The sequence below is a fragment of the Micromonospora sp. NPDC049529 genome, from assembly GCF_055586685.1.
This window is the reverse complement of the sequence record NZ_JBVJHT010000004.1, coordinates 1-115343: the sequence shown is the minus strand read 5'-3', so window position 1 is coordinate 115343 and position 115343 is coordinate 1. Positions and strand designations below refer to the sequence as shown.

Sequence of the window (115343 nt, the reverse complement as noted above, 5' to 3'; positions counted from 1 at the left end):
ATCTGAACTTGTCTGGTGAGGGTGAGTGCGGTATAGGGATCGAGATTTCGGGCCGGATACCCATCCCCACAGTGATGCCCACCGGATCCGCCGTGGTGCGCCTGACGGCCGGGCACAATCCCTTGTTCACCGTACTGACAGCCGTTGCCGCGCCAACTCGGGGGCCGGCGTAAACATCCGTCGGACAGTCGGATTTGCGACTCCGGAACCGGTCCGGTCGGTCGACCGGGCCGACCGGCGTCGGCGTCGGATCTCGATCAATTGATCGGATGTCGAACGCGGGAATGTGGCATCCTCGACGAGAGTCGCCCGTTATCGAGCAGCCTCGGGAGCAGCATTGTTTGATCAATCCAGGCAGCTTCCCACAACCGGGCCCGTGACGGAAGAAACCGGTCCCGGAATCCCCGCCCTGCGTCAGTTCATCCTCAAGGTGCACAGTCGATGTGACCTGGCCTGCGACTACTGCTACATCTACCAGGCCGGGGACGATCGCTGGCGGACCCGACCGAAGACAATGTCCCGGCACACGATCGACCGGGCCGCGGAACGAATCGCCGAACACGTGAGCACCCACCGGCTGTCCACGGTGGATCTGGTGCTGCACGGTGGGGAGCCCCTGCTCGCCGGCCCCGACCTGCTCGCCTACTGCGTACGACGGGTCCGCGCGGCTGTCGGTGCCACCACCACCGTACGGGTGGGGCTACAGACGAACGGCGTACGACTCGACCTGCCGTACCTGGAACTCTTCCGTGACCTCGACGTCCAGATCGGGGTGAGCATCGACGGCGGCCCGGACGCGCACGACCGGCACCGGCGCGACCACCGCGGACGCGGCTCCTACCCGGCGGTCAGCCGAGCCCTGTCGCTGCTCGCGGGACCACGGTTCCGGAGCCAGTACGCCGGCCTGCTCTGCACCATCGACCTGCGCAACGACCCCGTGGCGGTCTACCAGGACCTGCTGCTCTTGCAACCGCCGCTGATCGACCTGCTGCTGCCGCACGGAAACTGGACCACCCCACCGCCCGGCCGCGACCCGGAGTCGAGCGACAGCCCGTACGGCCACTGGCTCGCCGCCGTCTTCGACCGCTGGTACGACGCCCCGCGCCGGGAAACGAGAGTGCGGATCTTCGAGGAGGTGATGAACCTGCTGTTCGGCGGAGCCTCCCGGCTGGAGGGGTTCGGGCTCGCGCCGGCGGCCTCGATCGTGGTGGAAACCGACGGCGGCATCGAGGAGTCCGACCACCTCGCCGCCACCTCCGGGGCCGGCGTCACCGGGCTGCACGTCGACCACGACCCGTTCGACGCCGCCCTGCGGACGCCCACGGCACGGGCACGCCGGGCCGGTGTGGACGCGCTCGCACCCGGATGCCGGGACTGTCCCGTCGTCCAGGTCTGCGGCGGTGGGCTCTACTCCCACCGCTACCGGGAGGGGACCGGGTTCGCCAACCCCTCGGTGTACTGCCCCGACCTGACCCACCTCATCGAACACGTGCACCGCCGGCTCGTCCGCGACGTCAGCTCGCTGGCCCGACAACCGGTATGAGCCGACGATGACCCTTCAACCACACCGGCTGCCCGAGGCCATGCTGACCGCGCTCGCCGCCGGGGCCGGAGGTCCGCAGGCCATGCGAGCCCTGGCCGACATACAGCTCAGCCGCAACCGGATGTTCGCCCGCACCATCGTCGAGCTGGCCCGGCGGACCGGACATCCGCAGGCGGGGCAGGCCGGGGAGGCGTACCGGTTGCTGGCCGAGGTCGAGCAGGTCGCACCGGCGGCGGTGCGGGAGGTGCTCTGCTACCCCACGGTGGCCGCCTGGATGTCCGGCACCGCGTCCCTGCTCCGTGGCACCGCGTCCGGGCCGGCCCCGAATCCGGGCTGGCTCGGGTCCGTCGTCGCGGCCGCCGCCGTCCGGGCCCGGCTGCCCATCCGGATCCCGTCGTACCAGGCGGCCGTCCGGGGGCCGGCGCTGGTCCTGCCGTCGCTCGGCACGGCGACCCTGCCGGCCGAGGGCATCCTCGACATCCGGGTCCACGCCGACGGCGTGACGCTGGCGCGCGGAGGCCATCAGGTACACCTGCCCGCCGAAGCCGAAGCCGAAGCCGAAGCCGAAGCGGAAGCGGAAGCCGACGGCGAAGGCGAGGCAGCAGCTGGTTTCGCCACCCGCCCGCACGGCTGGGCCGGCCTGCCCCGGATCCTGGCCGGCAGCGGAAGTCGCCGGGTCGACGCCCGACTCGACGGTCCGGGCTGGGAAGTCCTGCCCGGTGGCAGCCTGGACGCCCGGATCCTCACCACGCCCGGCGCGCTCGACACCGGACTGTGGCGACGACGGATCGGCGCCGGCTGGCGGTTGCTGGCCCGGCACCATGACGAGGTCGCCGACGAGGCGGCGCTGATGGTCAGGGCGTTCGTCCCGCTGCTGGCCGCCCCGGACGGGGGCATGGTGAGCGGGACCTTCCGATCCGCGTACGGGGCGGTCGCGATGTCGCTGCCACCGGACGCGCGGGTGGTCGCGCTGACCCTGGCCCACGAACTGCAACACGCCAAACTGGTCGCGGTGATGGACTCGTTCGCACTCGTCCGGCCCGGACCGGAGCAACTGTTCTACGCGCCCTGGCGCAGCGACCTGCGTCCGCTCGGGGCGTTGCTGCACGGTGCGTACGCCCACGTCGGGGTGGCCGCGTTCTGGCGTACGCAGCAACGGGTCGAGGAGACCGCCGAGGACGTGTTCGAGGCCCAGGTCGCGTTCGCCCGCTGGCGTTCGGCGGCGTGGGCGGCGACCGACGCCGTACTGGGCACCGGGCGGTTGACGCCGATGGGCGAGCTGATGGTCGACGGGATGCGCGCCACCCTGCGGCGGTTCCTCGCCGAGCCGGTGCCCGAGGCGGCGCTCGGCCAGGCGGAACGGGTGGCACGCAGCCACCTCCGCCGCAGCGCCGCCAGCCGGTGACCGGGAAACGCCGGTGGGCTGCCGGCCGGTAACCGAGAAACGCCGGTGCACCACCGGCCGGTGGCCGAGAGGCGCCGGTGCGCTCCCGTGCGCCGGGACCGCGCCGGGACCGCGCGCCGGCCGTACCCCTCGGGCGCCGGCCCGGCCGCCGCCGGGCCGCCCTCCCGGACCCGGCCACGGGTACGCGGTCGGCTGTCGCGGGCGGTGGTCATGGAAGTGAGCGTGGTCTATGTTGTGGCCATCCTCGCTCCGAGCACAGTGGAGGCACCATGGTCGCGCCGTCGCCGGCTCCGACGCGCAGCACGGTTCTGCTGGTTGTCGTCGCCGCAGTCTGGCTGACTCTCGCCGTGCTCGCGGCCTGGGCCGGTCTTGTCGTACGGGATCCGGACGAACCACCGCTGCGGATCGGTCTGGCCGCCGGGCTGCCGGTCGTGCTGGTCGGACTGGCCCTGCTGGTGCCCCGGTTCCGGGCCTGGGTCCGGACGCTGGACCTGGCCGTACTGATCAATCTCCAGTGCTGGCGAGTCGCCGGTTTCGCCTTCCTCGCCCTGTACGCGCAGGATCTGCTGCCGGGCAGCTTCGCCCTGCCGGCCGGTCTCGGGGACATCGTGGTGGGGTTGGCCGCCCCGTTCGTCGCGATCTACGTACTGCGCCGGGGCCGGGCCGCCCGGCCGGTCTTCCTCGGTTTCACCTTCTTCGGGATTGCGGACTTCGTCGTCGCCATCGGGCTCGGCATGGCCAACGGCATCGGCGCACGGGAGGCACTGCCGGACGGCACCCTCACCACGCCGCCCATGGCCGAGTTGCCGCTGAGTCTCATCCCCACGTTCGCGGTGCCGTTCCTGCTCGTGCTCCACCTGCTGTCGCTGGTCCGGTTCGGGGCGGAAGGGGCACCGTCCGCGCGGCCGACCCGCTGACGACCGCAGGCCGGCTCGACTATCCGGGCTCCGACGTGGTCGAGGGCTCGGACGGTCGGGTCTGGTCCGGCACCGTCGGCTGGCGGCGCAGCACGGGCCGGCGTCCCTCGCCGGTGGTCAGCCGCCAGCCGCTGTCGAGCAGCCCGTTGGTCCCCGCGTGCAGGACCGCCACGACGAAGATCGCGGGCGCCACGATGCCGACGGTGCCGGGGAAGTTCGGCTCCAGCAACAGCGCCAGGATGATGGCCGTGATGCCGTTCTGCTGCCCGAACGCGAGGTAGACCCGGTCGCGGCGGTTGATCCGGGCCGGGATCAGCAGCCCCACCACGATCTGGGCGGCGAACGCGGCCACCCCGAGCAGCAACCCGGCCCGCAGTTGTACGCCGTCGGCCAGGGCGACGCCGAGCAGGAAGCAGGCCGACACGAACGCCCCCTGGGTCAGCCCGCCCAACAGGCGCTCGAATCGGGGCCGGAAGAACAGGCCGAGCAGCGCCACCGCCAACGCCAGCGAGTACGCGACGGCAACCCCCAGCAGCGCCACCAGGACGACCACCTCGGACACGTCGAGGATCCGTCCGGACCGGCTCGGGCCACCGGCACCGGGCGAGGCGCGGGCACGGACGAGTCGGCCGACCGCCCAGATGCCCAGCCCGAGCACGACCAGGGCGAGGTTCTGTACGATGCCGAGCCCGAACGAGTCGGTGGTGGCGCCGGCGGGTGCGAGCGGGCCGTGACCGTTCGCACCCCGTTCGAGCAGCCAGGCCGCGCCGTAGATGGTCAGCACCACGGTGATCGGGTCGTCGAACGACGCCCAGGCGCCGAGCAGTCCCCGGGCGCGGGCCGACATCCGTGAGCCCCGGCTCATCGCGGCGACCGCCAGCGGGTCGATCTGGGCGACCGCGAGCCCCAGCACGGCGTACGCCGGATCCCGGTAGACCAGGTACATCACCCCGGCGACCAGGGCGGCCTTCGCCAGTACGCCGACCGTCACGGCCAGGACCACCGTACGGACGCCGATCCGGAGCTCGTCGACGGAGATGCCGTACGTGCTGCTGTAGAGGCCGACGACCAGCAGGGCGGTCGCCATGATCAGGTAGCCGCCGGAGCCCCGCAACTGTTCGAGGTCGGCCACGACGGCGAACAACCAGCCCAGCGCAGCCGTGACACCGATCAGCGCGAGCCGGCCCAGACCCCACACGTCACGATGTCCGCGCCGGGGCGGAACGGATGACGCGTCGGGGTCGAAGCACGGTTGCACGATATCCCGCCCTGGATCGAGGCTCAACGATACTTTCGGACTCGTCGAGGCGGCGGTCGTCGCCGCACACTCTCGTCAACGGATCGGGGCGCGAGTGGGTGACCCTGCCGGCACCTCAGCCCGCCCGGGCGAGGATCGGCGGGCTGACCGCCTCCACCCGGTCGCGGAGCGCGTCGCACTCCTCCAGCAGGCGGGTGTAGTGCTCCAGAATGGTCTCCAGGTCGACCAGCGCGGCGTCGCGCCGCTGCTCGGATTCGCGCAGGGCCTCGCGCAGATCCCCGGCCCGCTCGTCGAGGAGTTCCAGTTCGGCCCGGTGTCGGGCGGCCAGCGCCTCGCCCAGCTTCGCCGACAGGTCGCGCTGCTGGTTGTCCAGGTCGCGCTCGGCCGTCCGCCGGGCCGATTCGATCTTCGCCAGGCCGAACTCCCGCAACTGGGCGTCGATCTCCCGCCGACGCCGCAACTCGTGCCGGCGTCGCCGCTCCCGGCGACCCGCGAACCACCCGGAGACCTGCCCGGCCAGCCCGCCGACGGCCGCCCCGACCATCGTGCCGACGCCGGGCAGCACGATCGTCCCGGCGATCACCCCCAGGAACGCTCCCGTGCTGCCGTACGCCGCACCGCCGCCACGGCCACCGAAGAGCCGTGCGGAACGGCCGGGGCCGGGTACCGGTGCGGGCCCCGCCGCCGGCTCGGTGCCGCCCCGGTCGGTGCCGCTGTCCGGGGTGGGCGGATCGGGGATGTCGACGCCGGACGGTGCGGCCAGACCGTATCGCCGCGCGACCGTGCCCATCGCCACCCCCAACTCACGATCGGCCCGCGCGGCAACGTCGGAGGTCCGCGCGGCAACGTCGGAGGTCCGCGCGGCAACGTCGGAGGTCCGCGCGGCAACGTCGGAGGTCCGCGCGGCAACGTCCGAGGTCCGCGCGGCAGCCCGTCCGGCCGCACCGGCCCGGTCCGGCCGCCCGCGCGCCCCGCGCCCATGGCCGCGCCCGTAGTCGTAGTCGTGTCCACGGTCGTAGTCGTGTCCACGGTCGTGGACGTGGCCCTCGGCGCGGAAGTCGGCGATCAGCCGGTCGAAGTCCTCGGCGAGTTGTCGCCGGACCGGCCGGGCCGCCCGCTCCAGATCCACCGGCAGGTCCGCCAGTTGCCGGCCGCCCGCCCGCTCCCGCGACTCGACCTCGGTGCGCAGCTCGGCCAGCTCGGCCCGTAGTTCGGTCGGCACGTTGTCGACCAGGGCGGTCAGCCGTTCGGCCTGCGGTCGACGCAGCGTGTCGACCATCTCCTCCCAGGCGTCGAGCACGGCCAGGATCCGGGATCGGCAACAGAGGTCGGCGAGCCGCTCCGACAGCGCGCCGCCCGCGCCGGGCGGTGGGGCGCCCACGACGACCAGTTCCTCCGGCGGTATCCCGATCGTCCCGGCGATCGTCCCGGCCAGCTCACCCATCACCGGTTCGGGATCGCCCACGAGGTCGACGAAGGTGACCACCGTGGCCAGCTCGGGGCGCCCGGCCACCGCAGCGGCGAGCAGCTCCAGCTCCTCCGGGTCGGAACGCTCCACCGAGGACACGACGAACACGAGTACGTCGGCGTCGACCGCCTCGGCCCGGAGCACCTCGACCGCGCGCTCACGGCCAACCGGGTCCGCCCCGACCCGCCCCACCCCACCGACACCCGGGATGTCGACCAGTACCAGCCCCGATTCCAGCCCCGGCAGGGGCAACCCGACCTCGACCCGGCGTACGTCTCCCCGGTGGGCCGAACCGTCTCGCCCGGCGCTGAGCCCGGCGCTGAACTCGGCGCTGAGCCCGGCGGTGAACTCGGCGAGCCGGCCGAGCGGAATCACCTCCAGTGGTGGCCGTACCGGGCCGGTGTCCCCGGGATCCCGGCCGACGTGCACGACAACCTGCTCCTCGTCCGCCCAGGACACGCTGACCACGGTGGCGCCGGTGCCTGCGTCCGGCAGTACCGGAAACAGGCCCGGCCGTCCGACCAGCGCGTTCAGCAGCGTCGACCTGCCGTGCCGGGGGCCGCCGCAGACCAGCGCCCGGTACTGTCCCGAGTCGAGTCGCTCCCACGCGATCCGGGCCCGGCGGTGCAGGGAATCGGGCAACTCCGGCTGCACCACCTCGATGATCCGGGCGAACTGCGCCAGCGCGTCCTGGCGTACCCGGAGAATTTCGTTCACGACGGCCTCCTTGCCGGCGGCGCCCGGCCTCGGTGGAGCCGCTGGCGGACCTGACCGACGGTCACCGAAGATGTTAGGAACGCCGGTACCCGTGTTTCCCCATCAGAGGATGGGGTTTGTCGATCCGAGCAGTGCTGCAATTGAGGCCGACGAGACGCCGCCACTGTCGGGAAGGTGGATTTGACAAAGGATTCCGGCGCTTAGAGTGACGGCCAGTTGGAGGCAAACACGGCGGAGCGGGTCGGAGTCTCGGAGCGTGTCGACAATGGCGGCTGTAGGCGGCTCGTCGCGATATGAAAATGTCCGGTGGTCGCGTGGGACGTTGCTGCACGACCTCCAGCCGGCCGACCGGTCCGCACTACTCGCACTCGGTACGCAACGATCATTCGGCGTCGGTGAGGCACTGATGATCGAGGACGACCGGGGTACGGACGCGTTCGTCCTCCTCGACGGCTGTGTCAAGGTGGTGGGGAGCGCGGTCGACGGCCGGAGCATCCTGCTGTCGATCCGCATCGCCGGTGACCTCGTCGGTGAGCTGGGCGCGCTGCACAACACGCCCCGGTCGGCATCGGTGTTCACCGCGACCGCCGTCGTCGCGCGGGCGATCTCGCAGCGGACGCTGACCCGGTTCATGCTCGACCATCCCGCGGCGGCGCGGGCGATCCACGGCGCCGTCGCGGACAAGTTCAGGAGAGCCACCCGGCACCGGATAGACATCAACGGCGCGTCGGTGCGCAGCCGGCTCGCCCTGGTGCTGCACTACCTGGCCGAGACCTACGGCCGGCCGCACTCGGACGGGATCCGGATCGAGGTGCCGCTGAGCCAACCCGAGCTGGCCAGCCTGATCGGCGTCTCCGAGCCGAGCCTCCAGCGGGCGGTACGGGAGCTTCGCGACCAGGACGTCATCAAGTCCGAGTACCGGCGACAGATCGTGCGCGACCCGGAGGCGCTGCGGAAGTTGGCGACCCAGGGAGGTGGGCCGCCGGACATCGAGAAGGGAAAGATGCCATGACCGGCCTCCCGGAGTTCACCGACCGGCTCTGCCTGATGGTCGACGTTCCGGACCAGGGCGAGCGTACGGCGCCGGAACCGGCGGACGGACCGGATCGGCTGCTCCGCGTCCTCCAGTTTGCCTGCCTGCGGGCCCGAGTCCGCCGGGTTGCCGGCACCGGCACCGGAAGCGGGATCGGGAGCGGAATCAGAAGCGGAAGCGGGTTGGGCGACGGTGGTGGCCGGGTGCTGGTCCTGCCGCCCGCCGTCGACCTGGCCCGGGTCGTTCCCGCGCTGGTGCTCGGCCTGCGCCACGCACTGTACGAGTCGAACCGCGAGACGGGATCCGGCGGTCGGATCCGGCTGCGTGCCGTGCTCGCCGCCGGTCGCATCGGCCGGGGCGCGACCGGATTCCTCGGCCCCGGCGTTGCGCTCGCCGCCGAACTGGCCCGTACGCCGGTCTTCGAGACCGCGTTCACGCTGCCGGAACACGCGGACGCCGACCTCGTTCTGGTCACCGGTGACCTGCTGTACCAGGACGTGATTCGGCAGAACTATCCCGGTCTGCCGGCCCGGGACTTCCGACCGGTCGCGATCCGGGGGCGGGAGGAGAGCCGCCCCGCCTGGTACCACATTCCGCCCAACGCCCCCGCTCCCGACCTCCGCGCCCCCCGAGTCCCCTGGTCCGACACCGCCACCGCCATCCTCCTCCCCGGCCTCCTCGACCTCACCCGCCACGCCACCCCCGAGATCCGCAGCCACATGTAGAGAAAGAGTGGCAATCCCAGCGCGGATAACCACTCTTTCTCTACATCAGTGCGGATCTTGAGGGGTGGGGGTTGGGGTGGAGTTAGGGGGTGTGGTTTTTCCAGGCGGCGGTGAGGGTTGTTCTGCCGTTGGTGCGCAGGAGTGAGCCCTCGTAGAGGCGGGCGGCGAGGATCAGGACGGCCGCCGCCGAGGCGAGCAGGATCAGCAGGGCCAGCACGGGCTCCCAGGTGGCGGCCTCGCCGAGGAAGAGTCGTACCGGCATGGCGGTCGGGGCGGAGAACGGCACGTACGACAGCACGGTCATCAGGGTGCTGTTGTTGCTGCCGAAGATGACCGCGAAGAACGGGATCAGGACCAGCATCTGCACCGGCATCGACACCGAACCGATGTCCTCCTGACGGCTGACCAGCGCACCGGTGACCGCCCAGATCGCCGCCAGCAGCACGAAGCCGACGACGAAGAACGGGATGAACCAGCCGATCGCCGGGGCGACCTGGTCCATCACGGCACCACTGTCGGCGACCGTCATGCCGACCACGGCGGTGACCGCGATCAGCACGATCTGCGCGATCGCCAACGCGCTGGCGGCGATCACCTTGCCGGCCAGCAGGGCGCGTACGGGCACCGTGGCGACCAGGATCTCCACGATCCGGGTCTGCTTCTCCTCGGTGACGCTCTGCGCGATCTGGATCCCGAAGGTGATCGAGGTGAAGAAGAAGACCATCCCGAACACCAGCGGCACCAGCGTGCCGAGGATCGGGCTCACCGCCTGCGGGTTGAGCAGTTCCACCGGGGGAGCGGTGCTCAGCGCGCTCACCACGTCGTCCGGCGCCTCGTCCAGCGCCAGTACCCGTACCCCGTTCGGGCCGGCGACCACGGCCGCGTCCACGTCCTCGGAGAGCACCAGGTCCCGGGCCGCCTGCTCGTCGGCGACGGTCCGTACCTCCAGCCCGGCCCGGTCGAGCGCTTCGGCGGCCTCGGCGCCGACGACGGCGACCGTGTCCGGTCCGCCGGAGAGCATCGCCGGCAGCACGGTCGAGCCGACCGTGAGCAGGAGGAAGAACACGGTGCTGAACAGGAACGCCTTGTCCCGCAGCTTGGTCCCGATCTCGCGGCCCGCGATCAGGCCGACCGCCTGCCAGAACGACGTGGTGGGCCGGGGCGGGGCGGGGGCGCCGGTGGCGGTGTCGGTCGGCTGGGTCTGGCTGGTGAGCGTCATCGTGCGATCTCCCGGAAGATTTCGGCGAGCGACGGAACGATCGGGCGGAAGGCGCGTACGGGTTCCCGTTCGAGGACCCGTCGCAGCACCTCCTGGTCGTCGCTGGGCGAGTGGATGTCGATGACCGCCCGTGCCCCGTCGAGGTCGACCATGGTGACGCCGGGCAGGTCGCGTACCCAGCCGGCGTCGGTGTCGACGACCAGTTCGTAGCGGGGTAGGGCATGCTTGCGGCGCAGGTCGGCGCGGCTGCCGGCGGCGCGGATCGAGCCGTCGGCGATGATCACGAGGTCGTCGCAGAGCCGTTCCACCACGTCGAGCTGGTGGCTGGAGAAGAGCACCGGTACGCCGCGCGCCGCCCGTTCCCGCAGCACCCGGACGATGACGTCGACGGCCATCGGGTCGAGCCCGGAGAACGGCTCGTCGAGTACGAGCATCATCGGGTCGTGTACGAGCGCCGCCGCGATCTGCGCGCGTTGCTGGTTGCCCAGCGACAGGGTGTCGACCGCGTCGCCGGCCCGCTCGGTCAGCCCGATCTGTTCCAGCAGGTCGTCACTGCTGCGGCGGGCCGCCGGTGCGCTCATCCCGTGCAGCCGGCCGAGATAGACGAGCTGTTCGCGGACCTTCATCTTCGGGTAGAGGCCGCGTTCCTCGGGCATGTACCCGAAGCTCTGCCGCAGCGCGCGGGTCAGCGGGGCCCCGTCCCAGGTGACCTCGCCGGAGTCCGCCGCCAGCACCCCGAGGATGATGCGCATCGAGGTGGTCTTGCCGGCACCGTTGGCACCGACGAAGCCGGTCATCCGCCCGGCACCGATGTCGAACGATATGTCGTGCAGCACCCGGCGGTCACCGAACGTCCGGCTCACGGACGCGACGCGGAGCATGCGGTCTCCCTCTGCTTGAACGTGATCCCCGGCCGGTCGGCCCGGCCGATGCGTGTTCGAGCGTAGAGCGATGCGGCGATGTTGACGTCCGGCGCCCGACGGACCCGCCGGGGTCCGCCGCCTCGGGCCAGCGCCGCCGCCAGATCATCGGTGCGGTGACCCCGACGATCCAGGCGAGCTGTTCCGGCCACGGCGGTGGCGGGCCGAATGCGAACATTCCGGCGCTGTTGAGCAGCAGCACACTGAGCAGTCCGCAGCCCACCAGCAGCGCTCCGAGCAGCCAGTCGTTCCGGCGCTGCCGCCCGGTCGGCCCAGGACGCGCCCAGCTCTCCGAATCCCGCGTGCTCACGACCCCAAACCCAAATCCGCCCCCACCCCGCCCCCACCCCCGGAAGGGTTGATCATGAAGTTGGCGCGAACTTTCGCGCGTACGAGTGCGCCAACTTCATGATCAACGACCTGGGGGTGGGGGCCGGGTCAGTGGATGGATTCGGCGGTGGCTTTGAGGGCGGCGAGCCAGGTGGTGAGGGAGGAGGTCAGGGCCGTCCGTAGGGCGGCGGGGTTGGTCAGCGCCGGGGTGCCGGCCCAGGACTCGGCGGTGTGTACGGCGACGCCGTCGGTGTTCTGCTCGAACGTCCAGACGTGCACTCCGTCGATGCCGCGCGCCGGTCCGCTCCAGGCGATCCGCCGCAGTGGTTCGAGTTCGCCGATGGTGGAGGTGATGGCCAGGCCGGCGGTCTCCCACTCGAACGTGCCGCCCACCGCCAGTGGGCCGGTGAGCCGGGCGCGGGTGATCTCCGGGTGCCAGAGCGTCCACTCGTCCACGGCGGTGTGCAGGTCCCAGATGGTCTCCAGGGGAGCGTCGACGATGGTGGCCAGCTCGACGATGACCGGCGCCGTACGGTCGATATCCATGATCATTACCTCTCGGTCCCGGAGTGGGAGGGTGATGACGGTCGCCCGATCGGCACCGGCGCTGCCGGCGGTGGCGGTCAGCTGGCCCGGGGGCGGCGCAGGCCGAGGATCCGGCGACCGATGTCGAGCAGGATCTCCCGCAGCTCCCCGTCGTCGAACTCGCTCAACTCCGGCTTGGAGGTCGCGGCGGCGATGCCGAACAGGGCGACCTGGGCGCTGACGTCGCCGGGTGGCCCGGTGAGGTGGCTGGCCAGCAGGTCGCACGGCTGTTCCAGCAGGATCGAGGCGTTCTCCTGGTCCTTCAGCAACGGCTTGACGGCGGGATCGACCTGGAGCAGGGCGATCAGGGACCGGTGCCGGATGGCCAGGTCGACCCAGCCGCTCAGCATCCGTTCCGCTCGCGCGGTGGGGGTGCGCATCGCCGAGGCCTCGGCGATCACGGCGGCCATGTCCTCGACCGCCGGCCGGATGACCGCGGCGAGGATCTCGTCCCTGGTCTTGAAGTGGTGGTAGACGGCTGCCTTGGTGATGCCCAGCTGGTCGGCGATCATCTGGAGCGAGGTCCCGGCGAAGCTCCGGTGGCAGAACAACTCCAGTGCGGTGTCGAGCAGCCGGGCACGCGTGCCCTCGGTGGCGACTGTCTCGCGCGGCGGGCTCGCGGTCACATCTCCTCCTCGGCGTACCGGCGGTGCGCGGGCTGTGGACGGGGTCAAGCCTAACCTGCCGTCCAGCAGGCTTTCAGCTTGCCGACCAGCAGGGAAAGGGCTTGCCGAACGGCAGGGAAAGGGCTTGCCGAATGGCAGGGAAATGAGCGGTCGCCCAGCAGGTCCTTACCTTGCCGATCGGCTAGACGATAGCTTGCCGATCGGCAAGCTGCCAGCTTGCCGATCGTTAGGTGCATCACTTGTCGATCGGCTAGTACTCTCCTTGCCGATCGGCTAGCTTCAGAACCTATCGGGAACGGCGTACCGGGTGTCCTCACCTGGTGTTTGTCGATCACGTACCAGCGTCTTGGCGCCGCGAAACGGCGCACGGATGACGTCCCCTATCTGTCCTGGAGCGGATCTCGTGGCAACGTTTCTCTACCGGATAGGCCGGTTCTCCTACCGTCGCCGATGGCTGGTGACCGGGTTGTGGGTGCTGCTGCTCGCCCTGGTCGGCGTGGGCGCGGCCACCATCTCCGGCACCATGTCGAACTCGTTCAGCGTCCCCGGCACCGAGGCACAGCGGGCCATCGACCACCTCGCCGAGCGGTTCCCCCAGGCGAACGCCAGCGGCGCCACCGCACGGGTGGTGTTCGAGGCCCCGAACGGGCAGAAGCTCACCGACCCGGCCAACCGGGCAGCCGTCGACGACGTCGTCAAGGCCCTGACCGCCGCCCCGAAGGTGGTCAGCGTGGTCGACCCGTACCAGGCCAACGCCGTCTCACCCGACGGCCGCTACGGCATCGCCCAGGCCCGCTACTCCGTACAGGGGCCGGCCCTGGAACCGGCGGACCGCGACGCGCTGGTGCAGACCGCCGACGTCGGCCGCGCCGCCGGGCTGACCGTGGAGATCGGCGGCGACGCCCTCCAGTCCTCGCCGGAGACCGGGATCACCGAGGTCATCGGCATCGTGATCGCCGCGGTCGTCCTCGCGATCACCTTCGGCTCGCTGCTCGCCGCCGGCCTGCCGCTGCTCACCGCGCTGGTCGGGGTGTTGGTCGGGCTCGCCGGCATCACCGCCGCCTCCGGCTTCGTCGACATCAACTCCAACAGCACCATTCTCGCGTTGATGCTCGGCATCGCCGTCGGCATCGACTACGCCCTGTTCATCGTCTCCCGCTTCCGGCACGAGGTCGCGGTCCGCCAGGACCCCCTGGAAGCCGCCGGCCGGGCCGTCGGCACCGCCGGATCCGCGGTCGCCTTCGCCGGCCTGACCGTGATCATCGCGCTGGCCGGGCTCTCCGTCGTCGGCATCCCGGTGCTGCGTTCGATGGGGCTGGCCGCCGCCGCCACCGTCGCCATCGCCGTACTGGTCGCCCTCACCCTGCTGCCCGCGCTGCTCGGCTTCGCCGGCTCGCGGATCACCGGCGGGCGGCGCGCCCGCGACCCGGAATCCGACCGGGGCACCGCGCCGATGGGCGAGCGGTGGGCGCGGTTCGTCACCCGCCGCCGGGTGCCGGTGCTGGTCGCGGCCGTACTCGGGCTGGGCGTGCTGGCGATCCCCGCCGCCGACCTGCGGCTGGGCTTTCCCGACGACGGTACGGCGCCCGCCGAGACCACCCAGCACAAGGCGTACGAGATGCTCAGTCTCGGTTTCGGCCCCGGCTTCAACGGCCCGCTGACCGTCGTGGTGGACGGCGAGGGCGGTGACGTCGGCGCGGCGGCCACCGAGGCGACCAGCACGATCAAGGGCCTGCCCAACGTCGTCTCGATCAGCCCGCCGGTGCTCAGCCCGGACGGCAGCACCGCGCTGCTCACCGTCGTACCGGCCAGCGGGCCGAACGACCCGGCCACCACCGACCTGGTCACCGACATCCGCGACCGGCAGTCCGACCTGCGTACGGCCACCGGCGCCGATGTCTCCGTCACCGGCTCCACCGCGATCAACATCGACGCCTCCAACCGGGTCAACGACGCGTTCCTGCCCTACCTGGGACTCGTCGTGGGGCTGGCGTTCCTGATCCTGCTGCTGATGTTCCGCTCGATCCTGGTGCCGCTGAAGGCGACGCTCGGCTTCCTGCTCAGCGTCGGGGCCACCTTCGGTGCCATGGTCGCGGTCTTCCAGTGGGGCTGGCTCGGCTCGGTGTTCGGCGTCGAGGAGGCGTCGCCGATCGCACCGATCGTGCCGGTGCTGCTGATCGGCATCCTCTTCGGACTCGCCATGGACTACCAGGTCTTCCTGGTCACCCGGATGCGCGAGGACTACGTGCACGGCCGGACGGCGCAGGAGTCGATCATCACCGGGTTCCGCCACGGCGCCCGGGTGGTGACCGCCGCCGCGATCATCATGATCAGCGTCTTCGGCGGGTTCATCTTCGGCGACCAGGTCCTCATCCAGTCGATCGGGTTCGCCCTGGCCTTCGGGGTGCTGCTGGACGCGTTCGTCGTACGGATGACGATCGTGCCGGCGGTGATGTCGCTGCTCGACCGGTCGGCCTGGTGGCTGCCCCGCTGGCTGGCCCGGATCCTGCCCGAGGTCGACGTCGAGGGAGAGCGGCTCTCCCGCGACCTCGGCCCGACCGACGGGGCCGACCTGCCGGCCGAACCGGAACTCTCCGCCGCCGGCAGCCGGTAGCCGCCGGCAGCCGGTAGCCGCCGGACCACCGGGCGGGCGCCCGTTCGCCTCCCCTCGAACGGGCGCCCGCACCGGCGCCGACACGCGACAGGCGCGTGGCCCCCGTCCGGGGCCCACGCGCCTGTGGTGCGCGCGGCGGAGCTACCTGCCGGTCAGTAACCGGGCCGCCGCGAGCGCCAACGGATCCAGCTCGTCCGGCTCGGTCTCGACCCGACGATCCAACTCGGCCCGCATCCGCGGATCCCAGAACAACCGGATGTGCTCGGCGATCTCCTTCGCCGCCACGTCCGCCGGCCGGTGGTGGAAGTGTGCCGCTATCTCGTTGGCCAGCCGAACCGACGGCGAGACACCCTGGTGCGACATCTCAGTCCGCCAACGCCGGCAGGAGCACCTCGTCCTGCGCCGACCGGGCCGGCGGCCGGGAGTGCTTCAACCCCACCTGTACGGCGGTGACCTTGTACTCCGGGCAGTTCGTGGCCCAGTCGGAGTTCTCCGTGGTGACCACGTTCGCGCCGGTCACCGGGTGGTGGAAGGTGGTGTAGACCACGCCGACCGGCATCCGGTCGGAGAGCACCGCGCGCAGCGAGGTGGCACCGACCCGGCTGGCCAGGGTCACCTCGTCACCGTCGTTGATGCCGCGCACCTCGGCGTCGTGCGGGTGCAGTTCCAGTACGTCCTCGCGGTGCCAGGCCACGTTCGCCGTACGCCGGGTCTGCGCGCCGACGTTGTACTGGCTGAGGATCCGGCCGGTGGTCAGGATCAGCGGGTACTTGCGGGTGCTGCGTTCCTTCGTCGGCACGAACGGGGTCGGCACGAACCGGCCCTTGCCGCGTACGAATCCGTCGACGTGCATCGTCGGCGTGCCCTCGGGCGCGTTCTCGTTGCACGGCCACTGCACGCTGCCGAGCTTGTCCAGCACCTCGAACGAGACACCGGAGAAGGTCGGGGTGAGCGCGGCGATCTCGTCCATGATCTCGCGCGGGTGGCTGTAGTTCATCGGGTAGCCCATCGCCTCGGCGATCTCGCAGACGATCTGCCACTCGTGCTTGCCGGTCTTCGGTGCCATCACCGGGCGTACCCGGTTGATCCGGCGCTCGGCGTTGGTGAACGTGCCGTCCTTCTCCAGGAACGACGTGCCGGGCAGGAACACGTGGGCGAACTTGGCCGTCTCGTTCAGGAACAGGTCCTGGACCACGACCAGTTCCAGCGCGCCGAGCGCGGCGAAGACGTGCTTGGTGTTCGGGTCGGACTGGGCGATGTCCTCGCCCTGCACGAAGATCGCCCGGAAGGTGCCGTCGACGGCGGCGTCGAACATGTTCGGGATCCGCAGGCCGGGCTCCGACATCAGCGGTCGGCCCCACATGTTCTCGAACACCGTGCGTACGGCGTCGTCCGAGACGTGCCGGTAACCGGGCAACTCGTGCGGGAACGAACCCATGTCGCAGGAGCCCTGCACGTTGTTCTGCCCGCGCAGCGGGTTGACCCCGACGCCCTCGCGGCCGATGTTGCCGGTGACCATGGCCAGGTTCGCCATCCCCATCACCATGGTCGAGCCCTGGCTGTGCTCGGTGACGCCGAGACCGTAGTAGATCGCGGCGTTGCCGCCGGTCGCGTAGAGCCTTGCTGCGGACCGTACCTCCTCGGCCGGCACGCCGGTGATCTCCTCGACCGCCTCCGGGCTGTTCTCCAGCCGGGAGATGAACTCGGCCCACTCGTCGAAGTCCTCGCACCGCTCGTCGACGAACGCGCGGTCGTAGAGGCCCTCGGTGAGCACGACGTGGGCCAGCGCGTTGACGATCGCGACGTTGCTGCCGGGGGCGAGCTGGAGGTGGTGGGTGGCCTCGATGTGCGGCGAGCGGACCAGGTCGATCCGGCGCGGGTCGATCACCACGAGCTTGGCGCCCTCGCGCAGCCGGCGCTTCATCCGGGAGGCGAAGACCGGGTGCCCGTCGGTCGGGTTCGCCCCGATCACCAGGATCACGTCCGCCTGGGCGACCGAGCGGAAGTCCTGGGTGCCGGCCGAGGTGCCGAAGGTCTGCTTCAGCCCGTAGCCGGTGGGGGAGTGGCAGACCCGCGCGCAGGTGTCGACGTTGTTGTTGCCGAACGCCGCCCGGATCATCTTCTGCACCACGTAGACCTCTTCGTTCGTGGTACGCGAGGAGGTGATGCCGCCGATCGCGCCGACGCCGTGCCGGGCCTGGATGTCGAGCATCCTGGTCGCCACGTAGTTGATCGCGGTGTCCCAGTCGACCTTCTGCCACTCGTCGGTGATCTTCTCCCGGATCATCGGCGAGAGCTGGCGGTCCGGGTGGGTGGCGTAGCCGAACGCGAACCGGCCCTTGACGCAGGAGTGGCCCTCGTTGGCGCCGCCGTCCTTGAACGGCACCATCCGGACCAGTTCGTCGCCGCGCAACTCGGCCTTGAACGAGCAGCCGACCCCGCAGTACGCGCAGGTGGTGACGACGCTGCGGCTCGGCATGCCGAGCTGCACCACCGACTTCTCCTGGAGCGTCGCCGTCGGGCAGGCCTGTACGCACGCGCCGCACGACACGCACTCGGAGTCCATGAACAGCTCACCGGCACCGGCGCTGACCTTGGACCCGAAACCGCGCCCCTCGATGGTCAGCGCGAACGTGCCCTGCACCTCACCGCAGGCCCGTACGCAGCGGGAGCAGGCGATGCACTTGGACGACTCGAAGTCGAAGTACGGGTTGCTGGTGTCGGTCGGCGCGTCGAGGTGGTTGGCGCCGTCGTAGCCGTACCGGACCTGGCGTAGCCCGACCGCCCCGGACATGTCCTGCAACTCGCAGTCGCCGTTGGCGGAGCAGGTGAGGCAGTCCAGCGGGTGGTCGGAGATGTACAGCTCCATCACGCCCTGGCGGAGCTTCTCCAGCTTCGGCGTCTGGGTGCGTACCTTCATGCCGGGGGCGACCGGGGTGGTGCACGAGGCGGGGGTGCCCCGCCGGCCGTCGACCTCCACCAGGCAGAGCCGGCAGGAGCCGAACGCCTCCAGGCTGTCGGTGGCGCAGAGCTTCGGGATGTCGATGCCGGTCAGGGCCGCCGCGCGCATCACGGACGTGCCCTCGGCGACGGTCACCGGTAGGCCGTCGACCTCGATCGACACCGTGGCGGGTCCGGCCTTCGCCGGGGTCCCGAGGTCGGGTTCCTTCAACAGGCTCATGGTTTCGCCTCCTGGTAGCGGGCGGTGAAGTCGTCGGGGAAATGCAGCAGCGCGCTGCGTACGGGGTTCGGCGTCAGCCCACCCATGGCGCACAGTGATCCCTCGGTCATCAGCTCACAGAGATCACCCAGCAGGGCCAGGTTCCCGTCCGGGTCCTCACCCGCGACAATGCGGTCGATCACTTCCACCCCGCGTACGGCACCGACCCGGCAGGGGGTGCACTTGCCGCAGGATTCCTCGGCGCAGAACTCCATCGCGAACCGGGCCATCGAGGCCATGTCCACGGTGTCGTCGAAGACCACGATGCCGCCGTGGCCGAGCATGGCGTCGGCGGCGGCGAACGCCTCGTAGTCCATCGGCAGGTCCAGGTTGGCCGCGGGAATGTACTGCCCGAGCGGGCCGCCGACCTGTACCGCCCGCAGCGGGCGCCCGGTCCGGGTGCCGCCGCCGTACTTGTGGATCAGGTCGCTCAGGGTGATGCCGAAGGCGGTCTCGAACACCCCGCCCCGGGCGATGTTGCCGGCGAGCTGGAACACCTGGGTGCCGCGCGAGCGCTCCACCCCGAGGTCCCGGTACGCCGCCGCCCCGTCGGCCAGGATCGCCGGCACCGAGCCGAGGGTGAGCACGTTGTTCACCACGGTCGGTTTGCCGAACAGGCCGGTGATCGCCGGGATCGGCGGCTTGGCCCGGACCATGCCGCGCTTGCCCTCCAGGCTCTCCAGCATGGCGGTTTCCTCGCCGCAGATGTACGCCCCGGCGCCGACCCGGACGAACAGGTCGAAGCTCAGATCCGTGCCGAGTACGCGCTCGCCCAGCCAGCCTTCGGCGCGGGCGATCTCGATGGCCTGGCGCAGCGTACGGACCGCGTCGGGGTATTCGGACCGGACGTAGAGGTAGCCCTCGCTCGCCCCGACCGCGTGGGCGGCGATGGTCATGCCCTCGATCAGGGTGAACGGGTCACCCTCCAGCAGCATCCGGTCGGCGAAGGTGCCGCTGTCGCCCTCGTCGGCGTTGCAGCAGATGAACTTGAGTGCGCCGGGGGTGTCGAGCACGGTCTTCCACTTGATGCCGGCGGGGAAGCCGGCGCCGCCCCGGCCGCGCAGCCCGGATTCGGTGACCTCGGCGACCACCTCGGCCGGGGTGAGGTCCAGGGCCCGGCGCAGCCCGGCCAGCCCGCCGTGTGCGACGTAGTCCTGTGGGGAGAGTGGGTCGGTGACGCCGACCCGGGCGAAGCAGAGCCGGGTCTGGTCGCGCAACCAGGGCAGCTCCTCGACCACGCCCTGGTTGAGGTCGTGGTCGGCGCCGTCGAGCAGGCCGGCGGCGACGAGGTCGGCGACCGCGTCCGGGTCGACCGGGCCGTAGCCGATCCGGCCGCGTTCGGTCTCCACTTCGACCAGGGGTTCGAGCCAGAGCATGCCGCGCGACCCGTTGCGGACGATCTCGACCGGGCGGCCGGCGAGCGCCGCCTCGCGCTGGATGGCGGCGGCCACCTGGTCGGCGCCGACGGAGAGGGCGGCCGAGTCGCGGGGGACGTAGACCGTGACCGGTGTTGTCATGCGCTCACCGTTTCCGTGACCCGTTGTCATGAGTTCACCGTTTCCGTGACCAGGAGGGCGTCGAGGCGTTGCGGGTCGAGCCGGCCGACGACGCGTCCGTTGATCTGGGCGGCCGGGCCGAGCGCGCAGTTGCCGAGGCAGAACACCTGTTCCAGGGTGACCGAGCCGTCCGATGTGGTCTGTCCGACCTTGATGCCGAGCACCTGCTCGGCGTGGGCGACGACCTTCTCGGCGCCGACCGACTGGCAGGCCTCGGCCCGGCAGAGCTTGACCGTGGTGCGGCCGGCGGGTTCGGAGCGGAAGTCGGTGTAGAAGGTGATGACGCCGTGCACGTCGGCGCGGGAGAGGTTCAGCTCCACCGCCAGCACCGGCACCACGTCCGGGTCGATCCAGCCGAACTCGGCCTGGATCCGGTGCAGGATCGGCAACAGTGCCCCTCGATCCCCTCGGTGTGCCGCGACCAGCGCACGCACCCGATCCTTCACCGAGGCATCAGGACTGTCCACTGCCATTCCACCTCCACATCGCCGGCCACCGCCATGTTTACAATACTGTAGCCTGAATATCGTATGCAATACTGGCCCGTTTGGCTCGCCGCCCGAGCCGGTACCGGCCGGGTGACCAGGGGTGCGGAGCGGCGTCGATGTATCCATCATGCCGCTCGGGAAGCCGCGACGGCAGGTTGATCTTTACGCGATCTGTGCGCGGCCCGGCCGATGCGACGAGCGGCGCTCACCGGCCCATCGGCGGACCGGTCGCCGGCTCACCCGTCGCCGGTCGCGGACAGGAGGGTGGCGTACCACTCGGGGGAAGGCGGCGAAGCCGGTCGCCGGAACGGGCCGGCTAGGGTGCGCCGATGAGCAACCGACAACGGGCACTGGTCACCGGTGGATCGCGCGGCGTCGGAGCCGCCGTCGCCGCCGCGCTCGCCGAGGCCGGATACGCCGTCGCCGTGCACTGCCGGGCCGACACCACGGAAGCCGACGCGGTGGCCGCCGCGCTGCCCGGCCTCGGGCACGCCGTCGTCGCCGGTGACCTCGCCGACCCGGACCGGGCGCAGTCGGTGGTCACCGCCGCGGTCGAGGCGCTCGGCGGGGTGGACCTGCTGGTCAACAACGCCGGCCGGTACGTCGAACGCCCGATCACCGAAACCTCGTACGCGGACTGGCAGGCGAACTGGCGCGAAATCCTCGACGTCAACCTGCACGGGACCGCCAACGTCACCTGGTGCGTGGTGCACCACCTGCTGGACCGGCCCGAGGGTCCGGCCGGCGGTCGGATCGTCAACGTCGGTTCGCGGGGCGCCTACCGGGGCGAGCCGAACGCACCCGCGTACGGCGCCAGCAAGGCCGGGGTGCACTCGCTGACCCAGTCCCTCGCCGTCGACCTGGCCCCGCACGGCATCGGCGTCGCCGCCGTCGCGCCGGGGTTCATCCGTACCGAGATGGTGGCCGGGCTGCTCGACGGGGCGGCCGGGGATCCGATCCGGGCGCAGAGCCCGTTCGGGCGGGTCGCCGAGGCGGCCGAGATCGCCGCCGCCGTAGCCTGGCTCGCCGCACCGGAGTCGATCTGGGCCAGCGGCGCGGTACTCGACCTCAACGGCGCCTCGTACCTGCGCTGACAGTGAGGTCGGCTAAGCGTCGGCGGTGAGCAGCAGGTCGCGTGCCTGCGCGACGAACCGGGCCCCGGCGCCGGAGAGTTCCCGCCGGTCGCCGCTCTGGTGCAGGACCAGTGCCTCGGCGACCAGCGGGTGGTGCGGGGACCGGGACAGGTACCACCGGCCCGCCTCGACCACGGCGCAGAGGTTCTCCTCGGCGAGGAAGCGCAGCGCCCGGCAGGCGTTGAGTACGGCGTACCCCTGCGCGCCCTGGACCAGCGCCCAGTCCAGCTGCCGGCAGATCGCCTCGCGTACCCGGTGGGCCGGCACCGGGTGGAAGACCCGGTCCGGTGGTGGCCCGGCGACCGCCACCCCGTAGCGGCGGCAGACCTCGGCGTCCAGCACCAGTTCCGGGTTGCCGGGGTGCCCGGTGCCGGGGATGACGTGCGGGCTGCCGGTGGCGGTGCCGGCCACCCGTACCTCGAACGGGCAGGCACCGAGCGAGCGGGCGGTGGCGGCGGTGATGACGGTCAGCTCCAGCCCCCGGCCGGGGCAGCGGTCGACCGTCCGCCCGACGGCGGTGCCGGTCCGGTACTGGGTCGCCTCGTCCAAGCTGGCGGCCACCACGGCGAGCAGGTCCACGTCGCTGTGCGCCGGGGAGAAACCGCCCAGCACGGCCGAGCCGTGCAGATAGAGCCCGACCAGGTCGGTACCGGGCAGGGTACGCAGTACCGTCGCGACCTGGCGGGCGTACCCGACCACGCGATGATTCGCATGGGCAGTGACGGCCATGAGTACAGATGGTAGTGCTCGGCCGTCTCCGCCCCGGTCCCGCCGCCGCGACCGGGGCCGCTTCGTCCGGCTGTAGGAGTGCGCGACCGGTGCCGCCCGCTTCGGCGTACGCTGCGGAATATCAAGAGCCACTGGCTCCGACCAGACGTCCCGGGCGCCGGCCCCAGTGCGAGGAGTCGAATGCTCGACACACGCCTGTTCCACCATCTGGTGAGCTGGCTGGGGCAGTGGCCCACCCGGCAGCCGTTGCAGGTGGTGGGCTCGGAACGGCGGACCCGGCCGGGCTGGGACGGGCAGGTGTACCCGGCGATCGGGGTCGGCGCGCCCGGTGCCCTGGTGCTGTCGGTGCCGCCGGACCGGTTGGCGGCCGTGCGCGAACTGGCCGGTAAGCCGTTCGACACCCTGCTCGCCGAGCTGCCGACGGCGGTGGGTCGTACCGGTTGGCAGGCGTTTCCGGCGATTTTCCGTTATTCGCTGGCGCCGGCCCCGCTGCCGGACGCGGGGGAGTGGGTCCCCGCCGACGATCCGACCCTGCCGACCTGGCTGCGTCCGTTCGGTGAGGTGCTGGTGGCCCGCGACGGCGACGGCGAGTACCTGGCCGGGGTGGGCGTCAAACGCCACGACCGGTACGGCCACGAGCTGTCGGTCGGCACCACGCCCGCCGCGCGGGGTCGGGGGTTGGCCCGGCGGTTGGTGGCGCAGGCCGCCCGGCGGGTGCTCGACGAGGGCGCGGTGCCCACCTACCTGCACGCACCCGACAACCACGCCTCGGCGCGGGTGGCCGAGACGGCGGGCTTCCCGGACCGGGGCTGGACCGGATACGGGGTCTTCCGCTCGGAGTAACCGGGCCGCACGGCAGTGACTCCCGGTGATCGGCGGATGGGTGATCCGTTTCCTTAACCCCGGCTGTGGTGGGTTGACAACGTATCGACCGGGATGGTCGTATCGAACTAGTTAACATTCCTAACAGTCCGGTGTCGGCCACTCCCACCAGGAGGACCTGATGTCCCAACCATTCCGGCGCGGCAGGTGGGCGTTCGCGGCCACCGCGGCCACCGCCCTGCTGCTGACCGCCGCCCCGGCCGCCACCGCACAGGCCGGTGTCACCACGGCACAGGCCACCGCCACCGACGTGGTCGTCGCCGCGCCGGCCACCTTCACCCACCCCGGCGTACTGGTCAGCCGGCCGCAGCTCGACTTCATCCGGGGCCGGGTCAACGCCAACGCCCAGCCGTGGAAGGCCGCCTACGACCAGATGATGGCCAGCCGGTACGCGTCCCTGACCCGGACCGCGAAGCCGCGCGCCGTGGTCGAGTGTGGGTCGTACTCGAACCCGAACAACGGGTGCACCGACGAGCGGGAGGACGCGCTGGCCGCGTACACGCTCTCGCTGGCCTGGTACATCACCCAGGACAGCCGGTACGCCGCCAAGGCCATCCAGATCATGGACGCCTGGTCGGCGGTGATCCAGGACCACACCAACAGCAACGCCCCGTTGCAGACCGCCTGGGCCGGCTCCTCCTGGCCCCGGGCCGCCGAGATCATCCGCTACACGTACAGCGGCTGGTCGTCGGCGAACATCACCCGGTTCGGCAACATGCTGCGCAACGTCTACCTGCCGGAGATCATCAACGGCAACACGTACAGCAACGGCAACTGGGAACTGAGCATGATGGAGGCGTCGCTCGGCATCTCGGTCTTCCTGGAGGACCGGGCCGTCTACGACCGGGCACTGGCCAAGTTCCGCGCCCGCGTCCCCGCCTTCATCTACCTGACCAGCGACGGTGCCTTCCCGCGCGGCCCGGCCGGGAGCACCATCGACACCCGCTCCGAGGTGGCGAGCTACTGGCAGGGGCAGAACACCTTCGTGGACGGCCTGACCCAGGAGACCTGCCGGGACTTCACCCACACCGGGTACGGGCTCTCCGCCATCGCCCACGTCGCCGAGACCACCCGGCACCAGGGGCAGGACCTCTACCCGGAGTTGCAGGACCGGCTCCGGCACGCGCTCGGCTTCCACGCGAAGTACCAGCTCGGCGAGGCGATCCCGAGTTGGCTCTGCGGCGGCACCCTGACCAAGGGCCTCGGCCCGGTCACCGAGGTCGGCTTCAACGCGTTGAACAACCGGATGGGCATCGCGATGACCAACACCCAACGGCTCACCGAACAGCAGCGCCCGGCCGGCACCAACAACCTCTTCGTCGCCTGGGAGACGCTGACCCACGCGGGCAACCCCAACTGACCGTACGGCCCCACGGAAAAGTCGCCGGCACACCCGCGCCCACGGGTGTGCCGGCGCACCGCGTGTTCGTTGGGCACCCGTGACCGACATCGATGCGGCAGCCGTCACCAACGATGGTCAACTCTCCGGGGAGACCAACGCATACGACTCGTACATCGTCTTTTGTGTTCCCACATAAAAGACGATGTACGAGATTGACGCGATTATCAGGTGGCGACGGGACGGGTGAACCAACTCCGAAGGGCGACAGGGCACCGCTGGCCATCGCACTTGTCTCCACCCTGGACTGCCGACGCGACGTGACGGAAGATATTCGCGAAGCTCCGGGATCATGGAAGCACCCCGGTCGGCGACTGCCGTACGCGGGATTTTCGTTGCGGCGCGGACCGGTGTGGTCGAGACTGCCCGGATGAGCGCGACCACTTCGACCTTCGACCAGCTCGTCGCCGAGGGCGCGGGCGTGCCGCTGGACGGTTGGGACTTCTCCTGGTTCGCCGGCCGGGCCACCGAGGAGCGCCCCTCCTGGGGCTACTCCCGGCTGCTCGCCGACCGGATGTCGCGGGCGAGCGCTGCCGTCGACCTGCAAACCGGCGGCGGTGAGGTACTCGCCACCATCACCGAGCCGCCGCCGCTGCTGGTGGCGACCGAGTCCTGGCCGCCGAACGTCGACGTCGCCCGGCGTACGCTGGCCCCGCTCGGTGCCCACGTGGTCGCTACCGCCGACTCGGCCGACCTGCCGTTCCGTGCCGGCGCCTTCGACCTGGTGACGAGCCGGCACCCGGTCGACACCCGGTGGTCGGAGGTGGCCCGGCTGCTCCGCCCCGGCGGCACCTTCCTCTCCCAGCAGGTCGGCGCCGGCACCGTCGGCGAACTCGCCGAGGTGATCGCCGGTCCGCTGCCGGCCAACCCCAGACGGGGCACGGCGTGGATCGCCGCCGAGGCCGGGGCCGTCGGCCTGGAACTGCTCGACCTGCGCGAAGAGGCCCTGCGTACGGTCTTCAACGACATCGGTGCGGTGGTCCACTTCCTGCGCAAGGTGATCTGGATCGTGCCCGGCTTCACCGTCGAGCGTTACCGCGACGAACTCGCCGCGCTGCACCGGCGGATCGAGGCGGACGGCCCGTTCGTCGCACACGCCCGGCGGATCCTGGTCGAGGCCCGCAAGCCCCGCTGACCGGACCCGCCGGGCGTCCCCCCGTTCCCCCCTTTTCGTTACCTCTGGCGGTGCCAGAGGTAGATGCCGAGGCCGACCAGGAGCAGGCTGACCAGGCTCGCCCCGGCCCGTAGGTGGTTCCAGCCGGTCCACCGGGACGAGTAGTCCGACCAGAGCCGGGCCGCCTCGGCCGGGTCGGCCGGCACCACGGCGGCCAGCGCGTCGTTCATCGGCACGTTCACCGCCATCGTCGGCACGAACACGCCGAGCAGGTAGACGGCAGCCGCGAGCAGGAACAGCACCGCCGCCGGCCGGTGGCCGAGGACCAGCAGCAGCACCCCGGTCAGCGCCGCCGCGACCGGCGTACCGAGGAAGGTGACGAAGAAGAGCGGATTCTGGATCTTCACGTTGATGCTGTTCATCGCCCGGATCGCCGAGCCGGCGTCGACCGCGTTCAGACCGGGCAGCACCGACACCGAGTAGGCGTAGAAGAGACCGGCGATCGTCCCGGTCACCGCCAACGTCACCGCCGCCGACCAGGCCGCCAGGGTGCCGGTCATGACGGTTGTGCCGCCACCCGGCCGGACCAGGCACCGGTGGCGGCGGCTTGTCGGGCGTACGCGGCGAAGTCGCGCGGCTCCCGGCCCAGGGCGCGGCGCACCCCGTCGGTCAGGTACGCGTTGCGTCCGTCCAGCACCTGACCGAACAACTCGACCAGCACCGCCACCAGTTCGGCCGGTACGTCGTACCGCGCCATCTCGGTGAGGTACTCCTCGGGCGGGACCGAGCGGTAGTAGATCTCCCGCCCGGCGGCCCCGGCGATCTCGGCCGTCGCCTCGGCGAAGGTGAGCAACCGGGGACCGGTCAGTTCGTAGAGCTGACCCGCGTGCCGGTCACCGGTCAGCGCCTCGGCGGCGATCTCGGCGATGTCGTCGGCGTCGACGAACGGCTCGGCCACCGTCCCCGCCGGCAGCAGAACCATCCCGTCGCGGACGAAGTCGGTCAGGAAGTCCTCGCTGAAGTTCTGGTTGAACCAGCTCGCCCGCAGGATCGTCCAGGACACCCCGGACTCGCGGACCACATCCTCGCTGAGCTGGGCCGCCGGCTCGCCCCGGCCGGAGAGCAGGACCAGTCGCCGCACCCCGGCGTCAACGGCCCGCCGGGTGAAGGCGCGGACCGTGTCGACCGCGCCCGGTGCGGCCAGATCGGGGTAGTACACCAGGTAGACCGCTTCCACCCCGGCCAGTACGCCGGGCCAGGTGCGCTCGTCGGTCCACTCGAACGGCGGCTCGCCGGTACGGGAGCCGACCCGTACCGACCGGTTCGCGGCGGTGAGGCGGGCCACCACCCGGCGACCCGTCTTGCCGGTGCCGCCGAGCACCAGGATCGGCCCGTCGTGCCTGTTCTCTGTCATGCCACCAGTCAAGTCCGGGCGGTCGTCGGCGGGAATCGTCGAGACGCTCACCCGCATGTGCCGGCGTCTACGCTGGAGCGCGTGGACGTACTCGCGGGACTGCTGGACGGGCCGAGGGCACGCGGGGCGTTCCTGATGCGTTCCGTGTTCGATCCACCCTGGTCGGTACGGATCGAGGACCGCGCGCCGCTCGCGCTGGTGTCGATGGTGCGCGGCGACGGGTGGGTGCTGCCGGACGGGGGCGAGCCTCGGCGGCTGCGCCCCGGTGACGTGGCGATCCTGCGCGGGCCGGACCCGTACACGGTGGCGGACGACCCGGCGACCCCGCCGCAGGCGGTGATCCATCCGGGGGAGCGCAGCACCACGCCGGCCGGAGACGAGCTGTGCGAGGTGATGGACCTCGGCGTACGCACCTGGGGTGAGCGGGTCGACGGTGCGGCGGTGGTGCTCAGCGGCACGTACCAGGTGGAGGGTGAGGTCAGCGGGCGACTGCTGCGGGTGCTGCCGCCGCTGCTGGTGCTGCCGCAGGAGGCGTGGAACAGCCCGCTGGTAGGGCTGCTCGCCCAGGAGATGACCAGGGACGAACCGGGCCAGGAGGTGGTCCTCGACCGGCTGCTGGATCTGCTGCTGATCGCCGTACTCCGGGCCTGGTTCTCCCGGCCGGAGGCGGCGGCGCCGGCCTGGTACCGGGCGCACGGTGACCCGGTGGTGGGTCAGGCGCTGCGGCTGCTGCACGACCACCCGGAGCAGCCGTGGACGGTGGCCGGGCTGGCGGCGCGGACGGGGGTGTCCCGGGCGGCGCTGGCCCGCCGCTTCACCGACCTGGTCGGCGAGCCGCCGATGGCGTACCTGACCAATCTGCGGCTGGCGCTCGCCGCCGACCTGTTGCGCGAGCCGGAGACGACGGTCGCGGCGGTGGCCCGCCGGGTCGGTTACGGCAGCCCGTTCGCGCTCAGCTCGGCCTTCAAGCGCGTACGCGGACTCAGCCCGGCCGAGCACAGGACGACATCGTCGGCCTGAGTCCGGCGAGCTGGTGTCGATCGCCCGACTGCCGACCGGCGTGGTCATTTCGTCACCACCATTCGAGCGGCGCTGACGGATCAATGGAGGCGTCGGCCGGAAGAGGAGTCAACGGGAGCGGGCATCGTAGATCTCGGTTCTCGCTCACCATTCACCTATCTGAATGATTCTTCTTGATTTTGCTTGACGGCCCCTCTGAGCTGGGATAACGTGTCTTCATCCAGTAGTGGATATTGGCCCGACCCTCGGCAATCGAGGACGACGGCAAAGGCGGGGCCTGTATGAATTTCCCTCATTTGCGCTAGTACCCATTGCGTGCTGAGCGCCTACGGTCGTGGCTACGTGGCCGGACCGGACGGATGTGCGTCCGGAATGACGGAGCGTGTGTCGACACCGATGTCCGCTCGGCGATGTCGCCGCGCATTCTCTCCGTGTGCCGCCGACCCGGTTCTCGTCGACTCGTCGCCTGTCCTGTTCTCGTGTGCCAAAAACAGGCAGGGGTCGTGGAAATGAGAATTCGTCTGATTCAAAATCCCGGTGCGCGTTTCTTGATCTGCGGCCGAGGCGGGGGTGAGTCGATTCGTGTCGAAAATAAGGTGTTATGTCAGATAGGTGTCGTATAACGGTCAGCTGCTGGCTTATAGGCATATAGCCGAATTACCGTCGGGAAACAAGCCAACCGCCATAACGGGTGGGGGCGAAGGGACAACATCATGTGGGCAAGACGCACTGCCGTCGTGACCGTGGCCGTGACCGTCACCGCGTTGGGCGCCGTGGCACCCGCTCGGGCGGGCGCACCGGGTCAGACGTTGTACGGCGACGTGAACGGCGACCGACTTACGGACAGGGTCCAGCTCACCTCGGCCCCACCGGACAGGTGCGCGGTCGTGGTGCAGTTGGGTAAGCCGGGCGGCGGCTATCAGGAATCGAAGTTGTACACATATCCGAATCCCGCCGGAGTCGGCAGCATCCTCCAGTGCCCGGATATCGGCACCCTGGTCGACCTCGGCCGGAACGGCTCGATGGAACTGGTCGTGGGATGGTTCGCCGGCCGTCCGGACGGGGTGGACCAGGACCTGCTGGTTCTGCGTGACTTCCGCCCCGTGGGCGGGATCACCGGACTGTTCCAGCCCAGCTATATCGGCGTGTCCGACTTCAACGGCGACGGGCGCAAGGACGTGTACGAGTGGACCGACCAGGGTGAGGGAATTACCACCTTCCTGAACACGTCCGATGGTGCGCTGGCCCCGGGCGAACTCCGGTTCTGTGCCACTCCGGTCCAGCCGCCGTTGCTCGCCGACTTCACCCTCGACCGGGGGACCGAGGTGGTGTTCCCGTACTACGAGCACTGCGGGATTCCCGAGACCGGAGTGGCGGTGCTGTATCCCGACGGCGACACGGACTACCTGGAGCAGGACCCCACGGGCGAGTTCGTCTGGACCAGCGCCGTCGCGGACGCGAACCGGGACGGCATACCGGACGTGCGCACGGTGAACGAGGTCACGGCCGAGGTCTCGCACTTCCTGGCCCGGCCCCCGGGCGGGTTCGTCGAGGCGCCCTTCCCAGCGCCGGACGAGGCCGTGGTGACCACGCCCGAACCGACGCCCATCCCGGTGCTGGCGAACGACGCCGTCACGGTGTCGGCACGGGTGGAGATCGGCACACCGCCACGGTACGGCCGGGTCGAGATCAGACCCGACAACACGGTGGTCTACATACCTCCGGCCTCTCCTCCGGCAGCCCTCGATCAGTTCACCTACCGGGTCATCGACGACAACAAGGTTGCCGAAGCCCCGGTGACCGTCGAGCTCCGGCTCTCGACGTCCGGCTCGAAGAGCGGCACGCCGGGCGTACCGCGCAGCACCAAGTCCACGCGACCAACGGATGCCTGACGGCGTCTCTCGAACCGACGTCCCTGCTCCGGACCGCGTGGACCCGTGGCCCGGTGGACCAGAAATCCTGATTGGAAGAGTCATGTGGAGAAAACTCATTGCCCTGGTGGCCGCCGTAACGACGATCGTGGCGGCGGGCGCGGTCTCGGGCACCGCTCGGGCAGCCGGGCCGAACGCGCCCATCACCGGAGACCTGAACGGTGACGGGCTGCCCGACCGGGCGACGCTGGTCGACATCGCGCCCGACGAATGCGGCGTGGTGCTGGAGCCGGGGCTTGCCGGCGGCGGCTTCGACCCGCCGATTGCCTATACCTATACGGACCCGCCGGGCGCGGGGACGCCGAATGACTGCCCCAACATCGGCACGGCGCTCGATCTCAGCGGGGACGGCATGGTCGACCTGATGGTGGGATGGTCAGCCGGCCGACCCGTCGGATCCGACGTCGACCTGCTGGTGCTGGAGAATTTCAGCCCGGCCGACGGCTTCGTCGCGCTGACCAGGCCCGACTACATCGGGTCGGCGAACTTCAACGCTGACCTGCGCCGCGACATCTACGAGTGGTCGAACGCGGACCGGGCATTCGCCACCTACCTGAACGACGCGAGTGGATTCCTCACCCCCGGACCGATGCGCTTCTGCGGTAGCGGCCTGACCGCCAAGCTGTCCGACGTCAACCACAACGGCACGTCGGACGCGGTCCTCACCTACGACCAGGGATGCGAGGACGCCTCGTCGGGTGTCGTGGTGCTGTTCAGTTCCGGAACGGTGGTGAACCTCGAACGCAGCGCCACCGGCACCACCCGATGGACGGCCACCGTGGGGGACTACAACCACGACGGCAATCCCGACGTGGCGACCACCAACACCAACACCGGTGCGGTCGCCCACTGGATGGGCAACGGCCAGGGCGCCTTCAGCAAGGCGCCGGTTGCCAACGACGACACCGCCACGACCACCGGCACCAAGAAGGTGGACGTCGCGGTGCTGGCCAACGACACCGCGCCCAGCAGCGCGACGCTCACCATCGCGACCCCGCCGTCACACGGCACGGTGCAGATCACCAGCCGGCGGACGGTGGTCTACACACCGGACGCGTCGCATGGATCAACCGACAAGTTCACGTACCGGCTGACGGTCGACGGGCGCTCCGACACGGCTGCCGTCTCCATCCGGTTCTGACCCGACGATCGCGTCAGCGCTTCCGGCCCGCCGGGTTCCCTTCGCGCGACGCGCGCGGGGGACCCGGCGAACCATCAACAACCCGATGGCGTGGACGAACCATTGCAGGTGAGGGGGCAGCGATGTCCAGGAGAACAGCAGCACGACGCGGAATCTCGGCCGTACTGGCACTCTGCCTCGGGCTTGCCGTGGCGGTCGCACCGACGTCCGGGAAGACACCACCGGTACGGGCGGCGGCGCTTCCGCCCGGCTTCACCGATCAGGTGGTCTTCTCCGGGCTGGTCCAACCCACCAAACTGGTCTTCTCGCCCGACGGCCGGATCTTCGTGGCGCAGAAGAACGGCATCATCAAGATCTACCACGGTTTGTCCGACCCCACCCCGACCGTCTTCGCCGACCTCCGAGCCAACGTCTACGACTACTCCGACCTGGGGATGGTCGGCTTGGCGCTACCACCGGGCTTTCCCGCCAACGCGTGGGTCTACGTCAGCTACACCTACGACGGCGTCATCGGCGGCACCGCGCCGACCTACGGCGACACATGCCCGGTGATCGGCAACTGCCGCTCCAGCGCCCGGGTGTCCCGGCTGCACATCAGTGGCGACGTGATGAACGGCGCCGAGCGGGTGCTGCTGCACGACTGGTGCCAGCAGAGCGACACGCACTCCATCGGTGACATCGGGTTCGGCCCGGACGGCCGGCTCTACGTCGCCGGTGGCGACGGGGCGTCCGGTAACTCGATGGACTACGGCCAACTCGGCACCCCGACGAACCCGTGTGGCGACCCGCCCTCCCTGCCGGGTGGCCCGATGAGCCCGCCGACGGCCGAGGGAGGGGCGCTGCGGTCACAGGACCTGCGGACCACGGGTGACCCCACCGGCCTGGACGGCACGATCGTCCGGGTGCACGAGACCACGGGCAGGGCCCCGGCCGACAACCCGCTGGTGAAGAGCCCGGACCTGAACACCCGGCGGATCGTCGCGTACGGCCTGCGTAACCCGTTCCGCTGGGTGTTCCGGCCGGGGACCAGCGAGATCTGGGTGGGTGACGTCGGTTGGCGCACCTCCGAGGAGATCGACCGGGTGGTGGCTCCGGTCGCCGGTCCGGTGCGCAACTACGGCTGGCCCTGCTACGAGGGACCCGCCGTGCAGGGCAACTACCGGGCCGCCCACCTGAGGCTCTGCGACAGCCTCTACAGCGCGCCTGCCGGTACGGTCACCGCGCCGCACTACAGCTACATGCGTTCCCAGGTGGTGGCTCCGGGGGACGGGTGCCCGGTCGGCCGGGCCGTCATCAGCGGGCTCGCCTTCTATCCGAGGACGGGCGGCAGCTACCCGGCGACGTACGCCCGCGCGCTCTTCTTCTCCGACTACCTGCGCGGCTGCGTGTGGGCGATGCTGGCCGGTCCGAACGGTGTGCCGAACCCGGCCACGATCGTGCCCTTCGCCACCGTGGTCAGGCCGGTCGATCTCCAGATCGGGCCGGAGGGCGACCTTTACTACGTGGACCTCGCCGGTGGTTTGGTCCGCCGCTTCCACTGGAACTGACCGCCTCCGCCCTGGCCGGGTGGCTTCGTGGCGCGGACCGTGGACCCCACCGGGCCCACGGTCCGCATCCTTCCCCAGGCCGAAGTCCTCGGTGCTGCCCGCCTGTGCAAAGGTGGGGACCAGTGGTAACGCTACGAATCCGGGCGGTTGCTTTCAAGACCACGGGAGAGCCGTCCAAAATGTCCGTTCGGGGGACTTGACGGTTAATTGCCCATTGTTGCTATCGGCCGCGTCCGGGTGGCGGTGCCAGCCTCAACACACGCAGCAGACGTACGGTCGGGCCACGCGTGACCGTCACCGAGGCGGCGGCCAGCACCCCGCCCAGGATCAGCCCGGCCAGCACGTCGTGCGGGTAGTGCACCCCGGCCACCACCCGCAGCAGTGCCGTCAACCCGGCCAGCGGCAGCGTGAACGCGGCCAGCCGGGGTACGACCACCGCCAGCCCCACCCCGAGCGCGGCGGCGATGGTGGCGTGGTTGCTCGGGAACGACCAGTCGCCGACGTCGGGGCAGCGTGAGATCGGCTCGACCCCGGTCAGCGCCCGGCACGGCCGATCCTGGTCCACCACCAGCTTCGACGCCTCGCTCAGCGCGTACGCGGCGCCGGTGGCGACGAGGGTCAACACCGCGCCGGCCAGCAGGAACGGGTCGCGCTGCCGGCCGAGCCAGCCGATCCCGGCAACCAGGGCCAGCAGGATCAGCAGGGCCGCGTCGGTGACCAGTTCGACCAGCCGGTGCAGCCAGTCGGGCGTGCCGGCCATCGCGTCGACAACGGCCCGGTAACCGTCCGCCGAGAGTCCGTCGGTGACCCGGAGCACCGCCGGGTCACCGAGCCCGCCGGGTGCTAGCCAACCGACCAGCCCGGCCCCGCCCACCACCAACGTCGGTGCGGCCCAGAGCCGGGCCGCTCCCGTGCCGGTACGGCGGGCCGCCGGGCCGCCCGCCGTACCGGTCGGGTCCGCTGACTGTGCACTCGACCGCGCCCGTTCGCTCATGGTGAACACTGTATGAACGCCGGGTGGCCTGCGTCTTGTCCCGTTCGTCGGTGTCGCGACCCGACGATGGTCAGGCGATGCCGCCCGAGGGGCTCAGCCGGCCAGACCGAGGGTGTCGGCGGCGGCCCAGCCGTTGGCGTGGCTGGCACCGTACGTGGTGACGAAGGCGCGTACGCCCGCCGGCCGCCAGGTCGACGGCCAGCCCATCTCCACCACGGTCACCGGGTGGTCGACCGCCAGCGCCTCGATCAGCTCGGCCGCACCGGGCAGCCGGTGCACGTGCCGGCCGACCAGCACGATCGGCCGACCGTCGGCCAGCTTCGCCACGGTCTCCGGGTCGGTCTCGGTCGCCACCAGTGGCAACTGCTCGGTGCCGTCCAGGTGCGGCGCGAGGCCCCAGGGCACCCGTCCCTCGGCGATCGTCGAGGTGGACACGAGCTGCACCACGAGCGGGGTCTCCAGGCCGGACAGGACCCCCTCGACCCGTACCGCGCGCTTCGCGGCGGCGTACCCCAGGTTGTCGGCGGCGATCTCGGCGGTCGTGCCGGCCCGGGTCCAGGCGGCGAGCGCGTCGGCGCGGCCGGCGGCCTCCTCGACCCGCTCGGTGGAGAGACGGCCGTCGCGCAGCGCGGCGACGATCGCGGCGGCGACCTCCTCGACCAGGCCGGCGTCCACGTCGGCGCCGATGCAGAGCAGGTCGGCCCCGGCGTCCAGGGCGCGGACCGCGGCCGGGCCGATGCCACCGGCGGCCAGCGCCGCGCCCTTCATCTCCAGCGCGTCGGTGATCACCGCACCGGCAAAGCCGTACTCGTGGCGAAGCAGGTCGACCAGGACGGCCCGGCTGAAGGTGGCCGGTCCGTCGCCGGTCAGCGCCGGCACCCGGATGTGCGCGGTCATGATCGCCTTGGCGTCGGCGGCGACCACCGCCGCGAACGGCGGCAGGTCGCGGGTGCGCAGCAGGTCCAGCGGTACGTCGACGGTCGGCAGCTCGTAGTGCGAGTCGGCGATGGTGGCGCCGTGGCCGGGGAAGTGCTTCGCGCAGGCGGCGACCCCGACCGACTGGAGGCCGGCGACGGCGGCGGCGGAGTGCGCGGCGACCCGGACCGGGTCGGCACCGAACGACCGGGTGCCGATGATCGGGTTGTCGTCGGCGCTGTTCACGTCGACCGTGGGGGCGAGGTTGACGTTGATCCCGACGGCGGCGAGTTCGGCGCCGATGGCCTGGTAGACCCGGCGGGTGAGGCCGACGTCGTTGACCGCGCCGAGCGCGGCGTTGCCCGGGTACGGGCTGCCGGTGGCGTGGGCGAGCCGGGTCACGTCGCCGCCCTCCTCGTCGATCGCGACCAGGACGTCCGGGCGGACCGCCCGCAGGGCGGCGGTGCTGGCCGCGACCTGGGCGGGGTCGGTGACGTTGCGGCCGAACAGGGTGTGGCCGGCGAGTCCGTCGGCGACCAGGCGCAGCGCCCAGTCCGGCGGCGAGTCGCCGGGAAAGGCGGCGAGCAGGGTACGCAGTGCCAACCGGCGGAGTCCTGGATCAGTCCCCACGTTGTCTCCTCTTCGCGGCCGCCCCTGGTCCGAGTGTCGCACCAGGCAGGGCCATCTCGTGACCAAGCGGTGCCCTCTCGGCTTACCGCCGGAGTACCGACTGGCCGTTACGCTACGGCTACTCGGTAAAGGCTAACCCATCTAATAACAAACTTTACTAATAATTAGGGGACCTGCATGGCTTCCACCCGGCTACCCGGCACGCCCCGGCTGTTGCGCGCGCTCAACGACCGCGCCGCGCTCGAACTGCTGCTCTCGCAGGGGCCACTGACCAGGGCACAGCTCGGCGAGCTGACCGGGCTGTCCAAGGTGACCGCCTCCCAACTCGTGGAGCGGCTGGAGGAGCGCGGGCTGGTCATCCGGGTCGGCGAGCAGGCCGGCGGGCGCGGGCCGAACGCGCAGCTCTACGCGGTCGAGCCGGGCAGCGCGCACGTGATCGGGGTGGACGTCGGCCCGGACCGGGTGGTCGCCGCCTGCGCCGACATCACCGGCAAGGTGATCGGCCGGGTCGAACAGTCCACCCGCGACACCGACGACCCGGTCGGCGTCGTACACAACGCGGTGGTCCAGGCGGCGAGCAGCGCCGGGGCGTCGCTGAACAGCGTACGGCGGGTGGTGCTGGGCACGCCCGGCCTGGTCGACCCGCACACCGGGGACATCACCTTCGCCTTCAACCTGCCCCGCTGGCACCGGGGCCTGCTCGCCGCGCTCCGCGAGGACCTGCACACCCCGGTCGTGTTCGAGAACGACGTCAACCTCGCCGCGCTCGCCGAGGCCCAGTCCGGTGCCGCCCGGGGCGTCGACGACTTCGTCCTGGTCTGGGTCGGCGTCGGCGTCGGTCTGGCCATCGTGCTCGGCGGCAGGCTGCACCACGGCAGCAGCGGTGCGGCCGGTGAGATCGGCTACCTGCCGGTGCCCGGGGCGCCCATCCCGCGTGACGTCTCCCGCCGGGCCAAGCCCGCCTTCCAGCAGCTCATCGCCGCCGACGCGGTCCGGGTGGTGGCGCGCGAGCACGGCTTCCGGGCGGCGACCGCCGCCGACGCCGTACGGGCCGCGATCGCCGCCGGCACCGAGGGCGGCCAACTGCTGGACGAACTGGCCCGCAGGCTCGCGCTCGGGGTGGCGAGCACCTGCGTCGTGCTCGACCCGCCGCTGGTGGTGCTGGCCGGCGAGGTCGGACAGGCGGGCGGCACCGCGCTGGCCGAGCGGGTGCAGCACGAGGTCGCCGCGATCACCCTGGTCACGCCCCGGGTGGTGGTGACCGAGCTGACCGACGAGCCGGTGCTGCGCGGCGCCCTGCGTACCGCGCTCGATGAGGCCCGGGACGAGGTGTTCGGCTCGACCGTCGGTTAGTTACCCGCTGGTTACCCCAGCTCCCTCGACATCGACGAACGTCGCGCTATAGCGTTCCGTCATCCGATGGTCCCCATCAGGGATCATCGATCCCTCGGGGAGGAGTGACGGTGACTGTACGGTTCCCCTTGCGGCGGACGAGCTACCTGCTCGGCGCCACCCTGATCCTGGCCGCCGGCCCGGCCGGACAACCCGCGCTGGCCGCCGGCCCGGCCGGCGCCCCATCGGTGGTCGGTGCCGCCCCGGCGGCCCGGTCGCCGCTGGCCGGCGTGTTCGAACGGGCCGCCGCGCGCTACCAGGTGCCGGCCGACCTGCTCGCCGCGCTCGGTTACGCCGAGACCCGGCTCGACGGGCACGGCGGCGCACCGAGCGCCTCCGGCGGCTACGGCGTCATGCACCTGACCAGCAACCCGAAACAACGCACCCTCGACCTGGCGGCCACCCTCACCGGCCTCGAACCGGCCGCACTGCGCACCGACACCACCGCCAACATCCTCGGCGCGGCAGCCGTGCTCCGGTCGTACGCCGACGCGGCCGGGCTGAGCGCGGCGCAGCGTACCGACGTGAACCACTGGTACCTCCCGATCGTCCGGTACGGCGGCGCCGCCGACCCGGCCGTCGCCCGGCTCTACGCCGACGCCGTCTACGACCTGCTCGGCACCGGCTTCGACACCTCCGCCGAGTCGCCCGGCACCTCGGCCGCGTTCGGCGTCGCCCCGCGTGCGGTCGCCCCGCTGCGGGGCGACTACGCCACCGTCGCCCCGCTCGGCTCGGCCGACACCTCCACCACCGGCGGGGTGGGCACGCTCAGCACCGACTACGGACCGGCCGCCTGGGCGCCGGCGTACTCGGGCAACTACACCGTGGCCAGCCGCGAGTCGACGTACCCGATCAACTACGTGATCATCCACGTGGCCCAGGGGTCGTACGCCGGCACCGTCAACTGGTTCCAGAACCCCGCAGCCGGAGTCAGCGCGCACTACACGTTCCGCTCCTCCGACGGCGCCGTCACCCAGTCCGTACGGGACAAGGACGTCGCCTGGCACGCCGGCAACTGGACGTACAACACCCAGTCGATCGGGATCGAGCACGAGGGCTACGTCAACCAGGCATCGTGGTTCACCGACGCGATGTACCGGGCCTCGGCCGCGCTGACCCGGCACCTGTGCGACAAGTACGGCATCCCGAAGGACCGCTCGCGCATCATCGGGCACAACCAGGTCCCCGGCGCCACCCACACCGACCCCGGCCCGTACTGGAACTGGACCACCTACATGCAGTACGTCACAGGCTCCGGTGGCGGCGGTGGTGGCTGGACGGCCACCGTCGACAACACCACCTCGGGCCGGTTCACCGCCAGCGCCAACTGGGGCGTGTCGACGTACTCGGCGCAGCGCCAGGGCGTCGACTACCGGTACGCGGACCCGGTCGCCGCCAGCGACGTGGCCTGGTACCGGTTCGACATCCCGGCGACGGCGAGTTACCGGGTCGACGTCTGGTACCCGGCCGACCCCGGTTACAACAGCTCCACCCCGTACGTGGTGGTCACACCGAGCGGCAACCAGACCGTCATCGTCAACCAACGCAGCGGCGGCGGGCAGTGGCGCTCACTGGGCACCTTCACCCTCGCCGCCGGTGACGCGAACAAGGTCGGGGTGAGCCGCTGGGCCTCCGGCACCGGCTACGTCATCGCCGACGCCGTACGGGTCACCCGCGTCTGACCCACGCACGCGAGGAGGGTCCCCGTCTTCGGGACGGGGACCCTCCTCGCGTACGGCAGTGCCCTCCCTCAGACGAGGTCCCGTCGGCGGAAGGCGGTGAACGAGCCCGCCACGAGGCCGCCCACCACGACCAGCAGCACCAGCAGCGCCGCCGGCCAGTGCAGCATGTACTCCGAGGTCTGGCAGAAGCCGCCGGGACCGGGATCGCAGACCAGACCCTGGTCGGTGAGGCTGATCTGGCCGAGCACCCAGGCACCGACATAGCTGGAGAGCATCACGACGTCCGGGCGCGGGGCATCGATGATCTCCATGACGATCCGGCCGCCGCCCTCCCAGATCACCGCGTACCCGGCGAGCACGCCCAGGGCGGCGGCGGTGTGCCGACCCAGGACCGCGACCGCGAAGCCCGCCGCGGTCACCAGCATGGTCAGGATCCAGCCCCGGACGGTGGTGGTCGAGATCATGTTCCAGAAGTCCGCGTCGAGCGTGCCGGGGTAACCGCGCACCTCGCCGACCAGCCAGAACGTGCCCAGGTACAGCACCGACGAGACCATCGACACCGCGAGTACGCCGCCGAGCAGCGTCCCCAGCTTGGCGCCGAGTACGGTCAGCCGCTGCGGTCGCCAGAGCAGCAGGTTCGTCATCCCGCCGGAGTTCAGGTCGGCACCGATGTACGACGCCCCGACCAGGAAACCGAACAGGGCGAGGAACGTGATCAGGAAGTAGATCAGCCCCGGCATCTGTCGCTCGAAGACGAAGACCCCGCTCAGGTAGTCCTCGATCTGGGGCTGCCCGGACATGAAGGCGTCGCAGTCGGCCGGGCTCTTCCCGGGGATCTGCCCCGGCGCGATCCCCGCCATACTCTCGCGGCACTCACGAACCCAGCGCTCGTTCGCGACGACCTGCTGCCGTACGTCGTCGCGCGCCTCCTCCACCTCGGCGACGCTCGGTTGGTGCGAGCCGGCGATGGTGGTGGCGACGGTCACGGCGAACGCGGCCACCAGCAGCACCAGCATGAGCTGGACGAAGCGTCGGGCACCGAGCCGCTCCAACTCGGCCTGGGCCAGATTCACGCCTTCGTCCCCTCGTCCGTGGTGGCCGGCGCTACCGCACCGCTGGCCGGCACTGCCCGCGCGTCCGTCGGCGTCGGCGCGTCCGTCCGCGCCGGCTCGGCAGGGGCGGCGGTGGTGAGGCCCAACTCGATCTGCGCCGCCGGCCGATCGTGTCCGGCGTCGCCGTGCTGTAGCAGCGCCGAGTCGTCGCCGTGCTGCGGCAGCACCGAGTCGTCTACCTGCTGAGGGACGCCGGAATGCGGCACGGTGCCGGTGAGTTCGAGGAAGACGCTCTCCAGGTCCGGGGTGAGCGGGGTCAGCTCGCGTACCCAGAGGTCCTGCTCGCCGAGGACGCGGTTGAGCGCGGCGGCGTCGGTCACCCCGCTCACCACCAGGTGATCCGGGTACGTGACCACGTCGTGTCCGGCCGCCGTGACCAGTTCCGTGGCGCGGGGCTGGTCGTCGACCCGTACCAGGTATTCGCCCCGGTCGAAGTTGGCCAGCACCTCGCCGACGGTGCCGGCGGTGACCCGCCGGCCGCGCGAGATGATGGTGACGTGGTCGCAGATCAGCTCGATCTCGGCCAGGATGTGACTGGAGACCAGCACGGTGCCCCCGGCCGCGGCCAGGTCACGGACCAGGTCGCGCATCTCCCGGATCCCGGCCGGGTCGAGCCCGTTCGCCGGCTCGTCGAGGATCAGCAGCTCCGGGCTCTTGAGCAGGGCGGAGGCGACCGCCAGCCGCTGCTTCATGCCGAGCGAGTAACCCTTGACCCGGTCCTGCGCCCGGTCCCGCAGACCGACCCGTTCGAGCACCTCGTCCACCCGGATCGGCTCCACCCCGCCGGCCGTGGCGAGCAGTCGCAACGTACGCCGGCCGGTGAAGTTGCCGAAGAACTGTGGACTCTCCACGATCGCGCCGAACCGGGGCGCGACCACCGGCAACCGTTCGGGTGCCGGTTCGCCGAGCACCAGCATCCGGCCGGCGTCGGCCCGGACCAGGCCGAGCAGCGTACGCAGGGTGGTCGTCTTGCCCGACCCGTTCGGCCCCAGGAAACCGTGCACCTGTCCGGCCTCGACCAGCATGTCGAATCCGTCGAGCGCGACCCGCGCCGCACCTCGCACGGAGCGGAAACTCTTACGCAGTCCCTCGATCTCGATGACCGCGCTCACGCGACCCCCTCGTCGCGTCCGCCCATGTGGACCTCCGGTCCGTTCAACGTGATCAATGACACGGCGCCCCACCTTACGGGGAGGGCGCCGCCCGTGGGGGGCGGCGACGGGTGCGTGGTTGGATGGACGGGTGCCTACTGACCTGGTTCACAACGTCGCCGGTGCCGCTGCCGCCGGCCCGACCCCGAGCCCGGCCGACGACGACCTGGTGATCGACCTCGCCGGGGTGAACGTGGTCCGAACCGGTGCGTACCTGCTGCGGGACCTGAGCTGGCGGGTGGAACTGGACGAGCGCTGGGTGGTGCTCGGCCCGAACGGTGCGGGCAAGACCACACTGCTCAACCTGGCCGGTGGCCGGTCACACCCGACCAGCGGCACGGTGCACGTGCTCGGCGAGAAGGTCGGCCGGACCGACCTGGCCGAGCTGCGGACCCGGATCGGGCTCACCACCGCCGGCCTGGCCGAGCGGATCCCGACCGACGAGACCGTACGCGACGTGGTGCTGACCGCGGCCTGGTCGGTGGTCGGCCGGTGGCGGGAGAGCTACGACGCGGTGGACGAGGCGCGGGCGCGGGCACTGCTGGACCAGTTCGGTGTGGCCGCGCTGGCTGATCGGCGCTACGGCACCCTCTCCGAGGGGGAACGCAAGCGGGTGCAGATCGCCCGTGCCCTGATGACCGACCCCGAGTTGCTGCTGCTCGACGAGCCGGCGGCCGGGTTGGACCTGGGTGGGCGCGAGGACCTGGTCGGCCGGCTGGCCGGACTGGCCCGCGACCCGGACGCTCCGGCGCTGGTGTTGATCACCCATCACGTCGAGGAGATCCCGCCGGGCTTCACCCACGCGCTGCTGCTGCGCGAGGGCGGGATCGTGGCGCAGGGCCTGGTCGATGACACGATCACCGCCGACAACCTGTCCCGTACGTTCGGGCTGAACCTGACCGTCGAGCGCTCCGGCGACCGCTTCACCGCCCGCGCCGTCTGATCCGGGGGAGCCGGCGGCGCCGGACACCACGCCGACGACACTTGCCAAATATGGACAAGTGTCGTCATGTTGACGCGACTGTTAATTAAATTTACTGTTCCTTCATCGATACGTGTCGTCATATCGATCCGATCGTCAGGGGAACAGGATGAACAGATTCCGTCGACTGGTGACGCTGGTGTCCGCCACCGCACTGGCCGTGGCCTGCGCCGTACTCGTCGCGCCGGGCGCGTACGCGGCAACCGCCAGCTTCACCAAGACCCAGGACTGGGGCAGCGGCTACGAGGCGCTGTTCACCGTACGCAACAACACCGCCAGCACGATCACCAGTTGGCGGGTCGAGTTCGACCTGGCCGCCGGCTCCACCATCGGCAGCTCGTGGGACGCCACCCGGACCAGCTCCGGTAACCACCACAGCTTCGGCAACGTGTCCTGGAACGGCACCCTCGCCGCCGGTGCCAGCACCACCTTCGGCTTCACCGTCGCCGGCACCGGCACCCCGACCAACTGCACCGTCAACGGCACCTCCTGCACCGGCGGTGGTGGCGGCGGCGGCGACACCGCACCGCCCACCGTTCCCGGCAACCTGCGCAGCACCTCGGTCACCTCGACCAGCGTCTCGCTCGCCTGGAACGCCGCCACCGACAACACCGCCGTGACCGGCTACGACGTCTACCGGGGCGGGACCCTGGCAACCACGGTCACCGGCACCACCGGCACCGTCGGCGGGTTGACCGCCGCCACCGCGTACACCTTCACGGTCCGGGCGCGCGACGCGGCCGGCAACCTGTCGGCGGCGAGCAACCAGGTCACCGCGACCACCGCCCCCGGCGGTGGCGGAGGCAGCACCCCGGCGGCGATCAACGGCCAGCTCCGGGTCTGCGGCACCAAGCTCTGCAACCGGTACGGCCACCCGATCCAGCTGCGCGGCATGAGCACCCACGGCATCCAGTGGTACTCCCAGTGCGTCAACAACAACTCGCTCGACGCGCTCGCCACCGACTGGCGGGCCGACGTGCTGCGCATCTCGATGTACATCCAGGAGGGCGGTTACGAGACCGACCCGCGCGGCTTCACCGACCGGGTGCACGACTACATCGAGCGGGCCACCGCCCGTGGCATGTACGCCATCGTCGACTGGCACATGCTCACGCCCGGCGACCCGAACGTCAACCTGAGCCGGGCCCGGACCTTCTTCACCGAGATCGCCAGCCGGCACAAGGACAAGACCAACATCCTGTACGAGGTGGCGAACGAGCCGAACGGCGTCGGCTGGCCGGCAATCAAGTCGTACGCCGAGCAGATCATCCCGGTGATCCGCGCCCAGGACCCGGACGGTGTGGTGCTGGTCGGCACCCGCGCCTGGTCCTCGCTCGGCCTCTCCGACGGGGCCAGCGAGACCGAGGTGATCAACAACCCGGTCAACGCCACCAACATCATGTACACGTTCCACTTCTACGCCGCGTCGCACGGGGCGTCGTACCTGAACGCGCTGAGCCGGGCCGCCGACCGGATCCCGATGTTCGTCACCGAGTTCGGCACCCAGACCGCCTCCGGCGACGGTGCGAACAACTTCACCCAGGCGCAGGCGTACCTCGACCTGATGGCGACCAAGCAGATCAGCTGGGTCAACTGGAACTTCTCTGACGACTTCCGCTCCGGTGCCGTCTTCAACACCGGCACCTGCAACGGCACCAGTTACGCCGGCACCGCCGTCCTCAAACCAGCCGGCATCTGGATCCGCGACCGCACCCGCACCCCCGACACCTTCCCCACCACCTAGCCCCCCCCGCCGCAAGATCGTCACAAATGTAGAGAAAGAGTGGCTATCCGCGCGCGGATAGCCACTCTTTCTCTACAAGTGCCGCCCCCATCCGGGTGCGCGGTGGGGGTTGCGGGGGATTGTGTGTCGTGTAATCTAATGACATGACACAGAACGTGGTGGTGGCGCCCAGGCTCAGTAACCCGATCAAGGCGGTTTCGGTGGTCAGCACCGGGACGGTGGACATCCGGCCGCAGCACGTGCGGTCGGACGGCACCCCGTTCCTGTGGTGGCTGATGACCTCACGCAAGTGGACCGACCCGCGGCCGATCAACGTCTACGTGATCGAGAGGGAGGACGGTCTGGTTCTGTTCGACACCGGGCAGGACCGGGCCTCGGTCACCGACCCGGACTACTTCCCGACCTCCGGCCTCACCGGACTGATCTACCGCCGGCTCGCCCGGTTCCAGATCGACCCCGACCAGACGCTGACCGCCCGACTGGCCAGCATCGGCTACGACATCGCCGACGTGCACACCGTCGTGCTGTCACACCTACACCAGGACCACATCGGCGGCCTTGCCGAGCTGCGCCACGCCGAGATCGTCGTCGACCAGCGCGAGTGGGACGACCTGCACCAACCGAACCCGGAAAATCGCGGCATGCTCACCAGTCACATCAACCTGCCCGGTCTGCGCTGGCGGCAGGTGACGCCCCGCCCGACGGACGACCCCGCTTTCGCGCCGTTCACCTCGGCGCACGACCTCTTCGGCGACGGCACCCTCGTGCTGCTGCCCACTCCGGGTCACACACCCGGATCACTGTCGCTGCTCGTACGCCAGCCCGGCGCGACCCCGCTGCTGATGGTCGGTGACGTGACCTACGACGTGCACCTCATGCAGGACGGCCACATTCCCGGTGTCGGCGAACGGGCCCGGCTGCGCGAGACGAGCCGCGCGATCAACACCCTGCGCGGCCGGTATCCGGACCTCGCGATCCTGCCCGCACACGATCCCGCCGCGGGCGGCCACCTCTCCGGCAGTTCCTGGGCCAGGCAGGCCGGTGTGGCGATGGCCGGTGTGACGACGGCGGGCTGACCGGTGCGGAAAGCCGAACAACTGCGGTTCCTGATCCTGGCCGCCCAGCGCGAAGGTAACCGGCTGCTCGCCCAGAACCTGCGCCCGCTCGGGGTGACCCCGTCGCAGGCCGAGGTGCTGCGCCTGCTGGCCGACCGGCAACCACTCACCCTCGGCGGGCTCGGCGAACTGCTGGTCTGCGAGAGCGGCACCAACCCCAGTCGGCTCGTCGACCGACTCGTGGCGGCGGGCCTCGTCGACCGGGTCGAGGTGCCCCACGACCGGCGCACCGTCGAGCTGACCCTCACCCCCGGGGGCCGCGACGTGGCCGACCGGGTCGCCGACGTCGAGGAGCGGCTGTACGAGTTCCTCGACGCCGCCGGCACCGGAATCGACCTCGACGAAGTCATCAACTATCTGCGTGCCCTCACCGGCGACCAACCCTCCGGCCGTGCCGTCCTGCGGCGCACCGAACCGGTCCGTCCGGACCCATCCGCAAAGGAGAAGTCATGACCACCCAAGAGGCTCGACGTCTGATCCGGGCAGAGCTGCCCCGGGTCCGCGACATCCTGCTCCAGGCGGCACGCCTGCCCGAGTGGAACTCGGCGTTCGTCGCACTCGATGCCCCGGCCACCGCCACCATGGGTGAGCGGTACCCGTTGACCATCCGAGGCGGGATGCGCGGCTACCTTGAGTACACCGAGATCGGGGCGTACGACATCGGGCTGACCTGGCGGTTCCCCGGGTTTCGCGAGACCGGCGCCTGGCACCTCGAAGCCCACGGCCAGGCCACCCTAGTCACCCACGACTTCAGCCACAGCGGACCGGTGGCCCGAGCACTCCGCTCCGCCTTCGCCGGCGTAGCCGAACTCCGCCTGGACCGCCTCGCCCAACGCTCACCCACCCGATCGCCCGCGCCCGAATCGCCGTTGACCATGAAGTTGGCGCAACTTCCGGCGCCGGAGTCCGCGCTAACTTCATGATCAACGAGTTGGGGTGGGGAGGAGGGAGGGGGCGGCCAGGGTGATTTGGGTTACGGCCAGTTGGGGGTCGCTGGGCGGGATGAGGACCACCGAGTCTGCGGTGGCTTCGGTCAGGGACTTGAGGGAGGCGGCGCACTGGTCGGGAGTGCCGGCGATCGCGAAGCGGTCGACGCAGTGCTCCGGCAGTGCCTCGGCGAGCTGCTCCACCCGTGGGTGGGCGGCTACCAGGGCGGCGATCTCCCCGGCCAGGTCGTCGTCGGCGGGGGAGAGTGGCGGGCCGCCGAGGAAGCGGCCGGCGATCGCCCGGCGGGCGCTGGACCGACTCTCGTCGAAGTCGAGAAAACCGTAGACGGTGAGGCGGTGCGGCTCGTCCTGCCGGCCGGCGTCCTGTCGGCCGGCGTCGATCAGGTCCCGGGCCCAGCGCAGGTACGCCGGACTCGCGCACTCGGCCAGAATCGTGCCGTCCGCCACCTGCCCGGACAGCCGCAACGACTTCGCGCCGCGTACGCCGGTCGAGATCAGGGGCGGTTCGGCCGGCGGGAACGCCAGCTTGACGTTGTCCAGCTTGGCGTACTGGCCGTCGACGGTGACCGTCTCGCCCGCCAGCAGGGCGCGTACGGCGCTGACCGTCTCGCCGAGCACCGCCAGCGGGGACGGGTGGTGGGCGCCGACCTGGCGTACCCAGTCCGGCATGCCGTGGCCGAAGCCGGGCAGGATCCGGCCGGGGAAGAGCCGCTCCAGGTTGCTCAGCTCCATCGCCGCCAGGGCCGGGTTACGGAACGCGGCGGGCAGGATGCCGATGCCGATCCTGAGCGTCTCGGTGACCGAGGCGGCGACCGCGGCGGCCGACACCGCCCCGGTGAAGAAGCAGTCCTCGACCACCCACAGTTCGTCGTAGCCGAGCCGTTCCACCAGCCGGGCGTACGCCGGAAGCTGCTCCGGCGGGCTGTCGCAGCGGTACATGACCCCGATTGCCGTCTCTCCCATCCCGGCAGCCTGCCAGAAATCGCCCGCAACCGCCGCCTTTAGAATCGTGGTCCGCGTCCCGTCAGCAGGAGGTGCCCGTGAGCCGACCCCGGGTCGTTGTCGTGGGCAGCGCCAACATGGACCTGGTCGCCATGACGCCGGTGCTGCCGGCGGCCGGGGAGACGGTGCTCGGCACCGATTTTGTGATGGTGCCCGGCGGCAAGGGCGCCAACCAGGCCATCGCCGCCACCCGCGCCGGTGCGTCCGGGGTCTTCCTCGGCGCGATCGGTTCCGACTCGTTCGGCGTGACGCTCAAGGCCCGGATCGCCGCCTCCGGCGTCGACACCGGTCAACTACGCGTGGTGTACGGCGCCTCGGGTGTCGCCGTGGTCACCGTCGACGCCGCCGGGGAGAACACGGTGGTGGTCGCGCCGGGGGCGAACGCCGCGTTCACCGCGCTGACCGAGCCGGAGCTTTCCGCCGTACGCCGGGCGGACGTGCTGGTCACGCAGCTGGAGATCCCGCTCGACACGGTGCTTGAGGCGGCCCGTGCGGCCAGGGCGGCCGGTACCCGGGTGGTGTTGAACGCCGCCCCGGCCCGGGAGCTGCCGACCGAACTGCTCGACCTGGTCGACCTGCTCGTGGTCAACGAGGGTGAGGCGCTGGCGATCAGCGGGGTCGGCCGGGAGGATCCGGCGGCGCTGCTGGCTGCCGTACCCCGGGCGGTCCTGACCCTCGGCGCGGCGGGCGCCTGGTACGGCGACCGGGACGGCACCGACGTCCGGATTCCCGCGTTCCCGATCGACGCGGTCGACTCGACCGGGGCCGGGGACGCGTTCACCGGCGCGCTCGCGGTGGCCTGGGGTGAGGGGCGGGAGCTGGTCGACGCGGTCCGCTGGGCCTGTGCCGCCGGTGCGGCCTGCGCCCGCCAGATCGGCGCCTCCGCCTCGCTGCCCCGCCGGGACGAGATCGACGCGCTCTTCGCGACCGCCTCCGGCCGGGAGTGAGACGGCGGTCCGTGGGCGTGGTTCAGTAGCCGGTGCGTCTGTCCAGGATGCTGGGCGAGTCGGGTTCGTGGCTCTGCCGCAGCAGCAGTTGACTCCGGGACCAGGCCTGCGCCACCTCGTCGCCGAAGACTCGGCGCAGCGCGGGGCCGAGCCGGGGTGAGGCGTCGCTGATCCGCGCCATGTCCTGGATCAGGCGGAACTCCCGCAGCGCCAGACTCGGTCGCCGGAACCGTACGCCCTTCTCGACGGCGAGGAACCCGAGGTTGATTCCGATCGTGATCGGGCTCGGTACGGGACCGTCCCCGCCGGGGGCCTGTTCCATCCAGGTGGCGATCGGCCGCTCGAAAGCCCCCGCCCTCGACTCGATCTCACCGAGGGACAGGCTGCCCGACTGGAGTTCCTCAGCGAAGCGGGTGAACCAGCGCCGGATCCTCCGGGCGGGCTTGCCGTCGCGGATTATCAGGAGCTGTCGTACGAAGTCCTCCGGGCTCCGTGCCTCCTCCAGGACCAGGGCCAGCGCGAAGGGGAAGGCCAGGTCGACGTAGAGGGCGCCGCCGGAGCTGTTGCCGGTGGAGACGAGCTCGTTGATCCTCGCGGCGCGGGCGGCACGGGCGAGCTGCATCCTGGCCACGATGGTCTCCTCGCTCACGCCGCCCCGCGTGGGTGGCCCGCCGCTGGCGACGATGCTGAAGGGCGCGCGGAGCGGGTGCGGGAGGTACTGCGCCCCCAGGTCTCTCGCGATGGTTCCGTAGTAGTTTGCCGCGGTGATGTTCCGGACCAGGTCCTTCGCGCCCTCGATCGCCTCGAAGCGGTCGGATTCGGGCAGGCCGAGGCGGGCGAACGGGTAGTTGGCCGCTCCGTCGGACCCGTACCACCGCATCCTCGAACCGGTGATCATGAGATCCTCGAAGTGGGAGTCGAGCAACCGGGCGTGCCGCTTCCTGTCCCACGCGACCATCGCGGTCCGCGCCGCCGGGAGCAGGTTTCGCAGGCGGTGGCGGGTGGCGGTCGGCTCGCTCAGGAGGGATACGGCCTCCTGGAGCAGTCTCTCCGCCTCCCTCCGGAGCTCGGGTATACGTTCCGAGTACTCGTGCGTCGGGCGAAGGTCTTCGAATATTCCGGGGTCCGAGTATCCCGTCTCGAAGTAGCCGTTGCTGATGCGCAGGAAGGTGCTCGTCAACTCCTCCCGCGCGAGCACGTCCACGTAGCGGTTGAATTCCTGGGTGGCGGCCGTCCGTACGGCGTTCCCGAGTGCCTGTTTCAGCAGCGCGGCTGCCTTCGCCCGGCCGATCGGAACGGGGGCGACGATCTCGGCGAGGTTGTCGAGTGGGCAGTTCTCGGTCTTCCAGCGGCCGACGAAATCGTCGTCGACGGTCGAGATGTGGTCGTGGAACACCACCGCGTGGCACAGCTGGGACAGGCACATGAGGTCGACGGCGACCTGGATGGCCTCGTTCGCGTCGTAGTCCCACTTGTTCCTGCTACGGTCCCGGTCCTCCCAGGATCTCTGGCGTCCGACGTCGGGATCCAGTGCGCGCGCTGCCCCCTGCAGGGTCATGTTATCCAGAATGATCACTTTGTGTCCCTGGTCGATCGGGTCGGATCGTGGCGGCGTTCCGGAGACGCGGCGTTTCCGGACACAATAAGGTCCTTTGTCGAAGGTGCCCCGATGCCCGCCGTGCCGGGCGGTCCGCACCGGTCAGTCGGCGAAAGGGCTGGTGGCGGAACGTGCCGGTGGCGGAACGCGGCGTGGCCGGTTTGTGTGCGGGGAGCACTATGAGGGCATGGTGCGGTTCATCCTCAATATCCTCTGGCTCATCTTCGGCAGCGGTTTCGTGCTCGCGATCGGGTACGGCATCGCGGCGCTGATCTGCTTCGTGCTGATCGTGACGATCCCGTTCGGGGTGGCGTCGCTGCGGTTGGCCTACTATTCGCTCTGGCCGTTCGGTCGGACGCTCACCCCGAAGCCGAGTGCCGGAATCGGGTCGGGGGTGGCGAACGTGCTCTGGGTCGTCCTGGCCGGCTGGTGGCTGGCGCTGATGCACATCCTCGCAGGTGCCGCGCTCTGCGTGACGATCATCGGGATCCCGTTCGGGATCGCCAACTTCAAGCTCGTACCGGCGGCGTTCTGGCCGTTGGGGCGCGAGGTGGTCGAGATCGACGATCTGCGCCGTCCGGCAGCGGTCTAGCGTCGTAGTTCCCCGACGGGTCACCACCTCCTGACGGGTTCGGCGTACGCTCCCGCGTCATGAGCGATGGGGGCGGACCCGAGCGGGTGCCGGGCCGGGGCAGGCCACAGTGGACGGTTGTGGTGATGGTGGTTGTGGCGCTGGTCGCGGTGGGGCTGCTCGTCGCGGTACCGGGGCCGGGCGGCGGCCCGGACCCGGCGACCGCCCGGCTGGCCCGGACCGCCCTCCCGACGGCCCCGGCGACCGCCCGGCCCACCGCCTCGGTCACCCCGGCCGGCGTCTACACGGCCCGACTGCCGCGCTTTCCGGTCGCACCGACGCCGGAACCGGTGACCGTTCCGGCCGGAGCGTCGGCCGGCTGGTACTCGCGCATCCCGACCACCCAGCCGGTGGCGTTCATCACCATCGACGACGGCTGGATCAAGCGGCCGGAGGCGCGGCAACTGCTCGCCGAGGCGCAGGTGCCGGTGACGCTCTTCCTTACCATCAACGCGATCCACGAGAACCCGGACTACTTCCGGCAACTCCAGCTCGCCGCGCCGCAGGTGGCGATCGAGGCGCACACCGTCACCCACCAGGGACTCCGGGGGAAGTCGTACGCGACCCAGCGGCGGGAGATCTGCGGCTCGGCCGACCAACTCGCCCGGCTCTACGGCCGCCGCCCGGTGCTGTTCCGGCCACCGTTCGGCGAGAAGGACGCCACCACGCTGCGCGCCACCCGCGACTGCGGGCTGAAGGCGGCGTTCTTCTGGACCGAGTCGGTGGACAAGGGCAAGGTGCGCTACCAGGGCGAACACAAGATCCAGCCCGGCGACATCATCCTGATGCACTTTCGGGAGCGGTTCGTCGACGACTTCCTCGCGGCCCTGAACGCCATCCACGCCGCCGGGCTGACCCCGGCCGTACTGGGTGACTACATCCGCTGACGACCGGTCGCCATCCGGGCCGTCTCAGCTCTCGTCGGGTGAGCGTCCCTCGCCGCGTCGGCGGAGCATGGCCAGGCCCGGTATGCCGGCGATGGCGAGCTTCAGGTCGCGGGTGACGTTGAGCAGGTCGTGGATGTCCGGGCCGACCCGGTCCAGGGTGGCGAGGATCGGCAGTACGTCGGCGGTCAGGTGCCCGGTCAGCTTCGGCAACTCGTCGACCAGGCGGATCGCCGCGTCGACCTCCTCCGGTGTGAGCTGCTCGACGAACCGGCTCGCCATCGGCGCACCCTTGCGCAGCGTCGTGGCGTACGCGGTGAGCAGTTCGTCGACCGTACCCATGGTCACCTCGGCCCGAGCCATCGTCGCCGCCGCCCGGCCGGCGACCCGCTCCGCCTCGCCGACCACCACGGCGGCCGCCGCCGCGACCCGGGCCGCCTCGTCGATCGGGGCGGCGGCACGGGTGCTGAGCGACTGGACCTGCTCGACGGCCTGCTCCGCCGAGCCGACGATCCGGTCGGTGCGCTCCAGTGTGGACTCCATCCGGTCCAGCGCGGTCTCGACCCGGTCCAGCACGGTGCCGATCCGTCGTACCAACACCTCGGCGGCGTCGAGTACGCCGAACGCGCGGGCGGGTAGGCCGGCGACCGTGGTCGCGGCGTCGGCGGCCTGGCCGACGGCGAATCTGGTCAGGTCGAGCAGGGCGGCGGGCCGGGGGAGGGGGAGCACCATGCCCGCAATTGTGCGTCGCCGAATCGAGTGTCGCCCGACCGAGTGTTGTCCGAGCGAGTCTTGTCCGACCGAGTGTTGTCCGACCGAGTGTTGTCCGACCGAGCGGCGGTCGGGTCGGCCGGTCGGACGCGGGTCGTACCGGTGGTTGGTCGGCTCAGGGGCGGTCGCCGTGCTGTTCGACGGCGCGCTGCACGGCGCGGTAGATCTGGCCGAAGCGCATCGCGTCGGAGATCTGCAACAGCATCAGCTCCTGTCCCTGGCGTTGTACCCAGAGTTCGTAGACGCCCGAGCCCCGGTCGTAGGAGCGGTCCAGCCAGCCCAGCGGCACCTCCAGGAACGGCATCAGGGCGAGTGCGCCCACCACACAGACACCGAGGATCGCCCCGGCGAGCAGCCAGTTGCCCCGGTCCTGGGCGGCGTAGGCGAGCGAGACGACACAGATCGTCGCGATCAGGGGCGGGACCGAGAGCAGGAAGATCAGCGCCCCGCGCCCGAGTAACCGCGAGCGTGACCGCAGCGAACCCCGGCCGCGCGTGTGCCAGACGTACGTCAGTTCGGCGACCGGCACCCGGTGACCGCCGGCGTGGACCAACTCGGAGGTCACCTGCACCGTGTCGTCCCGGTAATAGACCGTCACCACTCAAGCAAAGCGTGCCTGTCAACAGCATCGTCCGCCTTCACGGCAACGACGACTGTCGATCAAGCCCCTCGGTCGGGTCTTCTGGCATTGACCGTGATCGGTAGCGTGGGCGCACGCCGCGCGAGTACGGGCCGACCGGTTCGTCGCGACCGGCGACGGACGTACGACAAGGGGTGCGGTGGGCGTGGTGGGCGGGAGAGACGCGTGACGGGCGGGAAGAACGCGTGGTACGCCCTGTTGCTGCTGGCCGGCCTCGGCGCCCTGGTGGCGGTGCCGGCGTTGGTGGCACTGCCGCTGCCCGGCGACGGCGCACCACTGTCCGGGCGGGAACGGGTCGACATCGGCTTCGGCGCCACCATCGCCCCGCCACCGGGTGCCCGGCTCGACCTGTCCGACTCCCGACCGGGCACCGGTGCGGTGACCCTGGAAGCCGACGGGGTACAGCTTCGGCTGACCGCCCAGCAGTTCCGTGGCGACGTCGAGCCGTACGTCGCGCACGTCCGCTACAAGCTCGAACGGGACGACTGGCTGCGACCGGTCGGCGCCCCGGAGCGGGTCGCCAGCACTTCCGGGGTGTCCGGTGAACGCGGTTCGTTGCGCGGCGACGAGTTCGCCGGCATCGCCTCCGCCTGCTACGCGATCTTCACCGCGCGGTCGGTCGGTGTCGTCGTACTGGCGACTCCGGCGGCGGAGTGCGGCGACCTACCGGCACCGGTCTGGGCAGCGGTGACCAGCATCGAGATCGACCCGGCGGCCGGACCGTGAACAGCGGCGGCACCGTGAACAGCGGCGGCACCGTGAACAGCGGCGGCACCGTGAACAGCGGCGGCACCGTGAACAGCGGCGGCACCGTGAACAGCGGCGGTACGGTGAACCGGCCGTGGTCGTTGGCCCGTACGCCGAGTTTCTGGATCCTGCTCGCCGTCACCGGGATCGCCACCGTGGTCACGCTCGTCGGCGGGGCCCTCCTCGGCCTTGTCGCCCCGTGGTCGGCCCTGGCCGGGGCGCCGCTGGTCACCGCGTACGCGGTCCTCGTCCTGCTGTTGATCCGGTGGTTGGACCGGTTGGGCACCCGGCCCTGGTGGCTGGTCGGGCTGGCGTTGCTCTGGGGCGCGACGGTCTCGGTGCTGGTCGGCGGGTCCGCCGACTACACGTTCGACAACCTGCTCGGGCGGCTGTTCTCGCCCGAGTTCGCCGGTGTCTGGGGCGCGATGATCGTCGCCCCGCCGGCTGAGGAGTTGGCCAAGGTCGCCGGGGTGGTGTTCCTGTTCCTGGCCGCCCGCCCGTACCTGCGTACGGTCGCCGCGGGTGCGGTCTACGGGGCGATCGTCGGGCTGGGTTTCGCCGTCGTGGAGGATTTCGGGTACGCCGTGATGGCGGCCGACGACACGCTGCCGGACGCGGTCGGCGAGGCGCTGCGGATGCTGGTGCTGCGGTTCATGCTGCCCGGTGCGGTCGGTCATCCGCTCTTCACCGCCGTCGCCGGTGCCGGGGTCGCGTACTTCGTGGTGCGGACCGACCGGACGCGGGCCCGGCGGGTGGGGATCCTGGTCGGCGCCCAGGCGCTCGCCTGGCTGACCCACGCGGCGGTGAACTCGCCGGTGGCGTTCGTGGTGTCCGACGTGCTCGACCAGTTGCCCGGTTTCGCCGTGCTGACCGGTTACCTCGTGGTGATCGGCATTCCCGGCGCTGCCTCGTTCCACTGGCTCGCCGCGCTCCGCCGGGCGGACGCGAGCCGGCTCGCGGACCGGCTCCGCGGCGCCGGGCCGGAGTTGGCGACGGCCGACGAGGCCGAGGCGGTCGCCACCCTCGGCGGCCGGGGCCGGGCGGCGAGGTCGGTCGCGCGGGCACACGGCCGACGGGCAGGTCGCGCGGCCCGCCGGGTCCAGCGCGCCCAGTTGCGGCTCGTCGACCTGCCGCCGCAGCCGCCGGTCGCCCCCCACCCGATCGGGTACGCCCTGCCACCGCCCCACCCCTGGTCGGTCCCCCACCACTGGCCGCCCGGTACGCCGCCCCCGCCCGCTCCTGCGGTCTGGCCCGCAGTGCCGGCCCCGACCGCGCCGCCGGCTTCGCCCGTCCAGCCGGTTCCGGTTCAGCCGGTCCAGCCGGTCCAGCCCGTTCCGGTCCAGCCCGTTCCGGTCCAGCCGGTCCAGTGGGCCGCACCGGTGCCGCCACCCTGGGCGGAGTTGCGGCCCGGGGTGCCGGTGGCGCCGGGTACGCCGCCACCGCCGGGCTGGCCCTGGGGTCCGCCGGCCGGCCCGCCGCCACCGTGGGTCTGGCCGCCGGCCGGTGCCGGGGGCGGTGTCCAGCCCACCCCGTGGGTCGGGCCGCCGCCTGCGCCGTGGGCGGGTGTGCCGGCGGGAATGCCTCCGGTGTCGGCGTACGGCAGACCGTCGGGTGGCTGGACGGAGCCGGGCTGGGCGCCGCCGAAGGTGTCGGCGCTCCAGCGTCGTACCGCCGAGCTGGCGCAGGCCAGGGCGGTGCTGGGGGAGCTGACCGGATCACCGGCTGTTCCGGCTGCCGCTGCGGTACCGGCGCCGGCGCCGGGCTGGTCGACCCGTACGGCGTTCTGGTTGGCCGCGGCCGGACTGGTGGCGTGGCCGGCGGTGCCGGTCGCCGGGTTGCTGGTCGCGGTGCCGCTGGTCGCGGCCGCGCGGCGGCACGAACCGGTGCCCCGGGAGCTGCGGTTGGCGACGATAGCGGTGGCGGCGAGCGCCTACTGCTGGCTCGCGAGCATGCTGGCGCTCGCGCTCTTCCCCGACATGATCTGAGCGGAACGGGTGGTGGCGGCTGCCGTCAGCGCACGAGCGGGACGGGCGGCGGCGGGTCGCCGTCAGCGGGAGCGGTTGGGCCGCTGTCGCTGCTCGACGGCCCGTTGCAGCGCCCGGTAGATCTGACCGAACTTCAGCGCGTCGTGGGTCTGGAGGACCCGGATCGGTTCGCCGTGCCAGCGCACCCAGATTTCCAGCCGGTGCGAGCCTCGGGTGTACGACCGGTCCAGGAATTCGAGCAGGAGGTCGGCGACCGGGCCGACGGCGAACCCGACCAGGCAGCAGGCGCCGATGAGTGCGATCGTGACGGTGAACGAGGAGTGGAAGCGGATCGCGAGGCCGATGCCGAGTACGGCGGCGACCACCGGACCGATCAGCCCGAAGCCGAGCGCGCCCCGGCCGGCGAGTACCCGCCAGGAGCGGGTGCCGCGCTGGTGCCAGATCTCGGCGAGTTCGGGCAGGGGATAGGCGCGTTCGCCGACCCGGATCGCCTCGGAGGTGACCCGTACGGACCGGTCGTCGTAATAGGTGATCATTTTCTTCACGTCCTGGTCACGGGGACACCAGACAAACTGCCCAACGAGTGGGGTCGTACTGTGGGTACGCGACTTCGATGTGGAGGTGGAGTGTGGGCGGTTTCGTCCGGCTGGAGATCAGCGACGGTATCGGCACGATCCGGCTGGAGCGACCGCCGATGAACGCGCTGAACACCACGGTGCAGGAGGAGTTGCGGTCCGCTGCCGCCGCCGTCACCACGGACCCCGACGTCCGCGCGGTCATAGTCTACGGCGGCGAGAAGGTCTTCGCCGCCGGCGCGGACATCAAGGAGATGGCCGACATGTCGTACGTGGACATGGCGGCCCGCGCGGTCGAACTCTCCAGCGCGCTCGGCGCGATCGCCCGGATCCCCAAACCGGTGGTCGCGGCGATCACCGGCTATGCCCTCGGTGGCGGCTGTGAACTGGCGCTCGCCTGTGACTGGCGGGTGGCCGCCGACGACGCGAAGCTCGGCCAGCCGGAGATCAAGCTCGGCATCATCCCCGGTGCCGGTGGCACCCAGCGGTTGGCCCGGTTGGTCGGCCCGGCGCGGGCCAAGGATCTGATCATGTCGGGGCGGATGGTGGACGCCACCGAGGCGCTGGCGATCGGGCTGGTCGACCGGGTGGTTCCGGCCGACCGGGTGTACGCGGAGGCGGTCGCGCTGGTCCAGCCGTACGTGTCCGGTCCGGCGCAGGCGCTGCGGGCGGCGAAGCTGGCGGTCGACGGCGGCCTGGAGATGGACCTGGCCTCCGGTCTGGCCTGGGAGAGCCAGCTCTTCGCGGCGCTGTTCGCCACCGACGACCGGCGCGAGGGCATGGCCGCCTTCGTGGCGAAACGTAAGCCGGACTTCACCGGCCGCTGATTCGCGGTCGGGCGGTACCGGGCGAAACGGCCCGACCCGGAGAGGCGAGTCTTCTTCATCTTTTCCGGGTCGGCCGATAACCTGTGCACCCACGGCGACGATGAGGGAGCGGCGATGACGGAGCGGATCGAAGGTCACGGCGGCGACTTGGCGGTGGCGGCGCTGCGGGCGTACGGCATCACCGAGATGTTCACCCTCTCCGGCGGCCATGTCTTCCCGCTCTACGACGCCGCGCACCGCAGCGAGGTCGACGCCGCCGGGCGACCGCCGATGCGGATCGTCGACGTACGCCACGAACAGTCCGCGGTCTTCGCCGCCGAGGCGGTGGCCAAGCTGCGTCGCCGGCCCGGACTGGCCGTGCTCACCGCCGGCCCCGGCGTCACCAACGGCATCTCCGGGCTGACCAGCGCCCACTTCAACGGCTCACCGGTGCTGGTGGTCGGAGGCAGGGCACCGGCGTTCCGCTGGGGCTCGGGCAGCCTCCAGGAGATCGACCACCTGCCGTTGGTCACCCCGGTCACCAAGCACGCCGCCACCGTGTTCGACACCGACGAGATCCCCGGCGCGATCGAGACGGCGCTGACGGCCGCGCTCAGCCCGCACCGTGGCCCGGTCTTCCTCGACCTGCCGCTGGAGGTGGTCTTCTCGGTCGGCGAGTCGGTCGCGCCGACCGCGGCGGCGATCGCCCCGCTCGAACCCGACTACGACGAGGTGACGAAGGCGGCCCGGCTGATCGCCGGGGCGCAGCGCCCGGTGATCATCGCCGGTTCGGACGTGTACGCCGCCGACGCCACCGCCGCCCTGCGGGAGGCCGCCGAGGCGTTGCAGGTCCCGGTCTTCACCAACGGCATGGGACGCGGTTCGCTCCCGCCGGAGCACCCGCTGGCCTTCACCAAGGCCCGCCGGACCGCGCTCAACGGCGCGGACGTGATCGTGGTGGTCGGCACCCCGCTCGACTTCCGGCTGGGCTTCGGCGACTTCGGCGACGCCCAACTCGTACACGTCGTGGACGCGCCCACCCAGCGGGCCACCCACGTCGAGCCGGCCGTCAGTCCCGCCGGTGACCTGCGGCTGATCCTCTCCGCGCTGGCCGACCACCGGGGTGACCGGGAGGACCACGCCGGCTGGATCGCCGACCTGCGGTCGGTGGAGAACGCCGCGCGCAAGCGCGACGCGGACGAGATGGCGGCCGAGTCCGACCCGATCCGACCGGCTCGGGTCTACGGGGAGCTGCGCCGGGTGCTGGACCCGGACGCGGTCACCATCGGCGACGGCGGCGACTTCGTCTCGTACGCCGGCCGTTACCTCGAACCGTCGATGCCCGGCACCTGGCTCGACCCCGGCCCGTACGGCTGCCTCGGCACCGGCATGGGTTACGCGATGGGTGCCCGGGTCACCCACCCGGACCGTCAGGTCTGCGTGCTGATGGGTGACGGGGCGGCCGGCTTCTCGCTGATGGACGTCGAGTCGCTGGCCCGGCAGAAGCTGCCGGTGGTGATCGTGGTCGGCAACAACGGCATCTGGGGGCTGGAGAAGCACCCGATGAACGCCATGTACGGCTACGACGTCGCCGCCGACCTGCAACCCGAGCTGCGCTACGACGACGTGGTGACCGCGCTCGGCGGGGCGGGGGAGACGGTGTCGAAGGCCGGTGACCTGCGTCCGGCGTTGCAGCGGGCCTTCGACTCCGGGGTGCCGTACCTGGTCAACGTGCTGACCGATCCGGCGGACGCGTACCCGCGCTCATCCAGCCTGGCCTGATTCGACCGGCTCCGTCTCGACCGGCTCCGGCTCCGGCGCGGACCCGGTCGGGCGGCGGGCGGTCAGCGCCAGCGGGAGCAGCAGGATGCCCAGCACGTACGGGGCGAACATGTAGCGGGCGCCCTGCATGTTGTTGATCGCCAGCACCGAGAGCTGGTTTCCGGCGGTGAGGCTCGCCAGGGCGAGTACGCCCAGGTCCCGGCGCCGCCAGGCGACCAGCCCGACCACCAGGTAGGCCACGTACGCCCAGCTCGCCCCGCGCCACCACAGCCACTCCGGCCCGGCGGTGCGCGCGTTGAGCTGCACCGCGAGGTCGGCGACGGCCTGGCTGCGCGGGGCGGAGTAGGCGTCGTGCCCGGCGGGGCTGGCCCGGAAGAGCGGGTCCCGTTGGACGTACGCCTTGACCGACCACGGGTTCGGGTTGCGGGCGACGTTCCCGGTCGACGCCGGATTCCAGGCGAGCGAGCTGCGGCAGAACCGGGAGCCGAGCACCGTGCCGGGTGAGCGCTCCAGCAGCCGCCACCAGATCGACACGAGTTCCGACTTGTGCTCGGCGGCGGCGGTCCGGTCGAAGGCGGGGGACCAGACGGTCGGGTCCACCGAGTAGCAGTCCGCCGACTCCCGCCAGTGGGTCAGCGGCGCGACCTGCGCCATCACCGCCGTGTCGGCGGCCGGGAAACCGGACGGGTCGTCGGCGTACCCGACCGCGATGTCACCGAAGAGCGTCTCCAACGCGACCAGGGAGCCGGCGTCGCGTACGCCGAGGGCGGGCAGCAGCAGCCAGTTGGTGAGCAGCGCGACGGTGATGGCGGTGACCCCGGCGACGATCATCCGTACCGCCGTGGTGCGGAGCACCAGCAGGCAGACCACGATCAGGACGGCGGTCACGATGAACCCGTTCTGCCGGAACAGGCAGAGCAGGGTCAGTTCGGCCAGCAGGGCGAGGAACAGGCTCCGGGGCATCGTGGGGGTGTCGCCGGCCCGGCGGCGGGCGACCAGGCGGGCGATCGTGCCGAGCAGGAAGACGTGGACGACGACGAACGGCACGTCCTTCCAGACGGCCAGCACGAACGAGCCGACCGGCGGCAGGGCGACCACGACGACGGCGGCGGCCGTCCAGGCCCAGCCGGGGCCGCCGAGCCGCCGCAGCCCGGTCACCGCGTACGCCAACCCGGCGGCCAGGGCCACCGTCTGGAGCAGGGTGAGCGCGCCGACCCCGCCGGTGAGCTGGAGCGAGACCCAGACCAGCGCGGTGTACGTGATCGGGTGGTGGGTGTTCCAGTTGCCGGTGGTCGACTGCCACATGTAGTTGAGCGAGTCGGGGCTGAACAGGCCGGGGTAGTAGGCGACCCACCAGAAGAGCAGGACGAGCTGGGTGGCCGCGAAGCTGACCAGCGCGTACACCGGCAGCCGGTCACGGCGCAACGGGCTTCGCCGGGTCGTGACGGGCGGGTCGGTGGCCGGTCGGTGGCCGGGCTCGGCCGATGCGTCGTCGTCCATCTCCGCCGTCTCTCCGAGCGTCTCGCGGGCACCGGGACCCCCGCGCTCCGGTGCCGGGCGCGGGGCAAGGCGCCATGGTACGGCCGCCCGACTCCACCGGGAGAATCGGAGCCGGCGATCCGGACAACCCGGCCCTCGTCCCGCGAAACCGCCCGCTGCCCGGTGCCGTCGCGCGACCGCCCAATTCCGTCCGGCTGCCGCAGAGGCGACCCGGTCGGCTCCGGTTACGCCTCGGGTCGTTTCTCCTCCACCGGTGGCTCGCCGTTCTCCCGGCGTCGGATCTCACCCTCGCGGCGGCGCAGGTCCTCTTCCCAGCGTTCGAAGAGTTCCCGGTCCTTCTTCGCCTGTTCGGCGGTGAGCGAGGTGAGGAATTCCGGGTCGTCGTCGGGGGCGACCGGCCGACGCTGTTGGGGGCCGCGAGCGCCGGGGGCGCCACGGTGGGGGTTGCGGACCGGGCGGCCGGCGGCGAACCAGGCGATCGGACCGATCAGTGGGATGAGGATGACGAGCACCCAGGCGAACCGGGGTAGAGCGCGGATGTCTGCCTTGTCCGCGCTGAGACAGCTGATCAATGCGCACGCGGCTAGGACGACGTGCGCGACAAAGACAAATAACATCACGCGAACCATGGGGCAATGATGACCCACCGGGTCATCTCATCCTAGTGCGCCGAGCACCAGCAACACACCGAGTGCGGCGTACCCGACGGTGACCAGGGCGAGCAGGGGCATGGTCCGGCCGCCGGACGGTCGGGACGGGTGGCGGCTCGCCCGCCGGGCGACGGCGCCACCGATCAGCAGCAGCCCGGCCGCCAGGCCGCTGACCAGGGCGAACATGGTGCCGCCAGGCTCGTGCAGGGCCAGCCGTACCGTGAGCACGGCGACTGCGGCAAACGCCAGCCCGGTACGTCGCCGGGCCAGCCGGGTCCGTTCCGGTTGCAGCCCGGGATCCCGGTCCGGCTGTTCCGCCGGTCGGTCGGGTTTTCGGTCCGGCTGTTCCGCTGGTCGGTCGGGGCTCCGGTCCGGTTGTTCCGGCCCCTGGTCGGGTTCCCGGTTCACCAGCCTCGGACGACTTTCAGCAGCACCGTGGCGAGCAGCAGCAACGCGCCGATGGCGACGCTGACGGCGAGCAGGGCCGGAAACCGGGAGGGCGGCAGTTCGGCGCCGAGCCGGATGGCCCGCTCGGTGCGTACCCAGCGGTCGACGGCGTGCAGCGCGACCGCGCCGCCGAGGACCAGCAGGGCGACGGAGATCGCCTCGCGCAGGTGGGTCATCGGCAGCGGGGGCAGGAACTGGGCGATCGCCAACCCACCGGCGATCAGGGCCAGCCCGGTACGCAGCCAGGCCAGGAAGGTGCGCTCGTTGGCCAGCGAGAACCGGTAGTCCGGCCGGGTGCCCACCTGCTGCAACCGCTCCGGGTTCCACCATTGCCTGATCGTTTCGCGCACGACCCGAATTATCCGGTCGACGCCGCCCGTAGCCTGGGTGGGTGACTGATCTGGACGTTTCCACGCTGCGGACCGCGTACGACAACCAGTTGCGGGCGCGGGTGCCGGACCCGGTGCCGGCCGGGGTGACGGTGGAACGGGACGGGCCGCTGCTGCGGTTCCTCGGTCTCGACCACGGGGGCTTCCTCGGTTACCGGGACCTCGACGGGCTGACCGGTGCGGCGCTGGACGAGCTGATCAACCGACAGCGGGACGTCTTCGCGGCGCGGGGCGAGTCGGTGGAGTGGAAGCTGCACGGGCACGACGAGCCGGCGGACCTGCCGGATCGGCTGCGGGCCGCCGGGTTCGTGCCCGAGGACGAGGAGACCGTGGTGATCGGCCCGGTCGCGGCCCTGTCGGCCACGCTGCCGGTGCCGCCCGCGGGCGTACGGCTGCGTGAGGTGACCGCCCGCGCGGACCTGGACCGGATCGCGGAGATGGAGTCGGTCGTCTGGGGTGAGCCGCGCGACTGGCTGGCCGACGCGTTGGAGCGGGAGCTGGCGGTGGATCCGGCGGTCTCGCACGCCGGGGCGGGCGCGGACGGTTCGGAGGTCTGGCCGCAGTCGCTGACCGTGGTGGTGGCCGAGGAGGTGGAGTCGGGCCGGGTGGTGAGCGCCGGTTGGATCCGGTACGTCGCCGGCACCGGTTTCGCCACCCTGTGGGGCGGGTCGACCCTGCCGGACTGGCGCAACCGGGGTATCTACCGTTCGCTGGTGGTCTACCGGGCGCGGCTGGCCGACGCCCGGGGTTACACCCTGTTGCAGGTGGACGCCTCGCCGGACAGTCGACCGATCCTGGAGCGACTCGGGTTTGTCGCGGTCACCTCGACCACCCCGTACGTCTACACTCCTTAACCGTGTCCGAAGCGCTCACCGATGAGGAGAGGATGACCCTCAAGAGGGCGGCGTTCGGCGCGGTCTTCCTGGTCTCCAATGCCGATCCCGGCGTCCTCTCCATGGTCAGGGAGAGCTTCGCCGCCTCCAACGCGATCGCCGGTAGCACCGGCCTGGTCCGGGAGGTGCTGACGACCGGTGGCCTGCCCCGGTTCACGCCGGACCATCCGGGTGAGCTGAAGCCGGCCGAGGTGGAGGCGGTGGCGTTGCCGGCGCTGCGCAGCGCGGTCCGGATCCTGCGCGCCAAGGCACCGGACGAGCTGGAGAACTACCGGCACACGGTGCTGCGGGCCGGAGACGAGGTGGCGCGGGCCTCGGACGGGGTGAGTGCGGCCGAGGCGGCGATGCTGGACAAGATCAGGGACGCGTTGGCCGTCTCGTGAGCCGACCCGGCAGGGCTGGGTGGCGGTGAGCTGTGTCACCCAGAGTGCCCGGGAAAGCGAAGCTACTGGTAGGTAACATAGCGGGTGGGCAACTCCACAACGCGCCATGGTTGACCGATCGTTAAGGGGCGCGGGACGCTGCGCCACGGACCGGGCGATGCCGGCAACACCAACAGGAGGGTCGTCGAAGCGCGATGAACATCGTCGTACTCGTCAAGCAGGTGCCCGACTCGGGCGCGGACCGCAACCTGCGCAGTGACGACAACACCACCGACCGGGGGTCGGCAAACAACGTCATCAACGAGATGGACGAGTACGCCATCGAAGAGGCGTTGCGGATCAAGGAAGCGCACGGCGGCGAGGTGACCGTGCTGACCATGGGACCGGACCGGGCCAGCGAGTCGATCCGCAAGGCACTGTCGATGGGGCCGGACAAGGCCGTACACGTGCTCGACGACGCGCTGCACGGATCCTGCGCCGTCGCCACCTCCCGGGTGCTCGCGGACGCCCTGCGCACCCTCGACGCCGACCTGGTCATCTGCGGTGCCGAGTCCACCGACGGCCGGGTCCAGGTGCTGCCGCACATGCTCGCCGAGCGGCTCGGCGTCGCCGCGCTGACCGGCGCCCGCAAGCTCACGGTCGAGCCCGGCGCCGACGGCGCGGTGCTCACCGCCGAGCGGCAGACCGAGGAGGGCTACGAGGTGATCAGCGCCACCACTCCCGCCGTCGTCTCCGTCTGGGACACCATCAACGAGCCGCGCTACCCCTCGTTCAAGGGGATCATGGCGGCGAAGAAGAAGCCGGTACAGACCCTGTCGCTCGGCGATCTCGGGGTGCCCGCGGCCGAGGTGGGCGCGGCCGGCGCGACCAGCCTGGTGGTCGAGCACAGCAAGCGCCCGGCGCGCTCCGGCGGCGCGAAGGTCACCGACGAGGGCTCCGGCGGCGTCGCGCTGGTGGAGTACCTCGCCACCGAGAAGTTCGTCTGAGCAGGTTCGAGAGAGAAGAGACGGTCATGGCTGAAGTGCTTGTCGTGGTCGAGGCCACCACAACGTTCGGTGTCAAGAAGGTCACCCTCGAACTGCTCACCCTGGCCCGCGAGCTGGGTACGCCGTCGGCCGTGGTGCTCGGCGGCCCCGGTGCCGCCGACGCGCTCGCCGCGAAGCTGGGCGAGTACGGCGCCGCCAAGATCTACGCCGCCGAGAGCGAGGAGATCGACGGGCACCTGGTGGCCCCGAAGGCCACCGTCCTCGCCGACCTGGTCCGGCGGGTGCAGCCGGCCGCCGTGCTGCTCGGATCCACCCAGGAAGGCAAGGAGATCGCCGGCCGGCTGGCGGTCAAGCTGGACAACGGCATCCTCACCGACATCGTCGAACTGGCCGCCGACGGCACCGCCACCCAGGTCGCCTTCGCCGGCTCCACCATCGTCAAGTCGAAGGTCACCCGTGGCCTGCCGCTGGTCACCCTCCGGCCGAACTCGGTCACCCCGAGCCCGGCCCCGGCCACGCCCGAGGTGGAGCAGCTCACCGTCGAGCTCGGCGCGGCCGACCGGCTGACCCGGGTGGTCGAGCGGGTCGCCGAGCAGAAGGGCTCCCGGCCCGAGCTGACCGAGGCGTCGGTGGTCGTCTCCGGCGGGCGCGGTGTCGGCAACGCGGACAACTTCAAGCTGGTCGAGGAGCTGGCCGACCTGCTCGGCGGTGCGGTCGGCGCGTCCCGCGCGGCGGTCGACTCCGGCTTCTACCCGCACCAGTTCCAGGTCGGACAGACCGGCAAGACGGTCTCGCCGCAGCTCTACGTGGCGCTCGGCATCTCCGGCGCGATCCAGCACCGGGCCGGCATGCAGACCTCCAAGACCATTGTCGCGGTGAACAAGGACGGCGAGGCGCCGATCTTCGAACTCGCCGACTTCGGGGTTGTCGGCGACCTGTTCAAGGTGGTCCCGCAGGCCGCCGAGGAGATCCGCAAGCGCAAGTAGCACCCCCGCTCCACCGCCGACCCGGCACGGGTCGGTAAGGAGCGCAAGCCGTCCATCGAGGTGGCCGTCCGGATCCGGGCGGCCACCTTCGGCGTACGCGTGGGCCGGTGGGCGGCCGGGAGTGATCCGGGCGGGGCGGGGCAATCGTCGCCGAACCGGGCCAGCGGCAGATCCCCACCCCTCGGGGCAGGGATTACTGCCCGCCTGTCGGTGCGCTCCTTACGGGTGCGGATAGGCTTGTCGCGATGACTTATCTGGATCACGCCGCGACCACGCCGATGCTCGAATCGGCGCTGGAGGCGTACGTCGCCACCGCCCGAGAGGTCGGCAACGCCTCGTCGCTGCACGCCGCCGGCCGGTGGGCCCGCCGCCGGGTGGAGGAGTCCCGCGAGCGGGTCGCCGCCGTACTCGGTGCCCGCCCCTCCGAGGTGATCTTCACCGGTGGCGGTACGGAGAGCGACAACCTCGCCGTCAAGGGCATCCACTGGGGGCGGCGTGCCGCGTTACCGACCCGGAACCGGGTGGTGGTCAGCGCGGTCGAGCACCACGCCGTACTCGACTCGGTGCACTGGCTCCAGCAGCACGAGGGCGCCGACGCCGGCCTGCTGGCGGTCGACGCCACCGGCCGGGTCGACCCGGCCACGCTCGCCGCCGAGCTGGGCGAACACGGCGACCGGACCACCCTGGTCAGCGTCATGTGGGCGAACAACGAGGTCGGCACCGTCCAGCCGATCGCCGCACTCGCCGAGGTCGCCGCCGGGTACGGCGTCCCGGTGCACACCGACGCGGTCCAGGCCGTCGGTCAGGTGCCGGTCGACTTCGCCGCCAGCGGCGTGGCCGCGCTCACCCTGACCGGGCACAAGCTCGGCGGCCCGGTCGGCGTCGGCGCCCTACTGCTCGGCCGGGACGTGCCCTGCGCCCCGCTGCTGCACGGCGGCGGACAGGAACGCGACGTCCGTTCCGGCACCCTGGACGCGGCCGGCATCGTCGCCTTCGCGGTCGCCGTCGAGGCCGCCGTCAACTCCCAGCGCGAGTACGCCGCGAGGGTCGCCACCCTCCGCGACGACCTGACCAAGCGCCTGGTCGAGGTGGTCCCGGAAGTGGTCTGCAACGGCGACCCGGCCGACCGGCTGCCCGGCAACGCCCACTTCTCCTTCCCCGGCTGTGAGGGCGACGCCCTGCTGATGCTGCTCGACGCGCAGGGGATCGCCTGCTCGACCGGTTCGGCCTGCTCCGCCGGGGTGGCCCAGCCGTCGCACGTACTGCTCGCGATGGGGGCCGACGACGACCGGGCCCGCTCGTCGCTGCGGTTCGCGCTCGGGCACACCTCGACCGAGCAGGACGTCGACGCGCTGATCGCCGCGCTGCCCGCCGCGGTGGAGCGGGCCCGCCGGGCCGGCGGTACCCGGTCTGCCCGACGCTGACCGTGCCGGGCGCAGAGCTACCCTCGAACACGGTGAAGGGGGTTTTCCGGTGAGGGTTCTGGCAGCAATGTCCGGCGGGGTCGATTCGGCGGTCGCCGCCGCGCGGGCGGTCGAGGCGGGGCACGAGGTGACCGGCGTGCACCTGGCGCTGTCGCGCAACCCGCAGACGTACCGGACGGGTGCGCGCGGCTGCTGCACGCTGGAGGACTCGCGGGACGCCCGGCGGGCCGCCGACGTGATCGGGATCCCGTTCTACGTCTGGGACCTGGCCGACCGGTTCCACGAGGATGTGGTGGACGACTTCGTCGCCGAGTACGCCGCCGGCCGTACGCCGAACCCCTGCCTGCGCTGCAACGAGAAGATCAAGTTCGCGGCGGTGCTGGACCGGGCCATCGCGCTGGGCTTCGACGCCGTGGTGACCGGCCACCACGCCCGGCGCGGCGACGACGGTCTGCTGCGGCGCAGCGTCGACCTGGCCAAGGACCAGTCGTACGTCCTCGCGGTGCTGACCCGAGAGCAGCTCGACCGGTCGGTCTTCCCGCTCGGCGACTCGACCAAGGCCCAGGTCCGGATCGAGGCGGCCGAGCGTGGCCTCTCCGTCGCCGACAAGCCCGACTCGCACGACATCTGCTTCATCGCCGACGGCGACACCCGCAAGTTCCTCGCCGACCGGCTCGGCGAGGCCCCCGGCGACATCGTCGACGCCCGTACCGGTGCCGTCGTCGGCGCCCACGCCGGTGCGTACGCCTACACCGTCGGCCAGCGCAAGGGCCTCTCGCTGGGTGTGCCCGCCCCCGACGGCAAGCCCCGCTACGTGCTCTCGATCACCCCCAAGACCAACACCGTGACGGTCGGCCCGGTCGAGGCGCTGGAGGCCAGCGAGGTCGCCGCCCGGCGTCCGGTGTGGACCGGTGGCGCCCTGCCGACCGAGGCCACCCGGTGCCAGGTGCAGTTGCGCGCGCACGGCGAGGTGGTGCCGGCCACGGTCCGGGTCACCGGCGACACCCTCCACGCCGAGCTGGGCAAGCCGGTCCGGGGCGTCGCCGCCGGCCAGGCGATCGTGGCGTACCGGCCCGACCCGGCCGGCGACGTGGTGCTCGGCTCCGCGACCATCACGGGCTGATCTTGACGGCCGGTGCACTAGCCTTCGGCCTGTGAACCACGATCAGTCATGGCCCTGGCCCGCCGGTGCGGCCACCGGTATCGGTTCCATGCCCGGCACGGACGTCGTCGAGGTACAGCGGATCGTGCTGGGTGAACTGCCCGCACTGCCGCACCTCGCGGAGCTGCCCGGTCGGGGGCCCGGTGCCGACCTGATCGGGCGTACCGCCGGTTTCCTGGTCGACCTGCCGGTCGAGCTATACACCGGTCGGTGGCGGGTGGCCGCGCGCTCCGGCAAGGACCTGCGCCGCGCCCACGACCTGCTGGAACGGGACCTGGACCAGCTCACCGAGCAGGCCGACGGCTTCACCGGCACGGTCAAGGTGCAGGCGACCGGACCACTGACGCTGGCCGCGAACGTCGACCTCGCCATCGGTGGGCGGCTGCTGCGCGACCCCGGAGCCGTACGGGACCTGACCGACTCGCTCGCCGAGGGGCTGCGCACCCACGTCGCCGACGTACGCCGCAGGCTGCCGGGGGCGACCGTACTGCTCCAGGTCGACGAGCCGTCCCTGCCGGCGGTGCTCGCCGGTCACGTGCCCACCGAGAGCGGCTTCAGCGCGTACCGGGCGGTCGAGACGAGTGCCGCCCGGGACCTGCTGCGGACCGTGGTGGACGCCGCCGACACACCGGTCGTGCTGCACTGCTGCGCCCCGGACGTGCCGCTGGAGCTGTTCCGCACCGCCGGTGCCGTCGCCGTCTCGTTCGACCTCGACCTGATCAAGCAGCTCGACCCGCTGGGTGAGGCGATCGAGTCCGGGCTCGGCCTGCTGGTCGGTGCGATTCCGGGAACGCCGCCCGCGTCCGGGCCGGATCCCTCGGCGGAACGGGTCGCCGACCGGATCCGCCAACTCTGGGACCGGCTCGGTTTCCCCCGTCCGCAGCTGGCCCGACAGGTGGTCGTCACGCCCGCCTGCGGCCTGGCCGGCGCCAGCCCGGAGTACGCCCGTACCGTCCTGACCGCCGCCCGAGAAGCCGGCCGCCGCCTCTACGAGGTCTGACCCCCGCGCGCACCACGTCGGCTGTGGCGGGTTGCTGCCCCGGTAGGGGTAGTGGCCCGCCACAGTGCCGCCAACCCGGATGGCCGGGGTGGGGCGAGCGGGGCAGGATGGGGCGATGATCGGAGAACTGCGCAGTGTGGTGATCGACTGCCCGGACCCGCGGGCGCTGGCCGCCTTCTACGGGAAGGTGCTCGGCCGGACGGTGGCCTACGACAGCGATGACTGGGTGACGCTCGCAGGCGGGCCGGGGCAGCCCCGGCTGGCCTTCCAGCAGGCTCCCGACCTGCGAGAACCGCGTTGGCCCGATCCGGAACGGCCGCAGCAGTTCCATATCGACGTGACGGTCGCGGACATCGAGGCGGCCGAACCGGAGGTGCTCGCGCTCGGCGCCACCCGGCTGCCCGGCAGCGGAGAGAACTGGCGGGTCTACGCCGACCCGGCCGGGCACCCGTTCTGCCTGGTCTGGGACGACTGACCGGTGTACGTGGTGCGCACGCAACCGTAGGGAGTGACCGCCGGCCCGAGCGGGTTGACCGCGACGGGCATGATCACTGCATGGGGTGGGACATGCCGGTACGGCCGGCGCGCAGTGCAACGGGATCGATGTTCGGGCTGGCCTACGGGGATGCGCTGGGCAAGCCGACCGAGTTCCTGACCGTGCCGCAGATCGAGGCGCGGTACGGGGCCGGCGGGCCGCGTACGTTGACCGGGGATCCGGCACTGGTCACCGACGACACCCAGATGGCGCTGGCGGTCGGCTGGGCGTTGCACGAGGCCCCCGCCGCGACACCGGAGGTGCTCGAACCGTTGCTGCGGGCCCGGTTCCTCGACTGGGCGGTCAGCCCGGACAACAACCGGGCACCGGGCATGACCTGCCTGCGGGCCTGCGGTGAGCTGTCCAAGGGCGGCCGCTGGCAGGCGGCGACCGTGGCCGGTTCGAAGGGCTGCGGCGCGAACATGCGGGTCACCCCGGTCGGGCTGGTGCCGGGGTACGACCTGGACACGCTCGCCGGAGTCGCCCAGCTCCAGGCGGGGCTCACCCACGGTCACCCGACCGCGCTCGCGGCGAGCGAGCTGACCGCGTACGCGGTGCGGGTGTTGCGCGACGGCGCCGCGCTGGCCGACGTGCCGGCCCTGCTGCGGCAGCGGGCCGTCGGGCAGCGGACCGTCTACCGGATCGACTGGCTGGGCGAACTGTGGCAGCGTCCCGGGGTCGCCGAACCGTCGGACTTCATCGCCCCCGGCTGGGACGAGTGCCTGGCCGTGCTCGACCGGCTCGACGCGGCGCTGTCCGAGCCCGACGACGGTGCCGACCCGTGCACCGCCACCGGCGACGGCTGGATCGCCGAGGAGGCGCTGGCCACCGCGCTGCTCTGCGCCCTGCGGCACCCGGACGACCCGGTGTCGGCGCTGGCCCGCGCCGCGACGACGGCCGGTGACTCGGACTCGATCGCCGCCCTGGCCGGGGCGTTCCTCGGCGCGGCCGGCGGCGTGGAGATCTTCCCGGAACCCTGGTCCGACCAGATCGAGTACGCCGACCAGCTCGCCGCCCTCGGTGGCGTCTGGGACTGACCATCGCCCGCTGGATCACCGCGCCGAGGGGAGAGACGGCCGGCGGTCAGCGGGTGTGGGGCAACCGGTGGAGTTGGCCGACCCGGTGCCACAGCTCGGGCTCGCAACTGCCGGCCCGGTTGTCGAACGCGGTCAGCGGGACCCGGATCGGGTCGGACAGGTCGAGCCAGCTGTCCCGCGCGGCGGTGCGGTCCCAGCTCCGGGTCGTGATCCTCACGTGGTCGTCCCGCTCGCTCTTGTCCTGACTGGTGATCTTCAGGACCTCCGCGTCCCGGCGACCGCCGCGCAGTACCAGGCACGGCCGTACCTTCGAACCGGTCCCGTCCTCGTACGGCACGTCGGCCCACCAGATCTCGCCGGGCTGCGGCCGTACCCCCGGCTCGGCCGGCTTGGTCGCGGGGCCGGACCTCGGGCGCGGCGGCGCGGTGGGACGACCCCGGGGCCGCCGGGGCGCGCGGCCCGGACGGGACGGGCGGCCCGGACCCCGACGGAACCGGCGTACGGTCCAGCCGGTCACGCCCACGACCAGGCCGATCCCGATCAGCCAGAGCAGCCAGGTGGGCATCGGTCCTCCGTCGTCGTCGGGCCGGGTCGACCGGTCAGAAGATCACCGGTGCGGCGTTGCCGGCGGTGGCGATCCTCGCACGCCATCCGGCGGCCGGCATCCGGTAGGCGGGCACCCGGCTTCCCGACGCCCGCACCAGCGGGTCCGACGCCCCGGCCATCCGATGTCCGCCCGGCCGGCTACCGTGCGGGGGTAACGCGAGCACGGAGGTCAACTGGTGTCAGAGGAAGCGATCCCGCAGCAGGTCAGCGCCGAACAGGAGGCGGCGGCCGGCGCTGATCCGGGCCCGGCCGACCGGGAGCGGCACGCCGTGCTCGCCACCGAGATCACCGACCACCAGTACCGCTACTACGTGCTGGACACGCCGAGCATCCCGGACGCCGACTTCGACCGGATGCTGCGGGAGTTGGAGGGGTTGGAGGAGCGGTTCCCGTCGCTGCGCACCCCGGAGTCGCCCACCCAGCGGGTCGGCGGCACCTTCTCCACCCTGTTCACGCCGGTCACCCACGCCGAGCGGATGATGTCGCTGGACAACGCCTTCGACATCGACGAGCTGGCCGCCTGGGCCGAGCGGGTGGAACGGGACGCCGGTGGGGCGGTCAGCTACCTGTGCGAGCCGAAGGTCGACGGGCTGGCGATCAACCTCACCTACGAGCACGGCCGGCTGGTCCGGGCCGCGACCAGGGGCGACGGCCGCACCGGCGAGGACGTCACCCCGAACGTACGGACCATCCGGACCATCCCCGAGCGGCTGGCCGACGGCGCCGCCATCCCGGAGCTGGTCGAGGTACGGGGCGAGATCTACTTCCCGGTCGCCGACTTCGCCGACCTGAACGCCGCCCTGGTCGAGCAGGGCAGGGACCCGTTCGCGAACCCGCGCAACGCTGCCGCCGGCAGCCTGCGGCAGAAGGACCCCCGGATCACCGCCTCGCGCCCGCTGCGGATGGTGGTGCACGGCATCGGTGCCCGGCGCGGCTTCGAGCCGGTGGCCCAGTCGGAGTCGTACGCGACCCTGCGCGCCTGGGGGCTGCCGACCAGCGACCGGTGGCGGGTGGTGCCGGACCTGGCCGGCGTACGCGACTACATCGACTACTACAACGAGCACCGGCACGACGTCGAGCACGAGATCGACGGGGTGGTGGTGAAGGTCGACCCGGTCGCCATCCAGGGCCGGCTCGGCTCCACCAGCCGGGCACCCCGCTGGGCGATCGCCTTCAAGTACCCGCCGGAGGAGGTCACCACCAAACTGCTCGACATCGAGGTCAACGTCGGGCGTACCGGGAGGGTCACCCCGTTCGCGGTGCTGGAACCGGTCCGGGTGGCCGGGTCCGTCGTCCGGAAGGCGACCCTGCACAACGCCCAGGAGGTGGTCCGCAAGGGGGTGCTGATCAACGACGTCGTGGTGATCCGCAAGGCCGGCGACGTCATCCCCGAGGTGCTCGGCCCGGTGGTCGACCTGCGCCCGGACGACGCGTACCCGTTCGAGATGCCGACCCGCTGCCCGGCCTGCGACACCCCGTTGGCGCCGGCCAAGGAGGGCGACATCGACATCCGCTGCCCGAACACCCGGTCCTGCCCGGCCCAGTTGCGGGAGCGGGTCTTCCACCTGGCCAACCGCAACGCGCTCGACATCGAGGTGCTGGGGGAGAAGGCGGCCGGCGCGCTGCTCGACGCGGGGGCGATCGTCGACGAGGGGGACCTGTTCTCGCTGGACGCGGAGAAGCTGGCCGGGGTGCCGCTCTTCGTCAACAAGGACGGCAGCCTGGGCAGCAACGCGGTCAAGCTGATCGACAACCTGGTCGAGGCCCGGCAGCGTCCGCTGTGGCGGGTGCTGGTGGCGCTCTCCATCCGGCACGTCGGGCCGACGGCGGCGCAGGCGCTGGCCCGCCACTTCGGCTCGATGGAGCGGATCGAGGCCGCCGGTGAGGAGGAACTCTCCTCGGTGGACGGGGTCGGTCCGACGATCGCGGCCAGCCTGCGGGAGTGGTTCACCGTCGACTGGCACCGCGAGGTCGTGGAGAAGTGGTCCACGGCCGGGGTGCGGATGGTCGAGGAACAGGTGGAGCAGGGGCCGCGACCGCTGGAGGGGATGACGGTCGTGGTCACCGGCACCCTGGCCGCCTATTCGCGGGACCGGGCGGCGGAGGCGGTGCAGTCGCGCGGCGGCAAGGTCAGCGGTTCGGTTTCGAAGAAGACCCATTTCGTGGTGGTGGGCGAGAATCCGGGCAGCAAAGCTGACAAGGCGGCGTCACTCAAGGTGCCGATCCTGGACGAGGCCGGGTTCGAGATTCTGCTGGCCGAGGGCCCGGAAGCGGCGATCGAGGCGGCCGCTGCGGCGGCACAAGCTAACGAAGAGTAAGCGCTGGTTCAGCTCTGAGTTATAGTCGCGCCCCGGCGAGATGCCGCGTATTTCAAGTTAGTCACGACTACAACCGATTCGCGTCTGTCGCCCCCCACATCCGTCCGAAGAGGGCGTTTGATGGGTGCACCAGCGCGGCAGGTCCGCCGCGCCCCGGGACCACGGGTCGGGAGGTCACATGGAGGCCGCGGTGCTGCGGAACTCCGTTCCTCCTGGACGGGCGACCGCGTTCTTCGGCTTCGTCTGGGCGACCGTCGGGGCGGCCGCCCTGATCTCCGCCGTACCGCTGATGTCGTTGCCCGACCAGATTCCCCAACTACCGCCGGCATTCTGGGTCATGGCCGCGCTCGCTGCCGTATCCGACGCACGACCGTTCACCCCACCCGGCCGCAGGCAGAGCCCGGCGGTCTTCCCCAGCGTCTGCTTCACCTTCGCCATCCTGCTCGGCTGGGGACTCGCCCCGGCGGTCGCCGTGCAGGCGGTCGCCGTACTGGTCGCCGGGTTCCGGCTGCGGCACGCCGCCTGGCGCACCGCCTTCAACATCGCCCAGTACGCATGCGCGCTCGCCGCCGCGCACGCGGTCACCCGGCTCGGCGTCGCCGAAGCCGCCTTCGGTGCCCCACCACACCCGCGCTGGGCCGACGTCGCCATCGTCGCCGCCGCCACCGGCGCCTGGTTCGCCGTCAGTTACGGCTGCGTCACGCTCGCCGTACGGCTGCGCTTCGGTAGCCCGTGGTGGTCGACCTTCCGGCACGGCCTCGGCTTCGAACTGCTCTCCACCGGATCGCTGCTGCTGCTCGGCCCGGTGGTGGTCGTCGCCGGCCGGGTCAGCCCCGCGCTGATCCCGCTGGTCCTGGTGCCGCTCTACGCGGTCTACCGGATGGCCCGGCTCTCCACCGAACAGGAACACCTCGCCCGGCTCGATCCGCTCACCGGGCTGGCCAACCGCAAGGCCCTGCTGGTCGAGGTCGGCGACCAGCTCGCCATCCACGCCGAGCAGGCCGCGAAGGGGGCAACCGGGCGGCACCTGGCCCTGCTCCTGCTCGACCTCGACCGGTTCAAACACGTCAACGACGCCCTCGGACACGCGGTCGGGGACCGGCTGCTGGTCCGGGTCGGCGAACGACTCACCGCCACGGTCCGCCCCGCCGACGGCACGATCCGCCCCGCCGACCTGGTCGTGCGGCTCGGCGGCGACGAGTTCGCCGTACTCGCCTGCGGGCTGCGCGACGTCGACGAAGCCCGCGCCCTGGCCGAACGCGTGGTCGAGGCGCTGGTCGACCCGGTCGCGCTCGACGGGTTGCCGCTCGACGTCAGCGGCTCCGTCGGCGTCGCCCTCTACCCCGAGCACGGCGAGGACTTCGCCACCCTGATGCGCCACGCCGAAGTCGCCATGTACGACGCCAAGCACCGGGGCGACACCGTCGCCGTGTACGCCCCCGAGTCCGACCACAACTCGCCCGAGCGGCTGAACCTCCTCGCCGACCTGCGTCGGGTCCTCGACCGGGGCGGCGGCGCCGACGCCGGTGAGATCACCATGTACTACCAGCCGCAGATCGCGATCGCCACCGGTGAGGTGGTCGGGGTCGAGGCGCTGCTGCGCTGGCGCCACCCCGTACGCGGCATGGTCGACCCGGAGGAGCTGATCCGGGTCGCCGAACAGAGCGCGGTGATGCGCCTGCTCACCCGACGGGTCATCGACGACGTGGTGGAACAGCTCGCCAAGTGGTCGGCCGCCGGCCTCGCCCTGCGGGCAGCGGTCAACGTCAGCGTCCGCGACCTGCACACCGGGGAGATCGCCGACCAGCTCGCCGACCGGTTGACCCGGTACGGCGTACCGCCGTCCTGGATCCAGCTGGAGATCACCGAGGGCGCCCTGATGGCCGACCCGCACCGGGTGCTCGCCACCATCGCCCGGCTCGACAAGATCGGCGTGGCGATCGCCCTGGACGACTTCGGCACCGGCTACTCCTCCATGCAGCACCTGCGCCGGCTGCCGCTGGCCGAGGTCAAGGTCGACCGTTCGTTCGTCCTCGGGATGGCGACCGACGCCGACGACGCCGCCATCGTCCGCTCGGTGATCGAACTGGCCGGTGCGCTCGGCCTGCGGGTGGTCGCCGAGGGTGTCGAGGACGCGCGTACCTGGCGGCTGCTGCACGCCGCCGGCTGCGACGTCGCCCAGGGCTGGTTCTACGCCCGGCCGATGCCGGCCGAGGAGCTGGCCGCCTGGCTGGCCCGCTACCGCCCGCTGGTGCCCGGCCCGGTCCAGGACGTCTCCGGTCGGCACCACTCCAGGCCCCCGATCGCCGTCAAGTCCGCCACCCCACCCGCCCCGACCACCGACCCGGCGCCGCGCGCCGACACCGTCCCGACCACCGACCCGGCCCCGGTTCTGCCCGGCGACACCGCCCCGGCTTCGGCCCCGAGTGCCGGTGTCGACCTGGTCGTCCCCTCCTCGGCGGCGCAGCCCAGCGAGGCGGTCGGTGGGGACGGGGCGTACCTGACGGTGCGGGTCGAGCGGGACGGGTCGATCGTGACGGTGCGGGTCGAGGACGACGGCTCGTTCCTGCCCGAGCCGCCCAGCGGTGACCCGGCCGAGCTCGCCGGAGCGGGGGGAGTCGGGGAGAGCACGCCGACGGCCGACAAATAGACTCGCTCGGTCACGGTGCGCGTGTCACGCTGCGCCGGTAAGCACGTCCACGCACGAAGGGGGCACCGATGGCCGCCATCTCCCGCGAGGAGGTCGCGCACCTGGCGCGACTGTCGCGGCTCGCCGTCACCGAGGAGGAGTTGCAGACCTTCGCCGGCCAGCTCGACGTGATCCTCCAGTCGGTGGCCCGGGTCGGTGAGGTCACCGCGGCCGACATCCCGCCCACCTCGCACTCCGTGCCGCTGACCAACGTGCTCCGCGAGGACGTCGTGGTGCCGTGCCTGACCCCGGCCGAGGCGCTGTCCGGTGCACCGGACGTTGAGGAACAACGCTTCCGCGTACCGCGGATCCTGGACGAGGAGGCCTGACCGGCATGAGTGACGTGACCAGGATGACCGCGACGGAGGTCGCGGCCCTTGTCGCCGGTGGCCAGGCGTCCGCGGTCGAGGTGACCCAGGCGCACCTCGACCGGATCGCCGCCGTCGACGACCGGGTGCACGCCTTCCTGCACGTCGACACCGAGGGGGCGCTCGCCGCCGCCCGCGACGTCGACGCCCGCCGCGCCGCCGGAGAACCGCTCGGCCCGCTCGCCGGGGTGCCGGTCGCCGTCAAGGACGTGCTGACCACCAGGGGCGTGCCGACCACCGCCGGCTCGAAGATCCTCGAAAACTGGCGCCCGCCGTACGACTCGACCATCGTCCAGCGGCTGCGCGCCGCCGGCACGGTGCCGATCGGCAAGACCAACATGGACGAGTTCGCGATGGGCTCCTCCACCGAATACTCCGCCTACGGGCCCACCAACAACCCGTGGGACCTGGGCCGGATCCCCGGCGGCTCCGGTGGTGGCAGCGCCGCCGCGCTCGCCGCGTACGAGGCGCCGCTGGCGATCGGCTCCGACACCGGCGGCTCGATCCGCCAGCCCGGAGCGGTCACCGGCACCGTCGGCGCCAAGCCCACCTACGGCGGCACCTCCCGCTACGGGCTGATCGCCTTCTCGTCGTCGCTGGACACCCCCGGCCCGTGCGCCCGTACGGTCGAGGATGCGGCCCTGCTGCACACCGTCATCGGCGGCCACGACCCGCGCGACTCCACCAGCATCCCGGCACCGGTGCCGGACGTCGTGGCCGCCGCCCGGCTCGGGGCCACCGGCGACTTGACCGGCGTACGGCTCGGCATCGTCACCCAGTTCTCCGGCGAGGGAGCCGAACCGGGCGTACTGGCCGCGTTCCGCGACTCGGTCGACACGCTGACCAAGCTCGGGGCCGAGATCGTCGAGGTCTCCTGCCCCCACTTCGAGTACGCACTCCCCGCGTACTACCTGATCGCGCCGAGCGAGTGCTCGTCCAACCTGGCCCGGTTCGACGGGGTCCGGTTCGGCCTGCGGGTCGGCGACGACGGGGTGAAGTCGCTCGAAGAGGTGATGTCCCTCACCCGCGACCAGGGCTTCGGTCCCGAGGTCAAGCGGCGGATCATCCTCGGCACCTACGCGCTCTCCTCCGGCTACTACGACGCCTACTACGGGCAGGCGCAGAAGGTCCGGACCCTGATCACCCGCGACTTCACCGCCGCGTTCGAGCAGGTCGACGTGCTGATCTCGCCGACCACCCCGTTCGTGGCGTTCCCGTTCGGGTCGCGGACCGGGGACCCGTACCAGATGTACCTGGCCGACCTCTACACGATCCCGACCAACCTGTACGGCGGCCCGGCGATCTCCGTACCGTGCGGCCTTTCCGAGGGGCTGCCGGTCGGCCTCCAGATCATGGCCCCGACCATGGCCGACGACCGGATGTACCGGGTCGCCGCCGCCCTGGAGTCTGCGGTCGGCACGTTCACCCCGCCGGCACTCTGAGTACGCTTGAACATGCTTTGTCCGGATGTCGCTCGAGAGCTGGAGTATTGATGAGCGCGATCGTCCTGCCCTCGTACGACGACGTCGTCGAGCGGTACGAGCCGGTGGTCGGCCTGGAGACCCACGTCGAGCTGGGCACGAACACCAAGATGTTCTGTGGCTGCCCGACCGACTTCGGTGGCGAGCCGAACACCCGGACCTGCCCGGTCTGCCTCGGCCTGCCCGGCTCGCTGCCGGTGGCGAACAAGGCCGCGATCGAGGCGACCATCCGGATCGGCCTCGCGCTCAACTGCACCATCGCCGACTGGTGCCGGTTCGCCCGGAAGAACTACTTCTACCCGGACATGCCGAAGAACTTCCAGATCAGCCAGTACGACGAACCGCTCTGCGTCGACGGTTACCTCGACGTCGAGGTGCAGGGCAAGACGGTCCGGATCGGCATCGAACGGGTGCACATGGAGGAGGACACCGGTAAGTCGCTGCACGTCGGCGGCGCCACCGGACGCATCCACGGTGCCACCGAGTCCCTGGTCGACTACAACCGGGCCGGTATCCCGCTGGTCGAGATCGTCACCAAGCCCATCCCCGGCACCGGTGCACTCGCCCCCGAGACCGCCCGTGCGTACGTCACCGAGCTGCGCGACGTCCTCCGCTCGCTCGGCGTCTCCGACGTACGGATGGAGGAGGGTTCACTGCGCTGCGACGTGAACACCTCCCTCAACCGCCCCGGCGACGAGTGGGGCACCCGTACCGAGACGAAGAACGTCAACTCGTTGCGTTCCGTCGAACGGGCCGTCCGGTCGGAGATGCTGCGGCAGGCCGCCCTGCTCGACGCCGGCACGAAGATCATTCAGGAGACCCGGCACTTCCAGGAGGACACCGGCGACACCCGTCCCGGCCGGTCCAAGGAGACCGCCACCGACTACCGCTACTTCCCCGAGCCGGACCTGGTGCCGATCGCGCCCGACCCGGCCTGGGTCGCCGAGCTGAAGGCCGCGCTGCCCGAGTTGCCGCGCGTACACCGGCAGCGGTTGCAGGAACAGTGGGGGCTCTCCGACCTCGACATGCAGTCCGTGCTCAACGCGGGCGCGGTCGAGCTGATCGAGCAGACCGTCGCCGCCGGCACCACCCCGGCCGGCGCCCGCAAGTGGTGGCTGGGTGAGCTGTCCCGCCGGGCGAACGAGTCCGGCGTCGACCTCGCCGCCGTCGGGGCCACCCCGGCCCAGGTCGCCGAACTCCAGCGGCTCGTGGACGAGGGCAAGCTCAACGACAAGCTCGCCCGTACGGTGCTCGAAGGCGTGGTGGCCGGCGAGGGCAGCCCGACCGAGATCATGGCCGCCCGGGGGCTCGGCGTCGTCTCCGACACCGGTGCGCTCACCGCCGCCGTCGACGAGGCGATCGCCGCCAACCCGGACATCGCCGCCAAGATCCGCGAAGGCAAGCTCGCCGCCGCCGGCGCCCTGGTCGGCGCCGTCATGAAAACCACCCGAGGCCAGGCCGACGCCAAAACCGTCCGCGACCTCATCCTCTCCCGCCTCACCTAACCCGCCCCTGCCCCGCCCCACCCCCCCCAGGCCCAAGATCCGCGCAGTTGTAGAGAAAGAGTGGCAATTCCCTCGGGAATTGCCACTCTTTCTCTACATGAGGCCCCAGCGCTCAGCGAGTGGGGGTGGGGGTGGGGGTGGGGGTGGGGGGGATTACGGGGGGTGGGGTGCCGGGGAGGGAGGGGGCGGGGATGGTGGCGCCGGGGGTGGGGGTGGCACTCGTGGTGGGGGTGGGTTGTGGGGGTTGGACCAGGTGGCGTTCGAGGCTGACCTGGGCCTGGCCGGTGCCGCCGACCTCGATGTCGTCGTACGCCTGGAGCATCCGCTGCTGGTCGAAGTAGAGCACCGACAGGGCCAGCGGCAGCGGCTTCTCGCCTTCGAGGCCGCGTAGGCCGGCGCCGCCGGTGGAACCCTCCACCAGCATGAGGGTGGGCGGCTGGCCGGGCAGTTGGGGCAGCGGGTCGATCTCCCGGTGGTGGACGTGACCGGCCAGCACCAGCGGGCAGGCGCCGTTGAGCGCCACGCCGGAGGCGGGGTCGTGGACGAGCGCGATGTCCACCGGCGGGTTCGCCGCCCGTACGGTGGTGGCGAGTTTCACCCCGGCGTTGGTGACCTGCTCCATCACCTGCGGGGTGCCGCCGGAGCCGTTCGGCGAGGTCTCCTTGTCCGGGGTGAACCGGGGGTCGCCGATGCCGGCGATGGTCAGCCCGGCGACGGTCCGTACGGTGTTGTCGAGCACGATCGCGTTCGGTTGCCGGGCCACGGCCGCGGCGGTCGCGGCCGAGTCGTGGTTGCCCCGGATGAAGACGTACGGCACCTTGAGCACGCCGATGGAGCCGAGGAAGGATGCCTCCGGCTCGCTGCCCCAGTCGGTGATGTCGCCGGTGTCGACCACCACGTCGATGTCGAACTGCTCGACGACGGTCCGCATCACCTGCCACCCGGTCGGGTTGAGGTGGATGTCGGAGACGTGCAGCACCCGGGTGGTGCCCTGGGCCGGTTCGAAGACCGGGAGCGCGGAGACGGTGGTGTAGAGCTTGCTGACGTTGCCGACGAGGCGTTGCACCTGGTCGGCGTACTTGCCGTAGTCGTTGGCGATGCGTCGGGCGTCGCCGACGACGGCGGGGGCGTTGACCAGCAGCCCCTCGTAGCGGGGCTCCTCGATCGCCTCGGGCCGGATGGTCAGTGCGGCGATGCCGAGGCTGCCGCCGGTGATCAGCAGCGAGAGCCCGCCGGCCCAGGCGACCCGGCGGGTGTTGCGGAACACCAGGAACGCCAGGACCAGGGTGGCCAGTACGGCGACCGAAACCGTACGCAGTCCGGCCCGGATGACACCGTTGGTGACGTCGGAGACGGCGGACTGGCTGGCGCGGGCGATGCCGGCCGGGTCGCCGATCAGTGCCTCGGTGCGGCGCAGGTCGAGGGCGCCGAGTTGGATCGACAGGTGGGCCGGGCCGGCGTGGCTGTCGATCTGGAGCGCGCCCAGTGGCGGAATGTCGACCGAGGTGCCGCCGCTGACGGTGGGGGTGATGGCGATCTGGGCGCGGAACGGGCCGATGTCGACGTTCGTCGGGCCGGCGAGCAGCACGCCGGCGACGACTCCGGCGACCGCGACCGCGACGATGCCCAGGGCCATGCCGATCCGGCGGGCGGGGGTCGAGGTCAGGACCCGGCCGGTGAGCCGCAGCGCGGGCCGGACCGGGCGGGTGAGCAGGCGGAGGATCCGGCCGACCGGGTGTGGCCCGCGCGGGGCCGCCGGGGCTGGGCCGGTGCCGGCGGTCTGTTCCTCGTCGTCTTCGTGCCTGTCCATGGGGTAAATCATTCCCTGCCCGGTGCGGGTTCTCGGGAAACCCGGTCAGGCCGGTTGGTTGACATCGTGCGGTGCCCGTCTGTCGGTCAGATTGTCGTTCCGTCGGTCGGCTCGGCCGGCGTTGGTCGGCTTCGGTCGGTGCGGGGGCAGCTTCGGCCGGTGCGCGTCAGCTCCGGCCGGCGCCGCCGCCGGAGAAGACGAGCCGGATGATCCGGTCGTCGGTCGGTGCGGGTTCGCCGCGCCCGTCGTGGTTGGAGGTGGAGATCCAGAGGGAGCCGTCGGGGGCGGTGACGGCGGTGCGCAGGCGGCCGTACTCGCCGGTGACGATGGAGCGGGGTTGGCCGAGTACGCCACCGGCGGCGGTCAGTTCGAGCAGCCAAACCCGTTCGCCGCGCAGGCAGGCGGCGGCGAGCAGGTTCTCCACGACGGCGACCCCGGAGCAGGAGGCGTCGGCGGTCTTCCAGACCGCGAGCGGCTTGCTGAACTTCGGGTCGGTTTCGGCGCCGCCCTCTCCCTCGACGTCGGGCCAGCCGTAGTTCTTGCCGGGTTCGATCAGGTTGATCTCGTCCCAGGTGTTCTGGCCGAACTCGCTGGCGTACAGCCGTTTGTTCGCGTCCCAGGCGATGCCCTGGACGTTGCGGTGGCCGAGCGACCAGACCAGGGAGTTGGGGAACGGGTTGCCGGGGGCCGGTTTGCCGTCCGCTGTCATTCGCAGGATCTTGCCGCCGAGGCTCTTCGGGTCCTGGGACAGGCCGCGCTGGGAGGCGTCGCCGGTGGTGGCGTAGAGGTAGCCGTCGGGGCCGAAGGCGAGCCGGCCGCCGTTGTGGATGCCGGACAGCGGGATGCCGGTGACGATCGGGGCCGGTTTCTCGCCGATGACCAGCTTGGCGATCCGGTTGTCCTCGCCGGTGGAGTAGTAGACGAAGAGGGTCTTGTCCTGCTCGTACGCCGGGGAGACGGCGATGCCCATCAGCCCGCCCTCACCGGCCGCGTCCACCTCGGAGAGGGTCTGCAGGGCGGTGACCTTGAGCCCGTCCGTGTCGGACTCCGGCCCGACCTTGAGGATCTTGGCGGTGTCGCGCTCGGTGACCAGGGCGCCGCCGTCGGGCAGGAACGCGATTCCCCACGGCACCCGCAGCCCGGTGGCCAGGACGGTCGCCGCGACCTGCTGTTCGACGCCGCCGGGGCGGGCGGTCGCGGTCACCGACGGGGTGGGGAAGGTCGGTGGTTCGCCCGCGGGGTCCGGTTCCGGGTCGCCGAAGGCGCATCCGCTGGTCGCGAGGACGGCCGCCGCGCAGAACGCGACCGCCACCCGGGTCCGGGTGCGGCGGGGGTACGGGAGGCTGGCGCTCACCCGGCCCAGCCTAGCCGGATCGGTTGACCGGTCGACGCGGCGCTCGATCAATCCGACCCACTCCTTTGCCGATGCGCTGGTCACGGGTGCCAGCGGTGGGTGAGAGTCATGGGCCGGTCCGGGGGTTCCCGGTTCGCCGTCGTCGCGGGATGGCAACGGGGCAGAGCGGGATGGCAACGGGGCAGAGCGGGATGGCAACGGGGCAGAACGGGATGGCAACAGGGCAAATACGGGCAATCGTGCGAGACTCGCGGCCGTGGTGGTCGGAACGGTGGCGCAGCCGGCGGAATTCGAGGCGACCGGCGACCGGTACCGGCGCCTCGCTGTGCCGGTGGCGGTCGGGCTCGGCATCGTCGGGGTCGCGTACCGGCTGGTGCTGCTGCTGGTCGAGGTGCCACCGGGCAACAGTGACGAGGCGACGAGCGGCCTGGTGGCGCTGCACGTCGCACAGGGCCGGGAGTTCCCGCTCTTCTTCTACGGCCAGCACTACATGGGCGCGCTGGAGTCGTACCTGGCGGCGCCGCTGTTCGTGCTCTCGGGTCCGTCCACCCTAGCCCTGCGGTTACCGAACCTGCTGCTCTACGCCGTGTTCCTGGTCCTGGTCTGGCGACTCGCCCGCCGGCTCTACCACCCGTGGCTGGCCACCGTCACGGTCGGCGTGCTGGCGTTCGGCTCCGACCGGGTGGTGAAGAACCAGCTGATCGCCGCCGGGGGCTACCCGGAGATGAATCCGGCCGGGGTGCTGCTGGTGCTGCTCGCGGTGAACCTCGGTCTCGGCGTCACGGCGGGCCGGCGCCGGCTGGTCGCGTACGCCGGGTTCGGGCTGGTCGCCGGGCTCACCCTCTGGGACGACTGGCTGGTGCTGCCGTACGTGGCTGCGGCCGGTCTGCTGCTGCTCCTGGCCGGCTGGCGGGAACTGCTCGGCCGGGCCGGCGTGGCGCTCGGCGGCGGGCTGCTGGTCGGGCTGGTGCCGATCGTGGCGCACAACCTGACCGCCGAGCCGGCGAACCGTTCGCTGGCCATCTACGCCACCCTCGGCGGTGGCGCCGGAGTGTCCTGGGCGGACCGGCTGCACGGCGGGATCCTGTTCGGGGTGCCGATGGGGACCGGGTTCTGCGCGCCGGGCCGGTGCGAGCCGTGGCAGCTCTGGTGGGGCGTGGCCGGTCCGGTGCTGCTGGTGGTGGCCGGGGTGCTGGCGGTCCGGGCGCTGCGGGTCGCGACCGGTGCCGAGCGGGTCCGCCAGGGTGGTCGACTGGTCCTGGTGGTCGGTGCCGCGCTGAGCCTGATCGCGTACGCGACCAGCAGTGCCGCCGGCACCACCCCGGTCGAGAGTTCCCGTTACCTGTCCTGCCTGCTGATCTCGTTCCCGGCGCTGCTCTGGCCGCTCTGGTCGGCGGCGACCACCGGGGCGGCCACGGCCGCGCAGCCCGGTACGGGGGGACGGTGGAGCGGGCGGCTGCGCCGGCCGGCGCTGGGGCTGCTGGTCGTGCTGGTGGTGAGCCTGCTGGTGGCGACCGGGCAACTGGTCGCCCGACTGCCGGAGCTGGCCGGGGTGGCGGACCGGCGGCGGGACCTGGTCGCGGCGTTGGACCGGCTCGGCGTCGACCGGTTCTACAGCGAGTACTGGACCTGCAACAACATCACTTTCCTGACCCGGGAACGGCTGCGCTGCGCGGTGATCCGGGACGATCTCCAGCCCGGGTGGGACCGGTATCCGCCGTACCGGGACGCGGTCGGGCGGGCCGGGCGTCCGGCGTACGTCCTGCCGGCCGGGACGGCGTTGAGCGCCGAGGTGGCCGGTCACCTGGCCGGGACCGGGGTGCCGGTGGCCGCCACCAGCGTCGCCGGGTACGACATCTACCTGCCGGCGACCCGGGTGGATCTGCCCGTGCACAGTTCCGGCCCGAGCGACTAGGGTCGGCGGTCGTGAAGGCTTGGATTCCGCACGAGCACGGCCGGTCGATGCTCGGCGACATTCCCGACGGCGTACGCGTCGAGGTCGCCCCGGACCCGGACCGGTTGCCGTCCGACCCGTCCGGGGTGGGGTTCTGGGTGCCGCCGTTCCTCGCCCGGTCCGAGGTGGTACGCCTCGCCGCCGACCTGCCCGACCTGCGGGTGGTGCAGCTGCTGACCGCCGGTGCCGATGCCTGGGCCGGTCGGCTGCCCGACGGGGTGCTGCTCTGTGACGCGCGGGGTGTGCACGACTCGCCGACCGCCGAGTGGGTGGTCACCGCGATCCTCGCCCACCTGCGCGCGTTCCCGTACTTCGCCCGCGCCCAGTCCCGGCACGAGTGGTCGTACGCCCAGGCGACGCCGACCGACGAGCTGGCCGGCAAGCGGGTGCTGGTCGTCGGGGCCGGGTCGATCGGGGCGGCGCTGGTGCGCCGGCTGCTGCCGTTCGAGGTCGAGTTGACCCTGGTCGCCCGAACCGCCCGCCCGGCGGAGAACGTACGCGGGGTGGCGGAGTTGCCGGGCCTGCTGCCGGCGGCCGACGTCGTGGTGCTGCTGGTGCCGCTCACCGAGGCGACGCGCGGGATGGTCGACGCGCGTTTCCTGGCCGCGATGCCGGACGGCGCGCTGCTGGTGAACGCGGCCCGTGGGCCGGTGGCCGACACCGACGCGCTGCTGGCGGAGGTGAAGACCGGTCGGCTGGGCGCGGCGCTCGACGTGACCGACCCGGAGCCGCTGCCGCCCGGACACCCGCTCTGGGATCTGCCGAACGTCCTGCTCACCCCGCACGTCGGCGGCACCGTACGCGGACTGCTGCCGCGCGGCTACCGGCTCGCCGGTGCGCAGTTGCGCCGGCTCATCGCCGGTGAGCCGCTGCTCAACGAGGTGGTCGACGGGTACTGACCGGGCGGACCGGTCCGGTTACGCGGTCGAGGGTTCCTGGTCGTCCGTACCCAGGAGGTGTTGACCGCTGGCGGCGACGAGCCGGTGCAGGTCGGCGGCCGGCACCGCCGGCAGCGGGACGAGTCGACCACCGGTGAGTGCGACGATCACCCGGCGCCGGTCGTCGACGCCGAGTTGGACCACCTCGTGCCAGGGGATCAGCCGCTGCCCGAAGAGGGCCCGGATCTTCAGCCCGGCCCGGTCCGCGTCGGTCCCGGCTCGCCAGGCCCAGACGCCGATCAGCAGCGGGATCAGCAGTACGGGGGTGAAGTACCAGCCGGCGCTGGCCAGTGGCAGGGCGCTGATGAAGGCGATCACGGCGGCCACCCAGATCGCCTGGCTGTACCGGTAGTGGACGCTGTCGGTGCTGCTCACCTCCCTAGTTTCGCACCCGGTCGGCACCGCGCCACCGGTGGGAGTCGACGCGACCGGATCGGCGGAGCACGGATCCGGTCGAATGGGTAGCCGAATGATTACCAAATGTGATCGGGGTCACCGAGATGTTTCGTACCGGGGCGTAACCACGCCCCGAGTCCCTCGTTGACGGTTGATAGGTGCACCGCGACCCGCCGCCGAACGCCCCCCGCCACCACCCTCGGCCCGCCGCCGTGCCACCGAAGTACCAACCGTCCCCTGCCCCCTCCAGAAGGCGACATCGCCGTGTCCGTGGTGCATCCCCCGCGTGCCGGAGCCCACCGGCGCACCGGCCGGGAGGAGCAGATCGTCCGCCGGACGGACCTCGAACGGGAACTGCCCGGCGCCGCCGGACGGGGTGAGTTCGACCTGGTCTACCAGCCCGTGCTCGACCTGCACGAGGAGCGCCCGGTCGGCGCCGAGGCGCTGGTGCGCTGGCGCAGCCCCGTCCTCGGTACGGTGCTGCCGGCCGAACTGGTGCCGGTCGCCGAGGACCGGGGGCTCATCGACGAGATGGGTGCCTGGGTGCTGTACCGGGCCTGCCGCCAGCTCGCCGAGTGGTCCCGGGGCGGGCGCCGGCTGTGGATGTCGATCAACGTGTCGGTGGCCGAGCTGACCGGACCGCAGTTCGTCGGCCGGGTCGCGGCGGCGCTCACCCTGTACCGGGTCGAGCCGGACCGGTTGCTGATCGAGATCGCCGAACCGGGCGGTGAGAGCGACGTACCGGGGGTGTTGCATCAGCTCGGCCGGCTGCGGTCGCTCGGGGTGCGTACGGCCCTGGACGACTTCGGGTCGGGGCCCGTCTCCCTGGCGCACCTGCACCGGATGCCGGTCGACCTGCTGAAGATCAACCGTTCGTTGGTCTCCAACCCGGGCGGCTGGCAGGGCCGGGGCAGGCCGGTCATCGACGTCGTGGTGAGCCTCGGCCGGCGGCTCGGCATGGAGATCGTCGCCGGGGGGCTGGAATCCGCCGACCAGGTCGAGCAGGCCCGGCTGGCCGGTTGCCGGCTCGGCCAGGGTCACGTGCTGGCCCGCCCCGCGACCGCCGAGCGGGTGGAGGCGTACCTGGAGGAGTTCCCGACCCCGTCCCGCTAGGGCCGGCACGGCGCCTCGGCGTGCGACCCGACGCTCTCCTGTGGACGGTGACCCCGACGCTCCGGCACCCTGCTTCGGTTGTCATGCGCGCCGGGAACGCACCCGCCGCGTCAGGAACGCACCCGCCGGGGGAGACCGGGTCGGTCGGGCGAGGGACGGTGGGTCCTCCGCCGTGCCGGTGCCCCGCGCCGCGCATCGTCACTACCGTCGATGCCGGTGGTCCGCCGGATGGGCGGACGGGAGAGGCGCACATGAACGACAACGCCGGCCGACAGGTGTTCGCGGCCGTCCGGGACCTGGCACCCGGCATCACCGAACGGGCGGCCGAGACCGAGACGGCCCGCCGGCTCCCGGCCGACCTGCTGGCCGACCTGACCGCCGCCGGCTGCTTCCGGATGTTCGTCCCCCGCAGCCACGGCGGTCACGGCCTCGGCCCGCTCGACGGCATCGCCGTGCTGGAGGAACTGGCCCGCGCCGACGGGGCCACCGGCTGGACCGTCATGCTCGGCAGCGAGACCCCGCACCTGCTCGCCCTGCTCGACCGGGAACGGTTCGACAGGGTGTACGCCGACGGCCCGGACGTGATCGTGGCCGGCGGCTTCAACCCGCAGGGGCAGGCACACGTCGTCGACGGCGGCTACCGGGTCGACGGCCGCTGGGCCTTCGCCAGCGGCTGCGAACACGCCGACTGGATCTTCGGCAACTGCGTGGTGCTGGAGGACGGCGTACCCCGGCCGGGACCGGTCGAGGGGATGCCGGAAACCCGCGCGATGCTCTTCCCGGCCGCGCAGGTGCAGGTCGTCGACACCTGGCGGGTGCTCGGACTGCGCGGCACCGGCAGCCACGACATCACGCTGACCTCGGCGTACTGCCCGGACCAGCACACGTTCGACATCTTCACCGGCAGCGGATGCGTGCCGGGGCCCCACCTGGTGGCGCCGCTGGTGCAGTTCGTCCTGCACCTCGGGGCGGTCGCGGTCGGCATCGCCCAGGGCGCCCTGGACGAGTTGACCCGGCTGGCGCTGGGCAAGCAGCGCCTCTACGCCCGTAGGTCACTGGCGGACTCGGCGGTCTTCCAGGTGCACCTCGGCCGGGCGGAGACGTCCGTACGGGCGGCTCGGGCACTGCTGCGGGACCTGGCCACGGAGTTCACCGAGAAAGCCGCCGCCGATCCCGGTGCGGTGGCCGGCTTCGACCCGGCCGCGTCGGCGGCCCTGTCCTGGATCACCGAGGTCACCTCGGCGGCGGTGGACACCTGCTACCGGGCCGGCGGGGGCGGGGTGGCGCGGGACTCCGCCCCGCTCCAACGCCGGTTCCGGGACATCCACACGTTCAGCCAGCACGCCGCCGCGGCCGAGGGCTTCCTCGGCACGTACGGCAGCGCCCTGCTCGGCCACCCGGTCACCATCGGCTACTGACCCGCCGGGTGCACCGCGTCGATTCGGTGCACCGCGTCGATCATGAAGTTAGCGCGCCCGAACGGCCAAAAATCCGCGCTAACTTCATGATCAACGGGTTGCCGGGTGGGGCGGGTGGGGCGGGTGGGGGCGGGTTGGGTTAGGCGGGGGCGAAACCGGGCATGGGGTACGCGGTCAGCAGGTCGCTGACCTCGGCCGCGATTCGGTCCAGGGCAGCCTCGTCGTCCTTCAGGGCGGCGGTGACGGCGTCGTCCATCCAGGTCGCCACCTGCGGCATCTGCTGCTCGGTCAGCCCACGGGTGGTCAGCGCCGCCGCGCCCAGCCGGATCCCGGACGGGTCGAACGGCTTGCGGGTGTCGTACGGCACCGTGTTGTAGTTCAGCTCGATGCCGGCCCGGTCCAGCGCCTGCGCGGCCGGCTTGCCGGCGATGCCCTTGCTGGTCAGGTCGGCCAGGATCAGGTGGTTGTCGGTGCCACCGGAGGAGAGTTCGAAGCCGCGCTCGACCAGGGCGGCGGCCAGCGCCTGCGCGTTGGCGACCACCTGGTGGGCGTACCGGCGGAAGTCCTCGGTCGAGGCCTCCTTGAGGGCGACCGCGATGGCGGCGGTGGTGTGGTTGTGCGGGCCGCCCTGGAGGCCGGGGAAGACCGCCTTGTCGATGGCGTTCGCGTACTCGGCGGTTGTCATGATCATGGCGCCGCGCGGGCCGCGCAGGGTCTTGTGCGTGGTGGTGGTGATGACGTCGGCGTGACCGACCGGCGACGGGTGCGCCCCGCCCGCGATCAGCCCGGCGATGTGCGCGATGTCGGCGACCAGGATCGCGCCGACCTCGCGGGCGATCGCGGCGAAGCCGGGGAAGTCGATGGTCCGGGGGACGGCGGTGCCACCACAGAAGATCACCTTGGGGCGCTCGCGCAGGGCGATGTCGCGTACCTCGTCCAGGTCGATCCGGCCGGTCTCGCGGGAGACCTGGTAGCGGACCGGGGTGAACCACTTGCCGGTGGCCGACACCGACCAGCCGTGGGTCAGGTGCCCGCCCATCGGCAGCGCCATCCCCATCACCTTGTCACCCGGCGACAGGAAGGCCAGGTAGACGGCGAGGTTCGCCGGGGACCCGGAGTACGGCTGGACGTTGGCGTGGTCGACGCCGAACAGCGCGCGGGCCCGCTCGATGGCGAGCGTCTCGATCGGGTCGATGAACTGCTGCCCCTCGTAGTACCGCTTGCCGGCGTAGCCCTCGGAGTACTTGTTGGTCAGCACGGTCCCGCTCGCCTCAAGTACGGCGGTGGAGACGTAGTTCTCCGAGGCGATCATCCGCAGCTTGTCGTGCTGGCGCTGCGACTCGGACTCGATCAGGGCGGCCAACTGCGGGTCGGCGGCGGTCAGGGCGGGAATGGCCGGTACGTGCATGGGATCCTCCTGGCGGATCGGAACCCGCCCGGCTGCGGAGTGCGACCGGACAGGGCTCTGCCGGGCCCGCTGCCCCGACCGGCTGTGGCCGGACCGGACGGTCCCGGTTGACGTGCACCCAGGCGCGCGGCGCACTATCTCGGTCGCTCCCCGGTGGTCTCTTCCACCTCACGCGCCAGTCGCCTTAACCGCCCTGATCGTACCGGTCCCGACGGATCCCCAGCCCTCGCCCGTTCCCTTAACCGTTTCACCCGGACAAGGTGGGGGTTTTCAGGGGGTTTGGGGTGGGGCGGTGCTGCCCCGGGGGGTCAGTTGGGGAGTTTCGTCCTGGTAGGAAGTGATCGGCTGGCCGGCGATCGCGGCCAGGAGCTGGCGGGTGGCGCGGGCGCCGTACGCGGGGATGTCCCGGCTCAGTGCGGTGAGCGAGGGGTGCACGAGCTGGCACAGCGGCGAGTCGTCCCAGGCCACGATGGAGAGGTCGGCGGGGACCGACAGGCCCATCTCCTGGGCCACCGACAGTCCGGCGATCGCCATCACGTCGTTGTCGTAGATCAGGGCGGTCGGCCGCTCGCCGGAACTGAGCAGCCGCCGGGTGACCCGGGCGCCCTCCTCGCCGGAGTAGTCCGAGCCGACGGTACGGGTCCGGTCCAGCCCGAGTCGCCGGCAGACCTCGGTGAACGCCGCCGTACGGATCTCGGTGTGCAGCAGTCCGGGCAGTCCGCCAATCCGGGTGATCCGCCGGTGGCCCAGTGCCACCAGGTATTCGACCGTCTCGACCAGGGCCGCCGCGTCGTCGGACCAGACGCTGGCCAGGCTTCCGGTGTGGCCGGGACCGCCGATCACCACGGTCGGTAGTTGCAGCTCCTCCAGCGCCGGCACCCGCTGGTCGTCGACGCGCAGGTCGCAGAGGAGCACACCGTCGATCCGGCGCTCGCCCCACCACCGCCGGTAGACGGCGATCTCGGTCTCCGGGTCGGCGACGATCTGGAGGGTCAACGCGTACGAACGGGCGGAGAGTTCGGCCTCGACACCGCTGATCAGCTCCATGAAGAACGGCTCGACGCCGAGGATGCGGGCGGGGCGGCGCAGGGCCAGCCCGACCGCGTTGGCGGTCGCGCCGGAGAGCGCGCGGGCGGCGCTGTTCGGGTTGAAGCCGATCTCGCGGGCGATGGCGATGATGCGTTGCCGGGTGGTCTCGGAGACGCCGGGTTGGCCGTTGAGGGCGTACGAGACGGCGCCCTTGGAGACCCCGGCCTGGCGGGCGATGTCGGCGATGGTGGGCCGCTTCACCGGTGCTCCTCACAGTGCTCGGCGATGCGGTCGGCAACCCGGTCCGCTTGTCCGGTTAAGCATAGCGACCGGCTCACGCGTTTACGGGATGCCCGCGTTCGTAACACGTCATTGACACCTTCTGGGGCCAACCGTACGGTGGCTTCACTTATCCGGTTCAGTCGACGCTCTTCGATGTCGGGAGCGTTCCCACGTGTGGAGGACGACATGGCAGGGTCCGGGGCCCGTTGGGTCCGGCTGGTTGCCGCGAGCGCGGCAGGGGTGCTCCTGGTCGCTGGTTGCAGTGGCAACAGCGGCGGTTCGGAGTCGGGTGGCGGCGTCACGCTGAAGATCGCCTACTGGGGCGACTTCGGGCTGGACGAGCTGAAGAGCAGATACGAGGCCGCGAACCCGAACGTGAAAATCAGCCTGAACACCGGCGAGTACAACGCCCAGCACGAGGACCTGCAGAAGAAGCTGATCGCCGGGGACGGCGCTCCCGACATCGCCGCCATCGACGAGGGCTTCGTCGTCCAGTTCCGCGGCCAGGCCGACAAGTTCGTCAACCTGCTCGACTCCGGCGCCGCCCAGTACGAGAGCAAGTACCTGCCGTGGAAGTGGAAGCAGACCCTGACCACCGACGGCAAGGCCCAGATCGGGCTCGGCACCGACGTCGGCGGCCTTGCCATGTGCTACCGCACCGACCTGTTCCAGGCGGCCAACCTGCCCACCGAGCGGGACGCCGTCTCCGCGCTCTGGCCCACCTGGGACCAGTTCATCAGCACCGGCGAGACCTACACCAGGGCGACCGGCCGGAAGTTCATCGACTCCGGCACCAACATCTTCAACCCCGTACTCGGTCAGCAGCCGGTCGGCTTCTACGACACGGGTGACGCGCTCCGGATGGACGGCGGACCGAAGGTCGCGTTCGAGGTGGCGGCGAAGGCGATCCGGGCCGGCATCTCGGCCAACCTGCCGGCCTTCCAGCCGGAGTGGAACGCCGCCTTCGGCAAGGGTGACTTCGCCGTACTCGCCTGCCCGGCGTGGATGCAGGGGCACATCAAGAACAGCGCGCCGGACACCGCCGGCAAGTGGGACGTCGCGGCGATCCCCGGTGGTGGCGGCAACTGGGGCGGGTCGTTCCTCACCATCCCCAAGCAGGGAAAGAACGTGGCCGAGGCGTACAAGCTGCTGGAGTGGCTGATCCAGCCGGAGCAGCAGATCGAGATCTTCAAGAAGGTCGGCAACCTGCCGTCCCAGCCGGCGCTCTACCAGGACCCGGCGATCCGGGACTTCACCAACCCGTTCTTCAACAACGCCCCGGTGGGCCAGATCTTCTCGAAGACAGCGGCCAGCCTGACCCCGCAGTACCTGGGCCGGAAGAACGGTCCGACCCGGGTCGCGGTGGAGAACGTCCTGAACCGGATGCAGAACGCCGACCTCAAGGGCAAGCCGCTGAGCCAGGCGTGGACCGAGGCGACGAAGGAAGCCCAGAAGGCGTCCACGTCCTGACCGGCGCTCCCGACCAGCGCCCCTGGAGGTCCGATGCGCGACCGGTTACTCCGCTTCGACATGCGTTACACCCCGTACCTGCTGGTTGCCCCGTTCTTCCTGCTGTTCCTGGTGTTCGGGCTCTTCCCGATCATCTTCAACGGCGTGGTGGCGCTGCGGCACTGGCGGCTGGACGACGCCGCCCTCACCGGGTGGGCCGGGGCGGCGAACTTCGAGAAACTCCTGACCGACGACGACTTCTGGAACGCGCTCTACAACACGTTCGGCATCTTCCTGCTCTCCACCGTGCCGCAGCTGACCCTGGCGCTGGTCATCGCGTCGGTGCTGAACCGCAGGCTGCGGGCGCAGACCTGGTTCCGGGTCGGGGTACTGCTGCCGTACGTCACCCCGATCACCGCCTCGACGCTGGTCTTCGCGGTCGTCTTCGCGAGAGACACGGGGATCGCCAACTGGGTGCTGTCGGTGCTGCACCTGAGCGGTGACGAGCCGATCGACTGGCGCAGCGCCAAGTGGTCGTCCTGGACCGTGCTCGCCACGATGGTCAACTGGAAGTGGATCGGCTACAATGCGCTGCTCTACCTGGCCGCCATGCAGTCGATCCCCCGGGACATCTACGAGGCGGCGGCGGTCGACGGGGCCGGTGTGTGGCGGCAGCTCTGGCGGATCACCGTACCCATGATCCGGCCTGTGGTGATCTTCACGGTGGTGCTGTCGACCATCGGTGGGCTGCAACTGTTCACCGAGCCGATGCTGCTGGAACAGAACGCGCAGGCGGCCACCGGTGGAGCCAACGGCGAGTGGCAGACCATCGCCCAACTCATCTACAAGGTCGGCTGGAAGGACCTCAACCTCGGGTACGCCGCCGCCATGTCCTGGGCCCTGTTCCTGATCATCGTGGTCGTCTCCGCGCTGAACGCGCTGATCACCAACCGGCTCGGCGGGGGGAAGCGATGAGCACCACGACCACACCGAAGGCCCCGCGCAGTCGACGTCGGGCCGCGCTGACCGGACGGGCCCCGGCGGACACCCCCGGCAGCGTGTGGAACTACCTCTTCCTCTCCCTGGTCATCCTCTTCTCCGCGTTCCCGCTCTACTGGATGCTGGTGATCGCCACCAGCACCGACGCCGCACTGGCGAAGATCCCACCGCAGGTGGTGCCGGGCGACCAACTCCTGACGAACCTGCGCGAGGTCTTCACGATGCAGGACGTCTACTTCGTCCAGTCCCTGGCCAACAGCGCGATCGTCTCCTCGGTCGTCACCGCCGCCGTGCTCTTCTTCTGCTCGCTGGCCGGCTTCGCCTTCGCCAAGCTGCGGTTCAGGGGCCGCAACGTGCTGATGGTCATCGTCATCCTGACCCTGACCGTGCCGAACCAGCTCGGCGTGGTCGCCCTCTACATCGTGATGGGCAAAATCGGCTGGAACGGCACCCTGCTCGCCGTCATCGTCCCCGGCCTGGTCAGCGCGTTCGGTGTCTTCTACATGCGGCAGTTCATCCTGGAGGCGGTCCCGGACGAGCTGGTCGAGGCGGCCAGAATCGACGGCGCCACCACGATGCGCATCTACACCAGCGTCGTACTGCCGGCGGTACGGCCGGCGCTGGCCGTACTGGGGCTGCTCACCTTCGTCGGGACCTGGAACGACTTCCAGTGGCCATTGATCACCCTGAACGGGACCGACTACCCGACCTCGATGGTCGCGATCTCCGACCTGGCCAGCGGAAACTACGTGCTCTACCGTCGGGTCCTGGCCGGTGCGCTGGTGGCGACCATCCCGTTGCTGATCATGCTTTTCATCGGTGGTCGGCAGATCGTACGAGGAATCATGGAAGGCGCGATCAAGTCATGACGCTCCGCTCAACCGCTGTTTTTCCCGTCCGGCGTCCGTTGCACGACGGCTGGACGGTCCGGCCCGTACCCCGTTCCGGGGTTCCCACGGCGGTGGCGGACCGGCCGGTGCCGGCGTCGGTGCCCGGTTGCGTGCACACCGATTTGCTCGCCGCCGGGCTGATCCCGGACCCGTACCTCGACGCCAACGAGCTGGCGGTTGCGTGGATCGGCCGGACCGACTGGGTCTACCGGACCACGTTCGACTGGGACGACGAGGCGGCGCAGCGGGTGGACCTGGTCTGCGGTGGGCTGGACACGGTGGCGACGATCCAGCTCAACGGGGTCGAGGTCGGGCGGACCGCGAACATGCACCGAAGCTACCGGTTCGACGTACGCTCGCTGTTGCTGCCGGGGGAGAACACCCTTGTGGTCCAATTCGACTCGGCCTACCGCTACGCGGAGGAGCAGCGGGACCGGCTCGGGGACCGGCCGAACGCGTACCCGGAGCCGTTCAACTTCATCCGGAAAATGGCCTGCAACTTCGGCTGGGACTGGGGCCCGACGCTGGTCACGGCCGGGATCTGGCAGCCGATCGAGCTGCACACCTGGTCGGTCGCCCGGCTGGCCGAGGTCCGCCCGCTGGTCACGGTCAACGGCAACACCGGCCGGGTCGAGCTGAGGGTCGATGTGGAACGCGCCGCCGCCGAGCCGCTGACCGTCAGCGTCGAGGTCGCCGGGGTACGCACCGAAGCGGTCATCCCGGCCGGCGTTACGGGTACGACCCTGACGGTCGACGTGCCGGATCCGGACCTGTGGTGGCCGCGCGGCTACGGCGAGCAGCCCCGCTATCCGCTCGACGTGACCCTGCGCGGGCCCGACGGCACAGCGCTCGACACCTGGCAGCGCCGGATCGGGTTTCGGTCGACGCGGCTCGACACGAGCGAGGACGAGCACGGTTCGGCGTTCACCATCGTGGTCAACGAGACACCGATCCTCGTACGTGGAGTCAACTGGATCCCCGACGACGTCTTCGTCACCCGGGTCACCCGCGACCGGTACGCCGCCCGGCTCGGCCAGGCTGTCGATGCGAACGTCAACCTGCTCCGGGTCTGGGGCGGCGGCAGGTACGAGTCCGAGGAGTTCTACGACCTCGCCGACGAGCTTGGCTTGTTGGTGGAACAGGACTTTCCGTTCGCGTGTGCGGCGTACCCGGAGGAGGAACCGTTCGCCGCCGAGGTGGAAGCCGAGGCCCGTGAGCAGGTCGTACGTCTCACCAGTCACCCGAGTCTGGTGCTCTGGATCGGCAACAACGAGAACATCTGGGGTTGGCACGACTGGGACTGGCAGGAGCCGCTGGCTGGGCGGACCTGGGGTGCCGGCTACTACTTCGAGCTGCTGCCGGCGATCGTGGCGGAGTTGGATCCGACGCGGCCGTACTGGCCGGGCAGCCCCTGGTCGGGGCGGACCGACAAACACCCGAACGACCCGGCGTACGGCAGCACCCACATCTGGGACGTGTGGAACCGGGAGGACTACACGAAGTACCGGGAGTACCGGCCCCGGTTCGTGGCCGAGTTCGGCTACCAGGCCCCACCCGCGTACGCGACCCTGCGCCGGGCGTTGAGTGACGAACCCCTGGCCCACGACTCGCCCGGCATGGCCCACCACCAGAAGGCCGGCGACGGGGACGCGAAACTGCAACGGGGACTCGACGCCCACCTGCCCGCCCCGGTCGACTTCGACGACTGGCACTACCTGACCCAGCTCAACCAGGCCCGCGCGATCACCCTCGGGGTGGAACACTTCCGGGCGCTGCGCCCACTCTGCATGGGCACCATCGTCTGGCAGCTCAACGACTGCTGGCCAGTCACCTCCTGGGCCGCCGTCGACGGCGACGGCCGGAAAAAACCCCTGTGGTACGCGTTGCGCCGGGTCTACGCCGACCGGCTGCTGACCGTACAACCGGCCGAGGGTGGCGGGCTGAACCTGGTCGCGGTCAACGACGGGGGCGAGCCCTGGCGCACCTCGGTCATCGTGACCCGACTGACCCTGGACGGCGAACCGGCCGCGAAGACGTCCCTCGACGTGGACGTACCGCCCCACTCGGCGACAACCGTCCCGCTCCCGTCCGACCTCTCCACCACCGACCGCCCCCGCCACGAACTACTGCTCGCCGAAGCACTCAGTACGGGCGAACGCGCCTTCTGGTTTTTCGCCGATGACCGGGACATCGCGTACCCACCCGCCGCGTACGACACCGAGGTTGAGTCGTCGGTCGACGCCAACGGCCACATCACCCGCGTACGGGTCACCGCTCGTACGATCCTGCGGGACCTAGTGCTTGTTGCCGACCGGCTCGAACCCACCGCCGAGGTGGACAAAGCCTTGGTCACGTTGTTGCCCGGCGAGACGGCCACGTTCACCGTCCACTCCGCTGGCCCGTTGAACGAGGCCGTGTTGGCCGGTCCAGCCGTAGTGCGGTGCGTCAACGACCGCTAGGACATCTGAGAGGGAGGAACAGACCCACGCCCGCAGCGCGGCAGATGAGGTCAAAGCACTAGACGTAAGCAGTGTGGCCCGCTAGCCTTTCTGTACGGCTATTGCGCTCGCCCGTTGCCTAAGCCCACTCGGCTCAATGGCCAAGGTTCTTGGAATCGCGCCTCTGTTTCTGGTTGCAGAGGAGGCCGCACACCTTGGCACTTAATCGAGCGCGCAAGTCGTTTGTCACTTTCCCCGCGGCAACCGCCAGCGGAGCAGTGGTGTGGGCATCTACCGCAGATGGGCACAGCATGATCGTGTTCGCTGCACTAGCAACCACGGCTGTCTTGGTTCTCATCGCTGCCTTCTGTTGGATCTTGTCGGACGAGGGCCGGTTCAAACGCCTTAACCAGCTCATCAAAACGTGGGATAGGCGGTGATGCCAGACCCATGCGAAGCCCGGCGGAGCAGTTCCCGATGCGTAGTCATCTCGGCAGATGAGTGTGCCAAGAGCGCTAATCGGCCTCTATACGCCAGGATTGCAAACGTGCGGTACGCGCGGCTGCCCGCTGTTGACGCTTCGCGGATCGAGGGCGGCACGGCGAGGGGTCTTGCCCTGCTCTCCCTGGCGGTCAGCCATGACCACGCGTTCATGCTGCGGATCTACAGGTCGCGCGCGGCTTGGTCGACGGCGGAAGCGGGATCGGCGCTACGTGCTCGGATCCGTTGTGCCGCCGGCCCACAGGTCCTCGAAGTGGTCGGCGTATCGGTCGAACACCCCGCCCTCGGCCCGGCGCCGAAGATGCAGGGTCACGCTCTCCTGACCGAGTCCGGCACCGATGTGTGTAGCCACCACAGCATCGTCATCGAAGATCCAGACGGAAATGGCGATGTGCCGGTCACTGAAGCGGACCGCTGGCTGCTGCTCTGCCTGAGCCAGTTCGGCCCTGGTCATTGCGATGCGTGTGGAGAGGTCGAGCGGCGTCGCCTCCACCTGCTCGCGGTTCCTCGTGACATCCGATCCGGGGTCGCCCAGTATGAAGCGCACATCCGCCCCGGCGGCTACCTTCGTTGACAGCAGGGCGGGGGCGCTGGGTACGTCGATGAAGACGAAGTACGACGTGTACCCGCCGAACCACAGTCGCCGCTGAGCGCCTTGGATCAGGTTCCCGAAGAACTCGCGTGGCAGGTCGGCCCGGCGAGGGTAGGCTGCGATGATCTCGCGGTCCGCTCCCACCTTGACGGCACGTCGGATGGTTTCCGGCCAGAGCACGTCGACCTCCGTCCCAGGTACACCGCCGAGCGATACGCGTGCCCAGGTGCAGCGGGAACCCCTGCCTACAACTCGGCCGGGTTACCCGTGCTGCCGTCGGTACGGCAGCCCATCAACATCGGCGTATGTCGACCGGATGCCGCCAAGGACGACCCTGTTCAGCCTGCGATGATCCTGGCGACGAACCTCCGCCACGCTTCCGGCTCGAAGGCCAGGGTGCCGCCGTCACGGTCCTTGCTGTCGCGTACGGCGACAACGCCGGGCAGGTTGTCCGCCACCTCCACGCAGTTACCGCCGTTCGAGCCGCTGCGGGTGCTCTTGCGCCAGTGGGCGCCGGTCAGGTCAGCCATGGCCTTGCCTTCAGTAGTTGGATCGACAGGTCACGCGGTAAGGCGTACCCCCGCACAGCATCCCAGACTCGTGTCAGCGAGGCCAGGTGTCCTGGGTCGCTCACCAGGCGTCCGGACGCCTGATCGTCCAGCCACAGCACGTCCGGCGAGTCGTGCATAGAGGCGAGTACGAACCCGGCCAGCCCAGGGTGTACTCCGGCTTCCAGGGGAATCACGTGCACGAACACGTTCGGACGTTCGGCCATCGCGATGATGTGGGCAAGCTGCGGGATCATGAGTTCCGGGTGGCCGCGCATGAGTACGGCCTGGTCGAGCACGAACACGCACATCGGCGGTCGTGGTCGGTCGAAGACGGCCTTCTGTCGCTCCAGTCGCACCCTCACCAGCCGATCTACCTCATCAAGGTGTAGCGGACTACTCGACAGCACCGCACGCGCGTAGTCCTCGGTCTGGAGCAGCCCCGGTACGACGCCTATCTCAAAGCCACGTAGCGAAACGGCCGCCGACTCCTGCTCCCGCCAGGGGCGGAACCACGCCGTGCCCCGCCGCCGGATCGACTCCGGCCACAGCTCTTCGACGTCCTTCCCGAGGGCTTCTGCCGCTGCGGCTCGGTGGCGAGCCTGCGGGATCCGGCCTTCCGCGTCCCATCGTCGGACCGTCTTGGCGTCGATCCCGAGACGCGCGGCGAGTGTCTCGGCGGTCAAGCCCTTGGCGCTCAGGGCGTTGCGCAGGACCTCGTTCATGACCAGCCCTCCTGTAGGGACAATCTGAGTGCCTAATGACCATAGTCGATTGGCCTATCTCTGTCTGTACGCCGCGCACCAGTCTGTTGACATGCGCTGCTGCCTTCCCTGGCGGCCCCAAGTGGGAGGAGATCGGTATGTCATGGGTATGGAGATGGTGGCCGTTCGGTCGGCTCGCTGGGCGCGTCGCGCCCGCCGAGCTGCAACGGTCAGCCTCGCCCCGGCGGGACCCGCTCGGGCAGCACGCGCGAACGCCCCACGTCCCGCCGTCGAGCCTCGCCGGGACACCGATCCGGCCAGCCTGGTACGTCGTACCCACTGCCGCGTACTCGCGGATGACGCTGGGGCAGATGACCGCGTACCGGGTGCCGCGCCAGCTTCACCGGGAGGGCCGGCGATGATGCCGTTGGTGAGCGCGGGAGACGTGCTCGATCTCCTGCCGGGGCAGTACCTCCGAGGCGAGACCATGCCCGATGACCCGCTCTCGGTCCGAGTGGCGCAACTCCCGAACGGAGCCGCCACCTGGGCGGGGGACTGGCTGGCACTCACGGGTACCCGCGACGGTGCCGAGATCGACCTCGTGGTCCACCGCGAGGCGTTGCCGGGGTATCAGGATTTGCAGGTCCACGCCGGGGATCTGGTGTGGTGACGCCGCGCCCGCTCGTTCAGGCCGGCGACCGAATCAAGGTTGAGAGCGGGGCGTACCTGACCGGTGTGCCGGGTCAGTATTTCCTGCGTGAGGGCACGCTCAGCGGCACCGTTACCGAGGTCCCCAACGGGGACTGGCCGGTCTCCGGCAACTGGGTGGCGATCGTGATCGTCGATGACCGTGACGGTCAGCGGGTGCCGGCCATCGTGCAGGACCACTACCTGCCCGGCTTCGTTCCGCGTCAGTCCGGGCTACGCAGCCTCGCGGACCCGACATGGTGAGGGCGCACGGAGAGCTTGAGCACGGCTTCCGTACGCCGCTCTACGACTGCCGCGCCTGCGGCAGGCCCTGGCCGTGCCTTCCCGCACAGTCCGAACTGACCGACCAGTACGCCGGTATGCCGCTCTCCCTGGCCCTGTACCTGGCCTCCTGCTGGGTCGACCTGCTGACCGCCTTCGCGCGGCTGGACACCGGTCAGACTCCCGATGCCCGTGCGACCTGGGAGCGCGTCGTGGGTTGGTCGGTGCCGGTCCTGCGTGGCACGTCGACCAGGGAAAAACCCGATCCGTAGTAGACCCCGCCGATATCTTCCCTACCGGTCGGCGGAACGCTGGGCCGCGATCCACCTCTCCGGATCGCGGCCCAGTCAATTTGTCGTCGGAGGGAATGCGTTGCTGGCGGCAGACGTCTGGCCGTACGGTGAGCGCCGTGGACGCTCGGGGGGCACGTCTCGGCATCGACTTCGGTACGTCGAACACGGTCGCGGTGCTGGCGTTACCCGGTCGCGAGCCCCGGCCCATCCTGTTCGACGGCTCTCCGCTGCTGCCGTCGGCGGTGTGCGCGGATCCGTCGGGGCGGCTGCTGGTCGGCCGGGACGCGCTGCACACCTCACTGGCCTCCCCGGCGTCCTTCGAGCCCTTCCCGAAGCGGTGCATCGACGACGAAACCGTGCTGCTCGGCGAGCAGGACGTGCCGGTGCCGGACCTGATCGCGGCGGCGCTGCGTCGGGTCGCCGCCGAAGCGGCGGTGATCAGCCCCGATCCGATCGTCGAGGTGGTCCTCACCTGCCCGGCGGCCTGGGGAACTCACCGGCGGGCGATCCTGCTCGCGGCCGCCGCCGAGGCACTGTCGACGATACGTCTGGTCACCGAACCGGTCGCGGCCGCGAGTTTCTTCGTCGAGGTCGCCGGAAGCCAGCTTCCGGTCGGACGGTACGCCCTGGTCTACGACTTCGGCGCCGGCACCTTCGACGCCTCGGTGGTGCAGCGTACGGACGACGGCTTCGCGACGGTGGCCGCCGAGGGACTGCCCGACGCCGGGGGTCTCGACATCGACTCGGCGATCGTGGACCGGATCGGCGTCACCATCGGCGTACGGGATCCGGAGACCTGGCAGCGGCTGCTGCGTCCAATGACGACCGGCGACCGGCGGGCGAGCCGCCAACTGTGGGACAACGTACGGGCAGGCAAGGAGATGCTGTCGCGGGCCACCACCACGCTCGTCCACGTTCCGCTGCTGGACGCCGAGGCGCCGCTCGGGCGGGAGGAGGTGGAGGAGATCGCCGCACCGGTCCTCGCCCGTACCGTCAAGGCGGTCCGGTCGGTGCTCGACCGGGCCGGGATCGGGACCGGCGAGGTCGCCGCGGTGTTCCTCGCGGGCGGCTCCAGCCGGATGCCCGCCGTCGCGACGGTGCTGCACCGGGCGCTGGGCATCCAGCCGACCATCGTGGAGCAGCCCGAACTCGCCGTGGCGGAGGGGAGCCTGCGTAGCGTCGAGTCGCCCGCCCGCGCGGAATCCCCGGCGGCGGTGGCCGAGTCACCGACGGACGCCCCGACACCTGCACCGGCGGACGGGCCGGATCCGGCGTCGAGGGCGCGGGCGAGGCGTCATCTCGTACTCGTGGCCGGGTCGGCGCTGGTGCTGACGCTGGTCGCCGCCGCGGCCGTGGCCGGCGCGAACGCCCTCGGCAACGCCGGGAAGAAACCCGCCGCGTCGCCCACCACCGTTGGCGCGTCCGCGACGCCGTCCCCCACCCCGTCGCCGACGCTGTCGGTCGCGCCCCAGATGGACCCGTGCCTGGTCGGCACCTGGCGGTCGACGTCGATGCAGTCGTTCAGCACGATCAGCGGCGACCGGGTGCAGCTTTCCGGCGGCGCCGGCGTCGTCCTGGTCTACAAGCCGGACGGCACGGCCACGCTCGACTACAACAAGAGCCAGGACACCGTCGCGACGCACGACGGCGTCCGGTGGAGTCAGCGGATCAGGGGCACGATCACGATGAGCGTCCGGCACACGGACGGCAAGGAATACCTCAGCAACATCAAGGCCGAGGGGTCCTCGGTGTTGTACCGCGCCGGGAAGCGCGACAACTCGATCCCGTTGTCGTTGCTCCTGGAACCGGAGGAGTACTTCTGCACCGACGACAGGTTGGAGTTCCACAGCACGGGGGTCAGTGCCTGGGCCCGGGTCAGCAGGTAGGGCCCACCCACCTGCCCGCGACGCCACGAGCTACCGCTCGCCGAAGCGATCGGTGCGGGCAAGCGCGCCTTCTGGCTGGCCGCAGGTGTCGATGGGGCCCGCCTGAGCGCTCGGCAGGGTATGAACATTGGGTGAGTTGCAGGCTCGCCACACCGTATTCGGATTCGATAGAAAATGCAGTCCGAGCGACTTCGTGCGACCCTCCTGAAAAGGCGGCAGATGCGCGTTTATCCTTGGCGCCGCCGACAATGGTGTCGGAGGAACCCGGCTGCGGAGCTGATCGATGAGTCGGCTACGGCCGCGTCAAGTCCGACCTTCTTCGCAAACACATCCTCCACTGGCCCGAGTAACAGCTTTATGAGATCAGCGACATGGCCCGTTCACGCGTACCTACCTGACCGACCAGGCTCTCTCGCCGACAATGAGTCCGTTCCCGGTGCGCGTTGTTGCTCATCAGATTGACGGATGTCTACCATCCGGAAATGGACACCGCTCCCAGACCAGGTCGCTTCCGACTGGTGCGTAACAGGATCTTGTTGCTACTCGTGCCGGTGTTGATCGGAGTGACCGCGCCGGCCTCGCCGACGGTGGCGCTGACCACTAAGACGCGCATCTACGTCACCAACTCGGCGTCGAACACCGTGTCTGCGATCGATGCCGGGACCGGGGCCACGCTCGCCACCATCGCCGTCGGCAGCGATCCACTTGGAATCGCCGTCAACCCGGCAGGCACCCGCGCCTACGTCGCCAATTACTACTCGAACTCCGTCACTGTGATCAACACCGCCACCAACACGGTCACCGCCACCATCGGCGTCGGCTCCAACCCCGTCGCGGTCGCCGTCAACCCGGCCGGCAGTCGGGTCTACGCCCTCAACTACGTCGGCAACTCCATGTCCGTGATCGACACCGCGACCAACACGGTGCTCTCCACCATCGGAGTCAGCGCCAGCCCCTATGAGGTGGTCGTCAGCACTTCCGCCGGGGCTCGCGTCTACGCAACCACCGTCGTCTCCGACTATCTGTCGGTGACCGACGCGATGACCAACACGGTCTACGCCAACGCGTCGGTCGGCGCCGACCCGGCCGGCCTCACGGTCAGCCCCGACGGCACCCGGATCTACGTAACGAACTACGCCGGTAACAGCGTCACGGTCGTCAACGCCGAGAACAACAGCGTCGTCACCACCTTCGCCGTCAGCGCCAAGCCGTACGACGTCGCGGTCAGCCCTTCCGGAAAACGCGCCTACGTCACCAGCCATACGCCCAGAGTCGTCTCGGTCGTCGACACCGTCACCAACGCCGTCTTCGCCGTCATCCCCGTCACCGGCGAGCCAGGTGCGATAGCCATCGATCCCGACGGGACACGCGCGTACGTCACCAACAGCGACACGAACACCATTACGGTGATCAACATTGTCACCAACACCGTCGCCGGCACCATCAGTACCGGCCTGGGTCCCTCCCGCCTGGCCCTGGCGTAGCCCGAACACGCCCATGAAGGTATCCGGGTGGTGTTGCCATCCTCTTCCCCAAACCGTGGGAGATGACATTGCCGGCAGGAGCGCTTGCGGTGCTGGTCTGTTCGGCTTCGTCGGTCGTTGATGCGACGAGATCGCCTCGTTTGATTCTGTGTGATTATCCACAACGACCGGCCGGGGCGTCTCTAGCAGCGTTCCTGCACCCGGATCTTGATCGGGACGGTCTGCGTCTCGACCCCGTCCGACGCCCACAGCGCTGCGGTGTAGAGCCCGACCGGGGTCGGCGGCACGGACACCGGGACCAGGGCGAGCACGTTGTGGTCGTCATTCGATCCGGGTGGAATGAACGCGTGCGGCGTGCCGGCTGTCGAGCCGGCCGGCAGTTCCGTCGCGGTGACCTCGATCGGTGCCGACCAGCTTCCCTGGATCACGATCAGGAAGTACGTGTTCCGGCCGTACCTGGCGTCGACACAGATGGCCTGCTGGTAGTCGAGCAGTTTCCAGGTGACCGGGGCGGCGGCGTGCGTGGCCATGGTGCTCGCCGTGGCGCCGCCGCCCGCTGCCGCAGCCGGTGGGCCGCTGAACAGTGCCAGCGCCAGCCCGGTCGTCAGGCCGAGTGCCAACCTCACGTAACGCTGCGTCGATTTCACAACCAACCCCCTGAACGATCGTGCGGCGTGCACCCCGTTCGTCTCTCGACCCGCCGCATCTGAAGTGGGTAGCCATACCTCGATCATCGATGGATCGTCAGGACACACGCACCGCTCGTGCGGGTTGCGCGTCGCAATCCGATGGCGCTGTGGCGAGCCGTACCGGCAACAAAATAGGCGACGAATCTCAGCCGAATCTCGGAGACGTCGGCTGCACCGGCATCGATGTCGAAGAGTCGGAGCATAGGTCATTGCTCGACATAGGTCGCCGTACGACGTATGGTCGTCGGCATGGAGATGCGGGAAGCGACCTACTTCATCCTGGCCGCCCTACAGGGCGAGCCACGGCACGGCTACGCGATCATGAGGTTCGCGATCGACTCGTCCGGCGGCCGCGTCAAGCTGTCGACCGGCACGCTCTACACGGCACTCGACCGGCTGAACACCGCCGGCCTGATCGAAACCGACCGCCAGGAAGTGGTCGACGGTCGAGCCCGCCGCTACTACCGGCTCACCGACTCCGGCAGGTCGGCGCTGCTGGCCGAAGCCGCCCGGCTCGCCGAGATGTCCCGCGTCGTCACCGGCCGGACCACCGCCGCCGGACAGCCCGCCGCCGAACCGTCCCGGTCCCGGCGGCCCGGTGGCGCCCAGGTGCGGCCGGCATGAACAACGAATCCGTGCTGCGCCGCCGCATCAACCTGCTGCTGCGGGCCTACCCGACCGGGTACCGGTCCGAACGCGGCGAGGAGATCGCCGGAACCATGCTCGATGTCGCCGCGCCCGGCCAGAGGTGGCCGTCGGCACGCGAGGTCGGCGGAGTGCTGCTCGGCGCGGCCCGGCTGCGCGGCCACAGCACCGACCTCCCGTTGCCGACACTGGTGCGGCACGCGCTACAACTGGCCGTCATCGGCGTGACGATTCCGCTCGTGATCGCCCACCGCCCGTACGAGATCTTTCCCCACCTGCCGTACCGCGGCCAGCTGGTCGCCTGGGTAGTGCCGTACGCGCTCATGGTGGGTGGCCTGGTCGCGGCGGCCATGGGCGCGTACGGAACCAGCCTCGCCGTGCTCGGCGGAACGTACGCCCTCCAGCATTTCAGCGGCGGTCTGGCCGTGGACGGCGTGCCCATCGGCCCGTACTGGACGGACTCCTACTATCTTCCCGGCGTCCTGCTCGGCGTGCTGCTGCTGTGGCGGTTGGTCGATCGACTCCGGCCCCGCGCGACGGTCGTCCAGCCCGGCCGTCTCCATCGCGCACCGCCGTTCAGTGTCGTGACGATGGTGCTGATCACCGCAGTGGTTCCGATCCTGAACATGACGCTGCTCCCGCTGCCCCAGGGCGGCCTCTGGTGGCAGTACCAACTCCACAACTTCGCGCCCTACCTCATCCTGATCGCGTTCGTGGGGATCGACCCACGCGTTCCCCTGGCCGGTGCGGCCCTGGCGATCCTCGACAACAGTCACCTCTTCCACACCGTCTTCGGCCCCGACCAGTACCCGCAGCGTGACGTGTTGAAGGCCGTACTGGTGCTCGGTGGGGCGCTGGCCGCCGCCGTGGTCCTGGCCGCCGCGAGCGTGCTGGCCCGGTGGCGCCTGTCCCGCGACTGACTCCGCCAGGCAAGACAGAACCGGCCCGGACCACAGCGGTCCGGGCCGGTTCTTCGTACGGTCGCTTCGTTCGGGCTACTCCGGGACCCGGCGGTACGCGCCGTCGCTGGCCGAGGTCGCCATCGAGGCGTACGCGCGCAGTGCCGCCGACACCGGGCGCTGCCGGTCCACCGGCGTGTACGGCTTGTCGCGCTTCTCCTGGGCCACCCGTCGGGCGTCCAGCACCTCGGCCGGCACGTTCAGCTCGATCGACCGGGTCGGGATATCGATCACGATCTCGTCGCCCGGCTCGACCAGGGCGATCAGGCCGCCGCCGGCCGCCTCGGGGGAGATGTGCCCGATGGACAGGCCCGAGGTGCCGCCGGAGAACCGGCCGTCGGTGATCAGGGCGCAGTCGCGGCCGAGGCCCCGGCCCTTGAGGAACGAGGTCGGGTAGAGCATCTCCTGCATGCCCGGCCCGCCCTTGGGGCCCTCGTACCGGATGACCACCACGTCACCGGCGACGATCTCCTTGGCCAGGATGGCGCTGACCGCGTCGTCCTGGGACTCGTACACCTTGGCCGGGCCACGGAAGCTGAGCCGGTCGGCGGGGACACCGGCGGTCTTGACCACGGATCCCTCCGGGGCCAGGTTGCCGTGCAGGATGGCGAGCCCGCCGTCGACCGTGTACGCGTGCTCCCGGTCGCGCAGGCAGCCGTTGGCCGCGTCGGTGTCCAGGGTCGCCCACCGGTTCGTGGTGGAGAACGCCTCGGTGGTGCGGACCCCGCCGGGGGCGGCGTGGAACAGCTCGACCGCCTCGGGGGTGGGGCTGCCGCCCCGGATGTCCCAGTCGGCGAGCCACCTGTCCAGGGTGGGGGAGTGCACCGAGTGCACGTCCCGGTGGAGCAGACCGGCGCGGTCCAGCTCACCCATGATCGCCGGGATGCCGCCGGCCCGGTGCACGTCCTCCATGTGGTACTTCGGGGAGTTCGGTGCGACCTTGGCCAGGCAGGGGACCCGGCGGGAGATGGCGTCGATGTCGGCGACGGTGAAGTCCAGCTCGGCTTCGCGGGCGGCGGCGAGCAGGTGCAGCACGGTGTTGGTCGAGCCGCCCATCGCCACGTCGAGCGCGACCGCGTTCTCGAAGGCGGCACGGGAGGCGACCGAGCGGGGCAGGACCGAGGCGTCGTCGCCGTCGTACCAGCGCTTGGAGATCTCCACGATGGTCCGGCCGGCCTCCTCGAAGAGTGCCTTGCGCGCGGCATGGGTGGCCAGGACCGAGCCGTTGCCCGGCAGGGCCAGGCCGATCGCCTCGGTGAGGCAGTTCATCGAGTTGGCGGTGAACATGCCGGAGCAGGAGCCGCAGGTCGGGCAGGCGGAGCGTTCGATCTCGCCGAGCTGGGCGTCGGTGACCGCGTCGTTGGACGAGGCGATCATGGCGTCGATCAGGTCGATCTTGTCGTGGACGATGCCCTCGATCGCGATCGTCTTGCCGGCCTCCATCGGGCCGCCGGAGACGAAGACGGTCGGGATGTTGAGCCGGAGCGCGGCCAGCAGCATCCCCGGGGTGATCTTGTCGCAGTTCGAGATGCAGACCAGGGCATCCGCGCAGTGCGCGTTGACCATGTACTCGACCGCGTCCGCGATCAACTCGCGGCTGGGCAGCGAGTAGAGCATGCCGCCGTGGCCCATCGCGATGCCGTCGTCGACGGCGATGGTGTTGAACTCCCGGCCGACCCCGCCCGCCTGCGCCACCGACTCGGCGACCAGGCCGCCGAGGTCCTTGAGGTGTACGTGACCGGGTACGAACTGGGTGAAGCTGTTGGCGATGGCCACGATCGGCTTACCGAAGTCGTCGTCGGTCATCCCGGTGGCGCGCCAGAGTGCACGGGCCCCGGCCATCGTCCGGCCATGAGTGGAGGTCTTGGACCGCAGGTCAGGCATTGCACCAGTGTTACACCGTCGGGGCGGAACCGGCCTGCTCGGCGCCGCCGCGTCCAGAAAGCGGGATGCCCGCGACCCGGTGCCGGCGGGAGACCCGACGTGCCGGGTCGACCACTCCGGGCGAAATCCGGTACGTCCGGCTGGTCAATCCTGCACACCCCGTCCCCCACGGAACGGTTCGTATCCGGCACAGTGGATGAGTGCAACTCCCCTCGGGCGTCGTTTTCGTCGCGGTGGCGAGTGGGCTCGCGGCGGTCGCGGCTGCGTCGGTGTTGATCTCTTCGGGACTCCGGCGAACCGATTCCCGCCGCCCGGCCCACCTGCTGCTGGCGTCCGGTGCCGCGCTGGCCGCCCTGAGCGCGGTCGCCGGCCTGGTCGGCATCCTCGGGATGGCCGATCACTGGGGTCACCACCAGCACCAGCGGATGACGCTCGCCACCCTGGTCGCGGTCGGGCTGGCCGCCAGCGGGGTGCTGCTCCTGGCCGGGGTGCTGCGGCTGCCGGGCGTCGCCCGTACCCGCTCGGAGACGCTCCGGCTGGTCCTGGACGGGCTGGTGATCGGGGCGGCGCTCTGGTTCGTCGGCTGGGTGCTCGCCGCCGAACCGACCCGGGTGCTCGGCGACTGGACCCCACGGGCCTGCCCGGCCATCCTGCTCGCCACGATCACCGCCGCCGAGGCGATCGGGATGACCTTCGTGGTCGGCGTACGGTCGTCCCGCCCGCGCCGGCAACCGGTCCTGATCGGCGCTGGCGTGACCCTGGTCGGATTGGCCGGGCTGGGGCTGGCGGTCGGGATCTGCCAGGCCGGGCCGGTGGTGGCGCTCACCGGCGCCGCCCTGATGCCGGTCGGCTTCCTGCTGGTGCTCCTCGGAGAGCGGGCCCCCGAGCCGGTCGGGGAGCCCGACCCCGACTCGGTCAGCAACGGCACCGGCTACGCCTTCCTGCCGATGCTCGCGATGGCGGTATCGGCCATGTACCACCTGCTCAGGATGGGCGACTTCACCGTGCTCGGGATCATCTCCGGCACCGTGGAGGGCTTCGCCCTGGTGGCCCGGCAGTCGGTGGCGCTGCGCGACGTACGGGCGTACGCGGGGCGGCTGGCCGAGCGGGAGGCGCACTTCCGGGAGCTGGCGCACACCGACCCGTTGACCGGGTTGGCGAACCGTCGGGGGCTGCTGCGCGCCCTGCACCAGGAGTCGGCGTCCGGGGCTCCGTGCGTACTCCTGGGTCTTGATCTCGATGGTTTCAAGAACGTGAACGACCTGCACGGTCACGATGTCGGGGACGCGGTCCTGGTCGAGGTCGCCCAGCGGCTGCGGCAGAACCTGCGCCCCGGCGACGTCGCCGCCCGGCTCGGCGGGGACGAGTTCGCGGTGCTGATGTGGGCCGGGCCGCCGGAGGCGCAACGGGTCGCCGAGCGGCTGCTCGGCATCCTCGGCCGTCCCTACGACCAGCCGGTCGGGCGGATCTTCGTCTCGGTCAGTGTCGGGGTGGCCGCCCAGTCCACCGCCCCGGAGGTGGATGCGCTGCTGCGCAACGCCGACCTGGCCCTGCGGTACGCCAAGCAGCGCGGCAAGAACCGGGTCGAGTGCTACGACATCGCCTACGACCGCCTGCTGCGCCGCCGGACCACCCTCGAACACGAGATGCGCGGCGCGATCGAGCGCAACGAGCTGCACCTCGCCTTCCAACCCGTGGTGGCGGTCCCGTCGGTCCGCCCGGTCGGCGCCGAGGCGCTGCTCCGCTGGCATCATCCCGACCTCGGCAGCGTCCGGCCGGACGAGTTCATCCCGCTGGCCGAGGAGTGCGGCATGATCGCCCAACTCGGCGCCTGGGTGCTGAACCAGGCCTGCCACCAGTTGTCGCTCTGGCTGGCCGACGGGCACGACGTCTGGGTGTCGGTGAACGTCTCACCGAAGGAACTGCACGCCCCGGAATACGTGGTGCAGGTGGCCGAGGCGCTGCGGGCCCACCGGGTGCCGCCGCAGCGGCTGGTGCTGGAGGTGACCGAGCACGCGGTCGCGACCGACCTGGACGAGCTGATCCGCCGGCTCGCCGCGCTGCGCGCCACCGGCGTACGGATCGCGCTGGACGACTTCGGCGCCGGGTACTCGTCGCTGGGGCAGCTGCGCCGGCTGCCGATCGACATCCTCAAGATCGACCACAGTCTGGTCGCCGAGCAGGAGCCGATCCGCCCCCCGGAGAACGGTGAACGGCGGGTCTTCGCGCCCATGGTCGACGTGGTCATGCGACTCGGCCACCAGCTCGGTCTGGAGGTCATCGCCGAGGGGGTGACCAACCCGTTGGAGTTGGCCGCGGTGGTCGAGGCCGGCTGCCGGTTCGGTCAGGGACAGCTGTTCGGCTGGGGTGTGCCGGCCGAGCACCTGGAGGCGATGCTCGACGCCGCGACCTCGCCCGGAGCCCGCGCGGTGCCCGCACCGCGAAACCGGGCTGCCCAGAATCTGGGATCAGTTGACTCATCGCGTGAGATGCGTCAGGCTTAGCCCCATGTCGTCGACCAGGTCGTTTCGAGTACTTACCTGAGCGCACTCTCACGTTCGAGAGTGCGCTGGCCCCGTGCATCTGCACGAGGGCCGTTTTTATTGGTCAACTCCCAGTCATCGAGGCGGGTTCCCAACCTCGGCCGGAGCGCCCAGCCCGTGTGAGCGGGCGTCCGGCAGGCGGGTTCCCCCTCATCGAGCGGACTTCCTCCGCACACGCGCCAACGCTGACAACCGCAACGCGCCAACGCTGACAGCCGATCTGAGTTAGGCCTGAATCGCTATGACGAGACCCACGCCAGAGACCCTCGCCCACACCGCCCGCCGTACCCGGCCGAGCACCGAGCCGGTAACCGATCCCGCGGACCAGTTCGCCCGGCGTACCCGGTCCGGCGGTGTCGAGGGTGACCCGGCGACCCGGCGGGCCCGGCCGGACGGCGCCGACGCCGCCCCGCTGCCCGGATCGGTCCCCGGCCCCCTGCGGTCGGTCGCCCCGGTGCCGGTCAGCGGCGCGGGATCACTGGTCAAGTCGCTTGAGGCGCTCGGCGTGGACGTCGCGTTCGGCATCCCCGGCGGCGCGATCCTGCCCGCGTACGACCCGCTCTACGATTCGTCGGTGCGGCACATCCTGGTCCGGCACGAGCAGGGCGCCGGCCACGCGGCGACCGGCTACGCCCAGGCCACCGGCAAGGTCGGGGTCTGCATCGCCACCTCCGGCCCCGGGGCGACCAACCTGGTCACCCCGATCGCCGACGCCTACATGGACTCGGTGCCGATGGTCGCGATCACCGGTCAGGTGGCCCGCCCGTCGATCGGTACGGACGCCTTCCAGGAAGCCGACATCCAGGGCATCACGCTGCCGATCACCAAGCACAACTTCCTGGTCCAGACCCCGGAGGAGATCCCGAGGGTGCTGGCCGAGGCGTTCCACCTGGCCTCCACCGGCCGCCCCGGCCCGGTCCTGGTCGACATCCCCAAGGACGTGCTCCAGGCGCAGACCACGTTCTCCTGGCCGCCCACCCTGGACCTGCCCGGCTACCGGCCGACCCTGCACCCGCACGGCAAGCAGATCCGCGAGGCGGCCCGGCTGATCGCCGCCGCCCGCCGTCCGGTGCTCTACGTCGGCGGCGGCGTGCTCAAGGCCGGCGCCACCGAGGGGCTGCTCCGGCTCGCCGAGCTGACCGGCATCCCGGTGGTGACCACCCTGATGGCCCGTGGCGCGTTCCCGGACTCGCACCCGCAGCACCTGGGCATGCCGGGCATGCACGGCACCGTCGCCGCCGTGTACGGGCTCCAGAAGGCCGACCTGATCGTGGCGCTCGGGGCCAGGTTCGACGACCGGGTGACCGGCAAGCTGGACTCGTTCGCCCCCGGTGCGGCGATCGTGCACGCCGACATCGACCCGGCCGAGATCGGCAAGAACCGGGCCGCCGACGTGCCGATCGTCGGTGACGCGAAGCACGTGATCGACGAGCTGATCGAGGCGATTCGGACCGGTGCCGCCGCCGCCGAGCGGCCGGCGGGCCGGGGCGCGGGTGACCGTACCGAGTGGTGGGCGCAGCTCGACGACCTGCGCGAGCGTTACCCGCTCGGTTACGACGAGCCCTCCGACGGCACCCTCGCCCCGCAGTACGTGATCAAGCGGCTGGGCGAGCTGGCTGGCCCGGATGCCATCTACGTGGCCGGTGTGGGCCAGCACCAGATGTGGGCGTCGCAGTTCATCTCGTACGAGAAGCCGAACACCTGGCTGAACTCCGGTGGCCTGGGCACCATGGGCTACGCGGTGCCGGCGGCGATGGGCGCCAAGGTCGGCCGGCCGGACACGATGGTCTGGGCGGTGGACGGCGACGGCTGCTTCCAGATGACCAACCAGGAGCTGGCCACCTGCGCCCTGGAGGGCATCCCGATCAAGGTCGCTGTGATCAACAACGGCAACCTGGGCATGGTCCGGCAGTGGCAGACCCTGTTCTACGGGGAGCGCTACTCCAACACCGACCTCGGCACCCACAAGCACCGGATCCCGGACTTCGTGAAGCTCGCCGAGGCGCTCGGCTGCATCGGGCTGCGCTGCGAGACCGCGGAGGACGTGGACAAGACCATCGAGGCCGCGATGGCGATCAACGACGCCCCGGTCGTGATCGACTTCGTGGTCGGCAAGGACGCGATGGTCTGGCCGATGGTCGCCGCCGGGACCAGCAACGACGAGATCATGTTCGCCCGGGGTGTCCGCCCCGCGTTCGAAGACGACGACCTGTGAAGCGACGACCTGTTCAGTCACGACCCGTGAGGCGGAGTACGACATGACCATGCACACGCTCTCCGTGCTGGTGGAGAACAAGCCCGGCGTGCTGGCCCGGGTCGGCGGGCTCTTCTCCCGCCGTGGCTTCAACATCGACTCGCTGGCGGTCGGGGAGACCGAGAACCCGGACGTCTCCCGGATCACCATCGTGGTCAACGCCGACTCCTCACCCCTGGAGCAGGTGACCAAGCAGCTCAACAAGCTGGTCAACGTACTGAAGATCGTCGAACTGGATCCGGCCGTGTCGGTTGCCCGGGAACTGGTGCTGGTCAAGGTGCGGGCCGATCGGGCGGCCCGGGCCCAGGTGCTGGAGACGGTGAACCTGTTCCGCGCCCGGGTGGTCGACGTCGCGCCGGACACCCTCACGATCGAGGCGACCGGCACACCCGACAAGCTGGACGCGCTCCTGCGCGACCTGGAACCGTTCGGAATCAAGGAAATGGTGCAGTCCGGTCTGGTGGCGATCGGGCGCGGCTCGCGTTCGATCACCACCGGTTCGGCGTTGCGTGCCGCTTAGGTCCGGCGGCCCGGCCACCGGGCGCCGCATGAAAGGGAAGTCATGAGCATCGAGATTTACTACGACGACGACGCCGACCTGGCTCTCATCCAGGACAAGAAGGTCGCCGTGCTCGGCTACGGCAGCCAGGGCCACGCCCACGCGCTGTCGCTGCGCGACTCGGGTGTCGACGTGGTGATCGGCCTGCCGGAGGGCTCCAAGAGCCGGGTCAAGGCCGAGGAGCAGGGCCTGCGGGTGCTGACCCCGGCGCAGGCGTCGGCCGAGGCTGACGTGATCATGGTGCTCGCGCCGGACACCGCGCAGCGCTCGCTCTACACCGAGGCGATCGAGCCGAACCTGACCGCCGGCAAGGCGCTCTTCTTCGGCCACGGCCTCAACATCCGGTACGGCTTCATCACCCCGCCGGCCAACGTCGACGTGGCGATGGTCGCGCCGAAGGGCCCCGGTCACCTGGTCCGCCGCCAGTACGTCGACGGCAAGGGCGTGCCGGTGCTGGTCGCGGTCGAGCAGGACGCCTCTGGTACGGCGCTCGCGCTCGCCCTCGCGTACGCCAAGGGGATCGGTGGCACCCGCGCGGGCGCGATCAGGACCACCTTCAAGGAGGAGACCGAGACCGACCTCTTCGGCGAGCAGGCGGTCCTCTGCGGCGGCGCGTCGGCGCTGGTGCAGACCGGTTTCGAGGTGCTCACCGAGGCCGGCTACGCCCCGGAGATCGCCTACTTCGAGTGCCTGCACGAGCTGAAGCTGATCGTCGACCTGATGTACGAGGGCGGCATCGCCCGGATGCGCTACAGCGTCTCCGACACCGCCGAGTACGGCGACTACTCGCGCGGCCCGCGCGTCATCGACTCCCGGGTCAAGGACGAGATGCGCAAGATCCTGGCCGAGGTCCAGTCCGGCGAGTTCGCTCGGGAGTGGATCGCCGAGGACGACAACGGCCGGCCGAACTTCAACAAGTGGCGCTCCGAGGGTGCGGCGCACCCGATCGAGGAGACCGGCAAGAAGCTGCGCGGCATGATGAGCTGGGTCGACCGCCCGCTCACCGAAACGGCCTGACGGCAGGCCGGTCCCTCGGCCTCCGACGACCGATCCGACGGCCTTCGGCCGGCGTAACCGATCACGGCGCCCCCGTCGTGGTGGATTTCCACCACCGGGGGCGCTGTGTCGTTCCACGGCGGGTCACCATGCGTTTACGATCGCTGGGGGCCGATGTTTCCGTCAGGTAACACGGCACCGTACCGGCACCAGCACCGTACGACCACCAGCACCGTTACGGCCATCGCCGGCCCGGCGCGGGGGCGCAGAGCGGCGTCCCGTACGTCGCGGCCGATCGCCTCGACGACTAGAGGACGCATGAAGCCTGTCGTACTGATCGCCGAAGAACTCGCTCCCGCCGCCGTCGACGTACTCGCCCACGACTTCGACGTACGTCACGTCGACGGCACCGACCGCCCCGCCCTGCTCGCCGCCCTCGGCTCGGCCCACGCCGTGATCGTGCGCAGCGCCACCCAGATCGACCGGGAGGCGGTCGCCGCCGCACCGCGGCTCAGGGTGGTCGCCCGCGCCGGGGTCGGACTGGACAACGTGGAGGTGCCCGCCGCCACGGCCCGGGGCGTGATGGTGGTGAACGCGCCGACCTCGAACATCGTCTCCGCCGCCGAGCAGGCGATCGCGCTGCTGCTCGCCGTCGCCCGGAACACCGCCAGCGCCAGTGCCGCGCTGAAGGCGGGGGAGTGGCGACGGTCCCGCTACACCGGGGTCGAGATCCAGGGCAAGACCGTGGGGGTGGTCGGGCTGGGCCGGATCGGGGTGCTGTTCGCCGCCCGGATGGCCGCGTTCGGGACGAAGCTGATCGCGTACGACCCGTACATCCAGCCGGCGCGGGCCGCGCAGCTCGGAGTGCGACTGGTGACCCTGGAGGAGCTGCTGCGGGAGAGCGACTTCATCTCCATCCACCTGCCGAAGACACCGGAGACGGTGGGGCTGATCGGCGAGAAGGAACTCGCGATGGTCAAGCCGGGCGTGCGGATCGTCAACGCCGCGCGCGGAGGGCTGGTCGACGAACAGGCCCTCGCGGACGCGATCGCCGAGGGCCGGGTCGGCGGCGCCGGCATCGACGTCTACAGCAAGGAACCGTGTACGGCGTCGCCACTGTTCGCCTTCGACAACGTGGTCGCCACCCCGCACCTGGGCGCCTCGACGGCGGAGGCGCAGGACAAGGCCGGGTTGGCGGTGGCGCGCAGTGTGAAGCTCGCGTTGCAGGGCGAGTTCGTACCGGACGCGGTGAACGTGCAGGCCGGTGGGGTGGTGGCCGAGGACGTACGGCCGCTGTTGCCGCTGGCCGAGCGCCTCGGCAAGGTCTTCACGGCGGTCGCCGGTGGGGTGGCGGCCAGCGTCACGGTCGAGGTACGCGGTGAGATCGTCGCCCACGAGGTTTCGGTGCTGAAGCTCGCCGCCACCAAGGGTCTGTTCGCTTCGGTCGTCTCCGAGCAGGTGACGTACGTCAACGCCCCGCACATCGCGGCCGAGCGCGGCGTCGAGGTGGCCCTGACCACGCCCGGCGACACGATCGACCACCCGAACCTGGTGACCCTGGCCGGTGCGCTGCCGGACGGCCGCACGGTGTCGGTCTCCGGGACGGTGACCAGCACCGCCACCCGGGACAGTTTCCGGCTGACCGAGGTCGACGGCTTCGACCTGGAGCTGGGTGCCGAGGGCATCCTGCTCTTCCTCCGGTACGCCGACCGGCCCGGTGTGGTGGGCCTGGTCGGCTCGATCCTCGGCGACGCCGGAGTGAACATTGCCGCCATGCAGGTGGCCCGGCGTGAGGCCGGCGGTGAGGCGCTGATGACGTTGACCGTCGACTCGCCGGTCGGCGCGGACCTGCTCACCTCGGCGGCCGACTCGATCGGCGCGGTCGCCGCCAGCGTGGCCGACCTGCGCGAGGAATAGCCACCGGTACGGGTGAAACAGGCCCGGGGGGGGGGGGGGGGGGGGGGGGGGGGGGGGGGGGGGGGGGGGGGGGGGGGGGGGGGGGGGGGGGGGGGGGGGGGGGGGGGGGGGGGGGGGG

Annotated in this window: 101 protein-coding genes, 1 pseudogene and 1 riboswitch; of the genes and pseudogenes, 63 read left to right on the top strand and 39 right to left on the bottom strand. The window is 71.0% G+C overall.

The annotated features are described in order from the left end of the window. Positions 1-376: 376 nt before the first annotated feature. The 3 genes from ACZ6QQ_RS08100 to ACZ6QQ_RS08090 all read left to right on the top strand — a co-directional run bounded on the left by ACZ6QQ_RS08100 (position 377) and on the right by ACZ6QQ_RS08090 (position 3865). On the top strand, positions 377-1543 hold the full coding sequence (locus tag ACZ6QQ_RS08100) for an FxsB family cyclophane-forming radical SAM/SPASM peptide maturase (RefSeq protein WP_465875153.1): 1167 nt from the start codon (positions 377-379) through the stop codon (positions 1541-1543). Between the two features lie 7 nt (positions 1544-1550). After that, a complete protein-coding gene (locus tag ACZ6QQ_RS08095) occupies positions 1551-2948 on the top strand; it encodes an aKG-HExxH-type peptide beta-hydroxylase (RefSeq protein ID WP_465875152.1) in 1398 nt (465 codons plus the stop codon). Between the two features lie 269 nt (positions 2949-3217). After that, the gene (locus ACZ6QQ_RS08090; RefSeq protein WP_465875151.1) at positions 3218-3865 is read left to right on the top strand and encodes a hypothetical protein; all 648 of its coding nucleotides are present in this window, start codon (positions 3218-3220) and stop codon (positions 3863-3865) included. Positions 3866-3884: 19 nt separating this feature from the next. Here ACZ6QQ_RS08090 and ACZ6QQ_RS08085 read toward each other — a convergent pair whose 3' ends face one another. Both ACZ6QQ_RS08085 and ACZ6QQ_RS08080 read right to left on the bottom strand, forming a co-directional pair. Next, positions 3885-5063, bottom strand: a complete 1179-nt coding sequence (locus ACZ6QQ_RS08085; RefSeq protein WP_465875150.1) for a hypothetical protein — start codon at positions 5061-5063, stop codon at positions 3885-3887. A gap of 175 nt (positions 5064-5238) precedes the next feature. After that, complete coding sequence (locus ACZ6QQ_RS08080) at positions 5239-7308, bottom strand: hypothetical protein (protein ID WP_465875148.1); 2070 nt, start codon at positions 7306-7308, stop codon at positions 5239-5241. Between the two features lie 322 nt (positions 7309-7630). Between ACZ6QQ_RS08080 and ACZ6QQ_RS08075 the strand changes: the two genes are divergently transcribed. Both ACZ6QQ_RS08075 and ACZ6QQ_RS08070 read left to right on the top strand, forming a co-directional pair. Then, positions 7631-8320, top strand: a complete 690-nt coding sequence (locus tag ACZ6QQ_RS08075) for a Crp/Fnr family transcriptional regulator (RefSeq protein ID WP_465875147.1) — start codon at positions 7631-7633, stop codon at positions 8318-8320. Further along, positions 8317-9066: a hypothetical protein gene (locus ACZ6QQ_RS08070; protein ID WP_465875146.1), complete on the top strand. Its 750-nt coding sequence runs from the start codon at positions 8317-8319 to the stop codon at positions 9064-9066. The genes ACZ6QQ_RS08075 and ACZ6QQ_RS08070 overlap by 4 nt, the downstream gene beginning before the upstream one ends. Positions 9067-9148: 82 nt before the next feature. On the opposite strand, the gene ACZ6QQ_RS08065 is transcribed toward ACZ6QQ_RS08070, so the two are convergent. The 4 genes from ACZ6QQ_RS08065 to ACZ6QQ_RS08050 all read right to left on the bottom strand — a co-directional run bounded on the left by ACZ6QQ_RS08065 (position 9149) and on the right by ACZ6QQ_RS08050 (position 12746). After that, entirely contained in the window at positions 9149-10285 is a 1137-nt protein-coding gene (locus ACZ6QQ_RS08065; RefSeq protein WP_465875145.1) for an ABC transporter permease, read from the bottom strand. Beyond that, a complete protein-coding gene (locus ACZ6QQ_RS08060) occupies positions 10282-11166 on the bottom strand; it encodes an ABC transporter ATP-binding protein (RefSeq protein WP_465875144.1) in 885 nt (294 codons plus the stop codon). The genes ACZ6QQ_RS08065 and ACZ6QQ_RS08060 overlap by 4 nt, the downstream gene beginning before the upstream one ends. 477 nt (positions 11167-11643) lie before the next feature. After that, a complete protein-coding gene (locus ACZ6QQ_RS08055; RefSeq protein ID WP_465875143.1) occupies positions 11644-12081 on the bottom strand; it encodes an SRPBCC family protein in 438 nt (145 codons plus the stop codon). Between the two features lie 77 nt (positions 12082-12158). After that, positions 12159-12746, bottom strand: a complete 588-nt coding sequence (locus ACZ6QQ_RS08050; protein ID WP_465875142.1) for a TetR/AcrR family transcriptional regulator — start codon at positions 12744-12746, stop codon at positions 12159-12161. A 403-nt stretch (positions 12747-13149) separates the two neighbouring features. On the opposite strand from ACZ6QQ_RS08050, the gene ACZ6QQ_RS08045 reads away from it, so the two are divergent. Beyond that, positions 13150-15360 carry an MMPL family transporter gene (locus tag ACZ6QQ_RS08045; RefSeq protein WP_465875141.1) on the top strand — a complete coding sequence of 737 codons (2211 nt, stop codon included), beginning with the start codon at positions 13150-13152 and terminating at the stop codon, positions 15358-15360. A 141-nt stretch (positions 15361-15501) separates the two neighbouring features. On the opposite strand, the gene ACZ6QQ_RS08040 is transcribed toward ACZ6QQ_RS08045, so the two are convergent. The 4 genes from ACZ6QQ_RS08040 to ACZ6QQ_RS08025 are packed head-to-tail and all read right to left on the bottom strand — an operon-like array spanning position 15502 to position 20603. Then, a complete protein-coding gene (locus ACZ6QQ_RS08040) occupies positions 15502-15723 on the bottom strand; it encodes a formate dehydrogenase subunit delta (RefSeq protein WP_465875140.1) in 222 nt (73 codons plus the stop codon). A 1-nt stretch (position 15724) separates the two neighbouring features. After that, the gene (gene fdhF / locus ACZ6QQ_RS08035; RefSeq protein ID WP_465875139.1) at positions 15725-18541 is read right to left on the bottom strand and encodes a formate dehydrogenase subunit alpha; all 2817 of its coding nucleotides are present in this window, start codon (positions 18539-18541) and stop codon (positions 15725-15727) included. Next, positions 18538-20097 (bottom strand): formate dehydrogenase beta subunit, encoded by a 1560-nt coding sequence (locus ACZ6QQ_RS08030; RefSeq protein ID WP_465875138.1) that lies wholly within the window; start codon positions 20095-20097, stop codon positions 18538-18540. Before ACZ6QQ_RS08030 ends, fdhF begins: the two co-directional genes overlap by 4 nt. A gap of 26 nt (positions 20098-20123) precedes the next feature. Next, on the bottom strand, positions 20124-20603 hold the full coding sequence (locus ACZ6QQ_RS08025) for a formate dehydrogenase subunit gamma (protein ID WP_465875137.1): 480 nt from the start codon (positions 20601-20603) through the stop codon (positions 20124-20126). A 350-nt stretch (positions 20604-20953) separates the two neighbouring features. Here ACZ6QQ_RS08025 and ACZ6QQ_RS08020 point away from each other — a divergent pair, with 350 nt between their 5' ends. Next, positions 20954-21718 carry an SDR family NAD(P)-dependent oxidoreductase gene (locus tag ACZ6QQ_RS08020; protein ID WP_465875136.1) on the top strand — a complete coding sequence of 255 codons (765 nt, stop codon included), beginning with the start codon at positions 20954-20956 and terminating at the stop codon, positions 21716-21718. Positions 21719-21730: 12 nt separating this feature from the next. Here ACZ6QQ_RS08020 and ACZ6QQ_RS08015 read toward each other — a convergent pair whose 3' ends face one another. After that, positions 21731-22486: an aminoglycoside adenylyltransferase domain-containing protein gene (locus tag ACZ6QQ_RS08015; protein WP_465875135.1), complete on the bottom strand. Its 756-nt coding sequence runs from the start codon at positions 22484-22486 to the stop codon at positions 21731-21733. Positions 22487-22666: 180 nt separating this feature from the next. Here ACZ6QQ_RS08015 and ACZ6QQ_RS08010 point away from each other — a divergent pair, with 180 nt between their 5' ends. From ACZ6QQ_RS08010 to ACZ6QQ_RS08000, 3 genes are all read left to right on the top strand, one after another. Further along, positions 22667-23329, top strand: coding sequence for a GNAT family N-acetyltransferase (locus ACZ6QQ_RS08010; RefSeq protein WP_465875134.1), 663 nt, complete (start codon positions 22667-22669; stop codon positions 23327-23329). Between the two features lie 160 nt (positions 23330-23489). Continuing rightward, a complete protein-coding gene (locus tag ACZ6QQ_RS08005; protein WP_465875133.1) occupies positions 23490-24728 on the top strand; it encodes an alginate lyase family protein in 1239 nt (412 codons plus the stop codon). A gap of 409 nt (positions 24729-25137) precedes the next feature. Continuing rightward, entirely contained in the window at positions 25138-25902 is a 765-nt protein-coding gene (locus ACZ6QQ_RS08000) for a class I SAM-dependent methyltransferase (protein WP_465875132.1), read from the top strand. 38 nt (positions 25903-25940) lie between these two features. Here the strand turns inward: ACZ6QQ_RS08000 and ACZ6QQ_RS07995 are convergent, their stop codons facing one another. After that, the gene (locus ACZ6QQ_RS07995; RefSeq protein WP_465875131.1) at positions 25941-26441 is read right to left on the bottom strand and encodes an anthrone oxygenase family protein; all 501 of its coding nucleotides are present in this window, start codon (positions 26439-26441) and stop codon (positions 25941-25943) included. After that, positions 26438-27295 carry an NmrA family NAD(P)-binding protein gene (locus tag ACZ6QQ_RS07990; protein ID WP_465875130.1) on the bottom strand — a complete coding sequence of 286 codons (858 nt, stop codon included), beginning with the start codon at positions 27293-27295 and terminating at the stop codon, positions 26438-26440. The genes ACZ6QQ_RS07995 and ACZ6QQ_RS07990 overlap by 4 nt, the downstream gene beginning before the upstream one ends. Positions 27296-27376: 81 nt before the next feature. On the opposite strand from ACZ6QQ_RS07990, the gene ACZ6QQ_RS07985 reads away from it, so the two are divergent. The 4 genes from ACZ6QQ_RS07985 to ACZ6QQ_RS07970 all read left to right on the top strand — a co-directional run bounded on the left by ACZ6QQ_RS07985 (position 27377) and on the right by ACZ6QQ_RS07970 (position 32934). Continuing rightward, entirely contained in the window at positions 27377-28315 is a 939-nt protein-coding gene (locus tag ACZ6QQ_RS07985; protein ID WP_465875129.1) for an AraC family transcriptional regulator, read from the top strand. Between the two features lie 737 nt (positions 28316-29052). After that, the gene (locus ACZ6QQ_RS07980; protein WP_465875128.1) at positions 29053-30207 is read left to right on the top strand and encodes an Ig-like domain-containing protein; all 1155 of its coding nucleotides are present in this window, start codon (positions 29053-29055) and stop codon (positions 30205-30207) included. A gap of 82 nt (positions 30208-30289) precedes the next feature. Beyond that, on the top strand, positions 30290-31387 hold the full coding sequence (locus ACZ6QQ_RS07975) for an Ig-like domain-containing protein (protein WP_465875127.1): 1098 nt from the start codon (positions 30290-30292) through the stop codon (positions 31385-31387). A 122-nt stretch (positions 31388-31509) separates the two neighbouring features. Next, entirely contained in the window at positions 31510-32934 is a 1425-nt protein-coding gene (locus ACZ6QQ_RS07970) for a PQQ-dependent sugar dehydrogenase (RefSeq protein ID WP_465875126.1), read from the top strand. A 220-nt stretch (positions 32935-33154) separates the two neighbouring features. Here the strand turns inward: ACZ6QQ_RS07970 and ACZ6QQ_RS07965 are convergent, their stop codons facing one another. Further along, positions 33155-33928, bottom strand: a complete 774-nt coding sequence (locus tag ACZ6QQ_RS07965) for a phosphatase PAP2 family protein (protein ID WP_465875125.1) — start codon at positions 33926-33928, stop codon at positions 33155-33157. A gap of 93 nt (positions 33929-34021) precedes the next feature. Continuing rightward, on the bottom strand, positions 34022-35473 hold the full coding sequence (locus ACZ6QQ_RS07960; RefSeq protein WP_465875123.1) for a glycoside hydrolase family 3 N-terminal domain-containing protein: 1452 nt from the start codon (positions 35471-35473) through the stop codon (positions 34022-34024). 177 nt (positions 35474-35650) lie between these two features. Here ACZ6QQ_RS07960 and ACZ6QQ_RS07955 point away from each other — a divergent pair, with 177 nt between their 5' ends. Next, a complete protein-coding gene (locus tag ACZ6QQ_RS07955) occupies positions 35651-36826 on the top strand; it encodes an ROK family transcriptional regulator (RefSeq protein WP_465875121.1) in 1176 nt (391 codons plus the stop codon). A gap of 734 nt (positions 36827-37560) precedes the next feature. After that, the gene (locus tag ACZ6QQ_RS07950; protein ID WP_465875514.1) at positions 37561-38547 is read left to right on the top strand and encodes a golvesin C-terminal-like domain-containing protein; all 987 of its coding nucleotides are present in this window, start codon (positions 37561-37563) and stop codon (positions 38545-38547) included. Positions 38548-38615: 68 nt separating this feature from the next. Here ACZ6QQ_RS07950 and ACZ6QQ_RS07945 read toward each other — a convergent pair whose 3' ends face one another. Then, entirely contained in the window at positions 38616-39620 is a 1005-nt protein-coding gene (locus ACZ6QQ_RS07945) for an ABC-2 family transporter permease (RefSeq protein WP_465875120.1), read from the bottom strand. Continuing rightward, positions 39617-40771 (bottom strand): ATP-binding cassette domain-containing protein, encoded by a 1155-nt coding sequence (locus ACZ6QQ_RS07940; RefSeq protein ID WP_465875119.1) that lies wholly within the window; start codon positions 40769-40771, stop codon positions 39617-39619. The genes ACZ6QQ_RS07945 and ACZ6QQ_RS07940 overlap by 4 nt, the downstream gene beginning before the upstream one ends. 55 nt (positions 40772-40826) lie before the next feature. Between ACZ6QQ_RS07940 and ACZ6QQ_RS07935 the strand changes: the two genes are divergently transcribed. The 5 genes from ACZ6QQ_RS07935 to ACZ6QQ_RS07915 all read left to right on the top strand — a co-directional run bounded on the left by ACZ6QQ_RS07935 (position 40827) and on the right by ACZ6QQ_RS07915 (position 45574). Next, on the top strand, positions 40827-41753 hold the full coding sequence (locus ACZ6QQ_RS07935; protein ID WP_465875118.1) for an ABC transporter ATP-binding protein: 927 nt from the start codon (positions 40827-40829) through the stop codon (positions 41751-41753). Positions 41754-41901: 148 nt separating this feature from the next. Further along, positions 41902-43536, top strand: a complete 1635-nt coding sequence (locus tag ACZ6QQ_RS07930) for a cellulase family glycosylhydrolase (protein WP_465875116.1) — start codon at positions 41902-41904, stop codon at positions 43534-43536. Positions 43537-43679: 143 nt separating this feature from the next. Beyond that, positions 43680-44612: an N-acyl homoserine lactonase family protein gene (locus ACZ6QQ_RS07925; protein ID WP_465875115.1), complete on the top strand. Its 933-nt coding sequence runs from the start codon at positions 43680-43682 to the stop codon at positions 44610-44612. A 3-nt stretch (positions 44613-44615) separates the two neighbouring features. Further along, positions 44616-45104, top strand: coding sequence for a MarR family winged helix-turn-helix transcriptional regulator (locus tag ACZ6QQ_RS07920; protein WP_465875114.1), 489 nt, complete (start codon positions 44616-44618; stop codon positions 45102-45104). Beyond that, entirely contained in the window at positions 45101-45574 is a 474-nt protein-coding gene (locus tag ACZ6QQ_RS07915; protein ID WP_465875113.1) for an SRPBCC family protein, read from the top strand. Before ACZ6QQ_RS07920 ends, ACZ6QQ_RS07915 begins: the two co-directional genes overlap by 4 nt. Here the strand turns inward: ACZ6QQ_RS07915 and ACZ6QQ_RS07910 are convergent, their stop codons facing one another. After that, positions 45575-46561 (bottom strand): LLM class flavin-dependent oxidoreductase, encoded by a 987-nt coding sequence (locus tag ACZ6QQ_RS07910; protein ID WP_465875112.1) that lies wholly within the window; start codon positions 46559-46561, stop codon positions 45575-45577. It lies immediately after the preceding gene. 77 nt (positions 46562-46638) lie between these two features. On the opposite strand from ACZ6QQ_RS07910, the gene ACZ6QQ_RS07905 reads away from it, so the two are divergent. Beyond that, entirely contained in the window at positions 46639-47547 is a 909-nt protein-coding gene (locus tag ACZ6QQ_RS07905; protein WP_465875111.1) for a ribokinase, read from the top strand. Between the two features lie 22 nt (positions 47548-47569). Here ACZ6QQ_RS07905 and ACZ6QQ_RS07900 read toward each other — a convergent pair whose 3' ends face one another. Next, the gene (locus tag ACZ6QQ_RS07900) at positions 47570-49105 is read right to left on the bottom strand and encodes a hypothetical protein (protein WP_465875110.1); all 1536 of its coding nucleotides are present in this window, start codon (positions 49103-49105) and stop codon (positions 47570-47572) included. 226 nt (positions 49106-49331) lie between these two features. Between ACZ6QQ_RS07900 and ACZ6QQ_RS07895 the strand changes: the two genes are divergently transcribed. Together ACZ6QQ_RS07895 and ACZ6QQ_RS07890 are read left to right on the top strand one after the other, a co-directional pair. Next, entirely contained in the window at positions 49332-49736 is a 405-nt protein-coding gene (locus ACZ6QQ_RS07895; RefSeq protein WP_465875108.1) for a YccF domain-containing protein, read from the top strand. Between the two features lie 59 nt (positions 49737-49795). Continuing rightward, positions 49796-50662: a polysaccharide deacetylase family protein gene (locus ACZ6QQ_RS07890; protein WP_465875107.1), complete on the top strand. Its 867-nt coding sequence runs from the start codon at positions 49796-49798 to the stop codon at positions 50660-50662. 24 nt (positions 50663-50686) lie between these two features. Here ACZ6QQ_RS07890 and ACZ6QQ_RS07885 read toward each other — a convergent pair whose 3' ends face one another. Together ACZ6QQ_RS07885 and ACZ6QQ_RS07880 are read right to left on the bottom strand one after the other, a co-directional pair. After that, on the bottom strand, positions 50687-51391 hold the full coding sequence (locus tag ACZ6QQ_RS07885) for a hypothetical protein (RefSeq protein WP_465875105.1): 705 nt from the start codon (positions 51389-51391) through the stop codon (positions 50687-50689). Between the two features lie 154 nt (positions 51392-51545). Continuing rightward, positions 51546-52028 carry a DUF6232 family protein gene (locus ACZ6QQ_RS07880; RefSeq protein ID WP_465875104.1) on the bottom strand — a complete coding sequence of 161 codons (483 nt, stop codon included), beginning with the start codon at positions 52026-52028 and terminating at the stop codon, positions 51546-51548. A gap of 207 nt (positions 52029-52235) precedes the next feature. Between ACZ6QQ_RS07880 and ACZ6QQ_RS07875 the strand changes: the two genes are divergently transcribed. Further along, complete coding sequence (locus ACZ6QQ_RS07875; protein ID WP_465875103.1) at positions 52236-52796, top strand: hypothetical protein; 561 nt, start codon at positions 52236-52238, stop codon at positions 52794-52796. Next, a complete protein-coding gene (locus tag ACZ6QQ_RS07870) occupies positions 52793-54802 on the top strand; it encodes a PrsW family glutamic-type intramembrane protease (protein WP_465875102.1) in 2010 nt (669 codons plus the stop codon). The genes ACZ6QQ_RS07875 and ACZ6QQ_RS07870 overlap by 4 nt, the downstream gene beginning before the upstream one ends. A 62-nt stretch (positions 54803-54864) precedes the next feature. Here the strand turns inward: ACZ6QQ_RS07870 and ACZ6QQ_RS07865 are convergent, their stop codons facing one another. Next, a complete protein-coding gene (locus ACZ6QQ_RS07865; RefSeq protein ID WP_465875101.1) occupies positions 54865-55338 on the bottom strand; it encodes a DUF6232 family protein in 474 nt (157 codons plus the stop codon). A 92-nt stretch (positions 55339-55430) separates the two neighbouring features. Between ACZ6QQ_RS07865 and ACZ6QQ_RS07860 the strand changes: the two genes are divergently transcribed. Both ACZ6QQ_RS07860 and ACZ6QQ_RS07855 read left to right on the top strand, forming a co-directional pair. Further along, on the top strand, positions 55431-56204 hold the full coding sequence (locus ACZ6QQ_RS07860) for an enoyl-CoA hydratase-related protein (RefSeq protein WP_465875100.1): 774 nt from the start codon (positions 55431-55433) through the stop codon (positions 56202-56204). Between the two features lie 114 nt (positions 56205-56318). Beyond that, a complete protein-coding gene (locus ACZ6QQ_RS07855) occupies positions 56319-57965 on the top strand; it encodes an acetolactate synthase (protein WP_465875099.1) in 1647 nt (548 codons plus the stop codon). Here ACZ6QQ_RS07855 and ACZ6QQ_RS07850 read toward each other — a convergent pair. The 4 genes from ACZ6QQ_RS07850 to ACZ6QQ_RS07835 form a co-directional block, all read right to left on the bottom strand. After that, the gene (locus tag ACZ6QQ_RS07850; RefSeq protein ID WP_465875098.1) at positions 57948-59465 is read right to left on the bottom strand and encodes a DUF6020 family protein; all 1518 of its coding nucleotides are present in this window, start codon (positions 59463-59465) and stop codon (positions 57948-57950) included. The genes ACZ6QQ_RS07855 and ACZ6QQ_RS07850 overlap by 18 nt on opposite strands. Positions 59466-59689: 224 nt before the next feature. Continuing rightward, positions 59690-60094, bottom strand: coding sequence for a PLD nuclease N-terminal domain-containing protein (locus ACZ6QQ_RS07845; RefSeq protein ID WP_465875097.1), 405 nt, complete (start codon positions 60092-60094; stop codon positions 59690-59692). Positions 60095-60121: 27 nt separating this feature from the next. Further along, on the bottom strand, positions 60122-60523 hold the full coding sequence (locus tag ACZ6QQ_RS07840; RefSeq protein WP_465875096.1) for a DUF202 domain-containing protein: 402 nt from the start codon (positions 60521-60523) through the stop codon (positions 60122-60124). After that, positions 60520-60912: a YidH family protein gene (locus ACZ6QQ_RS07835; RefSeq protein ID WP_465875095.1), complete on the bottom strand. Its 393-nt coding sequence runs from the start codon at positions 60910-60912 to the stop codon at positions 60520-60522. The genes ACZ6QQ_RS07840 and ACZ6QQ_RS07835 overlap by 4 nt, the downstream gene beginning before the upstream one ends. 41 nt (positions 60913-60953) lie before the next feature. On the opposite strand from ACZ6QQ_RS07835, the gene ACZ6QQ_RS07830 reads away from it, so the two are divergent. The 9 genes from ACZ6QQ_RS07830 to ACZ6QQ_RS07790 all read left to right on the top strand — a co-directional run bounded on the left by ACZ6QQ_RS07830 (position 60954) and on the right by ACZ6QQ_RS07790 (position 69357). Next, entirely contained in the window at positions 60954-61805 is an 852-nt protein-coding gene (locus ACZ6QQ_RS07830) for a GNAT family N-acetyltransferase (protein ID WP_465875094.1), read from the top strand. A gap of 32 nt (positions 61806-61837) precedes the next feature. Continuing rightward, on the top strand, positions 61838-62227 hold the full coding sequence (locus tag ACZ6QQ_RS07825) for a hypothetical protein (protein ID WP_465875513.1): 390 nt from the start codon (positions 61838-61840) through the stop codon (positions 62225-62227). 194 nt (positions 62228-62421) lie between these two features. Next, the gene (locus tag ACZ6QQ_RS07820) at positions 62422-63213 is read left to right on the top strand and encodes an electron transfer flavoprotein subunit beta/FixA family protein (RefSeq protein ID WP_465875093.1); all 792 of its coding nucleotides are present in this window, start codon (positions 62422-62424) and stop codon (positions 63211-63213) included. A 26-nt stretch (positions 63214-63239) separates the two neighbouring features. Continuing rightward, the gene (locus ACZ6QQ_RS07815; RefSeq protein WP_465875092.1) at positions 63240-64199 is read left to right on the top strand and encodes an electron transfer flavoprotein subunit alpha/FixB family protein; all 960 of its coding nucleotides are present in this window, start codon (positions 63240-63242) and stop codon (positions 64197-64199) included. Between the two features lie 245 nt (positions 64200-64444). After that, positions 64445-65623, top strand: a complete 1179-nt coding sequence (locus ACZ6QQ_RS07810) for a cysteine desulfurase family protein (RefSeq protein ID WP_465875091.1) — start codon at positions 64445-64447, stop codon at positions 65621-65623. A gap of 49 nt (positions 65624-65672) precedes the next feature. Continuing rightward, positions 65673-66746, top strand: a complete 1074-nt coding sequence (mnmA, locus tag ACZ6QQ_RS07805) for a tRNA 2-thiouridine(34) synthase MnmA (protein ID WP_465875090.1) — start codon at positions 65673-65675, stop codon at positions 66744-66746. Between the two features lie 31 nt (positions 66747-66777). Beyond that, positions 66778-67785 (top strand): methionine synthase, encoded by a 1008-nt coding sequence (locus tag ACZ6QQ_RS07800; RefSeq protein ID WP_465875089.1) that lies wholly within the window; start codon positions 66778-66780, stop codon positions 67783-67785. Positions 67786-67900: 115 nt separating this feature from the next. Further along, positions 67901-68260, top strand: coding sequence for a VOC family protein (locus ACZ6QQ_RS07795; protein WP_465875088.1), 360 nt, complete (start codon positions 67901-67903; stop codon positions 68258-68260). 80 nt (positions 68261-68340) lie between these two features. After that, on the top strand, positions 68341-69357 hold the full coding sequence (locus ACZ6QQ_RS07790) for an ADP-ribosylglycohydrolase family protein (protein WP_465875087.1): 1017 nt from the start codon (positions 68341-68343) through the stop codon (positions 69355-69357). Between the two features lie 46 nt (positions 69358-69403). On the opposite strand, the gene ACZ6QQ_RS07785 is transcribed toward ACZ6QQ_RS07790, so the two are convergent. Together ACZ6QQ_RS07785 and ACZ6QQ_RS07780 are read right to left on the bottom strand one after the other, a co-directional pair. Further along, positions 69404-69922: a type II toxin-antitoxin system PemK/MazF family toxin gene (locus ACZ6QQ_RS07785; RefSeq protein ID WP_465875086.1), complete on the bottom strand. Its 519-nt coding sequence runs from the start codon at positions 69920-69922 to the stop codon at positions 69404-69406. 34 nt (positions 69923-69956) lie between these two features. Continuing rightward, on the bottom strand, positions 69957-70082 hold the full coding sequence (locus ACZ6QQ_RS07780) for a hypothetical protein (RefSeq protein ID WP_465875085.1): 126 nt from the start codon (positions 70080-70082) through the stop codon (positions 69957-69959). A 57-nt stretch (positions 70083-70139) separates the two neighbouring features. On the opposite strand from ACZ6QQ_RS07780, the gene ligA reads away from it, so the two are divergent. From ligA to gatB, 5 genes and pseudogenes are all read left to right on the top strand, one after another. Further along, positions 70140-72281 (top strand): NAD-dependent DNA ligase LigA, encoded by a 2142-nt coding sequence (gene ligA / locus ACZ6QQ_RS07775; RefSeq protein WP_465875084.1) that lies wholly within the window; start codon positions 70140-70142, stop codon positions 72279-72281. A gap of 178 nt (positions 72282-72459) precedes the next feature. After that, positions 72460-74577: pseudogene (locus tag ACZ6QQ_RS07770) on the top strand (putative bifunctional diguanylate cyclase/phosphodiesterase); the annotation flags it as partial. A 422-nt stretch (positions 74578-74999) separates the two neighbouring features. Continuing rightward, a complete protein-coding gene (gene gatC, locus ACZ6QQ_RS07765) occupies positions 75000-75299 on the top strand; it encodes an Asp-tRNA(Asn)/Glu-tRNA(Gln) amidotransferase subunit GatC (RefSeq protein WP_329108173.1) in 300 nt (99 codons plus the stop codon). A 5-nt stretch (positions 75300-75304) separates the two neighbouring features. Continuing rightward, on the top strand, positions 75305-76780 hold the full coding sequence (gene gatA, locus ACZ6QQ_RS07760) for an Asp-tRNA(Asn)/Glu-tRNA(Gln) amidotransferase subunit GatA (protein WP_465875083.1): 1476 nt from the start codon (positions 75305-75307) through the stop codon (positions 76778-76780). A 50-nt stretch (positions 76781-76830) separates the two neighbouring features. After that, positions 76831-78324 carry an Asp-tRNA(Asn)/Glu-tRNA(Gln) amidotransferase subunit GatB gene (gene gatB, locus ACZ6QQ_RS07755; protein WP_465875082.1) on the top strand — a complete coding sequence of 498 codons (1494 nt, stop codon included), beginning with the start codon at positions 76831-76833 and terminating at the stop codon, positions 78322-78324. Between the two features lie 112 nt (positions 78325-78436). Here gatB and ACZ6QQ_RS07750 read toward each other — a convergent pair whose 3' ends face one another. Together ACZ6QQ_RS07750 and ACZ6QQ_RS07745 are read right to left on the bottom strand one after the other, a co-directional pair. Then, positions 78437-80134, bottom strand: a complete 1698-nt coding sequence (locus tag ACZ6QQ_RS07750) for a metallophosphoesterase family protein (protein WP_465875081.1) — start codon at positions 80132-80134, stop codon at positions 78437-78439. 166 nt (positions 80135-80300) lie between these two features. Beyond that, on the bottom strand, positions 80301-81488 hold the full coding sequence (locus ACZ6QQ_RS07745) for a PQQ-dependent sugar dehydrogenase (protein ID WP_465875080.1): 1188 nt from the start codon (positions 81486-81488) through the stop codon (positions 80301-80303). Between the two features lie 256 nt (positions 81489-81744). Here ACZ6QQ_RS07745 and ACZ6QQ_RS07740 point away from each other — a divergent pair, with 256 nt between their 5' ends. Next, entirely contained in the window at positions 81745-83403 is a 1659-nt protein-coding gene (locus ACZ6QQ_RS07740; protein ID WP_465875079.1) for a glycosyltransferase family 39 protein, read from the top strand. An 11-nt stretch (positions 83404-83414) separates the two neighbouring features. Continuing rightward, positions 83415-84341, top strand: coding sequence for a 2-hydroxyacid dehydrogenase (locus ACZ6QQ_RS07735; protein ID WP_465875078.1), 927 nt, complete (start codon positions 83415-83417; stop codon positions 84339-84341). A gap of 18 nt (positions 84342-84359) precedes the next feature. Here the strand turns inward: ACZ6QQ_RS07735 and ACZ6QQ_RS07730 are convergent, their stop codons facing one another. After that, on the bottom strand, positions 84360-84755 hold the full coding sequence (locus tag ACZ6QQ_RS07730) for a PH domain-containing protein (protein WP_465875077.1): 396 nt from the start codon (positions 84753-84755) through the stop codon (positions 84360-84362). Positions 84756-85040: 285 nt separating this feature from the next. Between ACZ6QQ_RS07730 and ACZ6QQ_RS07725 the strand changes: the two genes are divergently transcribed. Together ACZ6QQ_RS07725 and ACZ6QQ_RS07720 are read left to right on the top strand one after the other, a co-directional pair. Continuing rightward, positions 85041-85889, top strand: coding sequence for an EAL domain-containing protein (locus ACZ6QQ_RS07725; protein ID WP_465875075.1), 849 nt, complete (start codon positions 85041-85043; stop codon positions 85887-85889). A gap of 251 nt (positions 85890-86140) precedes the next feature. Beyond that, complete coding sequence (locus ACZ6QQ_RS07720; RefSeq protein WP_465875074.1) at positions 86141-87307, top strand: acyl-CoA dehydrogenase family protein; 1167 nt, start codon at positions 86141-86143, stop codon at positions 87305-87307. Between the two features lie 139 nt (positions 87308-87446). Here ACZ6QQ_RS07720 and ACZ6QQ_RS07715 read toward each other — a convergent pair whose 3' ends face one another. Further along, positions 87447-88715: a serine hydroxymethyltransferase gene (locus tag ACZ6QQ_RS07715; RefSeq protein WP_465875073.1), complete on the bottom strand. Its 1269-nt coding sequence runs from the start codon at positions 88713-88715 to the stop codon at positions 87447-87449. A gap of 109 nt (positions 88716-88824) precedes the next feature. Then, positions 88825-88908: riboswitch (ZMP/ZTP riboswitch) on the bottom strand. A 77-nt stretch (positions 88909-88985) separates the two neighbouring features. After that, complete coding sequence (locus ACZ6QQ_RS07710; protein ID WP_465875072.1) at positions 88986-90005, bottom strand: LacI family DNA-binding transcriptional regulator; 1020 nt, start codon at positions 90003-90005, stop codon at positions 88986-88988. Between the two features lie 207 nt (positions 90006-90212). Between ACZ6QQ_RS07710 and ACZ6QQ_RS07705 the strand changes: the two genes are divergently transcribed. The 4 genes from ACZ6QQ_RS07705 to ACZ6QQ_RS07690 are packed head-to-tail and all read left to right on the top strand — an operon-like array spanning position 90213 to position 95823. Then, complete coding sequence (locus ACZ6QQ_RS07705) at positions 90213-91496, top strand: ABC transporter substrate-binding protein (protein WP_465875071.1); 1284 nt, start codon at positions 90213-90215, stop codon at positions 91494-91496. A 33-nt stretch (positions 91497-91529) separates the two neighbouring features. Further along, positions 91530-92450, top strand: coding sequence for a carbohydrate ABC transporter permease (locus tag ACZ6QQ_RS07700; protein WP_465875070.1), 921 nt, complete (start codon positions 91530-91532; stop codon positions 92448-92450). Then, positions 92447-93343 carry a carbohydrate ABC transporter permease gene (locus ACZ6QQ_RS07695; RefSeq protein ID WP_465875069.1) on the top strand — a complete coding sequence of 299 codons (897 nt, stop codon included), beginning with the start codon at positions 92447-92449 and terminating at the stop codon, positions 93341-93343. Before ACZ6QQ_RS07700 ends, ACZ6QQ_RS07695 begins: the two co-directional genes overlap by 4 nt. Next, complete coding sequence (locus ACZ6QQ_RS07690; protein WP_465875068.1) at positions 93340-95823, top strand: glycoside hydrolase family 2 protein; 2484 nt, start codon at positions 93340-93342, stop codon at positions 95821-95823. Before ACZ6QQ_RS07695 ends, ACZ6QQ_RS07690 begins: the two co-directional genes overlap by 4 nt. 688 nt (positions 95824-96511) lie before the next feature. Here the strand turns inward: ACZ6QQ_RS07690 and ACZ6QQ_RS07685 are convergent. The 3 genes from ACZ6QQ_RS07685 to ACZ6QQ_RS07675 all read right to left on the bottom strand — a co-directional run bounded on the left by ACZ6QQ_RS07685 (position 96512) and on the right by ACZ6QQ_RS07675 (position 98168). Continuing rightward, positions 96512-97075, bottom strand: coding sequence for an XRE family transcriptional regulator (locus ACZ6QQ_RS07685; RefSeq protein ID WP_465875067.1), 564 nt, complete (start codon positions 97073-97075; stop codon positions 96512-96514). A 158-nt stretch (positions 97076-97233) separates the two neighbouring features. Beyond that, positions 97234-97425, bottom strand: a complete 192-nt coding sequence (locus ACZ6QQ_RS07680) for a DUF397 domain-containing protein (protein ID WP_465875066.1) — start codon at positions 97423-97425, stop codon at positions 97234-97236. After that, positions 97413-98168: a helix-turn-helix domain-containing protein gene (locus ACZ6QQ_RS07675; protein ID WP_465875065.1), complete on the bottom strand. Its 756-nt coding sequence runs from the start codon at positions 98166-98168 to the stop codon at positions 97413-97415. Before ACZ6QQ_RS07675 ends, ACZ6QQ_RS07680 begins: the two co-directional genes overlap by 13 nt. Before the next feature lie 137 nt (positions 98169-98305). On the opposite strand from ACZ6QQ_RS07675, the gene ACZ6QQ_RS07670 reads away from it, so the two are divergent. From ACZ6QQ_RS07670 to ACZ6QQ_RS07645, 6 genes are all read left to right on the top strand, one after another. Next, on the top strand, positions 98306-98569 hold the full coding sequence (locus tag ACZ6QQ_RS07670; RefSeq protein WP_465875064.1) for a hypothetical protein: 264 nt from the start codon (positions 98306-98308) through the stop codon (positions 98567-98569). An 8-nt stretch (positions 98570-98577) separates the two neighbouring features. Continuing rightward, on the top strand, positions 98578-98817 hold the full coding sequence (locus tag ACZ6QQ_RS07665) for a hypothetical protein (RefSeq protein WP_465875063.1): 240 nt from the start codon (positions 98578-98580) through the stop codon (positions 98815-98817). Beyond that, positions 98811-99098: a hypothetical protein gene (locus ACZ6QQ_RS07660; RefSeq protein ID WP_465875062.1), complete on the top strand. Its 288-nt coding sequence runs from the start codon at positions 98811-98813 to the stop codon at positions 99096-99098. Before ACZ6QQ_RS07665 ends, ACZ6QQ_RS07660 begins: the two co-directional genes overlap by 7 nt. Then, positions 99092-99388 (top strand): hypothetical protein, encoded by a 297-nt coding sequence (locus ACZ6QQ_RS07655; protein WP_465875061.1) that lies wholly within the window; start codon positions 99092-99094, stop codon positions 99386-99388. The genes ACZ6QQ_RS07660 and ACZ6QQ_RS07655 overlap by 7 nt, the downstream gene beginning before the upstream one ends. Before the next feature lie 137 nt (positions 99389-99525). Further along, positions 99526-101295: an Hsp70 family protein gene (locus tag ACZ6QQ_RS07650; RefSeq protein ID WP_465875060.1), complete on the top strand. Its 1770-nt coding sequence runs from the start codon at positions 99526-99528 to the stop codon at positions 101293-101295. A 518-nt stretch (positions 101296-101813) separates the two neighbouring features. Further along, positions 101814-102779, top strand: a complete 966-nt coding sequence (locus ACZ6QQ_RS07645) for a beta-propeller fold lactonase family protein (RefSeq protein WP_465875059.1) — start codon at positions 101814-101816, stop codon at positions 102777-102779. A 182-nt stretch (positions 102780-102961) separates the two neighbouring features. Here ACZ6QQ_RS07645 and ACZ6QQ_RS07640 read toward each other — a convergent pair whose 3' ends face one another. After that, entirely contained in the window at positions 102962-103405 is a 444-nt protein-coding gene (locus ACZ6QQ_RS07640) for a DUF5980 family protein (RefSeq protein WP_465875058.1), read from the bottom strand. Between the two features lie 312 nt (positions 103406-103717). On the opposite strand from ACZ6QQ_RS07640, the gene ACZ6QQ_RS07635 reads away from it, so the two are divergent. Beyond that, entirely contained in the window at positions 103718-104092 is a 375-nt protein-coding gene (locus tag ACZ6QQ_RS07635) for a PadR family transcriptional regulator (RefSeq protein ID WP_465875057.1), read from the top strand. Beyond that, the gene (locus ACZ6QQ_RS07630; RefSeq protein ID WP_465875056.1) at positions 104089-105033 is read left to right on the top strand and encodes a hypothetical protein; all 945 of its coding nucleotides are present in this window, start codon (positions 104089-104091) and stop codon (positions 105031-105033) included. The genes ACZ6QQ_RS07635 and ACZ6QQ_RS07630 overlap by 4 nt, the downstream gene beginning before the upstream one ends. 75 nt (positions 105034-105108) lie before the next feature. Here the strand turns inward: ACZ6QQ_RS07630 and ilvD are convergent, their stop codons facing one another. Next, a complete protein-coding gene (ilvD, locus tag ACZ6QQ_RS07625; protein ID WP_465875055.1) occupies positions 105109-106956 on the bottom strand; it encodes a dihydroxy-acid dehydratase in 1848 nt (615 codons plus the stop codon). 200 nt (positions 106957-107156) lie between these two features. Here ilvD and ACZ6QQ_RS07620 point away from each other — a divergent pair, with 200 nt between their 5' ends. The 4 genes from ACZ6QQ_RS07620 to ilvC all read left to right on the top strand — a co-directional run bounded on the left by ACZ6QQ_RS07620 (position 107157) and on the right by ilvC (position 113329). Beyond that, positions 107157-109460 (top strand): putative bifunctional diguanylate cyclase/phosphodiesterase, encoded by a 2304-nt coding sequence (locus ACZ6QQ_RS07620; RefSeq protein ID WP_465875054.1) that lies wholly within the window; start codon positions 107157-107159, stop codon positions 109458-109460. A gap of 280 nt (positions 109461-109740) precedes the next feature. Continuing rightward, positions 109741-111714 carry an acetolactate synthase large subunit gene (locus tag ACZ6QQ_RS07615; protein ID WP_465875052.1) on the top strand — a complete coding sequence of 658 codons (1974 nt, stop codon included), beginning with the start codon at positions 109741-109743 and terminating at the stop codon, positions 111712-111714. Positions 111715-111757: 43 nt separating this feature from the next. Further along, positions 111758-112273 carry an acetolactate synthase small subunit gene (gene ilvN / locus ACZ6QQ_RS07610; protein ID WP_465875051.1) on the top strand — a complete coding sequence of 172 codons (516 nt, stop codon included), beginning with the start codon at positions 111758-111760 and terminating at the stop codon, positions 112271-112273. A 42-nt stretch (positions 112274-112315) separates the two neighbouring features. Continuing rightward, positions 112316-113329: a ketol-acid reductoisomerase gene (ilvC, locus tag ACZ6QQ_RS07605; RefSeq protein ID WP_465875050.1), complete on the top strand. Its 1014-nt coding sequence runs from the start codon at positions 112316-112318 to the stop codon at positions 113327-113329. A gap of 134 nt (positions 113330-113463) precedes the next feature. Here ilvC and ACZ6QQ_RS07600 read toward each other — a convergent pair whose 3' ends face one another. Further along, on the bottom strand, positions 113464-113628 hold the full coding sequence (locus ACZ6QQ_RS07600) for a hypothetical protein (protein ID WP_465875049.1): 165 nt from the start codon (positions 113626-113628) through the stop codon (positions 113464-113466). Here ACZ6QQ_RS07600 and serA point away from each other — a divergent pair. Then, on the top strand, positions 113627-115225 hold the full coding sequence (gene serA / locus ACZ6QQ_RS07595) for a phosphoglycerate dehydrogenase (protein ID WP_465875048.1): 1599 nt from the start codon (positions 113627-113629) through the stop codon (positions 115223-115225). The two genes, ACZ6QQ_RS07600 and serA, sit on opposite strands and share 2 nt — an antisense overlap. Positions 115226-115343: the final 118 nt, after the last annotated feature.

Bases quoted from the DNA above. Each gene is read 5' to 3' on its own strand.
- ACZ6QQ_RS08095 (WP_465875152.1), top strand. From the start codon at position 1,551: ATGACCCTTCAACCACACCGGCTGCCCGAGGCCATGCTGACCGCGCTC.
- ACZ6QQ_RS08090 (WP_465875151.1), top strand. From the start codon at position 3,218: ATGGTCGCGCCGTCGCCGGCTCCGACGCGCAGCACGGTTCTGCTGGTT.
- ACZ6QQ_RS08070 (WP_465875146.1), top strand. From the start codon at position 8,317: ATGACCGGCCTCCCGGAGTTCACCGACCGGCTCTGCCTGATGGTCGAC.
- ACZ6QQ_RS08065 (WP_465875145.1), bottom strand. From the start codon at position 10,285: ATGACGCTCACCAGCCAGACCCAGCCGACCGACACCGCCACCGGCGCC.
- ACZ6QQ_RS08060 (WP_465875144.1), bottom strand. From the start codon at position 11,166: ATGCTCCGCGTCGCGTCCGTGAGCCGGACGTTCGGTGACCGCCGGGTG.
- ACZ6QQ_RS08055 (WP_465875143.1), bottom strand. From the start codon at position 12,081: ATGGATATCGACCGTACGGCGCCGGTCATCGTCGAGCTGGCCACCATC.
- ACZ6QQ_RS08040 (WP_465875140.1), bottom strand. From the start codon at position 15,723: ATGTCGCACCAGGGTGTCTCGCCGTCGGTTCGGCTGGCCAACGAGATA.
- fdhF (WP_465875139.1), bottom strand. From the start codon at position 18,541: ATGAGCCTGTTGAAGGAACCCGACCTCGGGACCCCGGCGAAGGCCGGA.
- ACZ6QQ_RS08030 (WP_465875138.1), bottom strand. From the start codon at position 20,097: ATGACAACACCGGTCACGGTCTACGTCCCCCGCGACTCGGCCGCCCTC.
- ACZ6QQ_RS08020 (WP_465875136.1), top strand. From the start codon at position 20,954: ATGAGCAACCGACAACGGGCACTGGTCACCGGTGGATCGCGCGGCGTC.
- ACZ6QQ_RS08015 (WP_465875135.1), bottom strand. From the start codon at position 22,486: ATGGCCGTCACTGCCCATGCGAATCATCGCGTGGTCGGGTACGCCCGC.
- ACZ6QQ_RS08010 (WP_465875134.1), top strand. From the start codon at position 22,667: ATGCTCGACACACGCCTGTTCCACCATCTGGTGAGCTGGCTGGGGCAG.
- ACZ6QQ_RS08005 (WP_465875133.1), top strand. From the start codon at position 23,490: ATGTCCCAACCATTCCGGCGCGGCAGGTGGGCGTTCGCGGCCACCGCG.
- ACZ6QQ_RS08000 (WP_465875132.1), top strand. From the start codon at position 25,138: ATGAGCGCGACCACTTCGACCTTCGACCAGCTCGTCGCCGAGGGCGCG.
- ACZ6QQ_RS07995 (WP_465875131.1), bottom strand. From the start codon at position 26,441: ATGACCGGCACCCTGGCGGCCTGGTCGGCGGCGGTGACGTTGGCGGTG.
- ACZ6QQ_RS07990 (WP_465875130.1), bottom strand. From the start codon at position 27,295: ATGACAGAGAACAGGCACGACGGGCCGATCCTGGTGCTCGGCGGCACC.
- ACZ6QQ_RS07975 (WP_465875127.1), top strand. From the start codon at position 30,290: ATGTGGAGAAAACTCATTGCCCTGGTGGCCGCCGTAACGACGATCGTG.
- ACZ6QQ_RS07970 (WP_465875126.1), top strand. From the start codon at position 31,510: ATGTCCAGGAGAACAGCAGCACGACGCGGAATCTCGGCCGTACTGGCA.
- ACZ6QQ_RS07965 (WP_465875125.1), bottom strand. From the start codon at position 33,928: ATGAGCGAACGGGCGCGGTCGAGTGCACAGTCAGCGGACCCGACCGGT.
- ACZ6QQ_RS07955 (WP_465875121.1), top strand. From the start codon at position 35,651: ATGGCTTCCACCCGGCTACCCGGCACGCCCCGGCTGTTGCGCGCGCTC.
- ACZ6QQ_RS07935 (WP_465875118.1), top strand. From the start codon at position 40,827: ATGACACGGCGCCCCACCTTACGGGGAGGGCGCCGCCCGTGGGGGGCG.
- ACZ6QQ_RS07930 (WP_465875116.1), top strand. From the start codon at position 41,902: ATGAACAGATTCCGTCGACTGGTGACGCTGGTGTCCGCCACCGCACTG.
- ACZ6QQ_RS07925 (WP_465875115.1), top strand. From the start codon at position 43,680: ATGACACAGAACGTGGTGGTGGCGCCCAGGCTCAGTAACCCGATCAAG.
- ACZ6QQ_RS07915 (WP_465875113.1), top strand. From the start codon at position 45,101: ATGACCACCCAAGAGGCTCGACGTCTGATCCGGGCAGAGCTGCCCCGG.
- ACZ6QQ_RS07910 (WP_465875112.1), bottom strand. From the start codon at position 46,561: ATGGGAGAGACGGCAATCGGGGTCATGTACCGCTGCGACAGCCCGCCG.
- ACZ6QQ_RS07900 (WP_465875110.1), bottom strand. From the start codon at position 49,105: ATGACCCTGCAGGGGGCAGCGCGCGCACTGGATCCCGACGTCGGACGC.
- ACZ6QQ_RS07895 (WP_465875108.1), top strand. From the start codon at position 49,332: ATGGTGCGGTTCATCCTCAATATCCTCTGGCTCATCTTCGGCAGCGGT.
- ACZ6QQ_RS07890 (WP_465875107.1), top strand. From the start codon at position 49,796: ATGAGCGATGGGGGCGGACCCGAGCGGGTGCCGGGCCGGGGCAGGCCA.
- ACZ6QQ_RS07885 (WP_465875105.1), bottom strand. From the start codon at position 51,391: ATGGTGCTCCCCCTCCCCCGGCCCGCCGCCCTGCTCGACCTGACCAGA.
- ACZ6QQ_RS07865 (WP_465875101.1), bottom strand. From the start codon at position 55,338: ATGATCACCTATTACGACGACCGGTCCGTACGGGTCACCTCCGAGGCG.
- ACZ6QQ_RS07855 (WP_465875099.1), top strand. From the start codon at position 56,319: ATGACGGAGCGGATCGAAGGTCACGGCGGCGACTTGGCGGTGGCGGCG.
- ACZ6QQ_RS07850 (WP_465875098.1), bottom strand. From the start codon at position 59,465: ATGGACGACGACGCATCGGCCGAGCCCGGCCACCGACCGGCCACCGAC.
- ACZ6QQ_RS07845 (WP_465875097.1), bottom strand. From the start codon at position 60,094: ATGGTTCGCGTGATGTTATTTGTCTTTGTCGCGCACGTCGTCCTAGCC.
- ACZ6QQ_RS07825 (WP_465875513.1), top strand. From the start codon at position 61,838: ATGACCCTCAAGAGGGCGGCGTTCGGCGCGGTCTTCCTGGTCTCCAAT.
- ACZ6QQ_RS07820 (WP_465875093.1), top strand. From the start codon at position 62,422: ATGAACATCGTCGTACTCGTCAAGCAGGTGCCCGACTCGGGCGCGGAC.
- ACZ6QQ_RS07815 (WP_465875092.1), top strand. From the start codon at position 63,240: ATGGCTGAAGTGCTTGTCGTGGTCGAGGCCACCACAACGTTCGGTGTC.
- ACZ6QQ_RS07810 (WP_465875091.1), top strand. From the start codon at position 64,445: ATGACTTATCTGGATCACGCCGCGACCACGCCGATGCTCGAATCGGCG.
- ACZ6QQ_RS07795 (WP_465875088.1), top strand. From the start codon at position 67,901: ATGATCGGAGAACTGCGCAGTGTGGTGATCGACTGCCCGGACCCGCGG.
- ACZ6QQ_RS07790 (WP_465875087.1), top strand. From the start codon at position 68,341: ATGGGGTGGGACATGCCGGTACGGCCGGCGCGCAGTGCAACGGGATCG.
- ACZ6QQ_RS07785 (WP_465875086.1), bottom strand. From the start codon at position 69,922: ATGCCCACCTGGCTGCTCTGGCTGATCGGGATCGGCCTGGTCGTGGGC.
- ACZ6QQ_RS07780 (WP_465875085.1), bottom strand. From the start codon at position 70,082: ATGGCCGGGGCGTCGGACCCGCTGGTGCGGGCGTCGGGAAGCCGGGTG.
- gatC (WP_329108173.1), top strand. From the start codon at position 75,000: ATGGCCGCCATCTCCCGCGAGGAGGTCGCGCACCTGGCGCGACTGTCG.
- gatA (WP_465875083.1), top strand. From the start codon at position 75,305: ATGAGTGACGTGACCAGGATGACCGCGACGGAGGTCGCGGCCCTTGTC.
- gatB (WP_465875082.1), top strand. From the start codon at position 76,831: ATGAGCGCGATCGTCCTGCCCTCGTACGACGACGTCGTCGAGCGGTAC.
- ACZ6QQ_RS07750 (WP_465875081.1), bottom strand. From the start codon at position 80,134: ATGGACAGGCACGAAGACGACGAGGAACAGACCGCCGGCACCGGCCCA.
- ACZ6QQ_RS07720 (WP_465875074.1), top strand. From the start codon at position 86,141: ATGAACGACAACGCCGGCCGACAGGTGTTCGCGGCCGTCCGGGACCTG.
- ACZ6QQ_RS07715 (WP_465875073.1), bottom strand. From the start codon at position 88,715: ATGCACGTACCGGCCATTCCCGCCCTGACCGCCGCCGACCCGCAGTTG.
- ACZ6QQ_RS07705 (WP_465875071.1), top strand. From the start codon at position 90,213: ATGGCAGGGTCCGGGGCCCGTTGGGTCCGGCTGGTTGCCGCGAGCGCG.
- ACZ6QQ_RS07700 (WP_465875070.1), top strand. From the start codon at position 91,530: ATGCGCGACCGGTTACTCCGCTTCGACATGCGTTACACCCCGTACCTG.
- ACZ6QQ_RS07695 (WP_465875069.1), top strand. From the start codon at position 92,447: ATGAGCACCACGACCACACCGAAGGCCCCGCGCAGTCGACGTCGGGCC.
- ACZ6QQ_RS07690 (WP_465875068.1), top strand. From the start codon at position 93,340: ATGACGCTCCGCTCAACCGCTGTTTTTCCCGTCCGGCGTCCGTTGCAC.
- ACZ6QQ_RS07680 (WP_465875066.1), bottom strand. From the start codon at position 97,425: ATGGCTGACCTGACCGGCGCCCACTGGCGCAAGAGCACCCGCAGCGGC.
- ACZ6QQ_RS07675 (WP_465875065.1), bottom strand. From the start codon at position 98,168: ATGAACGAGGTCCTGCGCAACGCCCTGAGCGCCAAGGGCTTGACCGCC.
- ACZ6QQ_RS07670 (WP_465875064.1), top strand. From the start codon at position 98,306: ATGTCATGGGTATGGAGATGGTGGCCGTTCGGTCGGCTCGCTGGGCGC.
- ACZ6QQ_RS07655 (WP_465875061.1), top strand. From the start codon at position 99,092: ATGGTGAGGGCGCACGGAGAGCTTGAGCACGGCTTCCGTACGCCGCTC.
- ACZ6QQ_RS07635 (WP_465875057.1), top strand. From the start codon at position 103,718: ATGGAGATGCGGGAAGCGACCTACTTCATCCTGGCCGCCCTACAGGGC.
- ACZ6QQ_RS07630 (WP_465875056.1), top strand. From the start codon at position 104,089: ATGAACAACGAATCCGTGCTGCGCCGCCGCATCAACCTGCTGCTGCGG.
- ilvD (WP_465875055.1), bottom strand. From the start codon at position 106,956: ATGCCTGACCTGCGGTCCAAGACCTCCACTCATGGCCGGACGATGGCC.
- ACZ6QQ_RS07615 (WP_465875052.1), top strand. From the start codon at position 109,741: ATGACGAGACCCACGCCAGAGACCCTCGCCCACACCGCCCGCCGTACC.
- ilvN (WP_465875051.1), top strand. From the start codon at position 111,758: ATGACCATGCACACGCTCTCCGTGCTGGTGGAGAACAAGCCCGGCGTG.
- ilvC (WP_465875050.1), top strand. From the start codon at position 112,316: ATGAGCATCGAGATTTACTACGACGACGACGCCGACCTGGCTCTCATC.
- serA (WP_465875048.1), top strand. From the start codon at position 113,627: ATGAAGCCTGTCGTACTGATCGCCGAAGAACTCGCTCCCGCCGCCGTC.
- ACZ6QQ_RS07600 (WP_465875049.1), bottom strand. From the start codon at position 113,628: ATGCGTCCTCTAGTCGTCGAGGCGATCGGCCGCGACGTACGGGACGCC.